The sequence below is a fragment of the Chitinophaga cymbidii genome, from assembly GCF_007992715.1.
Lineage (GTDB): Bacteria > Bacteroidota > Bacteroidia > Chitinophagales > Chitinophagaceae > Chitinophaga > Chitinophaga cymbidii.
The window spans coordinates 403,700-519,042 of the sequence record NZ_BKAU01000001.1; the positions used below are offsets into that span (position 1 = coordinate 403,700).

The 115,343-nt window shown below is 52.6% G+C and carries 95 protein-coding genes and 1 tRNA gene (2 of these 96 running past the window's edge); 39 read left to right on the forward strand and 57 right to left on the reverse strand.

Going from position 1 to position 115,343, the window contains the following annotated elements; genetic code table 11:
• The 4 genes from CCY01nite_RS01600 to CCY01nite_RS01615 form a co-directional block, all read left to right on the forward strand.
• Window positions 1–608, forward strand: partial view of an SGBP N-terminal domain-containing protein gene (locus CCY01nite_RS01600; protein ID WP_146857553.1) — the 3' portion only. The gene continues 349 nt to the left of window position 1, outside the view; only the last 608 of its 957 coding nucleotides appear in the window; its start codon lies off the left edge, out of view; the stop codon is at window positions 606–608.
• A gap of 66 nt (window positions 609–674) precedes the next feature.
• Window positions 675–1,433, forward strand: a complete 759-nt coding sequence (locus CCY01nite_RS01605) for a methyltransferase domain-containing protein (RefSeq protein ID WP_146857554.1) — start codon at window positions 675–677, stop codon at window positions 1,431–1,433.
• A gap of 95 nt (window positions 1,434–1,528) precedes the next feature.
• Window positions 1,529–2,530, forward strand: a complete 1,002-nt coding sequence (locus CCY01nite_RS01610) for an SDR family NAD(P)-dependent oxidoreductase (RefSeq protein ID WP_146857555.1) — start codon at window positions 1,529–1,531, stop codon at window positions 2,528–2,530.
• Between the two features lie 42 nt (window positions 2,531–2,572).
• Window positions 2,573–3,382, forward strand: a complete 810-nt coding sequence (locus tag CCY01nite_RS01615) for a helix-turn-helix domain-containing protein (protein WP_146857556.1) — start codon at window positions 2,573–2,575, stop codon at window positions 3,380–3,382.
• 301 nt (window positions 3,383–3,683) lie between these two features.
• Here the strand turns inward: CCY01nite_RS01615 and CCY01nite_RS01620 are convergent, their stop codons facing one another.
• Complete coding sequence (locus CCY01nite_RS01620; protein ID WP_186830845.1) at window positions 3,684–4,487, reverse strand: hypothetical protein; 804 nt, start codon at window positions 4,485–4,487, stop codon at window positions 3,684–3,686.
• 102 nt (window positions 4,488–4,589) lie between these two features.
• Here CCY01nite_RS01620 and CCY01nite_RS01625 point away from each other — a divergent pair, with 102 nt between their 5' ends.
• On the forward strand, window positions 4,590–7,013 hold the full coding sequence (locus CCY01nite_RS01625) for an ABC transporter permease (protein WP_146857557.1): 2,424 nt from the start codon (window positions 4,590–4,592) through the stop codon (window positions 7,011–7,013).
• 257 nt (window positions 7,014–7,270) lie between these two features.
• On the opposite strand, the gene CCY01nite_RS01630 is transcribed toward CCY01nite_RS01625, so the two are convergent.
• The 3 genes from CCY01nite_RS01630 to CCY01nite_RS01640 form a co-directional block, all read right to left on the reverse strand.
• On the reverse strand, window positions 7,271–7,993 hold the full coding sequence (locus CCY01nite_RS01630; RefSeq protein WP_146857558.1) for a phytanoyl-CoA dioxygenase family protein: 723 nt from the start codon (window positions 7,991–7,993) through the stop codon (window positions 7,271–7,273).
• Between the two features lie 130 nt (window positions 7,994–8,123).
• Window positions 8,124–9,683, reverse strand: a complete 1,560-nt coding sequence (locus CCY01nite_RS01635) for an LA2681 family HEPN domain-containing protein (protein WP_146857559.1) — start codon at window positions 9,681–9,683, stop codon at window positions 8,124–8,126.
• A gap of 212 nt (window positions 9,684–9,895) precedes the next feature.
• A tRNA-Asp gene (locus CCY01nite_RS01640) sits at window positions 9,896–9,969 on the reverse strand.
• A 147-nt stretch (window positions 9,970–10,116) separates the two neighbouring features.
• Here CCY01nite_RS01640 and CCY01nite_RS01645 point away from each other — a divergent pair.
• Both CCY01nite_RS01645 and CCY01nite_RS01650 read left to right on the forward strand, forming a co-directional pair.
• Window positions 10,117–10,620: a hypothetical protein gene (locus CCY01nite_RS01645; protein WP_146857560.1), complete on the forward strand. Its 504-nt coding sequence runs from the start codon at window positions 10,117–10,119 to the stop codon at window positions 10,618–10,620.
• A 261-nt stretch (window positions 10,621–10,881) separates the two neighbouring features.
• Window positions 10,882–12,111, forward strand: a complete 1,230-nt coding sequence (locus tag CCY01nite_RS01650; protein ID WP_146857561.1) for a PepSY-associated TM helix domain-containing protein — start codon at window positions 10,882–10,884, stop codon at window positions 12,109–12,111.
• A 133-nt stretch (window positions 12,112–12,244) separates the two neighbouring features.
• Here the strand turns inward: CCY01nite_RS01650 and CCY01nite_RS01655 are convergent, their stop codons facing one another.
• Window positions 12,245–13,498 carry a DUF2264 domain-containing protein gene (locus tag CCY01nite_RS01655; RefSeq protein WP_146857562.1) on the reverse strand — a complete coding sequence of 418 codons (1,254 nt, stop codon included), beginning with the start codon at window positions 13,496–13,498 and terminating at the stop codon, window positions 12,245–12,247.
• 13 nt (window positions 13,499–13,511) lie between these two features.
• Window positions 13,512–14,711, reverse strand: coding sequence for a glycoside hydrolase family 88 protein (locus CCY01nite_RS01660; RefSeq protein ID WP_246129822.1), 1,200 nt, complete (start codon window positions 14,709–14,711; stop codon window positions 13,512–13,514).
• 100 nt (window positions 14,712–14,811) lie between these two features.
• Here CCY01nite_RS01660 and CCY01nite_RS01665 point away from each other — a divergent pair, with 100 nt between their 5' ends.
• Complete coding sequence (locus tag CCY01nite_RS01665; protein ID WP_186830846.1) at window positions 14,812–15,294, forward strand: thermonuclease family protein; 483 nt, start codon at window positions 14,812–14,814, stop codon at window positions 15,292–15,294.
• Between the two features lies 1 nt (window position 15,295).
• Window positions 15,296–15,769: an acyl-CoA thioesterase gene (locus CCY01nite_RS01670; RefSeq protein WP_146857565.1), complete on the forward strand. Its 474-nt coding sequence runs from the start codon at window positions 15,296–15,298 to the stop codon at window positions 15,767–15,769.
• A gap of 3 nt (window positions 15,770–15,772) precedes the next feature.
• Here CCY01nite_RS01670 and CCY01nite_RS01675 read toward each other — a convergent pair whose 3' ends face one another.
• Together CCY01nite_RS01675 and CCY01nite_RS01680 are read right to left on the reverse strand one after the other, a co-directional pair.
• Window positions 15,773–16,417 (reverse strand): peroxiredoxin family protein, encoded by a 645-nt coding sequence (locus CCY01nite_RS01675; protein ID WP_146857566.1) that lies wholly within the window; start codon window positions 16,415–16,417, stop codon window positions 15,773–15,775.
• 153 nt (window positions 16,418–16,570) lie between these two features.
• On the reverse strand, window positions 16,571–17,140 hold the full coding sequence (locus tag CCY01nite_RS01680; protein ID WP_146857567.1) for a YceI family protein: 570 nt from the start codon (window positions 17,138–17,140) through the stop codon (window positions 16,571–16,573).
• Between the two features lie 131 nt (window positions 17,141–17,271).
• Here CCY01nite_RS01680 and CCY01nite_RS01685 point away from each other — a divergent pair, with 131 nt between their 5' ends.
• Complete coding sequence (locus tag CCY01nite_RS01685) at window positions 17,272–17,679, forward strand: winged helix-turn-helix transcriptional regulator (protein WP_146857568.1); 408 nt, start codon at window positions 17,272–17,274, stop codon at window positions 17,677–17,679.
• 1 nt (window position 17,680) lies between these two features.
• Entirely contained in the window at window positions 17,681–18,421 is a 741-nt protein-coding gene (locus CCY01nite_RS01690) for a sulfite exporter TauE/SafE family protein (protein ID WP_146857569.1), read from the forward strand.
• Window positions 18,422–18,424: 3 nt separating this feature from the next.
• Here CCY01nite_RS01690 and moaA read toward each other — a convergent pair whose 3' ends face one another.
• Together moaA and CCY01nite_RS01700 are read right to left on the reverse strand one after the other, a co-directional pair.
• Complete coding sequence (moaA, locus tag CCY01nite_RS01695) at window positions 18,425–19,393, reverse strand: GTP 3',8-cyclase MoaA (protein WP_146857570.1); 969 nt, start codon at window positions 19,391–19,393, stop codon at window positions 18,425–18,427.
• 2 nt (window positions 19,394–19,395) lie between these two features.
• Window positions 19,396–19,770: a DUF7009 family protein gene (locus CCY01nite_RS01700; protein WP_146857571.1), complete on the reverse strand. Its 375-nt coding sequence runs from the start codon at window positions 19,768–19,770 to the stop codon at window positions 19,396–19,398.
• 72 nt (window positions 19,771–19,842) lie between these two features.
• On the opposite strand from CCY01nite_RS01700, the gene moaD reads away from it, so the two are divergent.
• Together moaD and CCY01nite_RS01710 are read left to right on the forward strand one after the other, a co-directional pair.
• Window positions 19,843–20,076 carry a molybdopterin converting factor subunit 1 gene (gene moaD, locus CCY01nite_RS01705; protein ID WP_146857572.1) on the forward strand — a complete coding sequence of 78 codons (234 nt, stop codon included), beginning with the start codon at window positions 19,843–19,845 and terminating at the stop codon, window positions 20,074–20,076.
• A gap of 9 nt (window positions 20,077–20,085) precedes the next feature.
• A complete protein-coding gene (locus CCY01nite_RS01710) occupies window positions 20,086–20,502 on the forward strand; it encodes a molybdopterin synthase catalytic subunit (protein ID WP_146857573.1) in 417 nt (138 codons plus the stop codon).
• Window positions 20,503–20,643: 141 nt separating this feature from the next.
• Here CCY01nite_RS01710 and CCY01nite_RS01715 read toward each other — a convergent pair whose 3' ends face one another.
• Together CCY01nite_RS01715 and moaC are read right to left on the reverse strand one after the other, a co-directional pair.
• The gene (locus CCY01nite_RS01715; protein ID WP_146857574.1) at window positions 20,644–21,228 is read right to left on the reverse strand and encodes an NTP transferase domain-containing protein; all 585 of its coding nucleotides are present in this window, start codon (window positions 21,226–21,228) and stop codon (window positions 20,644–20,646) included.
• Entirely contained in the window at window positions 21,215–21,700 is a 486-nt protein-coding gene (moaC, locus tag CCY01nite_RS01720) for a cyclic pyranopterin monophosphate synthase MoaC (protein WP_146857575.1), read from the reverse strand. The genes CCY01nite_RS01715 and moaC overlap by 14 nt, the downstream gene beginning before the upstream one ends.
• Window positions 21,701–21,735: 35 nt before the next feature.
• Here moaC and CCY01nite_RS01725 point away from each other — a divergent pair, with 35 nt between their 5' ends.
• Window positions 21,736–22,950 (forward strand): molybdopterin molybdotransferase MoeA, encoded by a 1,215-nt coding sequence (locus CCY01nite_RS01725; protein ID WP_222614293.1) that lies wholly within the window; start codon window positions 21,736–21,738, stop codon window positions 22,948–22,950.
• 31 nt (window positions 22,951–22,981) lie between these two features.
• Here CCY01nite_RS01725 and CCY01nite_RS01730 read toward each other — a convergent pair whose 3' ends face one another.
• From CCY01nite_RS01730 to nirB, 6 genes are all read right to left on the reverse strand, one after another.
• On the reverse strand, window positions 22,982–24,427 hold the full coding sequence (locus CCY01nite_RS01730; protein ID WP_146857576.1) for a rubredoxin: 1,446 nt from the start codon (window positions 24,425–24,427) through the stop codon (window positions 22,982–22,984).
• Window position 24,428: 1 nt separating this feature from the next.
• Window positions 24,429–27,938 carry a nitrate reductase gene (locus tag CCY01nite_RS01735; RefSeq protein ID WP_146857577.1) on the reverse strand — a complete coding sequence of 1,170 codons (3,510 nt, stop codon included), beginning with the start codon at window positions 27,936–27,938 and terminating at the stop codon, window positions 24,429–24,431.
• A gap of 10 nt (window positions 27,939–27,948) precedes the next feature.
• The gene (locus CCY01nite_RS01740) at window positions 27,949–29,250 is read right to left on the reverse strand and encodes an MFS transporter (RefSeq protein WP_146857578.1); all 1,302 of its coding nucleotides are present in this window, start codon (window positions 29,248–29,250) and stop codon (window positions 27,949–27,951) included.
• Window positions 29,251–29,262: 12 nt separating this feature from the next.
• Window positions 29,263–30,555 carry an alginate export family protein gene (locus CCY01nite_RS01745; protein ID WP_146857579.1) on the reverse strand — a complete coding sequence of 431 codons (1,293 nt, stop codon included), beginning with the start codon at window positions 30,553–30,555 and terminating at the stop codon, window positions 29,263–29,265.
• An 80-nt stretch (window positions 30,556–30,635) separates the two neighbouring features.
• Window positions 30,636–30,995, reverse strand: coding sequence for a nitrite reductase small subunit NirD (gene nirD / locus CCY01nite_RS01750; RefSeq protein ID WP_146857580.1), 360 nt, complete (start codon window positions 30,993–30,995; stop codon window positions 30,636–30,638).
• 25 nt (window positions 30,996–31,020) lie between these two features.
• Window positions 31,021–33,519: a nitrite reductase large subunit NirB gene (gene nirB, locus CCY01nite_RS01755; RefSeq protein ID WP_146857581.1), complete on the reverse strand. Its 2,499-nt coding sequence runs from the start codon at window positions 33,517–33,519 to the stop codon at window positions 31,021–31,023.
• A gap of 371 nt (window positions 33,520–33,890) precedes the next feature.
• Here nirB and CCY01nite_RS01760 point away from each other — a divergent pair, with 371 nt between their 5' ends.
• From CCY01nite_RS01760 to CCY01nite_RS01770, 3 genes are all read left to right on the forward strand, one after another.
• On the forward strand, window positions 33,891–34,871 hold the full coding sequence (locus tag CCY01nite_RS01760) for a helix-turn-helix domain-containing protein (RefSeq protein WP_146857582.1): 981 nt from the start codon (window positions 33,891–33,893) through the stop codon (window positions 34,869–34,871).
• Window positions 34,872–35,026: 155 nt separating this feature from the next.
• Window positions 35,027–35,473, forward strand: a complete 447-nt coding sequence (locus CCY01nite_RS01765; RefSeq protein WP_186830847.1) for a MauE/DoxX family redox-associated membrane protein — start codon at window positions 35,027–35,029, stop codon at window positions 35,471–35,473.
• A gap of 95 nt (window positions 35,474–35,568) precedes the next feature.
• Window positions 35,569–35,841 carry a hypothetical protein gene (locus CCY01nite_RS01770; protein ID WP_146857583.1) on the forward strand — a complete coding sequence of 91 codons (273 nt, stop codon included), beginning with the start codon at window positions 35,569–35,571 and terminating at the stop codon, window positions 35,839–35,841.
• A gap of 54 nt (window positions 35,842–35,895) precedes the next feature.
• Here the strand turns inward: CCY01nite_RS01770 and CCY01nite_RS01775 are convergent, their stop codons facing one another.
• From CCY01nite_RS01775 to CCY01nite_RS01795, 5 genes are all read right to left on the reverse strand, one after another.
• Window positions 35,896–37,284 carry a RagB/SusD family nutrient uptake outer membrane protein gene (locus CCY01nite_RS01775; RefSeq protein ID WP_146857584.1) on the reverse strand — a complete coding sequence of 463 codons (1,389 nt, stop codon included), beginning with the start codon at window positions 37,282–37,284 and terminating at the stop codon, window positions 35,896–35,898.
• Between the two features lie 7 nt (window positions 37,285–37,291).
• The gene (locus CCY01nite_RS01780; RefSeq protein ID WP_146857585.1) at window positions 37,292–40,834 is read right to left on the reverse strand and encodes a SusC/RagA family TonB-linked outer membrane protein; all 3,543 of its coding nucleotides are present in this window, start codon (window positions 40,832–40,834) and stop codon (window positions 37,292–37,294) included.
• A gap of 139 nt (window positions 40,835–40,973) precedes the next feature.
• Window positions 40,974–41,507: an RNA polymerase sigma factor gene (locus CCY01nite_RS01785; RefSeq protein ID WP_146857586.1), complete on the reverse strand. Its 534-nt coding sequence runs from the start codon at window positions 41,505–41,507 to the stop codon at window positions 40,974–40,976.
• A gap of 235 nt (window positions 41,508–41,742) precedes the next feature.
• The gene (locus CCY01nite_RS01790) at window positions 41,743–41,946 is read right to left on the reverse strand and encodes a hypothetical protein (protein ID WP_146857587.1); all 204 of its coding nucleotides are present in this window, start codon (window positions 41,944–41,946) and stop codon (window positions 41,743–41,745) included.
• 36 nt (window positions 41,947–41,982) lie between these two features.
• Complete coding sequence (locus tag CCY01nite_RS01795) at window positions 41,983–43,143, reverse strand: FecR family protein (RefSeq protein ID WP_146857588.1); 1,161 nt, start codon at window positions 43,141–43,143, stop codon at window positions 41,983–41,985.
• Between the two features lie 174 nt (window positions 43,144–43,317).
• Here CCY01nite_RS01795 and CCY01nite_RS01800 point away from each other — a divergent pair, with 174 nt between their 5' ends.
• Window positions 43,318–45,600 carry a GH92 family glycosyl hydrolase gene (locus CCY01nite_RS01800; RefSeq protein WP_146857589.1) on the forward strand — a complete coding sequence of 761 codons (2,283 nt, stop codon included), beginning with the start codon at window positions 43,318–43,320 and terminating at the stop codon, window positions 45,598–45,600.
• A gap of 93 nt (window positions 45,601–45,693) precedes the next feature.
• On the opposite strand, the gene CCY01nite_RS01805 is transcribed toward CCY01nite_RS01800, so the two are convergent.
• From CCY01nite_RS01805 to kduI, 10 genes are all read right to left on the reverse strand, one after another.
• Window positions 45,694–48,012, reverse strand: coding sequence for a GH92 family glycosyl hydrolase (locus CCY01nite_RS01805; protein ID WP_246129823.1), 2,319 nt, complete (start codon window positions 48,010–48,012; stop codon window positions 45,694–45,696).
• Between the two features lie 185 nt (window positions 48,013–48,197).
• Complete coding sequence (locus tag CCY01nite_RS26965) at window positions 48,198–48,332, reverse strand: hypothetical protein (protein ID WP_262713298.1); 135 nt, start codon at window positions 48,330–48,332, stop codon at window positions 48,198–48,200.
• A 10-nt stretch (window positions 48,333–48,342) separates the two neighbouring features.
• Window positions 48,343–49,380: a LacI family DNA-binding transcriptional regulator gene (locus tag CCY01nite_RS01810; RefSeq protein WP_246129824.1), complete on the reverse strand. Its 1,038-nt coding sequence runs from the start codon at window positions 49,378–49,380 to the stop codon at window positions 48,343–48,345.
• A gap of 193 nt (window positions 49,381–49,573) precedes the next feature.
• Window positions 49,574–49,783, reverse strand: coding sequence for a heavy-metal-associated domain-containing protein (locus CCY01nite_RS01815; protein WP_146857590.1), 210 nt, complete (start codon window positions 49,781–49,783; stop codon window positions 49,574–49,576).
• Window positions 49,784–49,815: 32 nt separating this feature from the next.
• The gene (locus CCY01nite_RS01820; protein ID WP_146857591.1) at window positions 49,816–52,032 is read right to left on the reverse strand and encodes a heavy metal translocating P-type ATPase; all 2,217 of its coding nucleotides are present in this window, start codon (window positions 52,030–52,032) and stop codon (window positions 49,816–49,818) included.
• 75 nt (window positions 52,033–52,107) lie between these two features.
• Window positions 52,108–54,348: a monovalent cation:proton antiporter family protein gene (locus tag CCY01nite_RS01825; protein WP_246129825.1), complete on the reverse strand. Its 2,241-nt coding sequence runs from the start codon at window positions 54,346–54,348 to the stop codon at window positions 52,108–52,110.
• A gap of 90 nt (window positions 54,349–54,438) precedes the next feature.
• A complete protein-coding gene (locus CCY01nite_RS01830; protein ID WP_146857593.1) occupies window positions 54,439–55,620 on the reverse strand; it encodes a YyaL domain-containing protein in 1,182 nt (393 codons plus the stop codon).
• 16 nt (window positions 55,621–55,636) lie between these two features.
• The gene (locus tag CCY01nite_RS01835) at window positions 55,637–56,680 is read right to left on the reverse strand and encodes a LacI family DNA-binding transcriptional regulator (RefSeq protein WP_146857594.1); all 1,044 of its coding nucleotides are present in this window, start codon (window positions 56,678–56,680) and stop codon (window positions 55,637–55,639) included.
• Window positions 56,681–56,692: 12 nt separating this feature from the next.
• On the reverse strand, window positions 56,693–57,463 hold the full coding sequence (locus CCY01nite_RS01840) for an SDR family oxidoreductase (protein ID WP_186830848.1): 771 nt from the start codon (window positions 57,461–57,463) through the stop codon (window positions 56,693–56,695).
• Between the two features lie 18 nt (window positions 57,464–57,481).
• A complete protein-coding gene (kduI, locus tag CCY01nite_RS01845; protein ID WP_146857596.1) occupies window positions 57,482–58,324 on the reverse strand; it encodes a 5-dehydro-4-deoxy-D-glucuronate isomerase in 843 nt (280 codons plus the stop codon).
• A 232-nt stretch (window positions 58,325–58,556) separates the two neighbouring features.
• Between kduI and CCY01nite_RS01850 the strand changes: the two genes are divergently transcribed.
• Entirely contained in the window at window positions 58,557–60,203 is a 1,647-nt protein-coding gene (locus tag CCY01nite_RS01850; RefSeq protein WP_146857597.1) for a UxaA family hydrolase, read from the forward strand.
• A gap of 66 nt (window positions 60,204–60,269) precedes the next feature.
• Here CCY01nite_RS01850 and CCY01nite_RS01855 read toward each other — a convergent pair whose 3' ends face one another.
• Genes CCY01nite_RS01855 through CCY01nite_RS01875 form a run of 5 tightly spaced genes read right to left on the reverse strand, consistent with a single transcriptional unit; the run spans window position 60,270 to window position 66,178 of the window.
• Complete coding sequence (locus tag CCY01nite_RS01855; RefSeq protein ID WP_146857598.1) at window positions 60,270–61,565, reverse strand: MFS transporter; 1,296 nt, start codon at window positions 61,563–61,565, stop codon at window positions 60,270–60,272.
• 40 nt (window positions 61,566–61,605) lie between these two features.
• Complete coding sequence (locus CCY01nite_RS01860) at window positions 61,606–62,268, reverse strand: beta/alpha barrel domain-containing protein (protein WP_146857599.1); 663 nt, start codon at window positions 62,266–62,268, stop codon at window positions 61,606–61,608.
• A 1-nt stretch (window position 62,269) separates the two neighbouring features.
• Window positions 62,270–63,268 carry a sugar kinase gene (locus CCY01nite_RS01865; RefSeq protein ID WP_146857600.1) on the reverse strand — a complete coding sequence of 333 codons (999 nt, stop codon included), beginning with the start codon at window positions 63,266–63,268 and terminating at the stop codon, window positions 62,270–62,272.
• Window positions 63,268–64,662, reverse strand: coding sequence for a glucuronate isomerase (gene uxaC, locus CCY01nite_RS01870; protein ID WP_146857601.1), 1,395 nt, complete (start codon window positions 64,660–64,662; stop codon window positions 63,268–63,270). The genes CCY01nite_RS01865 and uxaC overlap by 1 nt, the downstream gene beginning before the upstream one ends.
• 7 nt (window positions 64,663–64,669) lie before the next feature.
• Entirely contained in the window at window positions 64,670–66,178 is a 1,509-nt protein-coding gene (locus CCY01nite_RS01875) for a tagaturonate reductase (protein ID WP_146857602.1), read from the reverse strand.
• 211 nt (window positions 66,179–66,389) lie between these two features.
• Here CCY01nite_RS01875 and mnmA point away from each other — a divergent pair, with 211 nt between their 5' ends.
• Complete coding sequence (mnmA, locus tag CCY01nite_RS01880; RefSeq protein ID WP_146857603.1) at window positions 66,390–67,481, forward strand: tRNA 2-thiouridine(34) synthase MnmA; 1,092 nt, start codon at window positions 66,390–66,392, stop codon at window positions 67,479–67,481.
• Window positions 67,482–67,519: 38 nt separating this feature from the next.
• Here the strand turns inward: mnmA and CCY01nite_RS01885 are convergent, their stop codons facing one another.
• Window positions 67,520–68,728, reverse strand: a complete 1,209-nt coding sequence (locus CCY01nite_RS01885) for an RsmB/NOP family class I SAM-dependent RNA methyltransferase (RefSeq protein WP_146857604.1) — start codon at window positions 68,726–68,728, stop codon at window positions 67,520–67,522.
• A gap of 86 nt (window positions 68,729–68,814) precedes the next feature.
• Here CCY01nite_RS01885 and CCY01nite_RS01890 point away from each other — a divergent pair, with 86 nt between their 5' ends.
• On the forward strand, window positions 68,815–70,233 hold the full coding sequence (locus CCY01nite_RS01890) for a serine hydrolase domain-containing protein (RefSeq protein WP_146857605.1): 1,419 nt from the start codon (window positions 68,815–68,817) through the stop codon (window positions 70,231–70,233).
• Between the two features lie 35 nt (window positions 70,234–70,268).
• Here the strand turns inward: CCY01nite_RS01890 and odhB are convergent, their stop codons facing one another.
• Window positions 70,269–71,831: a 2-oxoglutarate dehydrogenase complex dihydrolipoyllysine-residue succinyltransferase gene (odhB, locus tag CCY01nite_RS01895; protein ID WP_146857606.1), complete on the reverse strand. Its 1,563-nt coding sequence runs from the start codon at window positions 71,829–71,831 to the stop codon at window positions 70,269–70,271.
• Between the two features lie 17 nt (window positions 71,832–71,848).
• Window positions 71,849–74,587, reverse strand: a complete 2,739-nt coding sequence (locus CCY01nite_RS01900; protein ID WP_146857607.1) for a 2-oxoglutarate dehydrogenase E1 component — start codon at window positions 74,585–74,587, stop codon at window positions 71,849–71,851.
• Between the two features lie 311 nt (window positions 74,588–74,898).
• Between CCY01nite_RS01900 and rpsT the strand changes: the two genes are divergently transcribed.
• Window positions 74,899–75,159 (forward strand): 30S ribosomal protein S20, encoded by a 261-nt coding sequence (rpsT, locus tag CCY01nite_RS01905; protein WP_146857608.1) that lies wholly within the window; start codon window positions 74,899–74,901, stop codon window positions 75,157–75,159.
• Between the two features lie 223 nt (window positions 75,160–75,382).
• Entirely contained in the window at window positions 75,383–77,113 is a 1,731-nt protein-coding gene (locus CCY01nite_RS01910; RefSeq protein ID WP_146857609.1) for a M14 family metallopeptidase, read from the forward strand.
• A 127-nt stretch (window positions 77,114–77,240) separates the two neighbouring features.
• Here the strand turns inward: CCY01nite_RS01910 and CCY01nite_RS01915 are convergent, their stop codons facing one another.
• From CCY01nite_RS01915 to CCY01nite_RS01960, 10 genes are all read right to left on the reverse strand, one after another.
• Entirely contained in the window at window positions 77,241–78,254 is a 1,014-nt protein-coding gene (locus tag CCY01nite_RS01915; RefSeq protein WP_146857610.1) for a beta-ketoacyl synthase chain length factor, read from the reverse strand.
• Window positions 78,244–79,458: a beta-ketoacyl-[acyl-carrier-protein] synthase family protein gene (locus CCY01nite_RS01920; RefSeq protein ID WP_146857611.1), complete on the reverse strand. Its 1,215-nt coding sequence runs from the start codon at window positions 79,456–79,458 to the stop codon at window positions 78,244–78,246. Before CCY01nite_RS01920 ends, CCY01nite_RS01915 begins: the two co-directional genes overlap by 11 nt.
• Before the next feature lie 10 nt (window positions 79,459–79,468).
• A complete protein-coding gene (locus CCY01nite_RS01925) occupies window positions 79,469–79,726 on the reverse strand; it encodes a phosphopantetheine-binding protein (protein WP_146857612.1) in 258 nt (85 codons plus the stop codon).
• A gap of 98 nt (window positions 79,727–79,824) precedes the next feature.
• On the reverse strand, window positions 79,825–81,117 hold the full coding sequence (locus CCY01nite_RS01930; protein WP_146857613.1) for an ABC transporter permease: 1,293 nt from the start codon (window positions 81,115–81,117) through the stop codon (window positions 79,825–79,827).
• Window positions 81,118–81,122: 5 nt separating this feature from the next.
• Window positions 81,123–81,869: an ABC transporter ATP-binding protein gene (locus tag CCY01nite_RS01935; protein WP_186830849.1), complete on the reverse strand. Its 747-nt coding sequence runs from the start codon at window positions 81,867–81,869 to the stop codon at window positions 81,123–81,125.
• A complete protein-coding gene (gene darH / locus CCY01nite_RS01940) occupies window positions 81,866–82,867 on the reverse strand; it encodes a BtrH-related acyltransferase DarH (RefSeq protein WP_146857614.1) in 1,002 nt (333 codons plus the stop codon). Before darH ends, CCY01nite_RS01935 begins: the two co-directional genes overlap by 4 nt.
• A gap of 9 nt (window positions 82,868–82,876) precedes the next feature.
• Window positions 82,877–83,299, reverse strand: coding sequence for a flexirubin biosynthesis protein DarG (gene DarG / locus CCY01nite_RS01945; RefSeq protein ID WP_146857615.1), 423 nt, complete (start codon window positions 83,297–83,299; stop codon window positions 82,877–82,879).
• Between the two features lie 121 nt (window positions 83,300–83,420).
• Complete coding sequence (gene darB / locus CCY01nite_RS01950; protein WP_146857616.1) at window positions 83,421–84,557, reverse strand: dialkylresorcinol biosynthesis protein DarB; 1,137 nt, start codon at window positions 84,555–84,557, stop codon at window positions 83,421–83,423.
• Window positions 84,558–84,681: 124 nt separating this feature from the next.
• Window positions 84,682–85,617, reverse strand: coding sequence for a dialkylrecorsinol condensing enzyme (locus tag CCY01nite_RS01955; RefSeq protein ID WP_146857617.1), 936 nt, complete (start codon window positions 85,615–85,617; stop codon window positions 84,682–84,684).
• Window positions 85,618–85,674: 57 nt separating this feature from the next.
• Window positions 85,675–86,388, reverse strand: a complete 714-nt coding sequence (locus tag CCY01nite_RS01960) for a head GIN domain-containing protein (protein WP_146857618.1) — start codon at window positions 86,386–86,388, stop codon at window positions 85,675–85,677.
• A gap of 90 nt (window positions 86,389–86,478) precedes the next feature.
• Here CCY01nite_RS01960 and guaA point away from each other — a divergent pair, with 90 nt between their 5' ends.
• The 11 genes from guaA to CCY01nite_RS02015 all read left to right on the forward strand — a co-directional run bounded on the left by guaA (window position 86,479) and on the right by CCY01nite_RS02015 (window position 102,136).
• A complete protein-coding gene (gene guaA, locus CCY01nite_RS01965) occupies window positions 86,479–88,017 on the forward strand; it encodes a glutamine-hydrolyzing GMP synthase (RefSeq protein ID WP_146857619.1) in 1,539 nt (512 codons plus the stop codon).
• A gap of 101 nt (window positions 88,018–88,118) precedes the next feature.
• Window positions 88,119–89,447: an ABC transporter substrate-binding protein gene (locus CCY01nite_RS01970; protein WP_186830850.1), complete on the forward strand. Its 1,329-nt coding sequence runs from the start codon at window positions 88,119–88,121 to the stop codon at window positions 89,445–89,447.
• Window positions 89,448–89,517: 70 nt separating this feature from the next.
• Window positions 89,518–90,531, forward strand: coding sequence for a ligase-associated DNA damage response exonuclease (locus CCY01nite_RS01975; protein ID WP_146857621.1), 1,014 nt, complete (start codon window positions 89,518–89,520; stop codon window positions 90,529–90,531).
• A gap of 1 nt (window position 90,532) precedes the next feature.
• Window positions 90,533–92,125 (forward strand): ATP-dependent DNA ligase, encoded by a 1,593-nt coding sequence (locus CCY01nite_RS01980; protein WP_146857622.1) that lies wholly within the window; start codon window positions 90,533–90,535, stop codon window positions 92,123–92,125.
• 156 nt (window positions 92,126–92,281) lie between these two features.
• Window positions 92,282–92,881 (forward strand): RNA polymerase sigma factor, encoded by a 600-nt coding sequence (locus CCY01nite_RS01985; protein ID WP_146857623.1) that lies wholly within the window; start codon window positions 92,282–92,284, stop codon window positions 92,879–92,881.
• Between the two features lie 66 nt (window positions 92,882–92,947).
• Window positions 92,948–93,967, forward strand: a complete 1,020-nt coding sequence (locus tag CCY01nite_RS01990; protein ID WP_146857624.1) for a FecR family protein — start codon at window positions 92,948–92,950, stop codon at window positions 93,965–93,967.
• 11 nt (window positions 93,968–93,978) lie between these two features.
• A complete protein-coding gene (locus tag CCY01nite_RS01995; RefSeq protein WP_186830851.1) occupies window positions 93,979–96,966 on the forward strand; it encodes a TonB-dependent receptor in 2,988 nt (995 codons plus the stop codon).
• 13 nt (window positions 96,967–96,979) lie between these two features.
• The gene (locus CCY01nite_RS02000; protein WP_146857626.1) at window positions 96,980–98,314 is read left to right on the forward strand and encodes a DUF4876 domain-containing protein; all 1,335 of its coding nucleotides are present in this window, start codon (window positions 96,980–96,982) and stop codon (window positions 98,312–98,314) included.
• 5 nt (window positions 98,315–98,319) lie between these two features.
• Window positions 98,320–99,876, forward strand: a complete 1,557-nt coding sequence (locus tag CCY01nite_RS02005; protein WP_146857627.1) for a DUF6850 family outer membrane beta-barrel protein — start codon at window positions 98,320–98,322, stop codon at window positions 99,874–99,876.
• A gap of 40 nt (window positions 99,877–99,916) precedes the next feature.
• Window positions 99,917–101,026: a cytochrome-c peroxidase gene (locus CCY01nite_RS02010; protein WP_146857628.1), complete on the forward strand. Its 1,110-nt coding sequence runs from the start codon at window positions 99,917–99,919 to the stop codon at window positions 101,024–101,026.
• Window positions 101,027–101,320: 294 nt separating this feature from the next.
• Window positions 101,321–102,136, forward strand: coding sequence for a sulfite exporter TauE/SafE family protein (locus CCY01nite_RS02015; protein WP_146857629.1), 816 nt, complete (start codon window positions 101,321–101,323; stop codon window positions 102,134–102,136).
• Between the two features lie 5 nt (window positions 102,137–102,141).
• On the opposite strand, the gene CCY01nite_RS02020 is transcribed toward CCY01nite_RS02015, so the two are convergent.
• The gene (locus tag CCY01nite_RS02020) at window positions 102,142–103,464 is read right to left on the reverse strand and encodes an NCS2 family permease (protein WP_146857630.1); all 1,323 of its coding nucleotides are present in this window, start codon (window positions 103,462–103,464) and stop codon (window positions 102,142–102,144) included.
• Window positions 103,465–103,517: 53 nt separating this feature from the next.
• On the opposite strand from CCY01nite_RS02020, the gene CCY01nite_RS02025 reads away from it, so the two are divergent.
• Complete coding sequence (locus CCY01nite_RS02025; protein WP_146857631.1) at window positions 103,518–105,959, forward strand: ligase-associated DNA damage response DEXH box helicase; 2,442 nt, start codon at window positions 103,518–103,520, stop codon at window positions 105,957–105,959.
• A gap of 85 nt (window positions 105,960–106,044) precedes the next feature.
• Window positions 106,045–106,695: a ligase-associated DNA damage response endonuclease PdeM gene (gene pdeM, locus CCY01nite_RS02030; protein ID WP_246129826.1), complete on the forward strand. Its 651-nt coding sequence runs from the start codon at window positions 106,045–106,047 to the stop codon at window positions 106,693–106,695.
• A gap of 8 nt (window positions 106,696–106,703) precedes the next feature.
• Here pdeM and CCY01nite_RS27065 read toward each other — a convergent pair whose 3' ends face one another.
• From CCY01nite_RS27065 to CCY01nite_RS02045, 3 genes are all read right to left on the reverse strand, one after another.
• Window positions 106,704–107,003: a HepT-like ribonuclease domain-containing protein gene (locus CCY01nite_RS27065; protein ID WP_222614352.1), complete on the reverse strand. Its 300-nt coding sequence runs from the start codon at window positions 107,001–107,003 to the stop codon at window positions 106,704–106,706.
• 33 nt (window positions 107,004–107,036) lie between these two features.
• Window positions 107,037–107,294 carry a nucleotidyltransferase family protein gene (locus CCY01nite_RS02040; RefSeq protein ID WP_246129827.1) on the reverse strand — a complete coding sequence of 86 codons (258 nt, stop codon included), beginning with the start codon at window positions 107,292–107,294 and terminating at the stop codon, window positions 107,037–107,039.
• A gap of 184 nt (window positions 107,295–107,478) precedes the next feature.
• Window positions 107,479–108,234, reverse strand: coding sequence for an XRE family transcriptional regulator (locus CCY01nite_RS02045; protein WP_146857634.1), 756 nt, complete (start codon window positions 108,232–108,234; stop codon window positions 107,479–107,481).
• Between the two features lie 111 nt (window positions 108,235–108,345).
• Between CCY01nite_RS02045 and CCY01nite_RS02050 the strand changes: the two genes are divergently transcribed.
• Entirely contained in the window at window positions 108,346–108,807 is a 462-nt protein-coding gene (locus CCY01nite_RS02050) for a hypothetical protein (protein ID WP_146857635.1), read from the forward strand.
• Window positions 108,808–108,885: 78 nt separating this feature from the next.
• Here the strand turns inward: CCY01nite_RS02050 and CCY01nite_RS02055 are convergent, their stop codons facing one another.
• A complete protein-coding gene (locus CCY01nite_RS02055) occupies window positions 108,886–109,560 on the reverse strand; it encodes an SdpI family protein (RefSeq protein ID WP_186830852.1) in 675 nt (224 codons plus the stop codon).
• Window positions 109,561–109,691: 131 nt separating this feature from the next.
• Between CCY01nite_RS02055 and dinB the strand changes: the two genes are divergently transcribed.
• Together dinB and CCY01nite_RS02065 are read left to right on the forward strand one after the other, a co-directional pair.
• Window positions 109,692–110,924 carry a DNA polymerase IV gene (dinB, locus tag CCY01nite_RS02060; protein ID WP_186830853.1) on the forward strand — a complete coding sequence of 411 codons (1,233 nt, stop codon included), beginning with the start codon at window positions 109,692–109,694 and terminating at the stop codon, window positions 110,922–110,924.
• Window positions 110,925–110,942: 18 nt separating this feature from the next.
• Window positions 110,943–113,930 carry a DNA polymerase III subunit alpha gene (locus tag CCY01nite_RS02065; RefSeq protein WP_146857637.1) on the forward strand — a complete coding sequence of 996 codons (2,988 nt, stop codon included), beginning with the start codon at window positions 110,943–110,945 and terminating at the stop codon, window positions 113,928–113,930.
• Between the two features lie 128 nt (window positions 113,931–114,058).
• Here the strand turns inward: CCY01nite_RS02065 and CCY01nite_RS02070 are convergent, their stop codons facing one another.
• Window positions 114,059–115,343, reverse strand: the 3' portion of a protein-coding gene (locus CCY01nite_RS02070; RefSeq protein ID WP_146857638.1) for an aspartate kinase. It continues 38 nt past the right edge of the window; only the last 1,285 of its 1,323 coding nucleotides appear in the window; the start codon falls outside the window, past its right edge — the gene reads right to left on this strand; the stop codon is at window positions 114,059–114,061.

Genomic DNA, 115,343 nt, shown 5'->3' on the forward strand with positions numbered 1-115,343 from the left:
CACCACACATCAGGCAGACAAGTCCCAACGAAGTACTCACATACGGCGATCTGCTCACCATTTCCGGTAACTACTTCATCCCCGATTCCGCGCAGACGCGGGTGTATCTTGTGGATGAAAATAACAATGAAACGCCGCTCGTGTTCTGGTCGCCGTACCCCAACGTGGTGACCGTGGGCGAAGGGATCCTCTGGTGCCGCGTGCCCGAGCCGGTGAAGGATACGCTTCCCTCCCTCCCGTATGGCGAGTACCGCGTCAAAGTGGTGTCCGGCATACGCACGGTGTACCATAACACCACACTCAGGATCGGCTTCCTGAACCCGAAGGTTTCCGCTATCCTGCCTTCCGCCAGCGTGCAACGGGGCGATGAGGTAACGTTTAAAGGCGGAAAGTTCATCGGCATCACTTCCGTTAAGGGCCAGAACGCCGAATCCGGCGAGGAATATGAATTTGAGCTGTTAGGTTATTCGATGAACGAGCTGAAGCTGAAAGTGCCTGCTACCGTGGCGCCGGGCACATACTATCAGTTCACTATAGCATCTGACGCCTATGGGAAAGAGGTGACGAATTTCTGGTTGTATGATGAAAGACTTACGGTAGCCGAATAGTAAAGAAGGCCGTCTCTGTAATAACATTGAGGCGGCCTTACTTATATTTGCAGTAAAACGAAGCATATGCCCTGGAATCCCGATGTATACAACCAGTTCAAAGAGAAAAGGTATGAGCCGTTTTACGATCTGATCAGTCATATTCAGGCTAAACCGGGTATGAGCATCATCGATCTGGGTTGCGGAACGGGAGAACTGACAAAGGCTATTGCGGATAAATTTCCCGGAAGCAATGTACTGGGTGTTGATACATCCGCCGAAATGCTGGCAAAAGCTCCGCAACAACATAATATTTCCTTCGCGCAAAGATCGGTGGAAGACCAGTTGCAACTTGCTGATAAATGGGATGCTATCGTAGCCAATGCATCTTTACAATGGGTGAATGATCATGCTGCCCTTTTCCCGAAGATCATTTCAAAGCTTTTACCGGATGGTCAGCTTGCGGTGCAGATGCCCTCGCAGCAGGAGAACCTGCTGAACCAGATCCTGTATGAACTGGTGCATGAGCAGCCCTACTACGATGCCCTGCATGGCGCCATACGGCATTCGCCGGTGCTGACGCTGGATGAGTATACGCACTTGCTGTACAGCAACGGTGCAAAAGAAACGGTGGTATACCAGAAGGTGTACCCGATCATTGCACAATCCATTGAAACCTTATACGATTTCATCTCCGGTTCCGCGCTTGTACCCTATATGGAGAAACTGGAAGAGCCGGTGAAATCCGCATTTACGGCGGATTTCAAAGAGAGGATAGCCCGTCATTTTACCACTTCCCCTATGGTGTATTCTTTTAAGCGGGTCATTTTAGTGGCCGGATTCTGATTGTCTGCGGTCTTTTAAACAAAGCATATTCGGCCTTTTGAACAAAGCTGACCGAAAACCCGTGCGCTACTTTTGTATCAACAAAACAAATCAACATGATACAAAACAACTACCAGGGAGCGCTTCAGCACCCGCTTCGCACAGGCTTCAACGCCCGGTCAACCACCACGGATATTATCAAAGGTATTGATCTCAGCGGCAAGACCGCCATCGTAACCGGCGGCAACACCGGCATTGGCCTGGAAACCGCGAAAACACTGGCTGCTGCGGGAGCAACTGTGATCGTTCCGGCTAGGAACCTGGAAAAAGCAAGGGTAAATCTCGAAGGTATCGCCCATGTGGAGATCGAAGTGATGGACATCATGGACCCCGCGTCAATAGATGCCTTTGCGGAAAAATTCCTCGCCTCGGGCCGGCCCTTACATTTGCTGATCAATAATGCCGGAATCATGTGGGTGCCGCTGCGCAGGGATCAACGGGGCATTGAATCCCAGCTGGCCACCAATTACATCGGGCAGTTTCACCTGACCGCCAGGCTCTGGCCCGCGCTCAAACAGGCGAATGGCGCAAGAGTGGTCAATGTTTCCTCGCTCGGGCATCATATGTCCGCCTTCAACTTTGATGATCCGAATTTTGAGCATCGCGCATACGAGACCCTGCAAGCCTACGGTCAATCGAAAACAGCCAGCAACCTGTTCTCGCTGGAGCTGGACAATCGCGCCCAACATTATAATGTAAGAGCTTACTCCGTGCATCCCGGATCAATTGCCGGTACGGAACTGGGCAGGGAAGCGTCCGTTGAACTGTTCCAGCAAATGGGATTCCTGGATGAGAACGGAAATATGCGGCCGGAGGTGCTGGCCACCTTAAAGACCATACCACAGGGAGCGGCCACTACCGTATGGGCGGCCACCAGTTCACAGCTTAACGGCATCGGCGGCGTTTACTGTGAGGATGGCGACATCGCAGCGTTGTTGTCTTCAGACGCAACCCTTCATCAAAGCGGCGTACAACCCTATTCGCTGGACGAGCACAATGCAAAGCGCCTCTGGACGCTTACGGAAGAGATGACAGGCATCCTGTTCTCCGTCAAATAAAACGCTTCCGTAACAGTTTCCCCGTAAATTTGCAAAGGCAATATGGAATATCAGGCTAAATATATTACCGAAGATATCAAGCTATCCTGCTACCAGGACAAGTTCTTCAAATCGGACATCATGTTCGAGCATCACATGCTGATCTGGTTCATTTCCGGTGAAACCAAAATTGTCCGTGCCGAGGGGACCTACCAGTTCCAGAAAGGAGATATTTTCCTGATACCGAGAAATCAGCTCGCTACCATCATCAACTATCCGAAAGACGGGCTGCCGCATAAAACGGTGGTCATGCACCTGACGACCGAATGGTTGCGGAACTTCTATGCCAGGCTGAATGTCAGGCCGGCAACTGCAGATACCGAAAGGATACGGCACTATGCTAATCACCCGTTACTGGAAAGTTGCCTGTCATCGCTGATCCCTTATTTCGAAATGAAGAATCTGCCGAAAGATATTGCGCATCTAAAGCTCACCGAAGCTGTGACGATCTTGCGTTCGATAGATGCTGACATCGACAATATACTTGCCAATTTCGAGGAGCCCGGCAAGATAGACCTGGCCGACTATATGGAAAGGAATTTCATGTTTAACCTGCCGCTGGAGAAGTTTGGTTACCTTACCGGCAGGAGCTTAACAACGTTTAAAAGGGATTTCAAGAAGGTGTTTGCTACTACGCCACAGCGGTGGCTGACTAAAAAACGGCTTGATCTGGCGCATTATCAGTTTGTGGAAAAAAAGAAGAAACCGATAGATGTTTGTTATGAAGTTGGCTTTGAAAACCTGTCGCATTTTTCCTTCGCGTTTAAGAAGCAATTTGGTTATGCGCCGACGGCGCTGCTGGAAAATGGGTAGCGTACTCCTGCACAATGCCTGCCAGAGAAAGTTATGCGTGACATGCAATATTTTAAGATATAGCCGCTATAGGATCGCTAAGTGATCGCTGAAGGATCACACTGGGTCACGTGGACTTGATGCGGAGATGGTGTGTTTTTCGTGTGAACTTGAAAAATTTGTATCCCGGGAAATTCAGGCAATAGGGAACCCTTCACAAGCATGGGCGCTTGCGGCAAATTGACTGGAAATATAGTGTGGGAGGGTATGGTGTTCAATGGATAGTTTACTCAACAAAATGCATCCGCTGGCGGGGAATGGCTTATTCCCGTTGGATGACAGGTGGGGAGGAGACTGCGGTTATTTTCTGCCGTTGCGCTGCTGCTGCTGCCTGTTGTTGCGGAGTGCCGGTCAGCGATTGCAGCCGCTGCTGCAGCACCGCCTGTTGCTGGTGTTCCGGTTTGTGGAAGACCTGCTTTGTCTGCGGTTCCTGCACGGCGATGACATCAGCGGCGAGGTATTTCCTGTTGAAGGATGCCCTGCCGCTGCACATGCCTCTTACCTGCAAGGTCACGATCAGCGTTCCTTTGCCGGGGACATCTACATTCAGCGCTGCGCCTGCAAATGCCTCGTGGGTATTCAGCACGATCATGGCGGTTTCAGTGCCGGTCACGCGACGTTCCCCGAAGTGGATGCGCGTAGCGATCACTTTTACCTCCAGCGTGGAGATGCCCCTGAACTGTGGCAATACCTGCGGGGGAATATGCAGTATTCCGTCCTCCGAGAGCGTGGGCGCTACGGTAAAGAAGCGGTCTGTCCCCGTATGCTGGTTAAAACGGAAGCCTGCGATGGCTTCGGTGTTGCGGACGCCGCCTTTGATGATGGTTTTGTTGAGGCGGTTGATATGCCCGCCGTCGCAATGAACATCGAGGTCATTGGCGAATGCGCCGCGGATAAGGCGGGCTTTGCTGCTGGCCGCGCCGAAACGCTGTGCTGCGCGGCGGGTGGCCGTAGTCTGCCGGACGGTTTCAGGCATGCTGCGGAAGTAGTGTTTACCATCCCGGTAATAGCCGATCATATTGCCGGCTTTACCCGTGAAGGTGAACAAAGAAGTTTGTTTTGCCATTGGGGTGCGATTTTGTTGATATATGAATATAACATTTATTTCGCAGACCCTATATGGAGCTAAAAATGCCTCCGAATCATTATCTTTAATATAAAATCCCCCATGCTCAGGAACTACCTAAAAACCGCTTTCCGCCACTTATCCAAAAACAAATTGTACTCCACCATCAATGTCTTCGGCCTGGCTGCCGGCATCTGTTGCACGTTACTGGCGGTTTTCTACTGGACTGACGAACATAGTTTCGACAAGTTTCATAAAAACAACCCGCATATATACAGGATCACATCGAGCTTTGTAAACGAAAAAGGCGAGCGGAGGCCCGCGGTAGGCAGCACCGGCCATGTACATGGCCCGGCTTTTAAAGCCGGCACGCCGGAAGTAAAGCACATGACCCGCGTGATGGGTGGAGATATTGAGACTGCAATGGTGGCTGCCGATAAAACAATTGGTGTAAAACCGCTTTGGGTAGACAGTTCATTCTTCGATATATTCAGTTTCGGGATTATACAAGGCAATGCTGCAACGGCATTGAAGGAGATCAATTCAGTGGTATTGACCGAATCTTTGGCGAAAAAATTTTTCAATAGCACAGATGTGGTCGGGAAATTGCTGGCAGAGGAAGCCAGCCCTTCTTTTAAAGCGTTAAAAAAGCCCCTTGTGGTAACGGCCGTGGTAAAAGATCCACCCGGCAATTCTTCACTTCAGTTTGATTGCCTGTTAACCTTCAGCTTCATGGAGCTTTCATTCCAGAGCAATAACTGGTTTGGAACATGGCTCAGCACTTTTGTCTTATTGCATCCTGACGCCAACCTTGAAAAAGTACAGGAAAAGTTCAACGTCATATATGCCCGGCATGCAAAGGCGCAGGTGAACGATCCTGAAATGAACTGGATGAGTTATGATCCCAAGGGAAGGTATGGGCTTCAGCCGATGACCGACCTCCATTTTAACACACATCTTGCCGCCGATGGCTGGAACGAAAGCGGTGTAGTGAATTTAGCAGCCGCCGGGCATTCATATGTATTCATGGGTATTGCGCTCTTTATTTTGGCGATGGCGACCATTAATTTCGTCAATATCAGTATCGCCGGTTCATTAAAAAGAGCAAAGGAAGTAGGTATGCGAAAAATCTCCGGAGGTAAAAGCAGCCAGATCATACTGCAATTCCTGGTGGAATCGGCCATATTATGCTTTATTGCATTCCTTATTGCCATCTTACTTATGGGTGTTTTATTGCCGTTGTTCAATGCTGTCACCGGAAAAGGGTTTCATTTCATTGAAATATTCGATTGGCAACTGCTGACCTGGTTCGGAGCGCTCTTCCTGCTTGTTATTCTGTTAAACGGCCTGTACCCTGCCGTGACATTATCGAAATTTGAAGCCGTAAAGGTTTTATACAACAAGCCAAAGACCGGTGGCCGTAATATCCTGGGCCGCAGTCTTGTTGTGGTTCAATTTGCGCTGGCTATTTTTCTTGTGGCGGGCACAATCGTTTATTACAGCCAAATGAATTTCATCCGTACAAAAGACCTCGGATATAATCCATCATCTATATTCACCACTTCGGTAGAGGGTGACAGGGGCGATTATAATCCAATTATCAGTTACCTGGGAAATGAGCTCAGGAAAGAACCTTCCATTAAAGCCGTATCCTTCGGCAATAATTATGGCTCAGGCGATGTAGAGATCAATAACCGTAAATTTTCGGCGCTGAATAAAGCGGCCGATGATCAGTTCCTTTCATTGATGGAAATCCCCCTGCTGTCAGGAAAGAATGTATCGGACGCAGATAAAAATGGCGTCATCGTTAACGAGGCATTTGTAAAGGCAGCAGGATTGCAACATCCGATAGGTGAAAATATACTTTCTGTGTGGTTTCATGACAGTACCTACCGTAGAATTGTCGGTGTTTTTAAAGATTACCATACCGCTTCCTTGCGCGAACCCATTAAACCCCTGATTATAAAATGGCCCGAAAATGCCGCAGAATCTTACGTTCAATGGATAAAATCCGACAGGGCGAATCAGCAAAAAGCATTGGCTGCCACAGCGAGAATTTTCAAAACAATTTTACCCGGTGCTATATATCAATATGAATTTCTCGATGAAAAGAATGCTGCCGGTTATAAGCAGGAACGTCGCTGGCAAAAAGTGATCAACTTCGCTTCGGTGCTGGCATTCATATTGTGCAGCCTTGGATTGTTTGGCCTTGCTCATTTATCAACTCATCAGCGGGTGAAAGAAATTGGCGTAAGAAAAGTACTGGGAGCTTCTGTCGGCCAGATCGTTTCCCTGTTTACCCAAAGCTTTTTAAAGTTAGTTATATTGGCGATCCTTATATCGCTACCCGTTGCCAGGATAGTAGCCGACAGGTGGCTGGAGAATTTTGCCTATCGGATCGATGTCAGTTGGTGGATGCTGGCGCTGGCGGGTTTTACGGCCATTTTTATTGCTATTGTAACGGTGAGCATGCAGGCTATAAATGCAGCGCTTGTAAATCCTGTAAAGAGTTTGACGACGGAGTAGCAATAACATCGATCGCATCATACGGTGCATCAATAAATATGTCAATATCTATAAACATCCGGTGTCCCAGGTGCAAGCTGAGGGCAGTATTTGCGGATCGGAATAAATGGTTAGAGCAATATCATTTGCTGAAAGCTGTCTTTTCTTCAGCTCTCTTGCGAGGAATATGCCAGGATGAAAGGGCGGTTCAACTAGTAACGCGAGGCTGATACCGAAATCTAGCTGATCGCTAAGCGTTTGCGACCATACCACCTCCGCTAAAACACATCCCCCATCTCCGACCACTTCAATGGCTCCGGCAAGTCTCTATTGCTAAACTCAACATGGATCACCCTCCGTCTTTCCTCATTCGTAGTTCTGCTTGAGGCATGCAACAACAATGGCCTCATAAGCATAATACCACCTTTGGGTACGGCGCAGACGGTCTCGGACTCCTTCGACCAATTGATGGTTTCGGGTCGGTAAATCCCTTTGCGATGAGATTGCGGTATTACGCGCAAGGCGCCGTTCTGCTCATTAGTATTGTCGAGATGAATACGCACGGTAAAGTTGTGTTCCAATATGTCCAACGGCGGTTGAACGGCAAATTGATCCTGCTTTATGGTCCAGGGGCCAAAACCTTCCATATCAACCATCTTGTTTACGGATATGGTAAGGTCCTGGTGATACGATACAAACCAATTCGATGCACCGGGTTTGTCGAAATAAATCGACTTCACCACAGAATAACCGGCGCCAAAAAAACTTTTTATCATCTGCCTTAAACGGTCTGTAAAGATCAGGGGCGCCACGGCCGGCACTTCCTTCAAAAACTGCCTGATGGCAAACAGATCGGCACTTTTTCGAAAGGTGGGCCTCGAGCTGTCTACCTTGTTGAGTTCTTGTAGGATAGCATCTAATTCTACTTCAGAATAGACATTTTCAATGACTGTAAAGCCATCCTGGTTGAATTTTTCTTTATACAAAGTAAGGACTGCCATAAGGTTGCATCTATCTCATAAATATACACACCTTCCTGAAGAAGCCAAATGCTCCAAAGTTTTTGGATATTTATTAAATTTTCTCACTGACTGTTTCCATGATTTTTTTTGGGGTCGAATAAGATAAAGGCTATCCGTAAGTATGTATAGTTTGAGTTCGTATAAAAAATGTAAAACTAAAAATGGCAGCACGAGTAAGTTTTAAAAGGTCAAATGTAAATTCTCGCAGTTCATTTTCGGATACTGACACGACGCTATTTTTTACACCTTGACTTTCATTTACCGCCAAAAATCCATGCTCCATTTCATTTCTAAGCCTTTTAAAGAACCTTAAGCTACCTTGATCTTTGTTTAAGTCCAAAGAAATCGAATAAAGACTAGAAAGATGAATGTTGAAAACGTACTTCAACTCCTCTTTGTACATATCAAAAACATTCTCGAAATAAGAAACTCTTCCATTGCGCTGAATATCTGATAAATCAATTACGCCATTGGCAATTTTATCCAATATTGAGTAAGATAGCCTATAACTTAATCGAAGTTGTTCAATTTTATATCCGCAAATATCAAAGTTTGATAATATCGAATATTCCACATCATCTTCAAATTTAACCAGGTCTTTGATGTAGTTATAATACTGTAAACGTGCAAATGAGAACTCAGATACTAATCTATTAATTAAGCCATCTAGCTTTGGCATAACACCTAATGCTGAAAAGTGACTACTACCGGCTTTCAGTCCAATTCTGAGATCGTCCTTTGAAGAATTTTTACATTTGCAGAAAATCGCATGTTCGTTCAAAGAAAGATGGTTTTTTAAAACGAACTTTCTGAAATCACTATGTTGATCAAATTCATTATTTTCTTCAATTCTGTTTTTGAGGATGTTGTCATAATCAAATGGCAGATCAGTATTCTGAAGATAAAACTTACATATATTCAAATTCTGTTCGATTGTATTTCTTATTCCGTTGTTTAAGTCATGTCGCAAAGAAGAGACATAGCCTTCGGCGACGGCATAATATAAAGAGGGTGTTCTTTGCATTATTGAGGAATCCACTATATTAAGTAGAGCATCAGAAAACGAAGCTCTAGATTCCCATCGTTCCGGAAATTCTGTTACGTTATCATTAAAAAGCGCAATAGCCTCGACAAAGCGCCCCACTCTTGCTAACGCGTTGGAGAGATTGTTTCTAATATTGTAAAGTTCATCACCTTCATTAATTTCTTTCATCGCAAGCCAATAGTTCGAAATTGCTTGACTAACGTCTTCTTTAATTCCAAATATGGTATTATCGTAACTGAACGTCAGTATTGACATGCCCTCGTCGTTTGCCTTTTCTATATGCTTTATATCATATTTTATCAAATGTGCACGTGCAATGTTGCATAGTATGAGAAGCTGCATTTCAGGAACTGAAGCTGCCTTATGATTTAGTATTCCTATTGCTTTGCAGACAAGTTTGAGTGCTAAATTCGAATTTTCTACACGTATATAATCTGCAATTTCAATGTAGTGGGATGCAAAATCCACCACCGCATAATTTTTCAATGTGGATTCAATATAAGTGTCTTGCCTGACGACAGAATCAATTATGAGGATCGCTTCTTCATATTCAGATTTGTTATAATGGTTTTCAATCTTCTCATGAAGCTCTTTTATTATGGGGTTCTGAATGTATTCTTGCATACTATCCGAATTTAAGAAAGAATACTGTATCTAATTGCTATTGGGAAAACAAATAAATCGATAAAGATGTATTTAAAGGTTGGGATGAATTTCCGAAATTCGAAAAGTGTAGTTAACCTCCGTAAAGATCATTGAAAACAAAAGGGAACTCGACTAAATACTCGACTAAAAATAGAAAACCCGCGCTTTGCGCGGGTCTCTAAAGATTCGTGCGGACCGGACGGGACTCGAACCCGCGACCTCCGCCGTGACAGGGCGGCATTCTAACCGACTGAACTACCGATCCTTCCCTTTTTGGGATTGCAAAGATAAGGACAAATAAATCATACATACAAATCTTTTTCAGAGTTTTTTCAGCAAAAAATGGCTCGCAGGCGCGGTATTTGAACAAAACCGGCGTAAGAACGTTGGAATAATATCAAAAACCCTCAGCATGAGAAACCTCCTCATCCTCGCCACACTCCTCACAGCATGCAACACCGCCCCCGATAAAAACCGGGAGGAAGCGAACGTCATAGAATCCGCCAAACAGATCATCCCCGTTGCCCCGCCCCCTGGAAACCCCAACATCGACGATCAGCTCAATGCACAAGACACCCTCTTCGAAGACGGCTCCGTCCCCACCTCCTGGGCCAACGCGGGATTCGACGACCCCGCCGGCTTCAAACGCTTCCTGCTTGACTTCAAAGGATGGGTGAAAGAGGATAAAATCGATAGCATCGCCGCACACGTCCGCTTCCCGCTGAAAAACCATAAAACACCCGAAGCATTCAAACGAGCCTACCCTGAAATATTCGACGTAAACCTGAAAACAGCGGTAGACACGCAGCGGGTGGACAGGATCTTCCGTAACCAACAGGGCGCCATGCTCGGGAACGGACAAATATGGTTCAGCGTGGTCAACGGGAAATACAAAATTATTGCTATTAATAAGTAAATGTGAAAACTTGTTCAGCCACGGCAGCTCCGCTGCCGGCAAAGCCGCCTATCCTAAGCAATAACCCCACCGGGCCAACAAACCCAGCAACCCCCGTGACAAAACACCCTCTCCCACCAGACAATCCCATGACCCAAAACCCCTGATCCTCAAAAAGTTTCCCGATCTCGTAAATCATTTTCCCGATTGCGCATACACCTCTTCCCGATCTGACCGATTTTTGCCCCAAAATCTAACGCAAGGCTGTACAAACCTAAAAGCATGGCAACGAAGAAGCGAGGCAAATCAGTATTCCGCCGTCTCAACGACTGGCTCCACCTCTGGCTCGGGCTTATCTCCGGGATCGTGGTGGTGATCATCAGCCTTACCGGCTGCATCTACGCCTTCCAGCGGGAATTTTCCGACCTCACCCAACCTTACCAGCACGTCAAAACGGAGGCCAAGCCCTACATGCTGCCCTCCGAACTGAAAGCCATCGCCACCGAAGCTGCGTTCGGCCCCAAAGGAGATACCGGCGCCAACCGGATCACGGGGATCAGCTACCGCAAAGCGGACCGCTCCACCATCGCTTCCTTCATGGATAAAGAAAACGGTTATACATCCATCTACCTCAACCCCTACACCGGTGAGGTGCTCAAAGTAAAAGCGCTCAAGCACGATTTCTTCCGGTTCATCCTCGAAGGCCATTTCAACCTCTGGCTCCCCCGCCCCATCGGGCAACCGATCGTAGCAATATCTACCCTCATCTTCGTAATACTGCTGATCACCGGCCTCGTGATGTGGTGGCCTAAAAAATGGAACAAGACCAACCGGCAGAAGAGCTTCGCGATCAAATGGGGCGCCGGCAAAAAACGGATCAATTACGACCTGCATAACGTATTGGGCTTCTATTCGATGGTATTCGCGCTGGTACTGGGGTTAACCGGACTGGTATGGGGTTTCCAGTGGTTCTCCAAATCCCTGTACTGGACGCTGAGCGGCGGCAAGACCCTCGCCAAGTTCGAGCGGCCGGTATCAGACACCACCCTGGCCCGCCCGGCAGTTCTGCTAACGCAGGAAGACCGGCTCTACGCCCGGATGCGCAAGGAATACCCGGTGGTCACGGGCTCCCTGACATTGCAGTTCCCCACCCTCCCGAAAGACGCTTACTCCGTAGTACATAATCCGCATGACGACGCCTACTACCGCCGGCAATTCCGTTTCTTCGACCAGGTTTCTCTGGCCGAGATCAAAGGCGGCGGCCTGTACGGTCAGAAGTATGACGAGATATCCACCGGCGAAAAGATCTACCGCATGAACTACGACATCCACGTAGGCGCCATAGCGGGACTCCCCGGCAAGATACTCGCCTTCTTCATCAGCCTGATCTGCGCCAGCCTGCCGGTGACAGGATTCATCGTATGGTGGGGAAAAAAGAAGAAGAAATCACGCAAAAAGCCCGAAGCGAAGCCGGAACGGAAGATCGCGGCGCGGGTCGCGGCATCTTTATAGAATGATAAACGATCGATCTGCATAAAATCAAAGGGATGGCTGAAAAATGCCATCCCTTTGACGTATAAATAAACCATTAATGGCCGCTTGCTCTCGCCAGCAACTGCTCCCGTACAATCGCTCATCCGCTCCCTCACACCCCGATCGCATGGTCCCGCAGGATCGGCCCCCCGTTCCACGCGCGCTTCATGGACCAGTCCGTGTATGGTGCCGTCCAGAACGGATGTGAGGCCGGCAACCCCAACGGCAGCAAGCCCAGTGAAGCCAGGTACATGCTCCCGCTATTGGAATAGCTATCCGCCGTATCCGGCTGATGGCCTACCACGCCGAGTGTCAGCCAGCCATCTTTCGTAAAAGTCCCTTTAAACTCAAACTGCCTTTTCATTACAGCGGTCAGTGCGCAACGCACCTGTGCGGGCGTGATTTCCTCCGGCAGCTCATTGTTCAGCGCCAGCTGCGCCAGCGGCTGAAAAGCGCCGATACGGTAGGTGGCGGAGCGGCCCACGATGGGATAAGTGCCCTCCGGCGATATCTGCCGTTCCAGGATCACGCCGTAACGTTGCATGCGCTGCACCGCGATATCGTATTGTTTTTTCTTTGCTTCATCCTTTTGCGCAAATACCTTGAGCACATCCACATACATCGGCTGTATCACGAAGGCATTGTAATAATCGTAGTGAAAGGCAGGCCCATCTCCGTACATGCCATCGCCTTTATACCATGAATCGATCTTCGACAATGCATCATCGATCCGGTCTGTCAGCGCGTCTTCCCCGATGGAATAAAGGAAAGTCTCCACCATCGCCACGAAAAGCACCCAGTTGCTGTTAAACGTCTTCATGCGGCGCATCGTTTTCAGCTCTTCCACGAAGCGTTGTTTGGTCTGTTCATCCAGCGGCTCCCAGAGTACCTGCGGCGCGCGCAGAAAGCCATGTGCAAGGAAAGCGGCGTCTACAAGCGGCTGGCCGCCGGTGCGCCAGTTGAGGTAATCCGGGCTCGAAGGATCTACGCTGTGCTGAAGACTTAATAACAATTGTTCCTTCAGCTCTTTCCGCATAGCGCCTTCTTTCGTATGGTCGTCCGGGAGCGCCAGCCAGGGCGCGATGCCCGCGGCCATCCTGCCCAATGCTTCCAGGTATGCCACGCTTTTATCACGCTTGCCCCAGGTGGGCGCGTATTCCATCGTGAAATTCTTTTTCAGCTCGCCTTTGCTCATATTCCGGAAGATGGGCGACGCCATTTTGTACATCAGCGAAACCCAGTAGGCGCGGTCATCTGCCGGCGCGGGCAATGGGGGTTGCACTGCGGCCGCCACAGCGGGAACGCCCGGCAGCGACGCCAGCGCTCCCGCCATGGAAGACCATTTCAGGAAATTTCTTCTTTTCATTTGTGAAGATTTATCACAGATACCATTTTTTGTAACGCGTGAGGCCCTCGAGGAAATAGTAATCCGCATAGGTCAGCGGTACGTCTACTTCAGAGTTCTGCAGGAAGAAGCCTACGCTTTGCTTCAGCAGGAAACCGCCGTTCTCGCCAAGGTTGGCGCGGTAGGTCGGCTGGCCGAGAGCATGCAGCATGCCGGCGGCGGCGCCCACATATTTCTTCCGGTCTTTTTTGCCCACGTATTGCCCCAGTTCCAGCAATGCGGACGCCATGATGGCGCCGGCGGAAACATCGCGCAGGGTGTTGGGTATCTGCGGTGCGTTATAGTCCCAGTACGGTATGTTGTCAGACGGCATGTTGGGATGGTTCAGCAGGAAGTCCGCGATGTTCTTCGCGTGCTGCAGGTACGTTTCATCTTTGGTGAACCGGTACATCATGGTGAAACCATATAATCCCCACGACTGCCCGCGGCTCCAGGCCGAGGTATCATGCGCGCCCTGGCCGTTTACTTTTTTGATGACCTCTCCGGTGGACAGGTCGTAATCCAGGATGTGGAAAGTGCTGTGATCGGGACGGTAATGATTCTTCAGCGTGGTGTTGGCATGCGTTACCGCGATGTCCCGGAATTTGGCGTCGCCGCCGTTGGCAGCCACCCAGAGCAGCTGCTCGAGGTTCATCATGTTATCGATGATCACCGGGCATTTTCTGTCTTTGCTGCTGTTCCAGGACTGGATGGATTTGATCGTTGGCCGGTAACGGGTGATCTGGTAAACGGCGGCGGTATCCACCACGTCCTTGTATTTTTTATCGCCGGTAATGCGGTAGGCATTGCCGAAGCTGCAAAAGATCATAAAGCCGATATCATGGTTGCCGGTGTAGCGCTTTTCCTTTTCCAGGATGGCCAGCCGGCGCTCCGCTTCCGCTTTGATCGCGTCATCTTTCGTGTACTCATAAATATACCAGAGCGAACCCGGATAGAATCCGCTGCACCACCATTCGGTATTGGAGGTAACGGAACGTCCGTTCTGGAAGGTACGCGGCATGCGGTCTGCCGGCGTACTGTCCTGCAGCACCCGGTACTGCGCCGCGGCAAATTTCATATTGTCATCGATGAGCCGCCGCATTTCGCCATTAGAGGGCTTTTGGGCGGATAGCAGGATGGGCGCGCCGGTTAAAAAGAGCATGGCGGCGCATAGTTTTCGTAAGGTGGAAGTCATGTTGAATTGCTTTGATCGTGAACGGGTGCAAACGTTTGCACATCAGGTTAAAAATAAGGAATATTTCAGGGAAAGCAACTTTATTTCCTATACTTGCAGCATGAGAATGCTATTGTTGAATGTCCTGTGCTGCCTTTGCATTACCCTTACCGTCGTGGCACAGACCTATACCGGAAAAGTGACCGCTGTGAAAGACGGAGATACGATCGAAATGCTGGTGAACGGAAAAAAACTGCGCATCCGGCTGTTCGGGATCGACAGCCCCGAACGGGGGCAGCCTTTCGGCACAAAAGCAAAGGAATTTACGGCGGCGCAATGTTTCGGGAAAGTGGTGAAAGCCGTGCGGCAGAGCAGGGACCAATATGGCAGGATCGTGGCGGAAGTGTATCTGCCGGGCGATGTTTCGCTGAATGCCGCTATTGTAAAGGCGGGGTTTGCGTGGCATTACAAAAAGTTCAGCAAAAGCCCGCTGCTGGCGGCGGCCGAAACTACAGCCCGGAAAGAGCGGCTGGGCTTGTGGAAAGACAAACATCCCGTGGCGCCCTGGCAATGGCGCAAACGCAAAACGATCAAAGCCTCCTGATATGAACAGACCTCAGCATTCCGTTACCCTGCGGTTCCTCGCGGAACCTTCCGATGTGAACTTCGGCGGCAAAGTGCACGGCGGCGCCGTGATGAAATGGATCGACCAGGCGGGGTTCACCTGCGCGGCCAACTGGAGCGGGCAATATTGCGTGACGGTGTATGTGGGCGGTATCCGTTTCTACAAACCGATCTCCATTGGCGACCTGGTGGAGATCGATGCGTCGATCATCTACACCGGCAACACCAGCATGCATATCTCCATTCATGTGTACGCCGGCAACCCGCGGCAGGCGGAGAAAGTGAAGACTACCCACTGCATCATGGTATTCGCCGCGATCGACGACAAAGGCCAAACGATACCGGTGCCTAAATGGAACCCCGTTACCGAACAGGAAATCAATATGGAAAAATACGCCCATCGCCTGATGGACCTGCGGAAAGATATTGAAGATGAAATGAAGGCCTATTTGTAAGGCTTATGCGATGGCCCGTTGCAGTTCCGTGAGGGTGGACTGGCCCGCGTTATAAACTTCCGTCAGCAACTCCCGCGCCGGAATGGTGCTGTCCAGGTAATGATCAATGAACACATAACTGATATGCTGCGATTGCCCCGTTACATACAAAGCGGGCGGCGGCGCATTTTCCTCGATGCCGGAAACGCGGTCCCACAGCGGATCTGATTCAGCATACAGTCCCGCGCTGCGCGCGATCTGATGATTACGGTCGATAGCCAGCGGAAAAGTATACCCGCCTTCAGATATAACAGCCTCCAGCTCCTTGCGGTCATCCGCGGACACTACCAGCAGCTGCCCTCCCATCACATGAATGTCCGCATACAAATGCTGCAGCTCATCGAGATAACGTTTTCCGTAACCATTCCAGTGCACGGAATAAAACGCCAGCACCAGCGGCTGGTTCAGCAGTTCGGAACCCACGAGGTAGCTGCTTTCCTTCCCGAGGAACGGGAACGGCACTACGAAATCTTCCTTGTGCAGGTGAAATAAGGGGAAGGTATGGCCCGCGGCGAGCGGCTTGATCTTCGTTCTGTCATGAAGGGGTTTGGTGCTCCGGATGTCCATGTTCAGGGGCAGGAAATCTGCATATCTGTTCTTCGTACGCATATGATCTTTTTAATGTTGGTGTGATGATCTTAAAAACGGATATGGTGCAAAGATAGGGAAAAAATGAATATCCTACCAAACTGGTAGACTTTTATTTCAGAAACGAGAAAACCCGCTCGTGGAGCGGGTTTTCCGAATATATCGTATTAAAGATTACTGCTTTACGAACTCGCCATCGGCAAAAATGGCTACTTCCTCGCCCAGCATGGCAGCGGGGAATTTGGTACCGATACCGAAGTCGCTGCGTTTGATGGAGCCGGTTACGCGGAAACCTGCGGTGGGCTTTTTGCTCATGGGGTTTTCAGCGGTGCCGCGGTACCAGAGGTCCAGCGTTACGGGCTTGGTCACGCCGTGCAGGGTGAGGTCGCCGGTTACCTGGAATTTGTCGCCGCTCACTTTCTTCAGGGATGTGCTTTTGAAAGTGATGGTGGGGTTGGTAGCCACGTCGAAGAAATCCGCGCTTCTCAGATGATCATCCCGCTGTCCGATACCGGTATTGATGGAAGTGGACTGAGCCGTCAGCTCAAACTTTGCATCGCTGAAATCAGCCTGGGAAGCGGTTACTGTAGCATCGAAATCAGTGAATGCGCCGGACACGGTGGAGAGGCCCATGTGTGTGATGTCGAATTTCAGCTGGGAGTGCGCTTTATCTGACTTCCAGGTCTGTGCAAAGCTGCCGATGGATATTGCGAGCAGGAGCACTAAAAAGGTGATCTTTTTCATAATATGCTGTTTGTTTAGTGAATGGAATGCAAACTTATGTAGATTTGCTTACGAATGGTTAGCAGTTACCCAAAGGTAAGCGCTTACTTTCAGGTTAGTTAACAAGCGTTTATTTATATAAAGATACGGGAATGTTACAATTACAGGTAATTTCAGCCGAATGGGAGGCATGCACGGCGCTAAGTGCGGTGCAGGACGCCCTGTACGTGCTGAACGGCAAATGGAAGCTGCCCATCATCGTGGCCCTGAGCAGCGGCAACAAACGGTTCAACGAACTGCAGAAAACGGTTAAAGGCATTGCGGCCAAAGTACTTTCGCATGAGCTGAAAGAGCTGGAACTGAATGGCTTTGTGATCCGCAAGGTACATAACGGCACGCCCGTGATGGTGGAATATGAGCTGACGGACTACAGCAACTCCCTCGGGGACGTGGTAAAGTCGCTCCGCGACTGGGGCATGATGCACCGGGAGAAGATCCGCAGCCAGCTGAAAAAGGAAAAGCCTGTACAGCAGGAGGAAATATTGAGAAAGATCAGTTGATATGGTATTGGAACTTTGCCTGGTCTTTTTCGCCATCGCCCTTATCTATTCCTCCGCCGGCTTCGGTGGCGGCTCCAGCTATCTTGCACTGATGGCTTTATGGGGCGTGGGATTTCAGCTGATGAAATCCACTGCTTTGCTTTGTAATATCGTAGTGGTCACCGGCGGCGTCTATCATTTTTACAAAAACGGCCACCTGCCTTTCAAAAAGGCGGTCCTGCTCAGCCTGGTCAGCGTACCGCTGGCTTTTGCGGGCAGCTATCTTCCGTTGAAACAGTCCACTTTCTTCCTGGTGCTCGGCATTGCGCTGACGGCCGCCGCGGCATTGATGTGCTTCCGGCTGTTCGCGCAGCGGAGCTACAAAATAAAAGACCAACGCACCCGCTCCTACGCGCTCATCGGCGGCGGCATCGGGTTCCTTTCCGGGATGACGGGCATCGGCGGCGGTATTTACCTTGCACCGGTGTTGCGCCTCGGTCAATACGACAGTCCCAAGAACATCGCGGGGCTCAGCAGCTTTTTCATCCTGGTCAATTCCATTTCCGGGTTACTGGGACAGGCGGCGAAGGGTGCGGTCGTTTTTCAGTGGGAGTTTACGTTGCCTTTGCTGATCTCGGTGGTAATAGGCGGGCAACTGGGATCGCGTTTGAGTGCGGGATGGCTGAAACCCCGGTGGGTAGAGGCGGCCACGGCTTTTCTGATCCTGTATGCGGGGGTGAGGATGCTGTATTATTATCATTGACGGCTATCCGCCGATCACCGACATGCTTTCCAGTTGTGAATGGCGGTTGGCCGCTTCAGCCTCGAAGCCGTTGGCAAAACGCTGGTGCAGCACTGCCTGTAACTGCGACAATACCTCTTCATCCGTCGCATGCCGGCGGAACAGGTCCCTTACATTCATCACATCATTTCCGTACAAACATGTTTTCAGATGCCCGGTAGGCGTTACGCGGATGCGGTTGCAGGTGCCGCAGAAAGTTCTGCTGTACGCGGGGATCACGCCAATGCTGCCGGCATGCCCGGGGATGGTGTAGTTCATGGAGGTGCTGTGCGGGGCGTCGGCCAGTTTCTCCAGCGGGTATACCGCGCGGATGGCGTCCAGTATGCGTTTGTAATGCCACTCGATGCCGGAAAACCCTTTACCCTGGCCGTTGAAAGGCATCTCTTCAATAAATCTTACCGATAAAGGATGATCGCGGGTCAGCGCCGCAAAATCCGTCAATTCGTCTGTATTCACACCGTCCATCACCACCATGTTAAGTTTTAGCGGGATGCCGGCGTCTATCAGTCCGTCCAGCGTCTTCCGCACGGCGGTGAACTGATCGCGGCGGGTGATGCGGAAGAATTTCTGCGGCTGCAGGGTATCCAGGCTAAGGTTCACCTGTTGTATGCCGAGCGCTTTGAGTTGCGGGATGTACGGCGCAGTGAGCACGCCGTTCGTGGTAATGGACACTTCGGCTATTTTTACCAGCTTTTCCAGGAGGAACAGGAGGTCTTTCCGCAGGAAGGGCTCTCCGCCGGTAATGCGCACTTTGTTCACGCCCGCGCCGGTCAATAGCTGCATAAAACGCAGTATCTCTTCGTAGGAGAGCAGCGCTTCCCGTTCCAGGAACCGCATGTTCTCCGGCATGCAATAGGTGCAGCGGAGATTGCAGCGGTCGGTCACGGCCAGCCTTACGTAGTTGATGATGCGGTGGTGATTGTCTGTGAGCATGGTCAGCAGGTCTTTCCGGCGTTGGGGTTCTCAAATGCGGCGCTATCGTCTTCATCGCGCACGGTGAGGCATTTGAAATCCTTTTCCACCAGTATTTTCAGCGCGGAGCCGTCGGGGTTCAGGATATCAAAGTCAAAGCCTACTTCCTCCGTGCCGGCCCATTTTTCAATGACCGGCGATGGAACGGAGAGGTGAACGCCGCTGCCTTCCAGCTTGATAGCGGGCTGCACGATGTTGCCGCGCGAGCGGATGCAGAAATGCAGATTGTGCGCGCCGATCCAGGTATGTTCTTCCACTTTTCCGTGTTCGTTCAGAACATCTATATCTTTTTTATCGAGCCGGTAGCGGATGCTATTGCCCCTGATCCTGATTTTCATGCTGTTGATTTTGAGAAAAAAGCCACTTCGCTAATTTACTAAATTATCACCGCTTAATTGTAACTTTAATGCATGAGAGTAATGCTATTCGGGATCATGAAAGACATTGCAGCAGCAAGGACCCTGACGATCGAAGCGGAACTTCCCACGGTGGGCGCGTTGAAGAAATGGCTGATGCAGCAATACCCCGGGATGCAGCAGCTCCGCGCCGTGATGGTGGCCGTGAACAAGGCTTACGCGGCAGACGACACAGCGCTTTCTCCCGGCGACGAGATCGCCATCATTCCCCCTTTAAGCGGCGGTTAATTATTTTACATGGAACAGTTGATCAGGATCGGACCTACGGTGACCGCACAGGAAGCCATCGATTTCGTGCAATCGCCGGAAAGCGGCGGCATCGTGACCTTCATTGGCGCGGTGCGGAACCAGACGCAGCAAAAAAAAGTGCTGAAGCTGTTTTTTGAATGTTATGAACCGATGGCCTTGCTGGAGCTGGAGAAGATCGCGCAAACGGTGCGGGAGCGCTGGCATGTGCAGCGGATCGCCATGCTGCATGTAACGGGCGAAAAGCTGCCGGGCGAAACGGTGGTGGTGATCGCTGTGGCGGCGCCGCATCGTGCGGCTGCGTTTGAGGCTTGCCAGTATGCGATCGATACGTTGAAAGAAGCGGTGCCGATCTGGAAGCAGGAGTTTTTTGAGGACGGGGCGGTGTGGGTGGCCGCGCATCCGTAGGGGGTTGGATTTACGGCGAATGCCGTAAATCGTTCGATGCTAAAGCGCACTGAAAATCTGCTGCGAAAACGATACGAATTGCCGCGAAACACCTTGTATTTGCGAAGGCTGCGGGAGCCGGCCATACGGATACATCTTTTCCTATTCCCTGATCTTTCCTATTGCATCCCTCATCTCCTCCGGCGTATTCGCATTGAACTGCTCCGTGCTGTAAGGGTTTTCCAGCGTAAACACATCCGTTTTCAACAAAGTCTTCCGCGGGCAATTCCTGCCTTCTTTATATTCCCTTTCCAGCGCAGCCAGCCCCGCCGGTTCCCATATCGCGATCAGCGGTTCGGGATGCTGGTTGAAGGGGCTGATGAACGCGGTGGCCGCCCGCTCCGGCTGGCGGGAGCGGATGAGATATGCAATACTCTGACGGCTGATGAGCGGCAGGTCGCAGGCCAGCACCAGCCATGTTGTTTGCGGTTGCGCGTAGTGGGCGCTGAGCAGGCCCGTAGATGGACCGGCGCTTTCGATGCTGTCCGTGATGAGCTGGTCGCAGCCGGGGAATGTTTGTTCTTTACGGCAGGAAAGGTATACCTCGGGGAGGAAGCCTGACAGGAGGCCGTGGAGGTATTGCCACTGGGGTTTGCCGTGATAGTCGATAATGCTCTTATCCTGCTGCATACGGGTGCTGCGGCCACCGCAAAGGATCAATCCTTTCAGATTTTTATCCGATGTCATGTTTCCCTCCGCTTTTACTGATGAGTTTTGTTTGCCGGATCACCATCTCGTGTGAAAACGCCTTGCACATATCGTACACCGTCAATGCCGCCACGCTTGCGCCGGTGAGCGCTTCCATCTCCACGCCTGTTTTTCCCGTGGTGCGCACGGTACAGCGGATCACCACTTCCTCCTCCTGCAACTGAATATCCACCTTACAATTGTCCAGCAGCAAAGTATGGCATAACGGGATCAGTTCCGGCGTTTTTTTTGCGGCCATGATCCCGGCAATGATCGCAGTCTGGAACACGGAGCCTTTCTTTGTGATAAGGTCTTGCCCGGTGAACTGTTGCAGGATCACCGGCGGCAAATGCACGCGGCTCTCCGCTACTGCTGTCCGCAGCGTTTCCGCTTTGGCGCCTACGTCCACCATCTGCGGCTGTCCGCCTGCGTCCAGGTGTGTAAAGCCGGAAGCATTTGAATCATTGCCCATAATTGAATAATTTTAGTACAACAAAAATAGTCAAAATGATGATGCCTGTCAGTGAAGCTTTTGCCGCCATTATGTCTGCCGTACGTGACTTCGGAACGGAAAAGGTTCCGCTGGAAGCCGCTGCCGGCAGGATCTTGCGGGAAACAGTCACGGCAGACAGGCCCTTCCCTCCTTTCGACCGCGTAACAATGGACGGCATCGCCATTTATTTTGACAGCTATGCGAGGGGACAAAGGGTATTCGGACTGGAAGACGTGCAGGCCGCGGGCATGCCGCAAATGCAGCTCGCCAACCTGGCTGATTGCATGGAGGTGATGACCGGCGCCATTCTTCCCGATCTTACAGATACCGTGATCCCCTACGAACACCTGGAAATCACCGAGCATGAAGGCTTCAAACGTTTTACCGTTGTGAAGGATGCCGTAAAGGGACAAAACATCCACCGCATCGGCAGCGATGCGCCCGCCGGAAAAATATTGCTGGAAGCGGGCATCCGCATCGGCGCCGCGGAAATTGGCGTGCTGGCCACGGTCGGGAAAAGTGAAGTGCTGGTGAGCAGGCTTCCGAAGATCGTGCTTATCGCTACCGGCAATGAGCTGGTGGAAGTAAGCGCTATTCCGGCGCAACACCAATTAAGAATGTCCAACATCCACAGCCTGCATGCGTCCCTGCAACAACTCGGCATTCCCGCAGAAAAAATACACCTCCCGGACGATCAGCAGCGCCTGGAACAGCACATCTCCGAACTGCTCCCCGAAACAGACGTGCTCATTTGCAGCGGCGCTGTTTCCGCCGGCAAGTTCGATCATCTGCCCGCCGCGCTGAAGGCTTGCGGCATGCGGGAAATATTTCATAAAGTACAACAGCGACCCGGCAAACCGCTGCTGTTCGGCACTTTTCCGCAAAAGCCGGTTGTGTTTGCATTGCCGGGCAACCCGGTGTCCGGCTTCATGTGCTTTTACCGGTATATCCGGCCCTGGCTGAAAGCCTGTTTGCAGGAAAATGCGGAGCAGCCTTTGTTTGCGGTGCTGGAAGAGGAAGTAGTGTTTAACCCGGCACTGGAATATTACCTGCCGGTGCGGCTTTCCACATTACCGGATGGAAGAACGTCCGCCCAACCTGTTCCCTACAATGGTTCCGGCGATCTTAGCAGCCTGTTGATGGCGGATGCTTTTATGGCGCTGCCCGCGGAGCGGCAGGTATTTGAAAAGAACAGTATTTATCCTGTCTGGCCTTTCAGGACGACCTGACAACCGCGGATACAAATAAAATGACCGGCCGTTACATATTCACCAGTGCCGCCATGTCCACCTCCTTAAAATCGTTCACCGGCGCATCACATATATAACAGGCATAATCCTCCGGCAACGCCGTAAATGGCGTCCCCGCTTCCACATCTTGCGCCGGATCACCCGCCGCTTCATCATACACGGTAAAACAATGCGGGCACTGATGCACCATTTTCACCGGCGCTTCCGTCACCAGCGACCGCTGCTCGCTCACATAATGCTGCAGCACATTCAACGCACTGCCTTTCTCATAAAAATCCTTGCAAAGCGAAATCACATAAGGCCCAAGGTGTTCCTTGGAAACGCCTTCCCGGTAAAGGGCCAGCGCGTTGTTATTCGGATTGAAATCGGCGGAGTACAGGATATCGAAGCGCTGCATGTATTTCAGCTTGCTGCCGTACTTGTTCTCCTGCCGGCGGATGACAATCCCCCCGAAATGACTGTTGGCGGCGTGCATCTTGATGCTGAAGCATAAACCGTATGTCCGCACATCGCCCGTATCAAAATGACGGATGATATGCCTTTTGATGATCAGGCTGTCCTCACAGTTATCCGGCACCTGCCAGTTCAGCTCATTCGCCGCATGCCGCACGTTGATGTTATATTTCCCCAGCACGTAATCCCACAACCGCCGGTGATCGGGACGGATATTCTTGATGATGACCGACTTCCAGGAGGTGGCGTGCAACTGGCCGATCCCCGTTTCGAGGCAGATCGCACAAACATCCTTCAGAAAAGGAACGGAAAATTCCTCATCCCGCCGGTAAATGCCAAGCCAGTAACTGTTATTGTATTTGTTGAATCCTTCGTAGTAAGGCAGATGGAAGACCGGCAGTTCCAGCTCTTTATCTTTCGGCCGGCTGATATACGCGGGATTTTTGGAAACAGGCCCATGCAGGTTATCTTCCTGCATCAGCGATTCCAGTTGCCTGCTCACCGGCGCGATGCTGTTGGTATAGATCAGCTCCGGCCAGCAGATGATGCTGTCCGAACCGGGACGGCGGATGTACAGGTACCAGTAATGCGTGTGGGCCGATGCGATCCAGTTGATATGCCCGGTGAAGAACGGCATGAAGGTCTGCTGGCTGTCGCAGATATTGATCTTCAGCGAAGGCGTATAATCGATCAGGTCGAAAATATCTTTATAAATCCCTTCGCTCAACCAGGAATCATTAATGAAAATATCCGATGCAGCATAGGAGCTGGTGATATTGGGAAACTCGCCATCCAGGCTGAACGTGATGCCTTTGGATGTACAGGCGGCGGAGAACTGTTCAAAATGTTTATAAAGCACTTCCATGTACAGTTGCTGCCGCAGGCCGAAACGTACCTGTGTTACCTGTACGGCAGACGCGATCTCCAATACTTCCCGCAGGTAGCCGGGCGAAATGATGCCGCCGGTAAAATTAATGCTGACGATGTGCGATTGTTTTGCCATACTACACCAGTTGTTCGGCCAGTGCCGGTTTCAGTTTTGGTTTGCTTTTATCCAGCAGGTGCTGCACTTCGGGGCGGCAGCTGCCGCAGCCGAGGCCCGCGCCGGATGCGCGGCAGAGGCCGTCCAGGTCCGTATGCCCTTCCCGGATCTTCTCGCAGATATTGCCTTCCCCCACATTGCCGCAGGAGCATACGAGCCTGCCCAGCACCGGCGCGCCTTTTTTGCCGGAGCGCAGGAGTTCCAGCCGTTTATCTGACAATTCTGTTTTCTGCTGGATGAGATCCTTAAATTCCAGGAACTCCGATTTATCCCCGATGAGGATCGCGCCAACCAGGCGGTCCTGGTGGATGATGCATTTCTTATAGAACCGCCTCGCCTTGTCAATGAACACCACTTCTTCATAAGCAGGATCGGCGGGCGTTTCCACCATTCCGAGCGAGCAGAGTTCCATGCCGTGCATTTTGAGGATGTTCATGAACAGGGAACCTTCATAGTGCCCGGTGATATCGCCGTTCAGGTAGCGCGCCACAATACCGGCCTGCTGCTCCGCGGCGGCGGTGATGCCGTAGAGCACACCGTTGAAGGACGCGATCTCGCCGATCGCATAAATGGAAGGATCGCTGGTCTGCAGGTATTCATTCACCACTACCCCACGGTTGCAATGCAGCTGGCAGGCTTGCGCCAGTTCTATGTTCGGGATGGTGCCGATGGACATCACCACAGCCTGGCAGGTAAGCTGGCGGCCGCTTTTCAGCCGTACGCCTTCCACTTTCCGGACGCCGGTGAACTGCTCTATCTCGTCGTCGTAAATGATCTCGATGTCGCGGTCTTTCAGCTCGTCGGACAGCAATTGCGCTCCCAGTACGTCCAGCTGGCGGTCCATCAGGCGGGAAGTACGCTGTATAACGGTCACGTCTATATTCATTTCACGCAATGAAGCGGCCAGCTCTATGCCCAGCAGTCCCCCGCCCACGATCACGATCCTGCCTTTGGCGGGGTCCACATGCGCTACGAAGGCGTCCGCATCGCGACGGCTCCGCATGGTGAAGATGCCTTTCAGCGGCGGCACGTCCTTTAACGTAGCGGGACGGCTGCCAGTGGCGAGTATCAGCACATCGTAAGGATGCGTATGGCCGCGGCTGTCGGTTACCGTTCTGCTTTGCCGGTCGATATGCTCCACGCTTACACCGCGGTGCAGCGTGATGTTGAGCGCCGCTTCCTCCGCATCCGACATTTTAACCAGCTGCGCCCATTGCTGTGCGCCGCTGATATAATCGGGCAGCATCACGCGGTTGTAGAACGGCTGGTCTTCCTTGCTGAACACTGTGATCTCGTCCCGGTCATTCAGTGCGCGCGCGGCTTTTACAAAACCGTAAGCGCCCGCGCCCGCACCGATGATCACGATCTTTTGCGCCGGCTTTTCAAACCGCACAACCTGTACCGCGGCAAATTTCAGGTCAGGCTGTTTAGAGATGGGATCAACAAGGTTGTTGGTGAGATTGTTCGCGCGGTTCAGGTCGCTGTTCAGTATCTTTCCCCAGTGCATCGGCAGGAATACCACGCCCTGCTTGATGGTGGTGCAAAGCTGTGCTTTCACGCGCACTTTGCCCCGGCCGTTGAATATCTCTACAATATCGTTTTGCCGGATGCCGCGCTCACGCGCATCTTCCGGGTGTATTTCCAGGAACGCGGAGGCGATGTGCTGTTTGAGCTTGCTTACTTTCCCGGTCTTGCTCATGGTATGCCACTGGTCGCGGATGCGGCCCGTGGTGAGGACGAGCGGGAAATTGCCGTCCGTTTGCTCTGAATTGTTCTGATCGTCGAAGGAGTGGATGGCGGCTTTGCCGGAAGCGGTGTAGAAGCGGTGATCTTCAAAAAGGCGCGCCGTGCCTTTGCCGGCCTTGTACGGCCATTGTATGCTGCGTTTTTCCCGCAGGCGGCTGTAATCAAGACCGCTGATATCGATGTTCGTGCCGGCGGTGAGCCGGCAATGTTCATTATAAATTTCAGAAGGGTGCGTGTAGTCGAATCCGTTATAACCCATTTTTTGTGCGAAGCGGCAGATGATCTCGGCATCCGGCAGGGCTTCTCCGGGTGCGTCGTTGATCTTTTTCAGATAGCTGATGCGGCGTTCCGCGTTCGTCATCGTGCCTTCCTTTTCCGTCCATGCCGCGGCGGGGAGGATCACATCGGCGTATTGCAGGGTTTCGGGTTTATTGGATATTTCCTGCACCACCACGAATTTGGCCTTTTTCAGAGCGGCTTCCATGAAACGCGCGTCCGGCAGGCTTACCAGCGGATTGGAGCACATGATCCAGATGGCTTTCAGGCGGCCGTCGTTCATCGCTTCAAACATCTGTGTAGCGGTCAGTCCGGGTTTGGCGGACAACTCGCGGCCTCCCCAGAACGCCTGCACTTCCTTGCGGTGCGCGGGATTGTCCAGCACACGGTGGGCGGGCAGGAGATTGGAAAGCCCGCCTACTTCGCGGCCACCCATGGCGTTCGGCTGCCCGGTCAGCGAAAAAGGCCCGCAGCCCGGTTTGCCGATCCGGCCGGTGATGAGGTGCAGGTTGATCAGGCTGAGATTCTTGTGAACGCCCACTACGCTCTGGTTCAGCCCCATCGTCCACATCGTCATAAAACCTTTTGATTCCCCGATGAGCGCGGCGGCTTCATACAGCTGCGTTTCCGGGATGCCGCAGACGATGGCGGCTTCAGCAATGCTGCGCTGCATCACCATGTCGCGGTATTTGGCGAAACCTTCGGTATGCTGGCGGATGAAAGCGGCGTCGGTCTTTCCCTGTTCTATCAATAAACGGCCAATGGCGTGATGTAAAACGATGTCCGTACCGGGATGCAATTGCAGGTGCAGGTCCGCCATGGCGCAGCTCTGCGTGATGCGCGGATCGCTGACGATGATGCGCAGCTTCGGATTGGCGGCTTTCGCGGCTTCGATCCTCCGCCACAGGACGGGATGACACCAGGCAGGATTGGCACCCGCCACAAAGATGCAATCCGCCTGTTCGATATCATCATACGTACCGGGTACCGCGTCCTCTCCTAACGACATTTTGTAGGCCGCTACGGCGCTGCTCATGCAAAGCCGGGAGTTGGTATCGATATTGTTGCTGCCAATGAACCCCTTGATCAGCTTGTTGACCACATAATATTCTTCCGTAAGGCACTGGCCGGAAGCGTAGAAGGCTACTGCGTCAGGCCCGTGCTTTTCGATGATCCGGCTGAACACGGCGGCGGTGCGTTCGAGCGCCTGATCCCACGAAACGCGCTGCCGCGGCATGTTCCGGCTGTAACGCATTTCGGGGTACAATAGTCTGTCCGACGTGTCCATGACCGTATAATGCAGGTTCATGCCTTTGGAGCATAACATGCCTTTGTTCACGGGATGGTCTTTATCACCTTCCACCGTCAACCTGCCCTGGCGGTCCTTGTGTACCACAATACCGCAGCCCACTCCGCAGTAACAACATGTTGTTTTGAATGATGACGGCATACCTGAATTTTTAGTCCGCTAATACGGGTTGTGGCTGCGCTTTTACCGGTGCCTCCGCCGGTTGTTTCGCAAACCTTGTGAGCAGTACGATGCACCCGGTGGCGATCACCGCATACCCGATGTACGTGAAAGCCTGTTCGTAGGAGATGTTTTCCGACTTAAATAAAAATCCGAACATCATGCCGCCGAGATTGCCGCCCGCGCCTACGATGCCGCTCACCAGCCCTACGTTCTGCTGGTTCACGAATGGCACGATGCCGTAGGTGGCGCCGTTCGCCATTTTCAGGAAGAGCGCGAAGCCGAGCATGGCGAAGATGGCCAGGCCGAGAGAGCTGGCATGCGAGAACAGCAGCAATCCGCCGCCTTCCGCCAGCAGCACCAGCGCCAGCAATGTTCCTTTTCCTTTCAGCCCCTGTTTGGCGCCTACCTTGTCCGATACAAATCCGCCCAATGCGCGCACAAAGAGATTCATCAACCCGAATATACCCGCCCAGAACCCGGCGCTGGCCTGCGAAAGGCCGAAAGAATCCACGAAGTGCAGCGAGGCCACATTATCAAAGGTGATCTCCATGCCGAAGCACATGGCATAGGCCAGCGTCAGCGCCCAGATGCGCCAGTCCGCCAGCACAGACCAGTCCGTTTTCCCTTTCTGCACGTTATGCCCGATCTCGTCGTAATTGCCCGCAGGCGTATCTTTTGTATAGCGGTGATAGAGGAAAGCCACGGCCAGCATCATGAGGCCCGGCACGATCATGGCGTAGCGCCAGGCTTCTGATTTGGTATAGCCGAAACCTACGATGGCGGCGAAGATCAGCGGCATGACCATATTGGTGACGCCTCCCCCGAGGTTGCCCCATCCACCCGTAACAGCATTGGCCGTGCCTTTGATCTTCGGCGCGAACATGATGCCGGTATGGAACTGGGTGATCACGAACGATGCGCCGATGGTGCCGATGGCGAGGCGGAATATGAGAAATGTCGTGTAGTCGTTAGCGAGACCTACGAGGAATACGGGGATGGACCCGATGGTCAGCAGGCGCACAGCGGTTTTGCGCGGCCCCCACGTGTCGCACAGCCTGCCGATCAGCAAACGCGCGATGATGGTGCCGGAAACGGAGGCGATGATGATATTCCCCACCTGTGATTTCGACAGGCCGAGGTCTTCCCGGATCGTAGGCATGAGCGGCGCGAGGCCGAACCATCCGAAGAAGCAGACGAAGAACATGAGCCACGTGATGTGGAACGTGCGCATCTGAACGGAGCCGAGGCTGAAGATGTTTAATTTTTCAAGCGGTTTATTGTTGATCTGCATACGATTCGGGTTTTATTTGAAGAATAGTTCAGGTTTGACGTTGATGGACAGGTAGGCCCAGTTGCTGTTGCTCTTCGCGTTTGTGATGTTCTTCACACCGGGAGAGGCGAGCCAGGCGGTGCTCCAGAAGTGGCTGTAGCCGCCTTCAAAACCGATGGTCTTCGTGAGGTTGTAATTGACGGTGAGGTCCGCCTCGGTGCCGAACTTCCGGCTCATGGCGGCGCTGTAGAACTGGTGTACATCCGCGCTGAGCATCCATTTGGTGTCTTTCCTGAATTTTGCTTTGAGATAATAGTCCTGCAAACCTTTGTTGCCAAAGCTGCTGGCTACGTAGAAATAATCCATCGTGCCCCAGAACTTGTGCGGCGTGCCGTACAGCGGATCAAAATCGTCTGTAGTGTAATCCACGCCGGCTTCAGCGCTGATGGTTTTCGTAAACCGGTGCTGGTAGGCGACCGACAGCAAAGCTGCGCTGATAGACCTTCCGGCGGCATTGCTACCGCCCTGGTAATAAGCGGCGGCTGTGAGCATATTGCGGAAACTGAAATAGAAGCCCGTTGTAAAACGCTGATGGGTAGCGGCTTCCCACTGCTTCACCGCCATGCTGTCGATATAATATTTTGAAAACTGATCCGCCAGGAAGAGGAAGGACAGCCCGCTTTTGCCGAACTGTTTATTGACGTGCAGAAACTCCAGGCCCTTGTAAGCGGTGCCGCCGTTGGTATTGGCGGGATAGTTGCCGGGAGGGGCAGCGTGGTATACGGTGCCGGAGGCGTTTTCTTTATTCTGGTTAAAAGCCCCGCCCAGGTGGAGGTTCCAGGAGCCGGCCCGGTACTTCAGCACCAGCGCGTCGTGGCGGCGGCCCTGTTGCAGCCAGTCCAGGTTACCCAGCAGCCGGCTGTCGTCATACACCAGCTCCTGCCGGCCTACCTTGAACTGAAGGCTTTTATTTTTAACAAGGGTATCGGTCAGCAGCACTTCGGCCCATGCTTCATGGAGCATGAAACCGTTGTTGTCCGGCGTGGTGGTGCGGTTGATGGTGGACACGTCCTGCCCCCAGACCCTGACATCCTGTATGGTCAATCCGATTTTGATCCTGTAGTTGGTAAAACCCGCCGTGAGGCGGCTTCTTTGCGAGGTGAAGAGCGCGGGCTTCGATCCTTCGGGGAGCGGCGCCCCCTGTCCGTCCCGCAGTTCGGTGCGGGTCCTGAGCTGTGCGCTGAGTGAGAGCTGCGCGCTGCAATGCTGGGCCATGAAGGAGCTGAAGAAAATCGAAAGCGCCCCGCCGGGGAACAATATTTTCATGTAAATTTGATAAATTTTAAATGAGCCGATCATATTAAAATTCAGAAGCCCGGTCAACCTGCCAGTTGCCGGGTTTCGTCTTAATATGCATTAACGCCAATGTATACACGATCATCTTCTATCCTTACCGGGTAAACGGTCAGTGCGCATTCATGCTCGTCGGTGAGGCACCGGCCGTCTTTCAGGGAAAATGTTTTTTTATGAAACGGACAGGCTACTTTGGGCTCTCCGGCATGTGTGCCGGTCATGCCGCGGCTCAGGGCCATCTGCCGGCGGTGCGGACAAAGGTTCTGGGTGGCATACCAGGTATCGCTGCGCGTGAAATAGAATAATGCGATCTGCTCATCCTTGTATTTTACGCAAACGCCGCCATTGGTGGGAACGTCTGTTGTTTTGCAGGCAAAGAACCAGGTAACGTCTGTTGTGCTGATGGTTGACATAAAAAAGCGTTTTAAGATTGATAGATTATTTCCATTCCGCCGCTTTCTTCTGGGCGCGCATTGTTTCGAATTTTACGGTCGGATCTTTTTCTTCCGGCGCGTTGACGAAGTGGGAGAAGCGCTTGCGCAGCTCGGGGTTTTCCACCACTTCTTTCCATTCGCATTTATAGGCGTCTACGAGCAGCTGCATTTCCTGTTCCAGCTCCGCGGAGATCCCCAGGCTGTCGTTCACCACCACGTTGCGGAGGTAGTCCATGCCACCTTCGAGCTTGTTGAGCCAGGTGGCGGTGCGGGTCAAAGGGTCGGCCGTTTTGATGTAGAACATCAGGAAGCGGTCGATATACCGGATGCAGGTTTCGCTGTCGATGTCCCCCGCCAGCAGCTGCGCGTGCTGGGGTTTGGAGCCGCCGTTACCGCATACGTAAAGGTTCCAGCCTTTTTCCGTGGCGATGATGCCGAAGTCTTTCGACTGCGCTTCGGCGCACTCGCGGATGCAGCCGGAGACGGCGGACTTGAGCTTGTGCGGCGCGCGCAGCCCGCGGTAGCGCTCTTCGATCTGTATGGCGAAGCTCACGCTGTCGTGCAGCCCGAAGCGGCACCAGGTGGAGCCTACGCAGCTTTTCACGGTGCGTAATGCTTTGCCGTATGCGTGGCCGCTTTCAAAACCGGCAGCGATCAGCTCTTCCCAGATGAGGGGGAGGTCGCTGAGGTGCGCGCCGAATAAATCGATGCGCTGACCGCCGGTGATCTTGGTGTAGAGGTTGTATTTCTGCGCCACCTGACCGATGACGATGAGCTTTTCCGGTGTGATCTCGCCGCCGGGCACGCGGGGCACCACGGAGTAGGTGCCGCCTTTCTGGATGTTGGCGAGGTAACGGTCGTTCGAATCCTGCGCGGTATCATTGCCTTTATGCAGGATCATATCGTTCCACAGACTGGCGAGGATGGAGGCGACCACGGGTTTGCAGACCTCGCAGCCTTCGCCGTGACCATAGTGGTCCAGCACTTCATCGAAAGAACGCAATGCTTTTACTTTCACGAGGTCCAGCAGCTCCTGGCGCGAATAGGCGAAGTGCTCGCATACCACGTTGCGGATGTATTTGCCCTGGGCTTTCATGGTGGCGGTGATGAGGTCTTTCACCATGGGGGCGCAGCCGCCGCAGCATGTTCCCGCTTTGGTGCATTTTTTCACGGCGTCCAGCGTTTCGTTGCCAGCTTCCACGGCCTGGCAGATAGCCAGTTTGCTCACATTCTCACAGCTGCAGATCACCGCATCGTCCGGCAGGCCCGTTACGCCCGCGCCGGGTGCGGCATTGCCGTTGCGTGCGCCCAGCAGGATGTCTTCCGGGTTGGGCGGCAGGATCACTTTGTTCTTGCAGGTTTGCAGCAGCAGGTTGTAGGCTTCCGCGTCGCCGACGAGAATGCCGCCCAGCAGGTGCTGACCGTCCGGGGAGATGTTGATGCGTTTGTAAATGCCTTTCATGGTGTCTTCCAGCACAATGCTGCTGCCCTGTTCCGGCGATACGAAGGGATTGCCGAAACTGGCCACGTCTACCCCGATCAGTTTGAGTTTGGTGCTCATATCGAAGCCGGTGAAGGATTTTTGTTCGCCCAGGATGTGGGAGGCGGCGACTTCGGACATTTCATAGCCCGGCGCCACGAGGCCGTAGATCATGCCATTATATAATGCGCATTCGCCGATGGCGTAAATGGAGGGGTCGGTGGTTTGCAGCTGTTCGTTCACAACGATGCCGCCGCGGTGGCCGGTTTCGAGGCCGGATAGCTTTGCCAGCTCGTCGCGGGGGCTGATGCCGGCGGAGATCACCAGCATATCTGTTTCCAGCACGGTATCATCGGAGAAGCGGAGGCCGGTGACGGCGCCTTCTCCGAGGATGTCGCTGGTGTTTTTGCTGGTATGTATTTTGAGACCTAGTTTTTCGAGTTTGGACTGAAGGATGAGGGAGCCTTGTTCATCTATCTGGCGGGGCATCAGGCGTGGGGCGAACTCTACGACGTGGGTTTCTTTTACGCCGAGGTCGAGCAGGGCTTTGGCGGCTTCCAGTCCGAGGAGGCCGCCGCCGATCACGGTGCCTTTGCGGGCCTGGGGGGCGTAAGCCTGCATCAGCTCCAGGTCTTCTATCGTTCTGTAGAGGAAAACGCCTTTTTTGTCGATCCCGGGAATGGGCGGAACAAAGGCGGCGGAGCCGGTGGCGAGGACGAGGTAATCGTAGTGTTCTGTGATGCCTTTATAGGAGAGGACGGTTTTGTGTAGGCGGTCTATCTGCTGAACGGGATCGCCGAGGTGCAGTTTGATGTTCCGGGAGGCGTACCATTCGAGGGGCGCCATGCCCAGATCGGCGGCGGACTTGCCGGAGAAGAACTCGCTGAGGTGAACGCGGTCGTACGCGGGCAGGGGTTCTTCTCCAAAGACTACCAGTTCCAGTCCTTCATTGTTGGTTTTTTCGACTATTTTTTCACAAAATTTGTAGCCGACCATGCCATTACCAATTACTACGATTTTCATGGTGGATGATTTTTTTAAAAAGCTTCTGATATATTAATATTTTATTTATATCAGTTTAACAACGTGAATGACCATGAAAATTGAATAAGGTGTATGACTATAATCATAAAATTAAGGCATTTTGTTTTAATTTTTACCATCAACCCGCTAATTATATTTATATAATTTTATTTATAATATAATAAAATTGGAAAAAGCACCCCCCGATTTCTTGTCGCGCAAGTCTAATAAATAGACCCGGCTGCCCGATACTTTCCGGGATCTGATGTTACAACATCAAAAAAACCGCCTTATCTTATTCTCCATATTGGCTCCCGTGTACCAACTAGCTTAATACCTGTTTTCTGAAAACCATCTAATAATCAGCATTTATGAGTGTCACACCGGGTATCCTGCAGGGCGATCATTTTGATTATTTGCCGGACGTTCCTGCAGACTTCAGACCGTTTTTGCTACACGATGCACAAACGATGTGTGCGGAAGGTCCTTATGGTAACGTTATACTGCAGTATTTCCGGGATCAGCACTATACAGCGTGGATATGCGACATCCACGTGGAGAGAAGCATCCCGCTGCGGGTGGCCCTGCCGGCATCCTCCATGGCGCTGCTTTTTACGTTAACGGGTAATGCGTCCTTCCCCGGCCCGCTGCAGCTTTACGAGAAAAGCTACACGCTGCTGCCGCCCTGCCAGGAAGCCCCCGTTCTGAAGGTGGAAGCAGGCTACTGCCGCATGTTGTTCCTGTTATTCAATCCGTTGCTGACCTCATTGCTGGGCAATATCAGTTATGCCGCCAGCCCGGTACAGACCGGCCGGTACAGCGAAAGCTGCCAGCGGCTGATCAGCAGCATACATGATAACCGGGATAAGGGGGATATCTGGCGCTTCAAGCGGCAGCTGCTTTTCCTCGACCTCCTGTTCACCTCCATGGAAGAGATCACCAATACGGACCGGGAAGAGAAACGTTCCTCTCAACACCGTGATTATGAAACACTTGAAAAGGTAAAAGCGTACATTCATGATAACATTGGCAAGAAATTGTCCATACAACTGCTGGCAGGGCGTTTCGGGCTGTCGCCCACGCAGTTGCGGCGGGGGTATAAGCAGGTATACAAGCTGCATCTGGCCAGCTACATCCGCAATGAGCGGCTTTCGCAGGCCAGGGCGCTGCTGCATCAGACGGAAATGCCTGTGCACGAGATCGCCTGGGAGGTAGGATACGAGTCCGCGGCGGGGTTTACCAGGATTTTCAATATGCAATTCAAACAGTCACCTTCGGACTATCGCCGGTCATGCCGGCAAAGCTGCTGCCATTTTCGCAAAGAAATTTTTCATATCGGCAGCGCAATTTAACGTTAAGGGTATTATCTTCACATCTGGCTGAGAAAACTAATCAAGTTAGACATGGGCATGCAGAGAATAGCAGAATGAGACTATCGTTCGAGTATTTGTTCGAGTATTGTTAGAGAGCACCGCACCCATATCATTGCAACCATAAATAATAGGATATGTCACGGAAATGGTTAGTGGAAACCATCGTGTTGCTGCTTTTTGTTTTATTTGTCTATGCCGCAACGAGCAAGTTAATGGACTACAAGCATTTCACTTTTCAGATGGATGCGCAGCCTTTTGACGATCGTTTCACGCCCTGGCTGGTATTTGGCGTTCCTCTGGTGGAGTTTGTGATAGCCGCGATGCTTATTTTCAAACGTACGCTGATGGCCGGTTTATGGGCTTCACTGGCGCTCATGTTGATATTTACGGGTTATATAATAATGATCAAATTGAATTTTTTCGGAAAGATACCCTGCTCATGCGGCGGGGTCATCAGCCGTTTGAACTGGACGCAACACCTTTTCTTCAATTTGTTCTTCGTGTTGATCAGTATTGCAGGAATCATCCTGCAGCGGAGGCATGTACAGGCTTCCCGGCAAAACGCGATGAGTTTGTCTTAGGCAAATATCCCTATTAGTAAACAAGCAGGTAAAAGCCAACGCCTGCTGCATTATAGAATGTTTGAGATTTATAAACCAACAAAATGTTTTTTCCAATGAAGAAGATTAAACTTGCTGTGCTGGCGGGTGCGTTAGTTTTGAGCGCTGCTGGTGGGTATGCGAATTATCAGATGAGGAGTCAGTATTATTACATTGTACCGAACACTCCGGTATATAATGAATCATATAAGGTTGCGCTTGAAGAGCCTTCAGGCAATTGCGTAGCAACAGGATACGATAATGTTTGTTTAGTTAATGCAGCAAGTGGCTACGAACAAGGAGATTTCATACCTTCAACAGAATGTATTGTTGTTAGTACTTATCCATGATCTTCATTAAATACACAGGTTGCTCAATAACATCATGGCAACCTGTTCTTTTCTCTATCTTTCATTCTGCTGAATTCCCGTATATTCAATTTCATTTTTGGGAAATGGGTAGACGTATTTCTTATCATTCGGAGACAATTGATACAAGACTCCATTTACTTTCCTAGTAAGCGTTTTTGCAAAACGGATATCCTTATTCAATCTTCTCAAATCCTGCCAACGAATCTGGCCTGTAAAGGGCAGCTCTTTTCTTCGTTCCTTTAATATCCTGACCAGCGCCGTATCTACGTTCGTTGTATAAAACGGAGAATAGGTGTCGGTTCTAAACCTCTTTTCCAATAATACATTTAAATCTGAAATAGCTTCAGGTAAATTATTCAACCTGGCATTACACTCAGCTCTTATAAGATAAACTTCATTTGTAGCGATCCCAGCAAAATTTCGACCGATACCTGCATAAGTTCCCCGAAATTTGGGTTTACCAGAAGAAGTTACATTATAGAAGTAGATTTTCCTTAAATCATTGCTGTCATAAGAATCATAAAGTGTGCTATCTACAAAAGCGTGGTTGAGTCCGTCATTTGGTGTGGCGGCACTATTTCCCACAGCATAAGCATAAAAAATTATCTCATCGTTACCAGATAAAAAATCCGGAAATCGATAGGGTTTTGAAATAGAAATAGTATTGCTATTAAAATCGAGTAGTCCATTCATATATCGCAAGGTAGAGTCTGCATATTGCCTTGCATTCACAAAATCTCCTGTTAATAGATAGCTCCTTGCTAACAAGGCAAAGGCAGCCGGCTTTGAAGGGCGGGTTTTATGGGATTGAAATGCAGGTAATAAAGTGGCGGCCAGCTTTAAATCATTAATAATCTGGTCGTAGGCATGTTGTACTGAAGACCGGGGTGTGATTTCGTTGATATTGGATTTTGTCCTGACACATATTCCCAGATCCGTTGCTGCTGTAGACGCATCAAATGGTTTACAAAAAACACTTGCCAGTTCAAGAAACATATTCGATCTAAAAAATAGAGCTTGTCCTTTTATACTGTTGTGATATTCAAGGTTTGAAGCATCGATTTTTATAGACGCCAGCCCTTCGAGTACAATATTTGCAGGTCCGACAATTTGGTAGCAAGCAGTATACTCCACGGAAGGAGCATCTTCAAAAATATCTTTAGCCCAGATATACGAATTCCTCTCGGTATTACTGATTACACCAAGGTTATCGTCCGGGAAATAATAATTATCTGCCCCCAATTGGCCCATCGCCGGAAAAGTAGTATTCATGGACGAGTTATCCAGAATCGCCTGAAAATCGTCCAAACTCTCCGGCACAATATCAGATTGCTGTCTTTTTGCATCTAACCATTCATTCTGCTTTTGGCAACCCATCATTGCTAGGGTACAAGTCAAAATAATGAGTATGAATTGTTTCATAAGCTGGTTAAAAGTTTGTTTGTATGCCAAATGTGCATGCAAATGGGCGTGGTAAATCAGAAATACCTACGAAACTCCCTACATCCGGATCCAATTTATACCGATTCGCCCGCCAGATGATTCCAAGATTGCTCAAATAGGCATATACATGTATTCCCCGCTGCTTTGAAGGAATTCTATATTCAAGACGAATATCCTGCAAGCGGATATGATCTCCCTTCTCAACAAGTATTTCCGAATATTGATAAAAACTATTCCGGGAATTGTTGGCTGGATAACTTAATGATGGAACATTCGTAATACGCTCATCACCAGGCTTCTGCCATCTCTTCCCATAGTCACGATTCATATCATCACGCAATAAATTGGGGTAGCTCAGGTTTACACCCGGCCGTCTAAAGTAGTATCCCAGTTTATACGTAACATTTATTGATAGTGAAAAGCTCTTAAAAGAAAAATCATTTCTCCAGGAACCGTACATTGTCGGAAAGGCCGATCCATGAAAAACGAGACTGTCAGGGGTAAAATTATTGATGATTCCGCTATAATCTGTGCTTATGTTTCCTTTCAAATATCCTCTAGGATCACCATTGGCCGGGTCTAACCCAGCCCATTTATAGCTTAGTAACCCTTTGATAGGCATGCCTTCAACATACAGTATGCCGCTAGGGCTTTTCAATATAACAGAACCGGATGTCGGCTTCAGATCGTAAGAAATAATTTCATCCTTCAGCCGGCTATATAAAAGAGTGGATTCCCATTTCAATTTTGCGTCGAGTATCTTCCCCTTCAATGTAATATCAAAGCCGGTTGTCCGGGTTGCTGCGGAGTTCTTATTAATAGTAATATATCCTGTTTGCGGCGCCACATTAGCATTCTCGATCAAATCCAGACAATGCTTGTTAAAATACTCAACTGACCCAGTCACTCTTGATCTTTTCGACATAAAATCAACTCCCACATTCAGTATCTTTACCTTTTCCCATCTCAGTTGATCATTCTCTGGCGAAATATTGATAATTGACGGCAGCCCTGTAAGAGGACCTGTAACATACGTACCCGTCATATATGCAGAACCATTGTACACATTCCCATTAAAGCCGTACGAGGTTCTCAAACGCAGTTCCGGGAGCCAATTATTCTCGCGATAGAAAGGTTCCCGCGCAATATCCCACCCCAACCCCACTGACCAAAGAGGAGTCATCTTTTCGTTGGTGCGCGCACCAAACAGATTTGCTCCATCTTTTCTACCACTTATTGTGAAATCATATCGCTGCTTGTAGCTGTATCCAATATTTGTATAGTAGGAAATGAACCTGTTGAGGATGCCGGATACATCACTATTCATCCCAAAAGCACTGTTCAAGGTAGATGCTCCATTGGGATAGGTTGGGTACAAAATATCGTAGTTCAGATTGGCAATTCCTCTACCGGTTGCATCAGAGTAACCAATGCTGTTTCTCTCCGTACCTACAGCAGACAACTCCCTGATCTCCGCACCAAGTATCGCCGCTATACCATGTTCTCCGAATTTCTGATCATAATTCAGGTTCGTGCGAACATTATTGGCACGCCAATCATATTCACCAAGCGAAAGAATACCGCCTTTCGGAAAATTATAAGTGAACATGCCTGTAGACGGATCTTTTACAGAGAATTTGTTGATCAGGTTACGGGTGAAATAGCTTTGCTCGTTCCGGTAATTCCGGGTGGAGATCAGTTGCCGCTCATGCTGATACTGCACTTCGGCGTTAAGGAAGGAAGTAAATTTGTACTTAACGGATGCGCGCAATACCAGGTTCTGCATGGTAGTAAAATTCTCCGCATTGCGTATCTCATCCAGCGGCCGGTAATGCCAATCCAGGTACCCCAATCCTGAAACACTGTCTACAAACGAAGGGTTATAATCCCTGACGGTCGCCAGCGCATTCCCGTTCGCGTCCATCATTTGCGCATAGGGATACAGCATCCCGTATTTCGTGGTATTTACTGTCACAGAGCCATATTCCTGCTCATTATGCTGATTGATTTTCCGGTGACTATAATTGAAATACGTGCCCACTTCCAGTTTCTCCAAAGGCGTCAACGTATTAGCCGCAGTAACCGTCGTCCTCACCGTTCCATTCCGGATAAGATTATCCTGGTTCCGGTCATGCCCGACAGAAAGATAGTAAGTATGCTCATCCGACCCGCCATGCACGTTCACCGCATATTGCTGGCTCACCGCCTCGCGGTATACATGCCGCAGGAAATCCCTCCTTACGTCATTGCCTTTCAGCGCTTCGATCTCCGCATCCACCACGTCCGCGGAAAGCTCGCCGCTTCTTTTCTTCGCCAGTAGTGTTACGACGGGTGACAGGGCGGGAAAGCTGCTGCGGTTATTGATGTCGGAATTAAAATAACCTGCATCGAAAAGCGTCTTTTCCACTTCGATATAATCCGCGGCGCTCATGTAATTCGGATCATAATACAAATCGGGTTTCCGTTCAATGGTCAGGTTGGTATTGAAGCCCATCCTCATTTTCTGGTTTTTCCTGCCTTTCCGGGTGGTCAATACGATGACGCCGTTACCGCTTCGGGAGCCCCAGATGCTGGCGGAGGCGGCGTCTTTCAGGATGGTGATGGATTCGATGTCGTTGGGGTTGAGGTTCTTCACATCTCCTTCGTAAGGGAAATTGTCGAGTACGATCAATGGATTCGGGTTGACCTGGTTGGGCGATAAAGTGCTGATGCCCCGGAGGTACATGCCTAACGACGCGGTAGAAGGCATCTTTGAAATCGTTCCCAGCGTTGAGGTATTAAAATTCAGCAGTCCGCTGGTGATCCCTTCTATCCTGTCCAGCACGCTGCCGGTGGGTCTTCTGTTGATCAGCTTCCGGTCCAGCTGCACAAACGAACCGGTAGAACGCTCTTTCGGAACTTTCTGGAAGCCGGTGGACAAAACGGTGATCCCGTCCATATGCGTAACGGCGGAATCCAGCGTCAGCGCGATCTCCCGTTCTCCGTTCAACCTGAACTGCCGGGATTCGTAACCGATAGAGCTGATCAGCAGCAGGGCCTTGTCCGGCACATTCTCCATGCTGAAGCGGCCATCTGTACCGGTACTGGCGCCCTTTTGCGAGCCGCTGACGGCTATGGAGGCGCCGGCAACGGGCAGTCCGTTCCGGCCGGTGACCACGCCCGTTAGTGGCGGAACCTTTTCTTTACTGACCTGTAAGGTTTTTGATTCGAATAACAGCACCAGGTCGCCATGCAGCCGCCAGCCCACATACAGGCCGTCGGTGACTTTCGCCATCACCTCCCCGAGGGTGGCGTTCCTGAAATCCACCTGCAGCCTCCTTTCCTTGTCGATCACAGAGTTTTCAAAAGAAGCGGTGAGCCCCATCTGCTGGCGTACGGCTTTGAATATTTCAGCGACGGTATAGTTACCGTTCAGGTTGAGCCGGGGTGTGGCGGGTGTATTTTGTGCAAGCAATGCGGAGGAAGCAAAGATCCATATGATGATCCAGAACGAACGTTTACATAGGGTGGATGTAACAGTACCTGTCATTTTATCGCTTCCATTTGTATATATAAGTTGCTGTGCATAGCGTGGATATGCTGCTTTTCGGGACGCAAAATGAAAAAATCCTATGTTACATAGGATCACAAAATTGTCAAAAGCTCCGTAAATAGTAATTGCTTAACAATTAGCGCAGGCCGGACAGCGAAATTCGCAGGTTTTTGAGTGCCACTTTCACGTGGCTTTTCACTGTTTCCATGGTAAGACCCATCTCCTGACCGGCTTCCCGGTACGATTTATCGTCCATATAAGTCTTCACAAAGGCCCACCGGCGCTGTGAGGGGAGGCTCTGGATCGCCTCGTTGAGGCGTTCACGTAACTCCCAGATTTCGGTCTGATCTGCTGCCACTTCTCCTCCGTGCACTTCCATAAAATGGCCTTTCTTCCGCTCGGCGCTTTCCCGGGCGCTCTTGCGGGTCAGGCAGTTATTTTTAACTGCGCTGTACAGGTAAGACCGGATGGCTCCCGGATTTACGTCCTTCAGGTAATTATTCTCCCATAGCTTGATAAAGGTCTCCTGCACAACGTCTTCTGCTTCATGTCCGTCGCGCAGAATCCGGAAAGCCTCTACGATGAGCGCTTCGCGGAACCTGAAATACAATACCTTAAATTCTTCATCCGTAAGCCCGGAACCATTCATAGTTGTGCATTCTTCATTCATAAATCAGAAAAGTAAGATTGTCAACTGATTCAATTGCAGCAATTTCAAAACAAGTTAGTGATTTTACGCTAACCTGTTTTGAAAATTTTTACGGTTGAAATCCTTTAATTGAAAATACTGAAAAAACGGTAGCAGGAATCATCAATAAATGTTAATCTTCGGTTAATAGGTGACTGTTTGGTGAATAATCCAAAAAGAATCCGGGGGGGACTACAAGGTATGAAAGGCAGGAGCTTTATTTGATGCGTTCCGCATCTTTTACTATCTCGATATGGTACCCGATATGGGATAAGATTTCGTTGGTTTCCTCCAGCAGGGCCATTAGTTCACTGCGCAGACGGGTGTTCTTTTCACCTACCCTTTCCGCGAAATCTTCCCAGCTCAGATTATCAGCCAGGAATATGTATTGTAACCTGTTTGTCAGATCTACATTTTTCATTTGTCTCGCTTTAAGAATATTTTTCTGAATACTGTTTTAAAAGAGGTGTAGCATGCCGTCTTCCATCCTGTACTCTATCCGTTTGGTCAGGCGCAGCACTTCGAGAAAATCTTCCAGCGGCGCAGTTTTGTCCAGCTTTCCATCATATTTATATCCCGCGATGGCCGGGTTGTCAAATACCATCTGCACATCATACCAGCGGTCTACTACTTCCGCTACCTTTATCATAGGGCTGCTGTTGAAATAATAAACGCCTTTCATCCAGGAGAGCACTTCCTCTTTATCGAATGCCTGCACGGTCATCCTGCCTGAAGTCTGATTAATGGCCTGCTCGCCGGGGCGCAGTATCCTGGCTTCCGTACGGTAGGAGGTCTTTACGCTTCCTTCCACCAGCGAAGCTTTCAGCTTGCCAGATTCGTATGTGTTGATGTTAAAGGAAGTTCCCAGTACCTGCACATCGCCGGCATGGGTGCGTACAATAAAAGGTTTGCTGGCGTCCGGGGCTACTTTGAAAAAAGCTTCTCCCCGCACTTCCACTTCCCGGGTATTGCTACCTTTGAATGAGAAGGGGAAGCGCAGGCTCGAAGCAGAATTGAGGCTAACTTCAGTACCGTCAGAAAGAACGATTGTATAATCCTCTCTTGCAGGCACTTCTAATGTGTTCCATTGCGTTGCAGGAGCTTCGCCATGCTCGTAACGTAATGTTTTATGATGATTGCTCAGTTGCACCTTCCCCGCCTTTATCCGTTCCTGCGATCCGGCGCCTGTTAAAGGCACCAGCTCACCGGTGGACAATCTGAGGCGGATATCGTAAGACTTTCCGGTGGCCTGGGCCACTGCCGAAAAGTTAACAGATTGTTGTTGTGCCTCCGGCCATAAAAAATACAACCCTAATGTGACCATGATCAGCACACTGGCTACCATCAGCCAGCGGCGTACACCCATATTACGCACTTCCACCGCTTCCTCCCGCGTCATGGCATGCTCCACCAGCTCGTCCCAACGGGCGCTCGTGGGCTTTTCGCGTAACAAACGCTGCATCTCGGGGGAAGCATACAGATCATCCAGCTCCCTGCACATCCGCCTGACCGCCGGGTAACGCATAGCGTTTTCCAGCTCACGTTCCTCCTCCGGAGTCAATGAATCGGTCAACTTCTGCAGGTATAACTGCCTGATATGTTCCTGATCAAATTCCATGAATATGCCCGGATGTAATATTAAGACTGTTGTTAAATACAAACCGGGGGTGCCGGGCCAAAAAAAAATTTTCCGTCCATCCCCAAACCCCTTCCGCAAAACACCCCGAAAACCGCTACATATCTACGCTAAAACGATTTATCTTTGGTAGCATTAAAAACCAATTCACAACGCATGAGAAAATTCTCCCTCAGCCTTTTACTGTTGTCCCCCGCCCTGGCCTTCGGCCAGGACCTGGTGCAATATGTAAAACCCATCATCGGCACGGCAAAAATGGGGCATACCTACCCCGGCGCCACCGTGCCCTTCGGCATGGTGCAGCTTAGCCCGGAAACGGACACCATCCCCTACGAGATGAATGGCAGGTATAACCCGGACGTATACAAGTACTGCGCCGGCTACCAGTACACGGACAAAACCATCGTGGGCTTCAGCCACACCCACTTCAGCGGCACCGGACACTCCGACCTCGGGGATTTCCTGATCATGCCCACCACCGGCCCCCTCCAGCTCAACCCCGGCACGGCGGACCACCCGGAAAACGGCTACCGCTCCCGCTTTTCCCACGAAAATGAAACCGCGGAAGCGGCCTATTACAAAGTGAAGCTGGATGACCACAACATCCTCGCAGAACTGACAGCCACCAACCGCGTGGGCTTCCATCAATATACCTTCCCCGAAGCCGGCAATGCCCACATCATCCTGGACCTCATGGCGGGCATCTATAATTATGGTAACAAGAACGTGTGGACCTTCGTACGGATCGAGAACGACTCCCTCATCACCGGGTACCGCCAGACCGCCGGATGGGCCCGCACCCGCACCGTATATTTCGCCATGACCTTCAGCAAACCCTTTACAAAATACGGCCATCAGAACTACGCCAATGACGTTTACAAAGGCTTCTGGCGCAAATTCGACCAGACGGAGAACTTCCCCGAAATGGCCGGCCGCCAGATCAGGGCCTGGTTCGACTTCAACACCCGACCGGGCGAGAAGATCCAGGTGAAATTCGCCCTCTCCCCCGTGAGCACCGCCGGCGCACTGAACAACCTGCGCACCGAAGCGCCGGATTGGGATTTTGACGCCGTGAAAAAGAAAGGACAGGCGGACTGGAACAAAGAACTCGCGAAGATCCGCGTAAACGCCCTCAGCAACGACGACATGGTGAACTTCTACACCGCCATGTACCACACCTTCCTCGGCCCCACTACCTATATGGACGTAGACGGCGGCTACCGCGGGCTGGACCAGCTGAACCACAGTGCCGAAGGTTTTACCAACTACACGACCTTCTCCCTCTGGGACACCTACCGCGCCCTGCATCCGTTCTTCAACATCATCCAGCCGCAACGCAATGCGGACATGGTGCGCTCCATGCTGGAACATTACAACCAGAGCGTGCACAAAATGCTGCCCGTGTGGAGCCACTACGCCAACGAAAACTGGTGCATGATCGGCTACCACAGCGTTTCCGTGATAGCGGACGCCATCATGAAAGGCAACATCAACGGATATGACGCCAACAAAGCCCTCGATGCCTGCGCCACCACCGCCCGCTACAGGAAATACGACGGACTGGGATATTATATGGACATGGGCTACGTGCCGGAAGACAAGAACAGCTCCTCGGTTTCCAAAACGCTGGAATATGCGTATGACGACTGGTGCATTGCACAGGTGGCGAAAAAGCTCGGCCGCAACGACCTGTATGAAGAGTTCATCAAACGTTCACAAAACTACCGCAACGTGTTCGACCCTTCCACCGGCTTCATGCGCCCGAAGCTCAGCGACGGCACTTTCCGCAAGGAGTTCGACGTGCTCAGCACGCACGGGCAGGGATATATCGAAGGAAATGCCTGGAACTACAGCCTCTACGTGCCCCAATATCCCGCTGAAATGATCGCGATGATGGGCGGCAAAAAACAGTTTACCGGCCACCTGGATTCCCTCTTCACCATGCACCTGCCGGACGCTTTCTTCGCGGAAACGGAAGACATCACGCGCGAAGGCATCATCGGCAACTATGTGCACGGCAACGAACCGGCCCATCACGCCGCCTATTTATATAACTGGACGGACGCTCCCTGGAAAACGCAGGAACGGGTGCGCATGATCCTGGAGAAAATGTACAAACCCGCGGCAGACGGCCTCGGCGGGAATGACGACTGCGGACAGATGAGCGCATGGTACATTTTCACCACGCTGGGATTCTACCCCGTCTGCCCCGGCTCCACCGAATACGCGCTAGGAAGCCCCGCTATCCGCTCCGCCGAACTGCACCTGGAAAACGGTAAAACGTTCAGCGTGGAAGCAGTGAACCAGGGCGCCAAAAATGTGTATGTAAAGAAAGTGGAGCTGAACGGAAAACCCTTGACAGGCCGTTTTCTCACGCATGCGGACATCATGAACGGCGGGAAGATCGTGTTCTACATGGACCGCAAACCTAAAAAGTAGGCATAAAAAAAACATCCCGAAGATTCGGGATGTAATGTCTACAGTGAACAATGAAATAGCAAGTTGCTACTATTCCAGGATCTTGGTGAATAATTATTTCTTCTCGTTAGCATAAGAATACGGGAAAGCCGCCGGCTTCGTACCCCTCGTTTTCTCCGGCTGAGCGCCCATCGCTACTTTCAGCACACCGCCTTTTTGCAGGTCAGCATGACTGATCCAGTTCTTCGTATATGCCTTGCCGTTTAGTGAAACGCTTTGCACGTATACATTCTCCTTGCTGTTGCCCGGCGCTTCGATCACCAGCTTTTTACCGTCTTGCATGGTTACCGTCATTTTCGGGAACAAAGGCGCGCCGAAAACGTACTGGTCTGTACCGGGACAAACGGGATAGAAGCCCATCGCGGAGAACACGTACCACGCGGAGGTCTGTCCATTGTCTTCATCACCGCAATAGCCGTCCGGGCCGGAATGATACAGCCTGTCCATCACCTGGCGCACCCAGTACTGCGCCTTCCAGGGCTGGCCGGCGTAGTTGTAGAGGTAGATCATATGCTGGATGGGCTGGTTGCCGTGCGCATACTGGCCCATGTTGGCGATCTGCATTTCACGGATCTCGTGGATCACGCCGCCATAATAGCTTTCATCATATACCGGCGCCATGCTGAAAACGGAGTCCAGCATTTCCACAAAGCTTTCTCTTCCACCCATCAGATCAGCGAGGCCCTGCACGTCGTGGAACACAGACCAGGTGTAGTGCCAGCTGTTGCCTTCAGTGAAAGCATCCCCCCATTTGAAGGGATTGAAAGGCGACTGGAATTTGCCATCCTTGTTCTTTCCGCGCATCAGTTTTGTTTCGGGATCAAAAAGATTGCGGTAGTTCTGGCTGCGTTTTCTGAAACGTTCGATCTCTTCTTTCGGGCGTTTCAGCGCGATGGCTAATTTATAAAGAGTGAAATCGTCATACGCATATTCCAGCGTGCGGGCGGCATTTTCATTGACCTTTACATCGTAAGGCACATAGCCCAGCTCGTTGTAATACTTCACGCCCTTGCGGCCTACGGAAGTCAGCGGGCCTTCGTTCTCGCTGTTTTTCAGCAGCCCTTCATACAGGGTATTGATATCATAACCACGGATGCCTTTCAGGTAGGAATCCGCGATCAGGGAAGCGGAGTTGGAACCGATCATGCAATCGCGGTGACCGGGACTGGCCCATTCCGGCAACCAGCCGCTTTCCTTGTAAGTGTTGGCCAGGCCCTCCATGATGTGGCTGTTCAGCTCGGGATACATCAGCGTCAGGAAGGGGAACTGGGAACGGAAAGTATCCCAGAAACCGTTATCGGTGAACATGTAGCCGGGCAGTACTTCGCCATTGTACGGGCTGTAGTGCACCACTTTGTTCTGCGCATCGTATTCGTAGAATTTACGCGGGAAAAGCAAAGAGCGGTAGAGGCAGGAATAAAATGTACGCACCTGCTCCACGGTGCCGCCTTCCGGTGAAAGACGGCCCAGTTCCTTGTTCCAGCTGTCCTTTGCTTTCTGTTTTGTTACATCAAAAGCATCGTTGGCAAGTTCACGTTTCAGGTTCAGTTCAGCCTGTTCAAAGCTGATGAAGGAAGACGCTACTTTCAGATGTACTTTTTCGCCTTTGAAAGTTTTGAAGCCAACGATCGCGCCTACGTGGCCGTCTTTCAGCTCCAGCACACCCTTTTCCAGCTTGTCGCCGTTCCATGCGTGCGCAACGGTAAACGGCTTATCGAAATAGATCACGAAGTAGTTCTTGAAGTTCTCCGGAACGCCGCCGCTGTTGCGGGTGGTGTAGCCGATGATCTTCTTTTCGTCAGGCAGTATTTTGATGTACGAGCCTCTGTCGAATGCGTCCACCACTACAAAGGAGCTGTCCGCCGCCGGGTAGGTGAGGCGGAATTGCGCAGCTCTTTCGGTGGGCGTGATCTCGGTGGTCACGTCGGCATCCGCCAGGTATACGCTATAGTAATATGGCTTCGCCACTTCCGCTTTGTGGGAGAACCAGCTGGCGCGTACGTCCTGCTGGAAGCGCAGCTTTCCGGTAACGGGCATGATGGAAAACTGGCCGTAGTCGTTGATCCAGGGAGAAGGCTGATGCGTTTGCTTGAAGCCGCGGATCTTGTCCGCCCCGTACTGGTAAGCCCAGCCGTTGCCCATGGTATTGGTTTGCGGCATCCAGAAGTTCATGCCCCAGGGCGTTGCCACTGCGGGATAGGTGTTACCGTTGGAAAGGCTGACCTTTGAATCGGTACCCATTAGCGGGTTCACCCATTCTACGGGATCTTTCACCGATTGTACCGTCTGTGCGCTGGCGTGGAATCCGGCAAACAGCGCGAAAGCACCCCAGAAAGCTGTTTTTACCGGGATGAAATGTTTGATTTTATTCACTTTTATCATGCTGATTTTCATATTATTAGTTGTCGTATATGCTACAAAATCGATTTAGCACAATGAAAATGGGCCGGCCCAGGAATGGGCCAGCCGTTAGATGCTACTCTTTATTGTTTGTATGATAAGCACTATATGAATCTTGTGAATATTTTCTGCTGACAGGGAGAATAGGGATAAAATGCTTATACCGCCGCCCCCCAATCTGCATCCAAAGATAATTGAAGTATTGAATATTTTCTTTGTTCGCCGGGCAAGATACTCTTATCTTCCGAGAATTTCATATCAGCCGCCCATTTTCTTATGCCGGTTCTCTTCATGTGCCCTCTTTTATGCTGATCCTCTCGGGATGAATTTTCCCGGCAGATGCACCTGGTTGACCTTCGCCGGCGGCCTGTTCTTGTCCAGCTGCTGCATCAGCAGGCTCATCGCTGTTTTCGCGATCTCTTCTATCGGCTGCTGTACCACTGTGATGCCCGGCGGATACAAGCGGAAGATATCATGATCGTCGAAGCAGACCATCGCCAGGTCTTCCGGTATCTTCAGGCCAAGCCCCGCAATGCTTTCCAGCCCGAGGATGCCGAGGTAGTTGGTGGAAAAGAATATCGCGTCCATATCCTTGTTCTCGCGGATGAAATCCTGTATCAGCGCAATTGCTTCTTCACGGGGACTGTTGTAAGACAGCTTCAGCACCTGCTTGTTGCGCACCGCGATATTATGATCGCGCAGCGTTTCCTTGTAACCCTGCAAACGTTGCTGCACCTGTATCAGCTCCATGTCTACCGTAATGAACCCGATCTTGCGGTATCCCTTTTTCAGCAGGTATTCCATCCCTTCCTTCACGCCGTCATAATTATTGATAAGCACATAAGGCACCTGCAGCTCCGGAAAATAGCTGTCCATCAGCACAATGGGGCGCTTGTGGGCCAGCAGCTGCTCGATGTCTTTTTCCATGCCCGCCGCGGGCGTGATCAGGTAGCCGTCCACCTGCTGGCGGGACAGCATGCGGATCAGTTCGCTGCCCTTGCTGGCATTATTCTCCGTACTGCAATACACGATCTTGTAACCAAAGCGGTCTGCCTCCGATTCCACCACCCGCGCAAGCGCCGCGAAGAAGCTCCCCGAAATGCTTTCCACGATAAGGCCCAGGGTCTTCGACTGGCCGGTGCGCAGGTTCACCGCCACGTGATGCGGCTGGTAGCCGGTCTTCTTTACAACGGCCATGACCCTTGCGGCCAGCTCCTCGCTGATGCGCATCTGCCGGGCTTTTCCGTTCAACACGAATGATACGGTGGATGGCGCTACACCAGCCATGCGGGCCACGTCTTTCAGGGAAAGCCGTTTCATTTCGGGGCCTTTATCTTTCATAATCTGTAGTGCAATTTAAGCAGCCGGCAATGGCGGCGTAAGCATAATGAAATTGGTTTATGACGCTCATAATATCTCGAAGTGCCAAAACCGGAAATTACGGTTAAAATCCGGGATTTAAAGGGGCTTGATAAAAATGAAAAAACGGATACAACCCGCAGGCCGCATCCGTTTACGATGGCTGGTTCCGTTCCTATATCTCTTCCGCCTTGTAACCGGCTTTCTTCACCACATCTTCCACCTCGTCCGCCGTCAGTGTGCCGGTGGAAACGGTCAGTATTTTATCTGGGTTTTCGGTATCTACTTCCCAGTGCGCGATCTCTTTTTCTCCGTCCAGGAAAGGGGTCACTGATCTGATACAACCGCTGCAATTAATATTGGTCTTGAATTTCAACGTTTTCATTTTGCTGTTTTTTTATGTCGATGAATGTTTGTTTATATGCGGGTCCATTTCAGCCGCAGGCTGTTGCTTACAACGGATACGGAACTGAGCGCCATGGCCGCTCCGGCGATCATCGGGTTGAGGATGAAACCGGTGGAGGCGTACAGGGCGCCTGCCGCCAGGGGAATACCGATGACATTGTAAATAAAGGCCCAGAAAAGGTTCTGCCGGATGAGCCGGACTGTTTTGCGGGACAGGCGGATGGCCTTTGGTATCTGCTGCAGGTCGGATGAAATGAGCGTCATCATGGCTACGTCCATCGCAATGTCCGTTCCCTTGCCCATGGCAATGCTCACGTCCGCCTGCGCCAGCGCCTGGCTGTCATTGATGCCGTCTCCGGCCATGGCAACGGTCTTTCCCTGCTGCTGCAATTCCTTGATGAAGCTGGCTTTGCCGTCCGGCAGCAATCCCGCTTTGAAATGACGGATGCCTGTTTCTTTCGCTACGGCTGCGGCGGTCTGCCCGTTGTCGCCGGTGAGCATGTAAACTTCCACGCCCATCTGCTGCAAACGCTGTATGGCGGCGGCTGATCCGGGCTTCACCTTGTCGGCTATAGCAATCGCCGCAAGCGCTTCCTTATCATCCGCAAACCAGATCACGGTGAAAGCCTGTTCCTGCCATTTTTCGGCCTGCTGTTGCAGTGTATCCGTTATGGTTATACCCTGCTCGTCCAGCAGCGCGCGGTTGCCCGCGTAGAAGGTCTTGCCGGAAAAAGCTCCCTGCACACCGCGTCCTGTAAGGCTTTCGAAGTGTTCCAGCCTCGCGGGATCGAGCGGAAAATACTGAACGATGGCTTCTGCCAGCGGGTGCTCGGACTGCGCTTCGAGCCCTGCCAGCACCGGGCCGTATTGCAGCCTGTCCCCGCTTTCGCGCCAGGATTCGCCGGCTACTTCGGGGCGGCCTTCCGTGATGGTGCCTGTTTTATCCAGTATCAGCGCTTCCACACGGTATGCTTTCTCCAGGCTTTCCGCGTCCTTGATGAGAATGCCGTTCTCCGCACCTTTGCCCATCCCTACCATCACGGCTGTTGGCGTAGCCAGTCCCAACGCACAGGGGCAGGCGATCACCAGCACGGTCACCAGCGCCAGCAAGCCCTGCGTGACCCCGTTGCTGCCGCCCCAGATCACCCAGGCCAGGAAAGCCAGCACCGCAATGCCGATCACCACCGGCACAAAGATGCCCGCGATCTTGTCCACCAGCTTCTGCACCGGCGCTTTGGAGCCCTGGGCTTCCTGCACTTTGCGGATGATCTGCGCGAGCAGGGTGCCGCTGCCCACCTGTTGGGCGCGGAAACGGAAGCTGCCTTTCTGGTTCAGCGTTCCTGCGAACACCGTGGCGCCTTCTTCCTTGGCAACCGGCACCGGTTCCCCGGTGATCATGCTTTCGTCTACGTAAGAACGGCCGCTGACCAGCGTTCCATCCACCGGCACCTGCTCTCCGGGTTTCACCAGCAGCAGGTCGTTCACTTCCACATCACCCAGCGAAACCACTTCTTCCGCGCCGTTCTTCCCGATGCGTACCACCGTGTTCGGTTGCAGGCTCATCAGCTTTTTGATGGCGGAAGAGGTGGATGCCTTGGCCTTTTCTTCCAGCATCTTACCCAGTAAAATAAATGCAACGACCACGGCGGCGGCCTCGAAATAAACATGCGCGTGCAATCCGCGGCTGTGCCAGAAAGCAGGGTTAACGGTGTTGAATACACTAAAAAGATAAGCGATGCCCGTGCTCAGGGCTACCAGCGTGTCCATGTTCGCTTTGCCGTGCCGGGCCTGCTTCCAGGCATTGATGAAGAACTGGCGCCCGAATACCAGCACCACGGGGGTAGCCAGCGCCCACATGATGTAATTGGCATAAGGCATGTCCATGAAGAACATCCCGATGACCACCAGCGGCGCCGAAAAAGCGATCGCCAGCCGGGTTTTGTTACGGAGCGTTGTATAATGCGCCTGCTGATGTTCAGCGAGGCTTTCCTTTGCGGCGTCATCTGTCAGCAGGTCGTACCCGATGGACTGAATGGCTTTCTTCCAGGCGGCGGGGTCCGCTTCTTCCGGGACGTATTCCACCAGCGCGGTATTATTGGCGAAGTTCACCGCCGCGGAACGGACGCCCGGCTGCGCGCCAAGCATGCTTTCCACGCTGCCCGCACAGGCCGCGCAGCTCATGCCGGTAACCGGGAAACTTTGTTTGAGAGTATGTTCCTTCGTTTGCATCTGTTGTTCCTTTTTTTGACAATACAAAGGTCCGACAGATGCAAACGGGAAGCATTATACAATTAAGGGAAAGATTTATATAGTTTGCGGCTCCTGGGGCTCGCTTTTCACTTCGCTCTTTACCCGGAACAAAGTCGCGATACGGCGGGGATTGCCCACTACCCACACTACATCGTTCTCTTCCAGCACCATGTCTGAAATGGGGTTCAGGATGCGCTGGTCCCCACGTTCGATGCCCACCACGAGGCTGCGGGCCAGCTCGCGGATACCGGACTGGCGGATGGTCTTATTGTAAACAGCCGCGCCGCGGGCCACTTCGTAACGGCGCAGTTCCACTTCTGTTTTTGCGGGTTTGATATCGGGCAGATGCTGGTCGATATAATTACGGAAAAGCGTGATCTGTTCGTCCGTACCGATCACCTGCAGCCGGTCGCCGGGATACAGCCGTTCGGATTTTGCGGGAATGGGGATCAGTTTTTCCCCCCGTTCTATCAACCCGATATTCACACCGTAACGTTCCCGCAGGCCAAGCTCTTCCAGCGTTTTACCAACGCCTTCCCATTCCGGGCGCACGTTGAACGAGGTAAGGTGCGCATCCCAGGGCGCCAGCGCCACTTTCGGCTGCTCCATCGCTGCCGCGGCGGCTTCCCTTTCGTTGAAGTTCTTGAGGAACCTTGCTTCCAGGCGGTTGTAGAAAAGCTGGATCTTTTTTGACAGCAGTATCAGCACCACTACAATCACCATCGTTACGGATGCGGCCATCGTAAAAGAGAAGAAACGGCCAAGCGTGAAGCCGATATAGAATACGGCCAGGCTGATACGCGCGATGCGCAGCAGCCAGAGCGGCCCTTTGTATTTGTTCTGCGTGCGGAGGTTCGCGAACGCGGTGGTCTGCACCTGCCGCACCGCAAGCGCCCAAAGGAACGGCATCATCACGATCAGCGTGATAACGGCCGTTATCACCCGTCCCCATTCCTGGCCGAACCATCCATCTACCTGCGGTAACAAATACAGGGAAGAAAGCAGGCCAATGGCGATGATGATCACGGAAAATACAACAGTATTGATGGCGTAGCCTTTCAGCACCAGCTGCCAGTCACTGGCCTGGGAGATGGTCTGCGCACCGGTGCTGTAACGCGCCAGCGCGGCCTTCCATTTTCCGGGAATACGTTTGTCCAGCCAGTTATAAAACGGCTCCGCCACTTTGATCATATAAGGCGTGGTAAATGTGGACACGGCGGAAACCGCCACGGCAATGGGATACAGGAAATCGCTGGTCACTTTCAGCGTGAGGCCGAGCGTGGCAATAATGAAGGAGAATTCCCCGATCTGCGCAAGGCTCATACCTGCCTGCACGGAAGATTTGAGCGGCTGGCCGGACAATACCGCGCCGATCGTGGTGCTGAGCGTTTTACCGAAAATGGTAATAAGGGTGATCAGGATCACCGGGCCGAGATGGACCTGCAGCATTTTGGGATTGATCAGCATGCCTACCGACACGAAGAAGATCGCGCCGAAAAGGTCTTTCACCGATTTCACCAGGTGCTCGATCTTTTCCGCCTGCGTGGTCTCCGCGAGAATGGAGCCCATGATGAATGCGCCAAGCGCCGCGGAGAAACCTACCTGCGTAGCCAGCACCACCATCAGCAGGCAGAGGCTGACCGAGGTGACCAGCAGGGTTTCCTCGCTCATCAGCGATTTTGTTTTCTTTAATAAAGTAGGAATGAAAAAGATGCCTCCGATGAACCAGATGATGAGAAAGAACACCAGCTTCACCACGGAGATCAGCATCTCCTGCCCTGCGAACTGCTGGCTCACGGCGAGGGTGGACAGTAATACCAGCAGCACGATGGCCACCAGGTCTTCCACCACCAGGATGCCGAAGACCAGTCCCGCGAACTTCTGCCCTTTCACGCCCAGCTCGTCAAATGCCCTGATAATGATAGTAGTGGAGGAAATGGACAATACGCCGCCGAGGAAAATACTGTCCATCTGCGACCAGCCCAACAGCCGGCCGGTGCCGTACCCCAGGCACAGCATCACCAGCACTTCCACCAATGCCGTAATGGAGGCGGACCCGCCCACCTTCATCAATTTTTTAAAACTGAATTCCAATCCAAGGCTGAACAGTAAAAAGATCACACCGATCTCTGCCCAGACTTCAATATTGCCTTTCTCTTTGATTGTCGGAAACAAATCAAAATACGGCCCTACCAGGATGCCCGCGATCAGGTAGCCAAGTACCAGCGGCTGCTTCAGCTTTTTGAAGATCAGCGTGGTCACGGCTGCTGCCCCCAGGATCAAGGCCAGGTCCATAACAAGATTTGGTAAATGAATCATGCGCCCGTCTTTTCGTGTTTCGGCTAAAATAGTGAAAAAAAACGGGAGGGCTGACGGGCTGGCAGGCTACTTCCACTGGCGGTACCGCAGCAGGGCTTCCAGGAAATAATAGTCGGCATAGCTGAGTGGCACGTCCAGCTCGGAGTTTCCCGGTTTGGAGCCGGTGCTGTGCAGGAGAATGAAATTATTATTATCTCCTTCTTTGGCGCGGTAAGCGGGACCGGCCAGACTCGCCAGGGCATCGGCGCCGGCGTTCCAGTAGCGCCGTCCGTCCTTTTTATTCGTGTAGCGGCTCAGTTCCAGCAACGCGGAGCTCATCACGGCCGCGGCGGAAGCGTCGCGGATGGCGTTGGGAATTTCAGGGGCATCATAATCGTAGTACGGCACTTTGTCCGCCGGCATGCGGGGATGGTTGAGCATGTAATCGGCGATGTGACGCGCCTGGTCAAGATATCTTTTATCTTTTGTTTCGCGGTACATCATGGTATACCCGTACAGGCCCCAGGCTTGCCCGCGGCTCCAGGCGGATTCGTCGGAATAGCCCTGGTGGGTCTTTTTGGCGATCACGTTACCGGTCACGGAATCATAGTCTACTACATGATAGGAGCTGTAATCCGCGCGGAAATGATTTTTCATGGTGGTGTTGGCATGCGCTACGGCGATGTTGTAAAAGGAAGAATCGCCGCTGTTCCGGGTAGCCCAGCAAAGCATTTCGAGGTTCATCATGTTATCGATGATAACGGGACATTTCCATTTACCATGATCCCAGGAGCGGATGGCGCCGATGGCGGGTTTGAAGCGGGTGGAAAGGGAGCGGGAGCTGGTCATGAGGATGCCCTTGTAGCTTTCGGTGCCTTCGATCCGCAGGCCGTTGCCGAAGCTGCAGTACATCAGGAACCCGAGATCGTGGGTGTTGGTGCGGTACTGATTCGGCAGCAGCAGATCCATGCGTTTGATGGCTTCCTGTCTGAACGCCGGGTCTTTCGTGTATTCGTACAGGTACCAGCAGGAACCGGGATAAAAGCCCGCCGTCCACCAGTTATATTTTGCGGTCATGAGGCTGCCGTCCGGGCTGGCGGAGCGGGGCAACAGGGAATCGGGCACCGCCTGCATCATGTGTTTGTATTGCTTTGCGGAGAACTGCAGGCTTTCTTCCACGAGGGCAGACATGGCCTTGCGGGATAACTTCGTTTGTGCCTGTGCGGTAGTCAGCCAGCAGGCCAGCAACAGGAAGACGCACTTTTTCATAACGTTGGATTTGGATTTATTTCTTTCGCTTTGCCCCGCCGGCGGAGGAATCCCTTTCCACCAGCTCTATCGGCACGATCTCCTGCGAATGTTTGTAGGAAGACGGGTGCCGGGCCTGTATCAGCTCCATCAGCGCCGCCACGATGCGCTCGCCCATGGTCACCGGATGTTGGTCTACCGAGGTGATGGACGGCGTCACGATCTCCGTGCGCGGATCATTGGAATAGCCGATGATCCGGCATTGCTGCGGCACCTGTATGCCGTTGTTCCGGCAATATTCCAGCAAGGTGATGGCCGTGGTATCGTTGGTGGCGAAAATGCCGTCCGGGTAAGGTTTCTTCTCAAAGATCCGGGCGGCGGTCTGCAAGGCATTGTCCCGCGTCAGCTCATGAAAAAAGACCCTTTGCTTTTTATAAGGCAGCTTGTGTTTCTGCAGCGCATCTTTGTAACCGGCCAGCCGTTCGCTGTACAGGTTGCAGGTAAGCGGTCCCGAAATATGCACGATATCTTTGCAGCCCTTGCTGATCAGGTGTTCCGTGGCAAGGTAACCACCGCGGAAATCATCGCCCTTGATCACTTTCACATTGTAATCTTTCGGCACGCGGTCAAAGAAAACAAGGGGAATGTTCTGCTGTTTGAATATATCGAAATGAGAAAAATCAGTGGTATACAACGTGGCGGATACGGCGAGGCCATCCACCCTGGCAGAATACAGCGTGTTGACCAGCGCGATCTCCTGTTCCAGGGAATCGTTGCTCTGGCAGATGATCAGGTTGTAACCATATTCCTGCAGCTTGTTCTGCATCACGGTGGTGATCGCCGCGGGGAAGAACATGGAGATGCGCGGAACAATGAGGCCGATGGTCCGGCTTTTGTTGTTGCGCAGGCCGGCGGCCATGGCGTTCGGACGGTAGCCCAGCTTGCGTGCCATTTTCCTGACGCGCTCCTTTGTTTTCAGGCTGATGTTCGGATGATCGTTCAGCGCCCGGGATACGGTGGACACGGAAAGCTGCAGCTCCGCTGCAATATCTACGATGGTTTTCTCTGAACGGGCAGACATGCGTTTGTTTTTTTACCGCCCCATCCAACCGCCGTCTACCGTCATAACGGTGCCGTGCATGTAATTGGATGCGTCGGAAGCCAGGAATACAACGGGCCCCATAAAGTCTTCCGGTTCGCCCCAGCGCGCCGCGGGAATGCGGTCCAGTATGCCCTGGCTGCGCTTTTCATCTGCCCGCAATGCCGCCGTGTTATCCGTGGAAATATAACCGGGGGCAATGGCGTTAACATTCACGCCGCGGGAAGCCCATTCGTTGGCAAATGCCTTGGTCAGCTGCCCCACCGCGCCTTTGCTCGCCGCATATCCCGGTACGTTGATACCACCCTGGAAGGTGAGCAGCGAAGCGGTGAAGATCACTTTTCCCTTTCCGTTTTCCAGCATCCGCTTCCCGATCTCGCGGGTAAGGATGAACTGGGCGGTCTGGTTGATGGCGATCACTTCATCCCAGTATTCGTCGGGATGTTCGGCGGCGGGTTTGCGCATGATGGTCCCTGCGTTATTCACAAGGATGTCGATGACCGGAAAATCCTTTTGTACCGTCCGGATAAAAGTATGCAATGCTTCGCGGTTCCCAAAATCGCATTGGTAAGCGCGGAACTTGCGGCCTGTGGCCAGTACGGCTTTCTCTACATCGCTGCCGCTGGCTTCCAGCGAGGCGGACACGCCGATGATATCTGCTCCGGCCTCTGCCAGCGCCACCGCCATCGCTTTGCCGATCCCTCTTTTGCAGCCGGTGACCAGCGCGGTCCTGCCCTGGAGGTTAAAAAGATTGAGTACGCTCATGATTGGAAAGGTTTTTTGTTATCGCAAATCGGGAATGGCGCAATGGTCCATATCGCCATAATCCAGGTTCTCCCCGGCCATGCCCCAGATGAAGGTGTAGTTGCTGGTGCCGGCGCCGGAGTGAATGGACCAGGGCGGAGAGATCACGGCCTGGTTGTTCTGCATCCAGATATGGCGGGTTTCCTGCGGTTGCCCCCAGAAGTGGCAAACGGCCTGCCCCTGCGGCACTTCAAAATAAAAGTATACTTCCATCCGGCGGTCATGCGTGTGCGCCGGCATCGTGTTCCAGGTATTGCCGGGCTTCAGCTCCGTCATTCCCATTTGCAGCTGGCAGGTGGGCAGCACGGAGTTGACCAGCAGTTTATTGATCGTGCGGTGATTGGAGGTTTCTTGCCCGCCCAGCACCACAACATCCGCTTCTTTCCGGGTAACGCGGCGTGTGGGATACGTCATGTGCGCGGGCGTGGAGTTGATGTAGAAAAGCGCCGGTGATGCCGCATTCTTACTGGCAAAGACCACTTCCTTCTTTCCCCGTCCGATGTACAGCGCTTCCTTGAAGTCCAGCTCAAAGACCTCTCCATCCACGGTAACAGTGCCGGCGCCGCCGGTGTTGATGATGCCCAGCTCGCGGCGTTCCAGGAAGTACTCCGCTTTCAGCGGGTCCACCGTTTCCAGCGGCAGCGGCTGTTGCGCGGGCATGGCGCCGCCGGTAATAAAGCGGTCGTAATGGCTGTATACCAGCTTTACCTGTCCCGGTTCAAACAGGGAAGGGATGTGCAGGGCTTCTCTCGCCTGCGCGGTGTCCCAGGATTTTGCTTCCAGCGGGCTGCTGGCATATCTTGTTTCTATGGATGTACTCATTGCTAAGAAGTTTTTCAGAACGTAAAAATACGGATGGAAAGGTAGCATGAAAACCCGAGAAATGCAAACGTTTGCACAATATCAGGGAATGTCCTTAAAATGTCAGCAGCAGCGTGGAATTCCACCGGATTTTTCCGGCAACGTTTGCGTAACTTTGCTTTAGTTAATATCCAATCAAAAATTCAGATTTTAGTATTAACTGCGCGTTCGCAAATGCGCTATTTTAGCTACTATGAACACTTATCTTCAGATTCATCCGAAAGACAATGTGCTGGTGGCCTTACAGGACCTGCCGGCAGGGCAGGAAATTCAGTTCAATGGCGATGCCTTACAGTTGAAGCAAACGATTCCCGCAAAACATAAATTTCCCATCACCGATCTCCAGCCCGGAGATGCTGTCGTAATGTATGGCGTACTGGTGGGCAAAGCGTCTGCCCCTATTCAGAAAGGCGAAGCTATCACCGTTAAAAACCTGCAGCACGACGCTGATTCGTTTCACGAAAAAGATGCTTCCTTTCAATGGCAGCAGCCGGACGTAAGCCGCTGGCAAAACCGCACCTTTGCCGGTTTTCACCGTGGAGACGGACAAGTGGGCACCCGTAATTACTGGCTGGTAGTGCCGATGGTGTTCTGCGAAAACAGGAACGTGGGCGTGATCAAAACAGCTTTTGAAAAAGGACTTGGCTTTGCGCCAACAGAAGTATATAACGAACAGGTGAACGAGCTGGTCAACCTTTATAAAAGCGGCGACCTGGATGCGATCCGTAACTATGAACCGGAAGCAGCAACGCAAACGGACAAACGAAATGTTGTTTTCCCGAATATCGACGGCATCAAATTCCTGATCCATGAAGGCGGCTGCGGCGGCACAAGGCAGGATTCCGATGCGCTCTGCGCATTGCTCGCGGGCTACATCCATCATCCGAACGTTGCGGGCGCTACCGTGCTCAGCCTCGGCTGCCAGCACGCACAGGTATCCATTTTGCAGGATGCTTTGAAAAAGCTTAACCCGAATTTTAACAAGCCCGTACTGGTATACGAGCAGCAGACCAGTGGCTCCGAATTCAAGATGTTGTCTAACGCCATCCGCGATACCTTCCTGGCAATGACGGAAGCAAACAAGCTGGAACGCAAGCCGGCCCCGCTTTCCAAAGTGGTGATCGGACTGGAATGCGGTGGTTCGGACGGCTTCTCCGGCATTTCCGCCAACCCCGCCATCGGTCATACATCCGATCTGCTGGTAGCTTTGGGCGGTACCACCATCCTCTCCGAATTTCCCGAGCTGTGCGGCGTGGAGCAGGAACTGATCAACCGCTGCGTGGATGAAAGAACGGCGGACAAATTCATTTCTATCATGCGCACTTATGCGGACAAAGCGGAATCCGTGGGCTCCGGCTTTTATATGAACCCTTCGCCCGGCAATATCAAGGACGGCCTTATCACCGATGCGATCAAATCCGCCGGCGCCGCTAAAAAAGGCGGCAACTCTCCTGTAACGGACGTGCTGGACTATACGGAATATGCGACCAAACCCGGCCTGAACCTGCTTTGCACCCCGGGCAACGATGTGGAATCCACCTCCGCGGAAGTAGGCTCCGGCGCTAACATCGTATTGTTCACCACGGGGCTGGGCACTCCCACCGGCAACCCCATTGCGCCGGTAGTGAAATTAGCCACCAATACCCGCCTTGCGCAGCGCATGCCGGACATCATCGACATTGACACGGGCAGTATCATCAGCGGCCAGAAAACGATCGCGGAGATGGGTGAGGACATTCTCGAGTTTGTAGTGAAAGTGGCCAGCGGGGAGATCAGAACGAAAGCGGAGCTGTTGCACCAGGATGATTTCATTCCGTGGAAGCGGGGTGTGAGCCTGTAAGATATAAATAAAAATGCCGCCGCTGCAATGTGCAGCGGCGGCATTTTTTATTGCAGACTACAGATTTTAATCATTGCTGATCACCACCTGTTCCATCTTCGGAGCAAAAATGTGCATCATGAACCATGCCAGCAGATACATTACGCCGCAGATAATAAAGAGCACATTGTATCCCGCTTCAATATTTCCCAATGCCTTGTAATGGTCCAGCAAAGCGCCTACTACGATGGGGAACAGCATCCCGCCGATAGAGCCGGCCATCCCGCCGATGCCTACCACGGAGCTTACCGCTTCTTTCGGGAACATATCAGACGCAGTGGTGAAGATATTGGCTGACCATGCCTGGTGTGCCGCCGCGGCGAGACTGATCAACGTAACTACTATCCACATATTGTCTACATACTGCGCGGCCATGATCGGCATTACACAGATCGCGAAGATCAGCATGGCTGTTTTCCTGGCTTTGAATACAGGCCATCCTCTATTGATGAACCAGCCGGAAAGATAACCGCCGCCGATACTGCCGATCGTTGTTGCCGTATAAACGATGATCAGTGGCAGGCCGAGGTTTTTCATATCCAGGTTAAAAGTGGTGGAGAAGTAAGATGGCAGCCAGAACAGGAAGAACCACCAGATGGGGTCCGTGAGCAGCTTGCCGAACAGGAATGCCCACGTCTGGCGGACAACGAACAGTTTGCCCCAGGGTACTTTTACTTTCACGGCAGGATCACCGCCATCCTTGTCGCTGTGGATATGATCGTATTCCGCTTTGGATACTTTTTTATGGCGGGAAGGTATCTCGTACATCACCAGCCAGAAGCCCAGCCAGATAAAGCCGATCACGCCCGTCCAGATAAAAGCCTGCTGCCAGCCATAAGCGCCGGCCAGCCAGGGTACAACGGCCGGAGCCGCTACTGCGCCGATGTTGGCGCCGGAATTAAAGATCCCTGTTGCCAGTGCGCGTTCTTTCTTCGGAAACCATTCCGCTACTGATTTGATGGCTACAGGGAAGTTGCCTGCTTCGCCAAGGCCGAGCCATGCGCGGGACATGGCAAAACCGAAGGTTGATTTTGCCAGCGCATGCGCCATCGCGGCAACGCTCCATACAATAATAGAAACGGTATACCCTACTTTCGTACCCACCTTGTCAACAAAGCGGCCGAATATCAGCAGGCCGCCGGCGTAACAGGCGGAGAAGATCATCACGATCTGACCGTACTCGCTTTCCGTCCAGTTAAATTCTTTCTCCAGTATAGGTTTCAACAACCCTATCACCTGCCGGTCGATATAATTAATGGTTGTTGCAAAAAACAATAATGCTACGATGCGCCAGCGGTACCGGCCAACAATTGTGGAATTCATTTCAGTTTTATTTAGGATAAATACATATTCTTCGTTCAAATTACACTAATGCCCTGATATATGCAATCGTTTGCGCAAATTTAGCGCTAAGGCCCGCCCAGTCTTTGTTTTCGATGACTGATTTTGATAAAATGTTCGATCCCATCCCTACGCATACAACGCCGGCATCGAACCAGGCCTTCAGATTTTCTTTTTCAGGTTCCACCCCGCCGGTTGGCATAAATTTCATAGTGGGGAACAATGGTTTGATGGCTTTTACGAAACCGGGGCCGAGCACGCTTCCCGGGAATAACTTCGCCAGCGGCGCGCCATTTTTTTCCGCGATGGATATTTCGGTGGGCGTCATGCAGCCGGGTATCCACAATACGTTCTGCTCCTTGCAGTAAGCGCCGGTTTCCGCGTCCGCGATTGGGCTTACGATGAAATCCGCGCCGATGTCCGCGAACTGTTTGGCTTCCGCCGCGCTTTTGATGGTGCCGATGCCGAGGTATAGATCCGGCATGGAAGCTAGCTTCAGATCGCGCAGCACGGAAAAGTTATGCCGGGCGTTTTCACCGCGGTTGGTGTATTCGAATACGCGGATGCCGCCTTCGTAACAGGCTTTCAGCACTTCCATGCTGATCTCGGCGCTATCGTGGTAAAAAACAGGTATCACGCCTGTTTGCTCAAATGCTTTTATGACTGCATCAGGATGTGGTTTCATATTACATCATTTGCGAGATGGCCTCTCTGGTTGTCAAATTAAAATCACCGGTCACGAACAGCTTGCTATAAGCGGCGGCAGCAGCGAAGGAAACAGTTTCCTGCTCCGTATATCCGTTCAGGTTAGCGTGTATCAGTCCCGCCATAAAGCAATCGCCGCTTCCTACCCTGTCCACTACTTCGTTCGTTTCATATTGCTTCGACACAAAAAGCTGGCCACCCTTCCAGTAAACAGCGTAATACAGGTTGTGTGAGGGCGCGGCGGAAAACCGGAACGTGAACGCTACGCGGTCGCATTTCGGAAATGCCTTTACAATATCCGCTGCGGAGGCTTTTGCGGCCTCGAGGTATTGTTCCTTGCGGTCAATGGCAATAGCCTCCTGGTTCAACGGTGTACCGAGCATCATGTTGGCGGCCCATATGTTCCCCATAATGAGGTGGCAGTATTTTGTCAGCTCCGGCATTACCTGTAACGGCGACTGGCCGTATTGCCAGAGCTTGCTGCGATAGTTCAGATCGGTGGAGATGGTCATGCCTTTGCGGGTAGCGGCTTCCAGGACTTCGCGGCAGATGATGACGGCGTCCGGATTGAGGGCGGGTGAAATAGCGCTCCAGTGGAACCATTCCGCATCACCGAGCAATGCGTCCCAATCTACCGTACCCGGCTGAATGGCGCTGAACGCGGAATACTTACGGTCATATACTACTTCCGCATGTTTCAGGTCGGCGCCCTGCGCGAGGTAATATGCGCCAATGCGGTCTCCCCCCCACAACATCCTGTCTGTGGAGATGCCTACCTGTTCCAGCTGCTGCAATACCTGCCTGGACAGGCCATTCTCCGGCACTTTGCTGATATAGGCCACCTTGTTGCCCCATGTAGCTAATGCCGCGGCTACGTTGGCTTCCGCGCCACCTACAAAGATCGCGGCCTGCTGCTTCGACCATTCCGGCGACAGGCGCAATAATATTTCTCCGAATGTGATAATTCTTACGGGTTGCATCAAAAAGAAAAATAGGCTTTGGCGTTATTGTAAGCGATATCCTGTACCATTTTACCGAGCCACTTTTCGTCGGCCGGCAGTTCACCGTTTTCTACATCATTACCGATCAAATTACACAATATTCTTCTGAAATACTCATGCCGGGAATAAGAGAGGAAGCTGCGGGAGTCCGTGAGCATGCCCACGAACCTGCTGAGCAGGCCCATATTGCTGAGGGCGTTCATCTGCTTTTCCATACCGTCTTTCTGGTCCAGGAACCACCAGCCGGAGCCGAACTGCATTTTACCGGCCACGCTGCCGTCCTGGAAATTGCCCATCATGGTGGCATATACTTCGTTGTGGGAAGGGTTCAGGTTGTATACGATGGTCTTCGCCAGCTTTCCCTGTTTGTCCAGCCCGTCAAAGAAACGGCTCATCGCTTCGGCCATCGGCCAGTCGCCGATAGAGTCCACGCCGGCATCCGCGCCAATGCGCTGCAGCAGGCGGGAGTTGTTGTTCCGCAGTGCGCCTGCGTGGAATTGCTGCGCCCAGCCTTTTTCATGGTTCCAGGTGCAGATAAAATGCAGGGTACCGGATTTGAACATGGCTGCTGCTTTGGCATCCAGTACCTTACCGGCCATCAGCGCCTGGAAAGCCGTTTCCAGCGCTGCTTCCGTAAAGTCTTCCTGCACAAAGAAAGAAAGGCCATGATCGGAAAGGCGGCCGCCCTGTGCATGAAAATAGTCATGCCGCTTTTTCAATGCTTCGAGTAACGCGGCATAGCTGCTGATCTCCACATCCGCGGCGGCGCCCAGTTTCTGCAGGTATGCTTTGAACGCGGCGGGATCTTCCACGGCCATCGCTTTATCCGGCCGGAAGGTGGGCAGCACTTTTACCGCCAGCCCTTGCTGACGGATATTGATGTGATGTTCCAGTGAATCGCAGGGATCATCGGTAGTGCACAGCGCATCCACTTTGAAATGCTGCAGCAGGGCTTGTGTGCTCAGCTGCGGCAACTGCGCGTTGCATGTTTCGTATATGCTTTTCGCGTTATCGCCATTCAATACCTCCTTCACACCGAAAGGATTGCGCAGCTCCATGTGCGTCCAGTGATAGAGCGGGTTGCGCATGGTGTAGGGCACGGTTTCGGCCCAGGCTTTGAATTTCTCCCAGTCACTGGCGGCGCCGGTGATCAGGTCTTCATTGACCCCGTTGGCCCGCATGGCGCGCCATTTATAGTGGTCGCCTTTGAGCCAGGCGTCCGTGAGGCTGGCGAATCTGTGATTGGCTGCGATCTCGTCCGGCGGAAGATGATTGTGGTAATCGATCACCGGCATGTCTTTCGCGTAGTCAAAATATAGTCGTTTAGCCGTTTCCGTTTGCAACAGGAAATCTTCGGACAGAAATGTTTTCATAACGCTCTTATAATACCCTCGAATGATTAGTGATATATCCTTTCACGCCGTGCTGCATCATGCCGGTAAGATGACCGGTGATGGCATCGGCAAAGCCCGGAAGCTTGTCCAGGTCGGTTTCCCAAAGCTTTTTGTCGGAGCAGATGGCTTTTACCATCGCCGCTACCTCCGCGTACTCCGGCGATTTTACCGTGCTCCAGTACTGCGCGAATACGGCGGCGTTATCATCATTGATATCGTAATATTCGCCGTCGCGTGCTCCTTTATATTTACCGTTCAGTTCCTGCGCCGGCCGGAGGAACAGCAGCGTAGCCGCAAATCCGAGGCAGATGCTTTCCGGCAGCAGTCCTTTTGCGTCATGATAACGAAGGATGGTCTGCACATTGCGGGCATTCATTTTGGAACTGGTCTGGAAAGTGATGCTGAGCAGTTTATGTTCGATGGAAGGATTGGCAAAACGGTCCAGCACGTCCTGCGCAAACTGCGCGGTCTGCGGCCCCAGCGCGGAAAGCGTGGGCAGTATTTCTTCCATGACGGCCTTTTTAAAGAAGCTGTTCATGAAAGCATCCTGCATGCATTCGTACACGGTATTAAGGCCGGAAAGATAGCCGAGGCATACGGCCGCGGTATGGCTGCCGTTGAGGATGCGCAGCTTTTGTTCGCGGTAAGGCGTGATGCTGGCGGCTACCAGCATTCTTTCGTCCGCTTTCCGGAAGGAGAGTTTTTCCGCAACGGCTTCATCTCCTTCGATCGCCCACAGCAGGAAGGGTTCCGCATCGATCCACAATTCATCTTCATACCCCGCTTCTTTCCAGCATTCGGCAAGATCCTTCGGCCTGCCGGGCACGATCCGGTCTACCAGCGAGCTGCAGAACCGGTTAGCGCTGGTGATCCAGTTGATGAACGCATCCGGCAGCTTGTTATAACCGGCGAGCTTCAGCACGATCTCCTGCAGCAGCTTGCCATTGTCTACCACCAGTTCGGTGGGTATGATCACAAATCCTTTATCCGCCGCCCCTTCAAACCTGCGGTAGCGTTCGTACAGCAGGGCGAGCAGTTTGCCGGGATAGGACGCCGGCACCCCCGCGGCGATATGCTCCTCCACATACTGAATACCCACTTCCGTGGTATTGGAAACAATGATCTCCAGCTGCGGCTGGCCGACTGTTTCGAGAATCGCCTCCCATTCTGCATTCGATTGCAATACGCGGCTAATAGAAGCATTTACCAGGTATTGATCAACCGGCCGCCCCTGCGCGATCCCTTTGATATGTGTGGTGTAAAGGCCGTCCTGCGCAGCAAAAGCGCCTGCCTCTCCGTCGGTGGACTTGATCACAACGATCCGGCCTTTGAAGATTCCCTTTTTATTGGCATCGTCCACCAGGTAGTCTACCAGCCCCCGCAGCAATACGCCGGTGCCGAACTGCAGCACTTTTTCAGGATACTGGAAATAATCTTCTGAAATACCCCAGGCGGGATTATTCACAACGTGTTGTCTATTGAGTCTTGAAAGCATGCATGGAAAATTTATTAAATAACATTGCTAATCATCGTAAATATATAATTAGCATTCCGGATTTTTGACAAATTACTAAAGATTTTACAAAATACGGCCAGGGCCGGGAAGCGGCGATCACATCCGCCGCGGCCTCTATGCCCTTATCGCGACTATCTATACCCTTTTGGCAGGATTTCAGTAATTTTGCACTCTTAACAAGCTGAAAAAGATGAGCAAGCATGGAAAAGTGTTGGTAGCCATGAGCGGGGGGATCGACAGTACTGTTACTGCCCTGATGCTGCATGAACAAGGGTATGAAGTGGTGGGCATCACCATGAAGACCTGGGATTACGCCTCTGCCGGTCCTTCTAAAAAGGAAACGGGTTGCTGTAACCTGGATTCTTTCAACGATGCCCGCGCGGCAGCCGTGCATCATGGCTTTCCGCATTTCATACTGGACATCCGGGAGGAATTCGGCGATTTTGTGATCAACAATTTCGTGGACGAATACCTGGCGGGCCGCACTCCCAACCCCTGCGTGCTTTGCAATACACATATCAAATGGCGGGCATTGATGAAGCGCGCGGACGCGATGGACTGCGAATTCATCGCTACAGGGCACTATGCCAAGCTGCGCATAGAAAACGGCCGTGGGGTGATCAGCAAGGGGCTGGACGAAACCAAAGACCAGAGTTATGTGCTCTGGGGGCTGGACCAGGACGTGGTTAAACGTACCCTCCTGCCGCTGGGCGGCTACCGCAAAACGGAGATCCGCCAGATGGCGATGGACTTCGGCTATCCCGAACTGGCGAAAAAAGCGGAAAGCTACGAGATCTGCTTTGTGCCGGACAACGACTACCGCGGGTTCCTGAAACGCAAGGTAGATGGACTGGAAGAAAGGGTGAACGGCGGCAATTTCGTGCTGGCGGACGGCACCATCGTGGGCAAACATAAAGGTTACCCCTTCTATACGATCGGGCAGCGGAAAGGGCTGGACATTGCGCTGGGCAAGCCGATCTTCGTAACGGAGATCATCCCGGAAACCAATACTATCGTGCTTGGCGAAGAACATGAGCTGAACCGCAGCATCATGAATGTGGGCGGGCTGAACCTCGTGAAGTACGATCACCTCCCCGAAGGCATGGAAGCGATGGTGAAGATCCGTTACAAGGACAAAGGCGCGCTGGCGAACGTGTATAACGGTGACGGCAATACGGTGAAAGTGAATTTTTATGAAGAAGTGAAAGGTATTGCGCCGGGGCAGTCCGCCGTGTTTTACGAAGGAGATGATGTGCTGGCGGGGGGGATCATCCGCCGCTAAACGAATAATTCATTGCGAAGCCCCTGCACCGCCAAGGTTCAGGGGCTTTCTTTTTGGCCGGCACGACGCAGCTTATGCACATTGCGGCCATGATGGGCCGCTTCAGGGGCTTTCTTTTTCGCCACCGCCACGAACATCGTATCCGCATTCCGCTGATAACCGCTGATCACGCCGCTTTCCACTATCTTCAACCCGCATTCTTTTTCGATAAAAGCCACAGCTCCTTCGTTCTCTTCCCTGAAAACAGAACAGGTAATATAAACAAGCGTTCCTCCCGGCTCCAGGAAAGGCGCCACATTCCGCGCGATCTGCCGCTGCAGGGACGCATACGTCATGATCTGCTCTTCCCTGAAATAATAAAGGTTCTCCGGTGTACGGCCCCAGGTGCCGGAACCGCTGCAGGGCGCATCGAGTATGATGCCCGAAAAACGGGTGCGGGGCAGCGACGCCTGTAAACCCGCGCCGGTGAGGTCCATCACTTTGGCGCTATAGGAACGAATGTTTGCTTCCGCAAAACGTTTGCGCAGGTTTTCGATGATGCTTGCGCGCACGTCGGTGGCCAGTAAATGAATAGCCGGTTGCAGATCGTGCAGTAAAATGGACTTGCCCCCGCTGGCGGCGCAGCAATCCCACCAGTGCTCACCGGCGTGCGGGTTAAACCGCAGCCCGGTTTCCTGTGAGGAGAGATCCTGTATCTCATACCAGCTTTTATCCGGAATGAGGGTTTCTATTTTGGTGCCGTTGGGAAATGCCAGGGCGTTCTCCCCCACCCTTTCGGCGTCGCCCGCGAGCCGCAGGATGGCGGCTTCCCTGCCGGGGCGCATGCGGATGAACAGCTTCGGCTGCTGCAGGAAAGAACGGGAAAATGCGGAAGCGTCGATGCCGGCGGAAAGATGTGCGGCGAACGGGAAAATGTTGAGCTGCTTTTGCACCAGCGCCAGCTTTTCATCCACCGTTAAAGCAGCAGCCGCATTCCATTCCGGCTTGAAGAAGGCCAGCAGCTCGTCGTGGGACTGCTCACAGAGAAATGTACCCAGCAAAATGCGTTCACGCAGCGGCAGCGCGGGTTCCGTGCGGCCAAGGCGGAAGTAATGATACACCAGCTGCTGTACCCTTTTCCTATCGCGGCTACCCATATGCGGATGCGCTTTGAAAAAAGATTTCAGATAATGATGCAATGGCATGGCGCCATTATAGTCCTGTATGATCTTTTCCGCAGCGATGATGTAATTTTCCCAGCGCGTCATCGGGCAAAGATAGTCGTTCACATTAAATTACCACCCGTTCGTCACTTCCCCTTTGCCAGGTGCCGGTATTTGCTTAATTTTTATGTATGTTAAAACTCCAATACTGCATCGTTTTTCTCCTGTTCAGCTGCCCTCTCCTTGCGCAGTCCTATTCCTCCGAAGTGGAAAACAGGATCAGGCAGGTAGAAAGTAACCTCGCCAGCTGGGTGGAAATCGAAGGCCAGCCGCGCTGGACGCTGGAAGAACGCCTGCGTCATTACAAAGTTCCCGGCATCAGCATCGCCGTTATCCGCGATTACAAAATTGAATGGGCGCGCGGATACGGATGGGCGGATGTGGAAGAAAAACGACGGGTAACGCCGCAAACGCTCTTCCAGGCCGCATCTATCAGCAAATCGCTGAACGGCGTGGCTATCCTCAAGCTGGTGGAGCGGCAGCAGCTGAAGCTGGATGAGGACATCAACACCTATCTCAAAACCTGGCATCCTTCCGCCGATTCGGGGAAGATCACGCTCAATCACCTGTTAAGCCATACCGCGGGGCTGACCATACATGGGTTTCCCGGCTACGAAGTAACGGACACGCTGCCAACGGTGGAGCAGATCCTCCGCGGCGAAAAACCCGCCAATACCAAAGAAGTAAAGCCAGCCTTCACATCCGGCAAACGGATGCAGTATTCCGGCGGCGGCACCACCATTTCACAACTGATCCTCACCGGCGTCACCGGCGAAAAATATGATGTGTTTCTGCAACGGGAAGTGCTCGATCCGTTGGGCATGACGGGCAGCTTCTTCACGCAACCGGCGCCGCAAAGCAAGAAAAACCTGCTGGCTACAGGCCACCACCGCAACGGCGAGCCGGTGAAAGGAAAATATCACGTGTATCCCGAAATGGCCGCCGCGGGGCTGTGGACAACGCCGACAGACCTTGCGAAATACATCATCGAAACACAACTTTCCTACGCCGGCCAATCCTCCAAAGTGCTTTCCCCGGCCATGACCAAAACGCGCCTCACACCTTACATCAACCCGTCATCCGCTCTTGGCGTGTTCATCCGGAAAGAAAAGGAACACACCTACTTTAGCCATAACGGCGGAAATGAAGGCTTTACCAGCACGTACCTAGGCAGTCTGGATGGCGGTAACGGCTACGTGATCATGGTCAATTCGGATAATTTTGATGTAGCCAATGAAGTAGTGCGGAGCATCGGGCTTACCTATGGCTGGAAAGATTTTCATCAAACCCAAAAGATAAAAACGGTGACGGTGCCTGCGGATACGCTGCGACAGTACGCCGGCACTTATAAACTGGGCAACACTACGGTGGTAGCCACTTTTGCGAACAACGAACTACGGATCAGCATCGACGGCGGAGAGCCGCTGCTGGCGCATTTTTCCAGTGTAAACGAATTTTTCTTCGTGGAGTTTCCGCCGCTGGTAAAGTTTGAAAAGGGTGCAAAGGGGTTTGATATTGTGGCGGGAGCAGACAGGTTTGTAAAACAATAAAAAAGGGCGTACCAGTTTGATACGCCCTTCCGGTATTATACTTTCAGCAATGCTTTCACCGGGTCTTTGCCGAAGAGCAGTTGCTCGGGATTCTCCAGCATATCTTTTACCCTTACGAGGAAGCTTACGGATTCGCGGCCGTCGATGATGCGGTGGTCATAACTCAGCGCAACGTACATCATCGGGCGGATCACTACCTGGCCGTTGACAGCCATAGGGCGTTCCTGTATCTTGTGCATGCCGAGGATGGCGGATTGCGGGATGTTTATGATGGGCGTGCTCATGAGGGAACCGAATACGCCGCCGTTGGTGATGGTGAAGGTACCGCCGGTCATCTCGTCCATGGACAACTTGTTGTCACGCGCTTTGGTAGCCAGTTCCACTACTTTTTTCTCGATGTCCGCCATGCCCAGGCTTTCCGCGTTGCGGATCACGGGCACTACCAGTCCTTTCGGCGCTGATACGGCGATGGAGATGTCGCAGAAATCATGATACACCAGCTCTTCTCCGTCGATATAAGCATTCACGGCGGGGAATTCCTGCAGCGCGAAGCAAACGGCTTTGGTGAAGAAGCTCATGAAGCCGAGGTTCACGCCGTGGGCTGTTTTGAAGGTTTCTTTGTATTTGCTGCGGATGGCCATGATGTTGGTCATGTCCACTTCATTGAAAGTGGTGAGCATGGCCGTGGTGTTCTTGGCTTCCACGAGCCTGCGCGATACGGTTTTCCGCAGGTTGCTCATTTTCTCCCTGCGCTCGTTGCGGGTGAACAGCTCCTGCCCGATGGCTACGCCGGGGTTGGACAGCGCGGAGAAAACGTCGTCTTTCATGATCTTGCCGTGGGCGCCGCTGCCTTTGATGGAAGCGGGGTCCACCTTTTTATCCGCGATCACGGCGGCGGCTACAGGTGTTGCCTTCACATCGTTGGGGATGGATGTAACCGGCGCCTGTTGCGTGACGGGTTTTGCGGCGGGCGCGGCCTGCTGCGGCGCGGGTTGCGCTTTGCCGGCGGGGCGCGGGGCGGCGGTATCTATCTGGCAGGCAACGTCCCCGATGTTGAGGGTATCGCCTTCTTTCGCCAGGGTTTTCAGCACACCGGCTTCTTCCGCCGGCAGCTCGAAAGATGCTTTTTCTGATTCCATCTCTGCTACTACTTCATCGCGCTCTACGTAATCGCCGGTTTGCTTCAGCCATTTTACGAGCGTTACTTCACTGATGGATTCGCCTATGGTGGGTACTTTAATGTCTATCGTGCCTTTGTTGACCGCGGGTGCGGCGGGTGGCGCTTCAGCCTGGGGGGCGTTTTCTGCGGCAGGTGCTGCTGCGGGTGCGGCAGATGCGGCGGGCGCTCCGGCCGGGGCTGCGGCATCCGTATCAATGGTGCATGCCACATCTCCGATGTTGAGGGTGGCGCCTTCTTCCGCCAGGATCTTGAGTACGCCCGGCTTTTCAGCATTCAGCTCAAAAGTGGCCTTCTCGGATTCCATTTCACATAAAATTTCATCCTGCTGCACATAATCCCCGTCTTTCTTCAGCCATTTGGCTATTGTGACCTCGCTGATTGATTCTCCTACCGTAGGAACTTTAATTTCAATTATCATATGATTACCCTCCAGGTTTAGATATTAAAAGCTGTGTCTATGATCTCCTGCTGTTCCTGCGCATGCACTTTGGCGTAGCCGGTGGCGGTGGCCGCGCTCGGGTTTCTGCTGATCACGCCGTAGTTGAACTGTTTGAGGTTCATCTGCAGGAAGCTGGCGGCGCCCATGTTCAGCGGTTCTTCCTGTACCCAGAACCAGGTGGCGCCTTTGTATTTCTGCTGGATACCTTCCAGTTGGGCGACAGGCAGCGGATACAGCTGTTCCAGGCGAACGATCGCCACATCTTTGCGGTCTTCCTTGATCTGTTTTTCGCTCAGGTCGAAATACATTTTGCCGCTGCACAACAGTACTTTCTTCACACGCGATGCATCGGTGATGAACGGATCATCCAGCACTTCTTTAAATCCGCCCTGCGTGAAATCCGACACGGGGCTGTAGCTCCGTACGTGACGCAGGTTCGCTTTGGGTGAGAAGTTGATCATCGGCTTGCGGAAAGGCTCCGCCAGCTGCCGGCGCAATGCATGGAAGAAGCTCGCGGCGGTGGTGCAGTTGGTGACGAAGAAATTATACTCCGCGCACTGCTGCAGGAAGCGTTCCAGGCGGGCACTGGAGTGCTCCGGCCCTTGCCCTTCATACCCGTGCGGCAGCAGCATTACGAGGCCGCTTTGCTTTTGCCATTTGGTTTCCGCGGAAGTAATGAACTGATCGATAAGCGTTTGCCCGCCATTCATGAAATCGCCGAACTGCGCTTCCCAGATGGTGAGCGCGTAAGGGTTGGCGATGGAATAGCCGTATTCGAAGCCCAGCACAGCGAATTCGCTGAGCAGGGAGTTATAGATGCGGAATTTGCCCTGGTTCTCGCTGATCTTGCTGAGGCGGTTGTGCTCTTCGTCCGTTTCTTCGCTGCGCAGCACGGCGTGGCGGTGGGAGAATGTTCCCCGCTTCACGTCCTGCCCGCTCAGGCGCACGTCCCGGCCTTCCAGCAGCAGGCTGCCATAGGCCAACAATTCGCCCGAAGCCCAGTCCAGCTGCCCCTGTTCATCGAACAGCTTCTGTTTGTCCTGCAGCAGCTTTTCCACTTTACGCAGCGGTTTAAAGCCCGCGGGGATCTCCATCATGGCTTTGAATATCTGCTGCAGCTGTTCCGGCGTGATGGCGGTATCCGGCGATTTGAGGAAATCTTCCGGGGTGGCCTTGCGGAGTTCCTGCCACCAGCGTTCGGGTTGCTGGTATTTGTAGGGAAGCGGGTGTTGTTTTACTTCATCGAGGCGTTCCTGGAGGTCCGCCCAGAAGGCTTTTTCCATTTCCTGCGCGATGGCCGCATCTACATCGCCGTTGGCGATCAGCTGCTGCGAATATACTTCGCGGGGGTTGGGATGTTTGTCGATCGCCGCATAGAGCTTGGGCTGGGTGAACTTGGGATCATCTCCTTCGTTATGCCCGTGCTTGCGGTAACAAACCATATCGATGTAAATATCGGAGTTGAATTCCTGGCGGTAACGGGTGGCGATCTCCGCGATCTTTACCACGGCTTCCACATCATCACCGTTCACATGGAACACCGGCGCCTGCACGATGGAAGCAACGCTGGTACAGTAGTCGGATGAGCGCGCATCTTCAAAATCAGTAGTGAAGCCGATCTGGTTGTTGATGACGAAGTGCATGGTGCCCCCTGTATAATACCCCCTCAGCTTGCTCATCTGCGCCACTTCATACACCACGCCCTGCCCTGCAATGGCCGCGTCGCCGTGAATGAGGATCGGCAGTATTTTGTCGTAGTCGCTGTTATAGATCACGTCCGCCTTGCTGCGCGCAAAGCCTACTACCACCGGGTCTACCACTTCCAGGTGAGAAGGGTTGGGCGTGAGCTGCAGATTTACTTCCTTGCCGCTGGCGGTTTGAATGCTGGCGCGGAAGCCGAGGTGATATTTCACGTCACCGCTGCCCATGGTGGTATCAGGGGTGGCGGTGCCTTCAAATTCGGAGAATATCTGTTCGTATGTTTTACCGAGGATGTTGGCCAGCACATTGAGACGGCCGCGGTGCGCCATGCCGATGACCGCTTCCTGCACGCCGTATTCCGCGGCAGTGTTGATCATGGCGTCGAGCGCGGGGATGGTGGTTTCGCCGCCTTCCAGCGAGAAACGTTTCTGGCCGATGTATTTGGTATGCAGGAACTTCTCGAACATCACACCCTGGTTCAGCTTGGAGAGGATGCGCTTTTTCTGTTCCACCGCGAGGGGCTTTTTGAAAGTGGTTTCCAGCTCTTTCTGCAGCCACTCGATCTTGTCGAGATCGTTGATATAAGTAAATTCAACGCCTACAGTGGAGGCGTATACGGTCTTTACGTGCTGTAATATTTTTTCAAGACTGGTTCTGCCGAGGCCGATGATCTGGCCGGCGAAGAATTCCGTTTTCAGGTCGGCATCGGCAAGGCCGAAATGTTTCAGGTCGAGATTCGCGCTGCGGTCCTTTCTTTCGCGGATGGGGTTGGTTTTGGCGATGAGGTGGCCTTTCTTGCGGTACGCCTGGATGAGGCGGTACACGCCCAGTTCTTTTGCGAATTGTTCACTGCTCACCGGGCCTGCTGTGCCTTTGGCATCCACTTTCCCGTTAGCGTTGCTCACCGCAAAGTCGAATCCTTCAAAAAACTTGGTCCACTCCGGGTCTACCGTCGCCGGATCTTTGCGGTACTCCTGGTACAATGATTCAATATACGCCGGGTGCGAGTTAGTGACAAACGAAAAGTCCTTCATTTACAACGAAATTTAAGCTTGGTCTTCGGTTCAATTTCATCCTCTTTTGATGCCCGCTCTTACATTAGACCTGTAAAATGAGATACGGGATTGCAAATATCGCTAAAGATTTGGGATTTTCAGGCATTTAACACGGGTGTTTTCTGATTAAAAAACGCCGTATCGCCTGGTTAATATAATTATATTTTCATATCTTTAACGCTGTATCCTGGTCTTCCTGTTCTCCTGCCGAAAACAGAAATACCTGCTTTTATTTTTGTTTATAAAAAGATAAAGCTTACCTTTGCCCTCCGAAACTTGAAATTTAGAAAATGGCAAACCATAAAGCAACGAAAAAAGACGTACGTCAGAGCAGAAAGCGTAATGAGCGTAACCGTTACTACGGTAAAACTACCCGTAATGCCATACGGGACCTGAAGAAGCTGACCGATAAATCAGCTGCTGACAAGGACTTACCGGAAGTAATCTCCATGATCGACAAACTGGCTAAGCGTAATGTGATCCACAAAAACAAGGCTGCGAACCTGAAAAGCAAGCTTGCTAAGAAGGTGAACGCCCTGGCTGTGGCTTAATTACCGCTGCTGCTTCAAGATAGTCCGGCTCTTCCCTGGCAAGGGAAGGGCTTTTTTTATTTGTGGGAAACGGACGGCTGGTGATGCTATATTACCCAAAACCCGTTGGGTATAGGATAATACAAGGAGAAGACAAGGAGAACACAAGGAAAGCAGAAGGAGAACAGGGATAAAATAATATGTATTTTTAACCTTTCAGGCATTACAACTTCCAAACTTGACTATGAGAACATTCCGCAGCCTCCTGCTCCTCTCCTGCTTTGCCCTGTCCGCCCAGGCGCAGGACCTCACCACCAAATACGAGCGCACCAACGCCCGGGAAACCGTCACCTACCCCGAATGCATCACCTATTATAAGCAGCTGGCCGCCCGCTATCCGCAGCTTCAACTGCTCGAAGTGGGACAAACGGACGCCGGATACCCGCTCCACCTGGCGGTACTTTCCATGGACAAGGATTTCAACTTCAAAAGCCTCCACCGGAAGAACAAGCGTATCATCCTCATTAACAACGGCATCCACCCCGGCGAACCCGACGGCATCGATGCCAGCATGCTGCTGCTGCGCGACATCCTGCAAGGAAAAAAGAAACTGCCTGCCAACATCGTACTGGCCGTCATTCCCGTGTACAACATCGGCGGCGCGCTCAACAGGAACGCCTTCTACCGGGTGGACCAGAACGGGCCCGAAGAGTTCGGCTCCCGCGGCAACGGCCAGAACCTGGACCTGAACCGGGATTTCATCAAAGCCGACTCCCGCAATGCCAGGGCCTTCCAGCAGATCTACCAGATGACCGACCCGGACGTGTTCATCGACAACCACGTGAGCAACGGCGCTGACTATCAGCACATTATGACCTTATTATCAACCCAGCACAACAAGCTGGGCGGTGTAATGGGCGCCTTCCTGCACGACACCTTCGAGCCGGCGCTCTACAAAAAAATGAAGGACAAGGGATACGACCTGATCCCCTACGTAAACCACTTCGGCAGCACACCGGACAGCGGCTGGGTGGCTTATGCGGACGGCCCCCGCTATTCCAGCGGCTACACCACGCTTTTCCACACCTTCGGCTTCGTGCCGGAAACTCATATGCTGAAGCCCTACAAACAGCGTGTAGAGGCCACCTACGCCCTCATGGAATGCTTCATCAGCTTCACCAGCGAGCACAGCGACCGCATCCGGCAGCTCCGCGAGCAAACCAAAAATGCCGTTAAAACACAACAACAGTTCCCCCTCGCCTGGGAACCCGATAAATCCCGCCACCAGTTTTTCACCTTCAAAGGCTACACCGCCGGCCGCAAGCCCAGTGAAATTTCCGGCCTGCCACGGCTGTATTACGACCGCAACAAGCCCTACGAGCGGCAGGTGAAAATCTACAACTACTATAAAGAAAGCAATATCGTCCGCAAACCGGAGGCTTACATCGTGCCGCAGGGATGGTGGGCGGTCACGGAGCTGCTGCAGAACAACAATGTGCAGATGCGCCGCCTGCCGCGCGACACGACGATAGAAGTGGAAACATACAAAATAGAGGATTACAAAACGCCGCAGCTGCCGTATGAGAAGCACTACATCCACTCCGGCGTGAAAGTCTCCACCAGCAGGCAAAAGATCAAATTCCTCAAAGGCGATTATTACATCCCCATGAACCAGGTGGCCAACCGTTTTCTCATGGAAACGCTGGAGCCCACCGCGGGGGATTCTTTCTTCGCCTGGAATTTCTTCGATGCCATACTCGGACAGAAAGAGGGGTATTCAACGTATGTGTTTGAAGACACGGCAGCCGAGTTCCTGCGCAATCATCCGGAGGTAAAAAAGGAACTGGAACGCCGGCGCGCGGAAGACAGCGCATTTGCAGCGAGCGCGCAGGCGCAGTTGAATTTTGTATACCGGAGCTCTCCGTGGAATGAGCCGGGGTATATGCGGTATCCGGTGTTCAGGGTGGTGAGGTGACATTCTTCCAAAAATGTCTTTTCAAATCGACAAAGGGCATATTATTTTGTCTTTTTAAATCGACAAAAAATGTGATTCCGTCTTTTATATAGATACTGATGGAGATTCAGGAACAGCAAAAAAGGGGTCACCTCCCCAACAAAATAAACGTATGCTGCTCCCCAAAAAACTGGTTATAGATCAGCACATGCCGCAGCTCCTCCTTCCGCATGCGCTCCACAGCAAGCCACAGCGCAAAGGATGCCGCCGTATCATACTCCCCACACAACTGCTTGAAAGGAACTTCCGGTGTTTGCGGGAAATATTGAGCGGTGAGGGCATGATAGTAATGATCGAAGTTCGTATCCCCGCTGCGGCCGCTGATCAGCAAGCCGATGTCTGAAGGCTGCAATCCATGTTGCCGCAGGAAGGCTTCAAGCGTTTCGTGTACACGTTCCTGTGAAGGCTTGTACAGCATTTTCAAACCGGCGATATGCACATCGGACGGCGTGGAAGAAAGCACAAAAAACGCGGAGCCCTCGCCGGACAAAGCGCCCGGAGTGCCCGCCGTGAACATCTCTTCCGGCTGCGTCAGCTGCTCCTTCCAGGAACCGATGCGGCTCCTGATGTAAAAATATTCATCGCTCATTTCGTCGAAAGCGCCTGCCAGCACATTGCCGGCGCGCCCCTCGCTGAGCAGCATCATGGCGTCCAGCAAAGCATGTTCGAAGGAAAACCCGCGGTGCACAAAGGTATTGTTGTATTCTGTGCACTGCACCTGCAGCGCCACCAAACCGTTCACGGAGTTGTAGGTGGACTGTATAAAGGGCGTGGGATTGAGCGCTGTTTCGCTATACCGGCGGATGTCGTGGAGGAAACGTTCGGTGTCGTGCAAACTGCCTTTTCCCGTGCCGGTGATGATGGCGTCCGGTACCGCCACGCCGCTGTTTTGCAGGCATCTGATCGCCGTTGTCAGTCCCATTTTAAGCACACGGCTCATGCGGCGCAGGCTGTTGGGCGCAATGAATGCGCGGTAATCCGGCTCCTTTACACGCAGCAGGTTCTTGTCCGCCAGCGTGAGCAGCTGCGGCGTGAATTCGCCGGAAAAGCTCTCCTGCGGGGAGATAGCGGCGGTACCCTGTATGTAAAATCTACCCTTCATATTTGCTGATCACCAGTGAAGCATTGTTCCCGCCGAAGCCGAAAGAGTTGGAGATCACGTTCCGCACGGGATACTCTTCCAGCAGTTGCGTTTCGGGAACAATGTTCAGCTCTTCCATTTTTTCAGAGAAATTGAGATTGGGAAATATCATCTGCTGGTCGATGGACAGCACAGCGTAGATCGCTTCTATCGCGCCGGCCGCGGCCAGTGTATGTCCTGTGAAAGGCTTTGTGGAACTGAATTTCGGCACGTTGCCGCCAAAGAGCCGTTCCAGCGCTTTTCCTTCCGAAGCATCGTTGTTGAGCGTGGCGGTGCCATGCACATTTACGTACTGCACATCTTCCGCGCTCCTGCCGCTCATGGCCAGCGCGTTTTTCATGGCGCCGTAAGCGCCGTCGCCTTCCGGTGAGGGCGCCGTGGGATGGAACGCTTCATTCGTATTGCACCAGCCGCTCAGTTCCGCCAGCACGCGCGCGCCGCGCTCCCGCACGAGGGATTCGCTTTCCAGCACCAGGTACGCCGCGCCTTCACCGAGGTTCAGGCCGTTGCGGTGCTGATCAAAGGGGCGGCAGAATTGTTTATCGATATTCTTGAGCGAGTTGAAACCGTTCATCGTAAAGCGCGTCAGCGCTTCCGTGCCACCGCATACCGCTCTTTGCACCAGTCCCTGCCGGATCATCCTTGCGCCGTACATCAATGCATTGGCGGAAGAAGAACAGGCGGTGCTGATGGTGGCGACATACTCGTTGATACCAACGGCGTCGGCTATACGCTGTGTGCAGTCCGCACAATCCAGCGTGTCTATAAATTGCAGGAAAGTACCTTCTTTGGAGGGGTCGAGAATATCGAAGTACACTTGTTCCGTATCGCACATCCCGCCTACGGTGGAGGCGTTGATGAACGCAGCCGGCAAAGCCGTAGCGTCTGCGATACCGGCGGATTGCAGGGATTCCTGCATGGCCACCAGTCCGAGCAAAGCGGTACGGGTATATCCTGCCGTTCCCTCCATACCGGCCATGGCGGCCAGCTCCGGGGTGCTTTGCGGCACTTCCGCCACCGGTAATGTGTTCCTGTGAATGGTATCGATAAACTTCGTGTAGCCGAGGCCGGTTTGCTGCAGGCGCAGGCTGCGGAGGTTCTCCATCACATTGCTGCCGATCGCGGAGATCATACCTATCCCTGTTATAAACACACGTTCCGCCATCAGCAAAAATTTAAGCGGGTTGCTTGCTTTGAATGAATTCAGCCATTGTCTGAACGGACTGCAATATCTTACGGCCTTCGCGGGGGTCTTCTACCTTGATGTGGTAATTCCTTTCCAGCAGCACCATCAGCTCCAGCGAATCAATGCTGTCCAGCCCAAGCCCTTCCCCGAACAGGGGCGCGTTGTCATCAATATCCTCGGGCTTTGTGTCCTGCAGGTTCAGTGCCTCGATGATCTGCTGTTTCAATTTCAGTTTTAACGCTTCCATAATTGTTGTAGGTTAAACGCTTCCGGGTTTGTTGGCCCATGGCGCATTCCAGGGATTAAAATTAACTGTTTTAAGGTTGTTATGAAAATGTTTATTCCTCATCCGGCCCTGCGTTGTTCTATCCATCCCGCCGTGCACAGCAACAGGAGGCCGCAGGCGAGCAGCCTTGTAATGTCCGGCAGGATGTAACGGATGTTGCCGTTGCGGAGATAAATATCATTAATGGCGTTCAGCCCCCAGCTTAAAGGGGACAGCCGCCCGACCGCCTGTATCTTTTCAGGCATCACTTCCAGCGGTATCCAGATGCCGCCGATGGCGCTGAGGATCACAATGGAGATGGCGCCGAAGTTCAATGCCTGGTTGGGCGTTTTAAAAATTGTGCCGATGAAGATGCCGTATGCGGTAGCGGTTATGCCGATGCTGGCCGCTGTCAGCAGGCCGGCCGCATGGTCCACTCCCAGCTGCAGTTGCGGCAGGTCGAGCAGTGGCATAACGTAAATGCCTACCAGCATCATCAGGTAGAACTGTACCACGCAAATGCCGACGAAGAACAGGAGCTTTCCGGCGAGAATGGACAGGTAACTGCCAGGGATGAGCTTCATCCGCACCAGGCTGCCGTCTTCCCGCTCGCGGATCATATTGCCGGCAATGGGTATCACGATGAAGAACATGGCGAAGATGCTCCAGGCGGGCACATTGTGCTGCACGGAATTACTGATCACATCGATCTGCCGGCCATGGCCCAGCGCGGTTTCTTTCAGCGCCACCGCTTTTAGCCGGATGGCGGGGAAAGTATCCGTTGCCGTGCTGTCGCGGCGCCGCAGCTGCAGCTGGATGCGTTCCAGCAGCAGGTCCGTTTGCACCTGCGTGAGAAAATTATCCAATGCCTGGTAGATGGCGCTTTTGAAGGCTTTCTTTGCGGCGGGATCGAAATAGAGCTGCACGGCCAGGGAATCGCTGGCGAGGGTTTTCACCGGCAGCTGCGCGGGCAGGCCCATGCGTTTGGAAATATCGTTCACGATCTTGTTCGCATTGCTCACGATCTCCCCGGTGGAGCCTTTGGGAATGGTGATGCTGATCTTGTATTCGCCTTCGCGGATCAGCTGTGCAGCCCGCGCTTCGCTCAATGGCTTTTCATCCAGCGAATCGATCACGTTGAATTGCCCGCTCTGGCCGAGCCCTTCGCGGATGTAACGGCCGAGGCGGCCATGATCGTTATCCACCGTCAGTATATCGAACTTTACCTCCTGGTAATCTTTGAAAGGCGCGTCCTGGATGACGGCCATTACGGTGATGAGGACCACCGGCATCAGGAACAGCAGCGCCAGCCCCGCCTTGTCACGCAAGAGCAGCAGCCATTCTTTCCGGATTGTTGCGATCGTCCTTAGCATAATATTTAATCCCTTACAGCATGCCCCGTATAATGCAGGAACACGTCTTCCAGGTTGCGGCAATGTTGATGTTGATGGATCAGCGCCTGCGGGTTGCCCTGCACTACCAGCTGGCCATCGTCGATGATGACCACGTCTTCGCAGATCTGCTGCGCTTCTTCCAGCAGGTGCGAGGTGTACAGCACGCTGTTGCCCTGCTCGTTATACCGGCGCAGGAACTGCAGGATCATGCTGCGGGACTGCACGTCCACTCCCGCTGTTGGCTCATCAAGCACCAGCAGCCGCGGTTCATGCAGGATCGCCGCAATGATATTGGTGCGGCGTTTCATCCCCCCGGAAAACTTGCCGACTTCTTTTCCGGCGGCCTTTTCCAGCCCGAACATCCCGAGTAATGACAATATCTTTTCTTTCAGCGGCTTGCCTTTGAAGCCGTAGAGGTTACCGAAATAAGTGAGGTTCTCCAACGCCGTGAGCTGCGGGAACAGCGCGATCTGCTGCGGCACCACGCCGATGATGCGTTTGATGGCCTCGCGGCGCCCTGCTTCCTGCGGTTCACCCAATATCCGCACCATCCCGCTGTCCGCTTTCACCAGTCCGCATAAAATGGAAATGGTCGTGGTCTTCCCCGCACCGTTCGGGCCCAGCAATCCCACTACCTTCCCTTCGGGAAAGGTGAACGACAATCCCCGCAGGCTCGGCTGTAACGCGCCCGCGTAGGTTTTGTGCAGCTCCTTCACTTCTATGCTGTTCATGCCAGCTTCACATTGGATAAACGACGGAATATCTTTTCTTCCTCATCGGCAATATGCAGCAGCATATTACCAAGTTCTTTGTAGGATATGTTATTCGCTGCGCGCGCCTTGCAGACGCGGCCTGCTTCAAACGCGAAATTGCGCCAGAGGTCGCCCACCGCCGTCAGGTCTTTACCGATGCTTTTCAGCGCTTCATTTTGCAACAGCGCACCGGCTTCCATCAGGAAGGCGGCGTACATGAAGCGGAAACCCGCGCCGCCGGTGCCGATCTCTTCCTGCATGCGGATGATGTTGCCGAGATAAAGCCCCGCGCGGCGGTCGCCTTCCTTCTCCGGGTACTTCTGCACCCTTTTGGCAAGGAAACGGATGCCCTTCACGCCGAACATCGGCACGGGGATCTTCAGCATATAATAACAGGCCTGTTTGATACCTGCCTTGATCGGTTCTTTCAGATCTACTTTTCCCGGTACTTCCAGCGGATAGTACATTTTCCCTTTCGGCTCGGGGAATCCCTTTGCGAACCTGGCCTGGATGAGGTTCTCCCGGTCTATTGTCGTCACCGTTTCCATGATGGGATCGCTGACAAGATAGTCGCCGCCGTTCTTTCCATACACCACGAGGTTATGCGCATTGAAATGGAAGCGGTAGGACGGCGGGAAGTAAGGCAGGTAGTAAACGCTGGATTGCATGCCGACGGGAATACCTTTGGCGATCATTTCATCCAGCGCCTGCATGGCTTTATCCGGACTGCTGAACTTGCGGGATTCCATCTTCACGCCCAGGCGCTTGCAAACGCGGGAAAAGATGGCGCCCGGCCAGATGCGGTAAGTAGTGCCCGGCACGCCGTTGACTTTTACAAAAGGCAGATGCCCGAAGAAAATGCCGGCGCCGATGCCGAAGGCCATCGGCTCACTGATGGTGAGGCCGTAGTGGCGGAACATATTCGAGATCACACCGGTTTCGCAGTGTGCGGTCTGTACATGATTGAATGCTGTCATCTTGAATATTTACAGGGGTCGCTGAAATGGTAACAGCTCGCCCTTTTGCAGTACGTCCGCGCTGATGGCAAAGATGCCGGCGTAACGTTCTATCAAATTGCGTTTCATTTTCCGGAAAACGTCCGGTTGCATGTGGCGTTTCACCTGCCACTGGAATTTCCCCACCTTTCTTGCCAGCAAAGGCAGGTCCAGCAACGTTCTTTCCATGTAATAGGCAATGGGGCTAAGCTCGCCGGCGAGCACTTTGTCCCGCGTTTCCTGCACGCGCAGCTCCACTTCTTCCCATGCCTGGCCCAGCGCCACATTCTCCGGTTCCCAACCGACGCTGGTAACGGGGGTGTATTCGCCGGACTGGTCCACTGCGTAAAAGAGCTGTTTGAAAGTGCCGTGGTGCATGTTGTCACCATCCTGTGGTACTTCGTCTTTTTTCATCTGGGCGTGTTTTACTTTACATTCATCCGCTGATGGCTGTTTTGAAAAACAATCAAATGCAGCAAAAAACCGGGTTGACCACCTCGTTTCTGCTGCATTCGATAATATTATGACGGCCGTTTCAGACAACCGTGATATGCGCGTAAGCATATGAGAAGCGCGCGCTTTCCGGCACCATCATCACGATCGTGTCCCCTTTTTTCAGCTTGCCTTCGTTCAACAACTCTTCGAGCATGAAGTACGGAGAGGCGGTACCCACATTTCCCACACGGGTAAGGTTGGTGAACCATTTTTCCTGCGGGATGTGCACGCCGAGCCTTGCGATCTCTTCGTCGATCCGGAAACGGAAATATTCGGAAGAAAGATGCGGCAGGAACCAGGTGAGCTTGCTGATATCGATGTTGTATTTATCCACCAGGTCTTTCCACATCTGCGCGCCGGAGGGAACGATGTTCTTGCCGAGCAGGCGGGTGTCCTGCTTGAAGGAGAACACGCTGTTGGCGGCCCATTCTTCCGGCGTCATATCGGTCCATCCTTTTGTAGAGCCATCGCCGTTCTTAACGGCGCCGGCATACATGCAGGTATCGAGGTTATTGGCGTAAGATGCGATCTCTACCCAGTCCACCCGCAGCGACAAACCTTCTTCATTCGGCTTGTCTTCGAACAGGGCCGCGCTGGCGCCGTCTGACAGCATCCATCTTAAAAAGTCTTTTTCAAAAGCGATGATGGGATTTTCCGCGAGATTTTTGAGGTTTTCTGTTTCCGGTTCGAACTTCTGCGCGAGCATCCAGGCGGAAAATTTCTCCGATCCGGTGCTGACCGCGTTGGCGGTATTACCGCATTTAACGGACATGAAAGCATATTTGAATGCCTGCATACCGGCTGCGCACGCGCCTGTGGCGGCGATCAGCTCAACGGGCTGGCATTTCAGGATGCCGTGCACCATGGCCGCATGGTTGGGCAGCAGCTGGTCAGGCGAAGTGGTGCCGCAGGCGAGCAGTTGTAAACGGTTGATCGGAAATTTATCATCGAACAGGTTACGCACGGCCTCCGCGGTCATTTCGGCATTGGTGTGCGTGCTTTTTCCTTCCTTATCTAAAGCATAGTAGCGCGTCTTGATCTTATTATTCCCAAGGATCATTGTTCTTGCCCTCGAAGGTTTCCCGTCCACCATCCCGAGGATGCTTTCCATATCATCATTCTCAACCGGCTCGTTCGGCAAAAATTTGGAGAGCCTCGTAATATATACTTCTTTCATCAGTGATTGTTTCTCTTTCAATGGTCTGATGGAACTATCGTTTCATCAGATATTATTTCTCTTTCAAAGTCTGATGGAACTACGTTTCATCAGATGCGGCCTAAAGATAATTATGAATTGTTAATTACGAATGAATTGATTCCCGTAGCTGAACTCCTTTATAATACGTCACGTCCTGTTCCAGCTGTTTCCGGGAGAACAGCAGCTGCAGCCAGGAGGCGATGGTGGTAAACGGTGTCAGCAGCGGTATCGCCGCCAGCAGCACGATGCGGTACATCGTCACCCGTCCCTTCCGGCGTTCGTCTCCGGGGCCGCCTTTGGCGCTGATGAACCTGGCCCAGAAACGGAACGGCCCGCGGCCGCGGTTCTCCAGTACAATGAGGCCCGGCTTTAATTCAACGGAATCGAGCGCCAGTAATTGTTCATGCAGCCGGTCAAATTGCTGCTGTTCCAGCGCCTGCAGGATCGGCGCGGCAAAACGGCCGCTTTCCAGGATCTCCTTTTCCTGCACGCCGGCGGGCGGAAATATGAAAAAGGCGTCTTTCTTTCCTTTGCCGGTCCACCGCAGAATAGTGATGAGCGACACCAGGTTGGGGCTTTTGTCCACCAGCACAATATTGCCCACGAGGTGAGCGCCGATGCCGGCGAGGTATTTTTTGGTTTTTTCCTGGGCGTTCAGCCACATGTTCCGGCATCCCAGCAAGGTGATGACCGGCTTGCCTTTCAGCAGGCGCGCGGCCTCGGGGCTTTGCAGGAAAGCGGCTACCGGTTGGGAAGGGGAAAGGAACCAGGGCTGGTAGGCCATGATCACCAGGTCGAAATGCTCTTCGGGGTTTACTTTCAGGGGCTGGATGCCGCGGGGTTTGCCCAAGACCGTCTCCGGCATGGCATCAAAAAACTCCTGTTTGGACCACGGAAAAGGGAAAGGCTGTACAGGAACGATCTCCTCGTATGTGATGACAGCATTGCCCTGAACGGGCGCCAGCACATGGTCAATGATCCTCCGCAACTGCCCGGTTTGGGTGAAATACACCACCAAGATCTTCTTTTGTTGGCTCATAACAGTTATAGAAACTCCAAAAAAACCGTAAACATACAAAAGTTTTTCAATTTGTAGCTAGAGCTTGCGCACGCTGCCGGAACCGACCTTATTCAGCTGGATCGCCGGTTCTCCCTTATAAGCCACACCACCGGAGCCAATAATATTGGCTTTGATGTTCCGGCTGGCATAGATCCTTACATCACCGCTGCCGGCGATGTTTACGCTTGCATTTTCCGCCAGCAGCTCCTCCGCCCGGCAATTCCCGCTGCCGGCCAGGTCAATGTCCACATCGCGGGTCTCTCCCTTTAAAGTAACATTCCCGGAGCCGGACAGATCGATCTCCACTTCCGGCGCGTTCACCGCTCCGGTGATATTGCCGCTGCCGGACAGATCAACATGCATCGCGTTGGGGGAGGTAAAAACCCCCTGCAGCTCAACGTTCCCGGAACCGGACAAATCGATCTCCTCCAGGTCGTTAGTGGAAAGAAACACCTTCACCGGTTGATGACTGCGGATATTGGTATTCCTTTTGAACCGCACCACCAGCTCATCCCCCTGCAGTTCCAGCTCAATATAAGGCAGCAGGTTGTCTTCCGCCTCGATCTTCGCTGCTGACGCCGCCGCTTTGGTAATAATAACATTCATGGAGCCTTCAACAGACACCTGGGAGAAAGCGCCCACGGGCCTTTCCTCCTGAATTACGTTCCCGCTGCCACTAACAGTGTCGCAAGCGGTAAAAGCCGGGGTTACCAGCAGGGATAACAGAAAATACTTCAATTGCGCCTTCATATAGTTGGGTTTTACAGTTGAAAAATACAAAGAATTCCCGACCTGCGGCGGATTTTGGATATACACCCAAAACCCTATCTTTGCACCACCATGACAGAAAAGATATTGATCCTCGATTTCGGTTCCCAGTACACGCAATTAATTGCACGCTGCATCCGGGAACTGAATGTTTATTGTGAAATACAACCTTGCCTGAAACCTGTAGTCTGGGAAGACAGCATCAAAGGAATCATCCTCTCCGGCTCCCCCTTCTCCGTGAACGATCCGCAGGCGCCGGTCGTAGATATCGCCGCGATGGCGGAAAAAGTACCCGTGCTCGGCGTTTGCTACGGCGCACAGCTGATGGCAAAGGTATTTGGCGGCGAAGTGGCCAAAAGCAGCCACCGCGAATACGGCCGGGCTTTCATGGAGCACCAGGACAAAGAAGAACCTTTACTTTACGATATTTCTCCCAAGAGCCAGGTGTGGATGAGCCATGCGGACACGATCGTGCGGCTGCCCGAATCTTTCATCCCCATCGCCACCACCGAAAATATTCCCGTAGCGGCCTTCAAAAGCCATACGCTCGCCAAAAATCCCCTGTTCGCCCTTCAGTTCCATCCTGAAGTGACGCACTCCCTGGAAGGCAAGCAGATCCTGCGGAACTTCCTCGTGCATATCTGCGGCATGCAGCAGGACTGGACGCCCGCGGCCTTTGTGCAGGAAACCGTGGCCCGCATCAAACAGCAGGTAGGCGATAAAAAAGTGGTGATGGCCCTTAGCGGCGGCGTGGATTCCACCGTGGCCGCAGAGCTGATCCACAAGGCGATCGGTCCGAATCTTTACTGCGTGTTCGTGGATAACGGGCTGTTGCGGAAAGACGAGTTTGAAACCGTGCTGGACTCTTACAAACATATGGGCCTGAACGTGAAAGGCGTCAATGCAAAAGACCTTTTCTACGGCCAGCTGAACGGTGTGAAAGATCCCGAAGAAAAACGCAAGATCATCGGCCGCCTCTTCATTGAAGTATTCCAGCAGGAAGCCGTGCAGCTGAAAGATATTGCTTTCCTCGGCCAGGGCACCATTTACCCGGACGTGATCGAATCCGTTTCGGTCAATGGCCCCTCCGCCACCATCAAATCCCACCACAACGTAGGCGGCCTGCCGGAGAAAATGAACATGAGCCTGGTAGAGCCTTTGCGCTTCCTCTTTAAAGACGAGGTGCGCCGCGTGGGCAAAGAGATCGGCATCAGCGACATTTTCCTCGCCCGCCATCCCTTCCCCGGTCCCGGCCTGGCGATCCGCATCCTTGGCGACATCACCGCGGAAAAAGTGGAAATGCTCCAGGAAGCTGACGCCATCTATATAGAAGGACTGAAAGAAGCCGGCCTCTACAACCAGGTATGGCAGGCGGGCACCATCCTGCTACCGGTACAAAGCGTAGGCGTCATGGGCGATGAAAGGACGTACGAGTTCTGCGTAGCCCTCCGCGCCGTTACTTCCACAGACGGCATGACGGCAGACTGGGCGCATCTTCCCTACGAATTCCTTGCAAAGATTTCCAACGACATCATCAATAAAGTAAAAGGCATCAACCGCGTGGTGTACGACATCAGCTCGAAACCGCCTGCTACAATTGAGTGGGAATAAATTAATTACAAATTATCAATAACGAATTACGAATGAATGTGAAGGCATTCGTAATTCGTTATTCGTTTACATGGAATGATTTTTGCAATTACAGGCACCATATGATCCGATCAAAAACATTTGTCCGGTTAACACTTGCCCTCACCGGCATACTGCTTCTGCAGGCCTGCGGAATTTTCCGTCCGGCACCGGCAAAAACAGACGGCCCTCCGCCGGAACTGAGCAAACCGAAACCCGAAGAAAAGAAACCGGAAGAACCGAAGAAACCTGAAGCCAAAGTGCCGTTCAACGTACCCGCTTTCGCGAAAGAAGTAAAACGCAGCACCTATAACGTTGCCGTATTTGCGCCACTGTACCTTGATTCCGTATTTGCCACCTCGCTGGACATTCCCGGCCGCACCATGCCGCGCTACGTATTGCCCGGCCTGGAATTTTACGAAGGCGTACAGCTCGCCCTGGATTCTCTCGAAAAGCAGGGCGTTCAGCTGAATGTGCAGGTATTCGATAATAAAGCGCGGGGGAATGACGTGCCTACCGTGATCCGCAACCGCCAGCTCGATGCAACGGACCTCATCATCGGCGCCGTAAGCACGCCCGAGCTGAAGCCGCTCAGCGACTTTGCAAGAGAAAAGCAGATCAACCTGGTATCCGCTACTTTTCCGAACGACGGCGGCATCTCCGAAAACCCTTTCCTGCTGATCAGCAACAGCACCCTCCGCTCGCACGTGGAAGCCATCCAGGATTATGTGCAGAAAGGATTTGCCAACAAGAACATACTCGTTATCCGCAGAGGCTCTTCATTTGAAGCCAGCATCGCCGGCAATATCAAGGCCGCCTACGAGCGGATGCAGTACGATAAAAAGAGCCGCATCCGTGAAGTGGTATGGAGCGACGCCACTACAGACGCCCAGCTCACGCAATACCTGCTGGCGGACCGCCCGAACATCTGCATCATCACCGCGCTGGACGAAGCAGGCGCCAAGAGCATCCTGCGCAAGCTCGCCATGCACAAGACCACCTATCCGCTGCATGTTTTCGGCATGCCCACCTGGGACGTGATGAAATTCAAGGAGCCCGAATTTGAAGGTCTTACCCTGTATTATTCATCGCCTTACTACAACGACAAAACAGACGTATTCAGCAGGTACATCAGCGAATACTTCAAACGTGTATACAAATCACGCCCCTCGGATATGGCTTTCAAAGGCTTTGAGCAGACCTGGTACTTCATCAAGCTGCTGACGCAGGACGGCGTATATTTCAATAAAGACCTCAACAAGCCCGGTAACCGCGTGTACACTTCCTTCAACTTTCAGCCCGTTTACCTGGATGAAGAAAAAGACGAAGTGCCGGCCTACTTTGAGAATAAAAATATTTACATCATCCAGAAAGGCGACAGCGCAGACTACAGGATGAACACAAACCTGTAGCCGGATGAAATGATCTTGCGAAAGGGCGTACCTGTGCCGGGTACGCCCTTTTGTCTTAACTTCAGTATCCATGGAACCTGTTCTCACCTTTACGGACAAAGGCATTTACTGCGCCGCCGGAGATTTTTACATCGATCCCTGGAAACCCGTTCCCCGCGCAGTGATCACGCATGCACATTCAGATCATGCCCGCCCCGGCAACCAGCACTACCTTTGCACGAAAGACAGTGTGCCGGTGCTGCAACTGCGGCTGGGACAGGATATCAGCGTGCAGGGACTGGCCTATGGAGAGCAGATCTATATCAACGGCGCCACCGTATCTTTTCATCCCGCGGGCCACATGATCGGCTCCGCGCAGGTGAAGGTCACCGTAAACGGGCAGACCTGGGTAGCCAGCGGCGATTATAAAACGGAGAACGACGGCATCTCCGGCGCTTTTGAACCGGTAAAATGCCATGTGTTCATCACCGAATCCACCTTCGGACTGCCGATCTACCACTGGAAACCGCAGAGCGCCATGCTCGGCGATATACGGTCGTGGATACACGAAAACCAGCAGGCCGGCAAGAACAGCGTGCTGGTGGCTTACAGCCTGGGCAAAGCGCAGCGCCTGCTCTACAACCTGCAGCATGCCGTACCGAAATTCCTCGTGCACGGCGCCATTTTCAACGCGCATGAAATGCTGCGAAGCCAGGGCTGGCCCTTGCCGCCGGTAGAGCTGATCACGCCGCAAACACCCAAAGAAGATTTTAAGAACAGCCTGATCATTGCGCCGCCTTCCGCCACCGGCTCCAGCTGGATGCGCCGCTTCCTGCCTTATGCACTGGGCATTTGCAGCGGGTGGATGCAGGTCCGTGGCAACGCGCGGAGGCAGAATGCGGATGCGGGCTTTGCCATATCCGATCACGCGGACTGGCCGGGGCTTTTGCAAACCATCAAAGCCACCGGCGCGGAGAAAGTATTTGCCACACACGGTTTCAGCAGCGTGCTGGCACGGTACCTGCAGGAAAATGGACTGGAAGCCGAAGAAGTGAAGACCGCATTTGGTGCGGAAGAAGATGACACACCCGTTATAGCCGAGTAATATGCAGCATTTCTCACAACTCGTATTCACGCTGGCGCAAAGCACGAAGACCAACGAAAAGCTGGACGCGCTCAGCCGTTACTTCGCCACTGCCGATGAAAAGGACAAACCCTGGGTGCTCGCCCTCTTCTCCGGCCGCAGACCGAAGCGGATCGTCAACTCCACGCTGATGAAACAGTGGTGCATGGAAGTAAGCGGTCTACCCGAATGGCTGTTCTCCGAATGCTATCACACTGTTGGCGATCTCGGTGAAACCATTGCGCTGCTGCTGCCGCCACCTAACACCACTACCGCGCCCAAACCCCTGCATTACTGGCTGGACCGCTTTCTGCAGCTGGAAAAAGCCTCCGAGGCCGAGAAATCCGCCTTCATCCGCAACGCCTGGGACCAGCTGCAGCATACCGAGCGCTTTGTTTTCAACAAGCTCATCACCGGCGGCTTCCGCATCGGCGTATCGCAAAGCATGATCGTGAACGCGCTGGCACGAACGTACAACATCGCCCCCGCCATCATCTCCCATATGATCAGCGGCAACTGGGACCCGCAACAGACCACGCTGTCCGAACTGCTGAACGAAGAAGCCCGCAATACGGACGACTCCCGGCCTTACCCTTTCTTCCTCGCCTACGCACTGGAAAGCCCGCGGGGGGAACTGGGCGAGCCGGACGAATGGCAGGCCGAATGGAAATGGGACGGCATCCGCGGGCAACTGATCCGCCGCAACGGCCAGCTCTTCATCTGGTCACGCGGAGAAGAGCTGATCACGGAGAAATTCCCGGAACTCACTGCCCTCCTGTCTTTCCTCCCGGACGGCGTGGCCATCGACGGGGAAATACTCACCTACGACCAGGAAAACGACCGCCCGTTGCCGTTCCAGGCCCTGCAAACACGCATCGGAAGAAAGAACGTGACGAGGAAACAATTGCAGGAAGCGCCCGTTGCCTTTCTCAGCTACGATCTGCTGGAATATGAAGGCGAAGATATCCGCGCGCTGCCATTGCAGGACCGCCGCGCCTTGCTGGAAAAGCTCGTAGCCGCGGTGCATCAGCCCGCACTGAAAATATCGCCGGTAGTGGCTTACAGCGACTGGCCGCAGCTCGCCGCCCTCCGCGAGCAGTCCCGCAACAACGGCAGCGAGGGCCTGATGCTGAAAAGACGCAGCTCCGCCTATCTCGTCGGCCGAAAGAGAGGCGACTGGTGGAAGTGGAAGATCGATCCGTTCACGGTGGATGCGGTGATGATATACGCCCAGAAAGGCCATGGGCGCCGCTCCAACCTGTACACCGATTATACCTTCGCCGTATGGAACGGCGATCAGCTGGTGCCCTTTGCCAAAGCCTATTCCGGGCTTACGGACAAAGAGATCGCGGAAGTGGACAACTGGGTAAAACGCAATTCGATCGAGAAATTCGGCCCAGTGCGGACGGTGAAGCCGGAGCTGGTGTTCGAGATCGCTTTTGAAGGCATCGCTGCGTCTAACCGCCATAAATCCGGTATTGCCCTGCGTTTTCCGCGTATTCACCGCTGGCGGAAAGACAAGCCGGTGGAGGAGATCAATACGCTGGACGATCTCAGGCAGTTGCTGCGGGTCTGATGCCATTACTCCGATCGGGAAATCCTCCCAAACGCCCAAACCCGCTACTGTCTTAACATTCCTAATTTCCCACCCTGCAAAAAATTCCGCATTTCGTAAATCTCCTGGTACAGCAGATTGTAATTTTGCCTTTCATTAAAGATCAAGTGTAATAATATGACCAACCTTGATGTCAGGCAATTGTGGACAGGTTTGTTACAGGGAGATGAAAGCTTGTTTTACAGGTTGTATGACACACTCTACACAGGAGTCCTAGCCTATGGTCTGAAATTCTCTCCGGACCGCGAACTTGTAAAAGACGCTATTAACCAGACATTCCTGTACCTGTGGCAGAAACGCGCTTCGCTGCCGGATGCACAAAGTCCGCAAGCATACATTCTTACCGCTTTCAAAAGACGGCTCATCAGCATGCTCGAAAGCCGGCAAGGAATCCCCTCTTCATCCGGATGGCCCGAAACCTGGAACGAGCCCGCAGAAACGTCGCATGAGCAAGTGCTTGTGCACCAGGATGATACTTACCGGTTACAGGAAACCGTATCCGCCGCTATTGCGTCGCTCCCGCCGCGGAAACAGCAACTGATCCGCCTGAAATACCTGGAAGGTCTCAGCTACCGGGAAATTGCCGTGCGCACCCGCCTGAGCGAGCGCACGATCTATAATAAACTGCATGAAGCCGTCAAAACGCTGAGAACGCAGCTGGCGGACACTGACACTCCCTATCCTTCCGTATTGACGGCACAATTGGCCCTTCGCTAAAAAAATTTCCCTTTTGAAGGGTAAAAGTTGACCCGCGCCCCCCTCTTCCTATAAAAGCCCTCTTGCATGCAGCAACCTGTTACCATCGAATACCTGGTAAGCGATGAAACTTTTATAGCCTTCTGCCTTGGAACAGATCCGGATGCCATTGCGTACTGGACACAAAAAGAGCAGCAGCATCCGCAACATTATGCAGTATACCGGGAAGCCCGGGAACTCGTAATGGCCCTGCATGCGTACAGTCAGGCCAAAGAAATAGAAGAAGAAGCATCCAAACTGAAAGCATTGCTGCATGGGCCGGACGAAGCCGTTATGGCCGCCGATGCTATACCTGACGACCGGCGCATACAATGGCGGGTACCCGTTGCCGCCGCTATTGTACTGCTGGCGGGCATCTACTGTTTTCTGCTGCTGCGCAGGCCCGCAGTTACCTTAATAATGGTGCAGACCAGCGCCGGAGAAACGAAGCAGATCAGCCTGCCGGACGGTTCTTCCATATGGCTGAATGCGGAAAGCCGCCTGCAATACCCGAAGCCATTCGGGCAAAAGCGCGAGGTCGCACTCCTGGAAGGGGAAGCTTATTTCGATGTGATGCATGATGCGGAAAGACCTTTCCTGGTTACAACCCCTTCAGGCATGCGAGTGCTGGACATCGGAACGGCATTTAACGTAAAAAGCTACACGGCATTGGAGGAAGAAAGCGTGGGTGTCGTAACCGGGGAAGTATTACTAAGCCATCCGGGGCATCCCGGGAAAAGCCGTCTGAAGGCAGGAGAAGGCGGTATCGTTGATAAACGCTCCGGTACACTCAGGCTCGCGCATTATTCGGGCGAAGCCGCAGGATGGATGAACGGCAATATTGTGCTGAACGATGTCAGCTTCCGTGAATTACAGCTGGTGCTCCGGAATACCTTTAAAATACAATTACTGTTCAGCGACACCGCCATGGCGGATTGCAGGATCACCACCTCCTTCCGCCGCAATGAAAAAATAACGGACATATTACGCACTTTAAAAATAGTATACGGCATCTCTTATACCACCCGCGGAGATACGATCCGCCTGAAGGGCACGCCCTGTACATGAAACTCATAGGAATGAATAAAGGGATCATCATATTTTGCTGGTGCCTTGGTTGTTTAATGACAGCCGGAGCGGAAAGTCATGCCCGGCAGTCGCAGGACAGACGGTATGACATCAACATCAAGGCCGGTACGCTGGAAGAAGCGCTCCGCCAGATCAGCAGCATCACCAGGCTGAGCCTGACCTACAATCCGAACGACGCCCGGCAGATACGGATAAAAGCGATGGTTGCCCGGCAGGAAAGCATTCAGCTGATCCTTGGCAGATTATTGAATGGCACCGGTTATACCTTCCTGGTAAACGGCCCGCAGGTGCTGGTATATAAAGAAAGAACACATCACGCCAATCCGCCCGTCGTTAAAAAAACGGCGGAGCCAATCCTGCTGACGGGAAAAGTGGTGGATGAAAAAGAGCAACCACTGGAATTTGCATCCGTAAAGATCAGGGAAACCGGGAGCCTGCTGACAACCGGCAGCGAAGGTGTTTTTCAGCTGGAGATACCCGAACATCTTCCGGTGATACGCATTACCGTGACATACGTAGGCAAACGCACCATAGAAAAAGTGATCGAACGAAAAGAATACAGCCGGCCGCAACTATTCCGGATGCAAGACCTCAGCCTTTCCCTCGAAGGCGTGCAGGTAACCGGTGTACAGAAAGCATTACAATCCAACTCCTCCATCGTATTCGACCGTGAAGCCATCGAACAGTCGCAGGCATTCAGCATGGCCGACATTCTGAACAACCTGCCCGGCAAAGAGATCAAGGCGCCCAATCTGCACCAGGTACAAACCCTTACGCTGCGTACAAGCGCTGACGCCGCCGCGGGAATGAACAACTCCCTCGGCACAGCATTCATCGTAGATGACATTCTGCTCTCCAACAACGCCAACATGCAAACGAAAAGCATTGGAAAATACGGCAGAACCCCAATCTCCCAGGCCGGCATCGGCAGCTTTGACGTTCCGTTTACCGGGCTGGACCTTCGGGATATTCCGGTGAATAATATTGAAAGGATAGAAGTCATATCCGGCATTGCCTCCGCGCAATACGGCGATATCACCAACGGCGCCGTGATCATCGACCGGCAGGCAGGCAAAAACGCTTTGCAATTGGGAATCGGCATCAGCGGATATTCTACCCAGTATTCACTTTCGAAAGGTCTGGCGCTCGGCAAAAAACTGGGCGCATTAAACCTCTCGGCAAACTATCTCAAAAGCAACCAGAATCCGACAACCAACCTGCAAACTTACGGCCGCATGAACCTGGGGTTGATGTGGACAGACCACTTCGGTAAAAACATCAAGAATACGGTATCTGTCGATTACAGCTTTCGCAATGACGATATCAGGGTAGATCCCGAAGACAACAGAGAAAAGAAAACATACATCAAAAGCCGGAACATCCGCATTTCAAACCGTACCGCTTTTACCATTCATCATGATTACCTGAAACGGATCAGCCTCAGCATGGGATACAGCAGCGGCAGCCAGGAATCCTACACGCAATACGCCTTCAACAGCGATCCGAAGCCAGTGGCGGACAAAGACACCACCGGCATCTATGAAGGTTATTATATTCCCGGCATCTACACCTCGATAGATCATATCATGGGCAAACCGGAGAACTTCAACGGAAACCTTGTTATCAATGGCGAGGTCACCACCGGACAGATCCTGCATCAGCTAAGCACAGGCGCCAATCTCTACATCTCCAATAACGGCGGAAAGGGAGTGATCGTAAACCCCGACGCGCCCCGTTTCGCCAACCAGAACTTCCAGAACGAGCGCCCTTACAGCTTCAACCTGATGCCGGCCATTATCAACAGCGGGTTCTTCCTGCAGGATAATTTTGAATCGACGGTGGCGGGACGCACATTGACGACGAACGCCGGATTGCGGTATGATGTGCAGAATGGACAGGGCACCCTGCAACCTCGTCTGAATATGGGCTATCGCCTTAACAAAGCCTGGCAGCTGACATTTGGATATGGCCTTGCCACCAAAGCGCCTACCATGGCCTACCGTTATCCCGGCCCCATTTATTTCGACCTCCCTTTGCTGGAAGTATATAACGCCGATCCCGCCAGGCGCGTTTTCCTGGTATATACCGAAAAACTCCTGCCGGACAACAGCTCGCTCAAGCCAATGAGATCCAGCCAGCTGGAAGGCGGTGTGAAATACAATGGCGGCTGGTTTAACAGCTCCCTGTTCGCGTACTACAAACGCAACCGCAACGGCTTCTCCACCACAGAACAGTTTAAAACATTCCAGCTGCCGGTATACGACTACAAGATCGAAAACGATCAACTCGTTTACTGGCAGACGGATAGCGTGGCTACTAAGTTAAGCGCGGCCCTGCGTTATAACAGGGTCACGAACGGCACGTCCAGTAATGACATCGGTGTGGAATGGTTCATCAATACGCAACAGGTAAAATCGATCCGCACCAGCTTTTCGATGGTGACCAGCTTCAGCTTCAGCGATTTCACCAATAATTTTCAACGGCTCAAATTTGCGGATGCAGACCTTCAGTCACTGCACAACGTGATGTACGGCGTTTACCCGGTTACGCAGTATAAATACTGGTCTCTCTCCAGCAAGTTCAATACCACCACGCATATTCCCAAACTGGGCTTTATTGTAAACATCGCTACGGACGTATTCTTCACACGGCAGCGGAAAAGCAGGAATGGCAGTCAGATGCCGTTGGGATATGCCGATCTGCAAAGCAATTACTATGCGTTCGGCCCGCATTCGGACGCAGATCCCGTATACCTGGCATTAGGCGCGTACGACACGGAAGATGCCGATGGATCGGACCCTTTTTATCTGAATTTCCATTTACAGGTAGCCAAAGAGATCAGGAAGAAGATCCGGTTCTCCGTGCGCGCCTATAACATATTCAACTTACGCAGCCGGGTATATAATCCGGCCACAGATGCTGTAAGATCATTAAGAGAACCGGTTAGCGTTTCCGGAGAAATATCATTCAAATTCTAAAAATCAAAAGTATATGAAAAAAAATATCTGCCTGGTATTGGCAGGGCTGTTGGGACTGCTGGCAGCCTGTAGCAAAAAAGACGACGGCCTGAGGCCGGTATCCATCACCGTTAAGCTCGCTCCGGCGGCTGAAATGGGAGCCATCGACATTCCTTATAAAGGAGCCGTGATCACCATTTCAAACCTCACCACCGGTCAATCATATAAAGACAGCCTGGCTGTGGAAACAGACCAGGTTACTTTCGCCAGCGTAGTGCCCGGCAGCTATGACGTAGCGGTACGTCTGAACGTGTCCGCCGCCGATTACGAAGCCGTCACCGGCATCAAGGCCGATGGGTCCGTATTCTTTTCCGGTGCCGCCAACGCACAGTCTGCCGTTGCGGAACAGAACACCATCAATGTAAGCCTCCGCACCGGTAGCGGAGAAGGCAGCTGGGTCATCAAACAGATTTATTACGCCGGTTCAGACACCAAAGATGGCGCCCTCTTCCGCGACCAGTTCATTGAATTGTACAATAATTCTGCGGACGTATTGTATGCGGACAGCCTGTACATCTGCCAGGTGGAAGGCGTTAATACAGCGATGGAAAAGATCGATATGAGCAAGCCATACTATCTGCCAACAGGTCAGTGGGACTGGACGAAAGCACCCGGCATGGCGGACGCTAATGCCAATACGGACTATATCTATGCAGGCGCCCTCTTCCGCATTCCCGGAACCGGCAATACCTACCCGGTACAGCCCGGTGAAAGCATTATCATTGCCGCTACAGCGATCAACCATAAAGTGCCCTACGTTGGCACCAACGGTACAACATATTCTGTACGCAACCCTGACCTGACCGTAGACCTGAGCGGTGCTGATTTTGACGTGTACATGGGCGACCAGCCCGGCGTAAACCCGCTCGGAACAGACCTGAAAACAGACAAAACACACCTGACCGTTATCCTGAATTCGAGCCGCGACCTGGTGCTGGATAACCCCGGCCGGGAAGGCTTGCTGATCTTCAAGTCCAACGCAGATATTACCACCTGGAAATCGTTCAAATCACCGGACAACCTGGCTTCCGGAAAGCTCAGGGTGCAAATGCCGAAAAGCGCCATGAATATTTTTGATATCGTGGAAATGCAGCCGACGGAGCAGACCAAACGTGTTCCGAAAAGGATCTCCCTGGACCAGGACGCCGGCTTTGCTTATGTAACCGACGGCTCCTATTCATCACAGTCGCTGCTTCGCAAAACACAGAAAAAAGAAGATGGCAGAACCGTTTTGCAGGACACAAATAACTCATCTGTAGATTTTGTGACCATCACGGCAGACCCTTCCGGAAATGCTTTTGTGCAATAATGAAGATGACCAGACATTTTTTCAATATAAAGATCATGCTGGCAGGATCGCTGCTGATACTGTCTGCCACCGCTACGGCGCAGGTGCAGACGGTATCGGACAGCATCTGGCTGTTCCGTCCTGCGCAGGCGGACTATTGGCAAACCGTGGGTTCCGTAACCGGACTGGTGAGCTACCCCGTATCAAACACCGGCATGTTCTCGCTTGCCGGGCACCTGGAAGATGGCGGATTGCGGCAGGCCCAGGTTCCGCAGCAGCACAGGGACGTTACGTTTTCAACCACCGGCATACGTACCCTGCAACGGTTCAGGGTATATGGAAAGTTCACCTACCAGCGCAGCAGCCAGGATAGCCTCTCGTGGTCACTGATGGGCATGCCGGACCATACACGTCCTTTTTATTATGCAGCCGGCAAAGCGGGCAGTTTCGAGCGGCAGTTGTATGATATCAGCGGCCGTGTTGCCTATACGCTGAAAGAGAACCGCCTCTTTGTGGGATCAGGTGTGGAATACCTGTACAATACCGCTCACCGCTCTGAAGATCCGAGGCCCTCTGTAAAGAACTTTTCGCTGGTGCTGAAACCGGAGCTGTCCTGGCAAAAAGGGCGTCACGTTGCCGGCATTATGGCGCAGTGGGGATACGGTTATGAAAGCAACAGCATCAAATACATCAATTCCAGGTATCAGAACAACTATGACAGCTATCCCGAACGCCGGACCTGGCTGATGATGGGGATGGGATACATGCAGCCGCGGGCGAGTAACAGCCAGCAAATGGATGTACGGGTACGCATACTGGGTGGCGCCCTGCATCATGTATACAACGGAGTGGACTGGCAATGGAAAAACAGTCTTGCATGGGAACGCCGTAAAGACAAATATGGCAGTCCATCCTCCACCAGCGTCAGAGATCTTGAATGGGCTGCTTATACGCTGGACAATTACCGTTTGAATATCAGCGCAGCAAAAGGTCTGCAACATACGGTCCGCCTGGAAGCCATGCATAGTACCGGCAATGACTTCAACGTCTTCACCGGTTCGCCCCTGTTGCCGGCGCTCAATGCGCAGAATTACCGGTACCGGTTCAGCAGCGTATTGCTGGACTACGGAAAAACAGGCATAAAAGGCATCGGCTGGGGAACCACGTTGCAATGGCAACAGTCAGACCGGAAAGACTTTGTAACAGCCCATTCCCTGCGCTACACCCATCTCACACCAATGATCTTCGGTGAATTATACGGTGGTAAAAGCTTTTATCTGCAATTGAAAGGCGGCGTACGCTGGCCGATGTCCACATCGGTAAATATACTACCCACCCAACGAACCGCATTCTCAACGGAGGTGGTATACCGGGATTATTACTATTGGTCTTCCACCACAGGAATATTGCAGCTGAACGCGAATTACATCAACCGGAAAATAATTGCTAAAATGCCCGCGGGAGTGGGATTGAAAATAGCATATGACCGCCTGCTTCAGGAAGCGGAGAGAATGGTGACAGACGTGCCTGAAATAGGCCCGTACAGGATACAGGGCGAATTAAGTTTCAGTTTTTATCTTTAAAATGGTCTGATAAACGATAAGGAAGTATTAAATCACTACAATGAAAAGCATCTCGATTGTATTGTCCATGCTGTTGCTGATCGTGTTCATGTGCTCATTGAACCCGAAGCAGGACAGTTTAAGAGCATTGTACGAAAGACCCGTCAGCGAATGGCCGCGCCCCGTGATAGACAGCGGCGTGCAATGGAAAGAGCTGGAACCGCTGGAACCCGATACCAGCCTTGTTACGCAGTTAAAAGATCCCCAGGTCGATCTTGGGAGAATACTCTTCTTTGATCCGCGTCTTTCCGGTTCCAAACAAATATCCTGTAGCAGTTGCCACGATCCGGACCTGTCCTGGGGAGATGGCCGCCGCGTATCACTTGGCCATGATCATCTGCAAGGCTCCCGGAATACGCTGTCCCTCCTGAATGTAGCCATCCACAAGGAGTTTTTCTGGGACGGAAGGGCCGGTTCACTGGAAGCACAGGCACTCAGCCCCATTGGCGCGCATCACGAAATGAATATGCAACCGGAAGTGCTGCCCAAAACACTCCGGGAAATAACCGGTTATGCTCAACTATTCAAAGCAGCCTATGGCAATGACAGCATTAATATGGACCGCATACAGCGCGCGCTGGCAGCATTTGAAAGCACCATCCGCAGCCGCCGCAGCCGTTTCGATCTTTTCATGAACGGCAATTATAAACGGCTTTCCGATGAAGAAATACATGGCCTCCACCTTTTCCGCACAAAAGCGCGCTGCATGAACTGCCATAACGGCCAGTATATGACCGATAACCAGTTTCATAACATCGGTCTTACCTATTACAAAAGAAAATATGAAGACCTTGGCCGCTATCATATAACCGGCAACCCTGCGGATGTGGGCCGCTTCCGTACGCCCTCTCTGCGGGATGTAATGCTGACCCGCCCCTGGATGCATAATGGTCTATTTGATAATATCGATGGCGTCATTAATATTTATAACAGTGGCATGCAAATGATGAAACCCAAGCCGGGACAGGAAAAGGATTCCCTTTTTCCCCGTACGGACCCGCTCATGCAACCGCTTGACCTGACCCCTGAAGAGAAAAAGGCACTGGTGGCGTTCCTGCACGCCATCACCGGCGTGCCGTATAAAATGAGGAGGCCCACCCTTCCGGAGTAGAGGCGGAAAATACCGCCCCTGCTCCCTCCCCAAAAAAAGTGCTTTAGTCTACAATTTTGGTGGCGAAAAAATACCCTACCTTTATCCCGCTGGCAGAAAAACAGCCACCAAAACATCCTTAAATGCAGTAAAAGCAGTTAAGGAAAAGGAACCAATCATCACGCAAAACCAACATTAAAAAAAACGCAATTGTCCGCACCCCCGCGGCTTATTCCTTGCTGTGATAAGTATTTCTTCCTTTTTCCGTGCGCTGCATGAAGGATGCACTATTTCACGAAAATTGTTTGCAAGGACATGGACCTGCTGTCTGTATTATTATTAGTTGGACTCGGATTTTTTATCGGCACCTTCGGTACGCTGATCGGTGCCGGCGGAGGTTTTATTCTGATGCCGCTTTTGCTGCTGATGTATCCCGATATGCCGCCCGATGTCCTTACCAGTATCTCTCTTTCCGTCGTCTTTCTGAATGCAACATCAGGTTCCATTGCCTATGCCCGCAAGAAACGCATCGATTACCGCTCCGCGCTCATCTTTGCCGTTGCCACACTGCCCGGCGCCATCGCCGGCGCCATGATCACTACGGTGATGTCACGCCACGTTTTTAACATCATCCTCGGCGTATTGCTCATTGCCGTATCCGTTTTCCTCATGCTGAAGCCCCAACAGGGTGCTTATGCGGGGAAAGTGAACCGTGGCAAGTGTGTGGACAGGCACCTGGTGGAACGGACGGGCGAAGAGCACCGTTTTTCTTTCAACATCTGGACGGGCATCCTGATCAGTTTTCTTGTGGGATTTGTGAGCAGTCTTTTAGGCATTGGCGGCGGTATCATTCATGTGCCGGCGCTGATCAGCCTGCTGAATTTCCCGATCCACGTAGCTACGGCCACTTCGCACCTGATACTCGCTGTGATGGCGCTCGCCGGCACAGTGGTGCACATGATCCAGGGCAGCTTCTGGGAAGGCTGGCAAACGGCTGTTTCTATCGGCACGGGTGTGGTGATTGGTGCGCAGTTGGGCGCGGGACTGTCTTCCCGGGTAAAACCTAAAGGCATCATACTTGCACTGGCGGGGGCTTTGCTGATAGTAGGCGTACGGCTGATATTCGCCTGAGCAGGTTACTGCAATAAAAAACTCAATACAAATAACACCGCCAGTACGTACATCACCGGGCTGATCTTCCGGTACTGGCCGGTAAAAACCTTCAGTAATACATAGGAAAGCATGCCGAATACGATCCCTTCGGCAATGCTATACGTGTAAGGCATCATAACGATGGCCAGGAAAGCAGGCACCGCTTCGGTCGTATCTTCAAAATTTATCTTCGTGACCGCCCCCATCATCAGCATGCCCACAATGATCAGCGCGGGCGCTGTTGCCGCGGCGGGGATCATGGCGAACAGCGGCGCAAAGAACAAAGCCAGCAGGAACATTCCCGCCACCGTTACGGCCGTCAATCCCGTTCTTCCGCCGGACGCAATGCCGCTGGCGCTTTCCACATAAGCCGTTACCACGCTCGTGCCCAGCAATGCCCCGGCCGTAGTGCCCACCGCATCCGCAAACAAAGCCTGTTTGGCCCGCGGAATACGCCCCCGGCTGTCCAGCAGCCCGGCCTTGTTACAAAGCCCGATCAGCGTGCCTACCGTGTCGAAGAGATTTACCATCAGCAGTGTAAAGAGAATGACCACCATGTCCAGCGAAAATATTTTGCTGAATTCCAGTTGAAAAGCGATAGGTGATAAAGACGGCGGCAGGCTCACGAGCGAGCCGGAAGCCGGCCAGTGCGTAACACCCAGCAGCATGCCGGCCACTGTTGCTACCAGTATCCCGATCAGCAGGGCAGCGTTCACTTTCCGGTACATCAGCACGGCGCTGACGATCAGTCCGGTCAGCGCGATCAGCGGTCCGGCGCTGGTGATGTCCCCGATTTGCAGGATCACGCCGTCCAGCTTCCCTTCCCCCACATGCCGCATGCCCGTTTCAATGATGCCGGCATTCGCCATCCCGATCAATGCGATCAGCAGGCCGATACCCACTGAAATGGCGTGTTTGAGGTTTTCGGGGATGCTGTTGATGATCGCTTCGCGGATATGGAAAAGAGAAAGAAAGATAAAGATGATGCCTTCCAGGAAAACGGCCGTCAGCGCAAACTGCCAGCTGTAGCCCATTTGCAGCACGATGGTATAGGCGAAAAAAGCATTGAGCCCCATCCCCGGCGCGAGGCCGATGGGAAGCCTGGCATACAGCCCCATGACGAGGGTGCCAATGGCCGCGGCGAGCGCCGTTGCCGTGATGAGCGCGTTGAAATCCATGCCGGTGCGGGAAAGGATCATGGGGTTGACCACCAGGATGTAGGCCATGGTGGAAAAAGTGGTCAGGCCGGCCAGCAATTCCTTTTTGACGGTCGTACCGTGCTCGTGTAAACGAAAGAAATCTCGCATGAACAAAGGTTAAATTTTTTTATCGCTTCCCATCTTCCTAATTTCATATCCGCATGAAAAACACACCCGGATGGCAGGCGATAGAACAGTGGCTGGCGGCAAAGGAGCTGAAGCCGTTTGCTTTCCAGGAAGAAGCCTGGGAACATTACCTGTCAGGCCGCTCGGGCCTTGTAAACGCCCCTACGGGTTTTGGCAAGACCTTCTCCATGTTCCTCGGCGTGCTCATCCGCTGGATGAACGAACAGCCGGACTATCGCCACAAGACAAATAGCGGGCTGCAGCTGCTGTGGGTAACGCCCCTGCGCGCGCTCGCCAAAGATATCGGCAGGGCTATGGAAGAAGCCCTGCATGAACTGCACATTCCCTGGAAAGTGGGCATCCGCAGCGGGGACACGGCTACGCATATACGTGAACAGCAGAAAAAGCAAATGCCCGAAGTGCTCATCATCACCCCCGAATCCATTCACATCCTGCTGGCGCAAAAAGAATATCCGAAACGGTTTGCCGGTTTGCATACAGTGGTGGTGGATGAATGGCATGAGCTGCTTGGCAGCAAACGCGGTGTGCTGGTGGAACTCGGACTGAGCCGCCTGAGAGGTCTGCACGGCGAGCGGTTGCAGACCTGGGGGATCTCCGCCACCATCGGTAACCTGGAAGAAGCGCTGGAAGTGCTGATGGGGCAATCCGTCCATGAGAAGGCCATCGTCCGGGCAGAGGTGAAGAAAGAAATAGCCGTTCATTGCATCCTGCCGGATGAAATTGAAAAATATCCCTGGGCGGGACATATGGGCCTCAAGCTGCTGCATAAAGTGCTGCCCGTGATACAGAACAGCCGGACCACCCTGCTGTTCACCAATACCCGCGGCCAGTCGGAGATCTGGTACCAGCAGATACTCAAACAATGCCCCGAGCTGGCCGGCGCCATTGCATTGCATCACGGCTCTATTGACGCCGAGTTGCGGATATGGGTGGAAGAAGCGCTGCACACCGGCACCCTGAAGCTGGTCGTTTGTACCTCCAGCCTCGACCTGGGCGTGGATTTCCGTCCCGTTGACACCGTGATACAGGTAGGCAGTCCAAAAGGCGTAGCGCGGTTCCTGCAGCGGGCAGGCAGAAGCGGCCACCAGCCGGACGCGGTGAGCAACATCTGGTTCCTGCCCACACATTCCCTGGAACTGGTGGAAGCCGCCGCGCTGAAAGACGCCATGAAAATCAACTTCATTGAAAGCCGCATGCCCGTTGTGCTGGCCTTTGACGTGCTGCTGCAATATTTAATGACGCTTGGCGTATCCGACGGCTTCAATGCTGATGAAATATGGAAAGAGGTCACTTCCACTTTCTGTTACCGCGACCTGCTGCCGGAAGAGTGGCAGTGGATACTCGCTTTCCTCACTACGGGCGGAGAAGCGCTGCACAGCTATGACGAGTTCCGCAAGCTGCACCTCGTGGGAGATCAGTATCATTGCGTCAGCAAGCAACAGGCGCTGCGCCACCGCCTGCACATCGGCACCATCGTCAGCGATGCGATGCTCAAAGTGCGGTTCATGACCGGCGGGTTCATCGGGCTGATCGAAGAATATTTCATCTCGCGGCTGTCGCCGGGCGATACATTCAGCCTGAGCGGACAAAACCTCGAATACGTGATGATCAAGGATATGACGGTGATCGTGCGCAAGTCAAAATCCAGGAAAAGTATCGTGCCCAGCTGGAACGGCGGCCGCATGCCGCTCTCCGCCAACCTCGGTATGATGCTGCGCCGCAAGTTCCACGAAGCGATGTCCGGCGCCGCGCGGGAAGAAGAAGTGCTCATCCTGCAGCCGCTGTTCGAGCTGCAGCAGGCGCTTTCCCATATTCCGCTGGAAGACGAGCTGCTGATGGAACAGATCGAAACGAAAGACGGATATCATCTTTTTGTATATCCTTTTGAAGGACGGCTGGTGCACGAAGTGATGGCTACATTGCTGGCCTGGCGCATCAGCCAGCGCCACCCCATCTCCTTCTCCATCGCCATGAACGATTATGGATTCGAGCTGCTGTCCGACCAGCCCATTCCTGTAGATGACACCAATGCACAGGAACTTTTTTCCTCCGAAAAACTGACGGAAGACCTGCAGGCCAGCGTGAACGCCACGGAAATGGCGCGGCGGAAGTTCAGGGACATTGCGGTGATAGCGGGACTGATCTTCCAGGGCTTTCCGGGAAAACACAAGGCCAACCGGCATCTGCAATCTTCCGCTTCGCTGCTGTTCAATGTTTTTCATGACTACGATCCGCAGAACATCCTGCTGCGGCAGGCATTCAACGAAGCATTCTTTTACCAGATGGAAGAAGCGCGCCTCCGCGACACCATGGAACGCATTTACCGCAACAAGATCGTGATCACCTTCCCGCAGCGGCTGACGCCGTTCTGCTTCCCGATCAAGGTAGACAGCCTGCGGGAACAGCTGACCAGCGAAAAGCTGGAAGACCGTATCAAAAAAATGATCGTGTGGTGATCCCGCGGCTGCCTCCAAAAAATGAATTTCCTGCCCGCTTCAATTCCTGTAAATTTGCAAACATCATTGAAAACAGCATTGAATAGTGGAAGACATTTCATTTGAGTGGAGAGAACAGCACTGGCGGCTGTCTGCCGGGCGGGCGGTGTACTGGGAAGAAGAGCAGACATTGATCGTAGCGGACCTGCATGTGGGCAAGTCCGCGCACTTCCGGAAAGCCGGCATTGCGGTTCCGGCGAATATTGTGCAGGAAGATCTGTACCGTTTGCAGCAGCTGATCACAAAATATCATCCCACGCGGATCATTGTGGTGGGCGACATGTTCCATAGTTCCGCGAATAATGATGTAGTATATTTCAAACTGTGGCGGCAACAGTTTCCCCATATTCCTTTTTTGCTCATCACCGGCAATCACGATATTCTCGCCCCCGATCTGTACGACGAGCTGGACATCCGGTTGCAGGATACGTTAAGCCTGCGGAATATCTTTTTTGTGCATGATGCGGCGGATACGCCCTCAACCCTGGATAACCAGTACGTATTTTCAGGACACATTCATCCGGGGGTGCGCCTGGTGGGTTACGGAAAGCAAAGCCTGCGGCTGCCGTGTTTTTATTTTGGTCCGGATACGGCTGTGCTGCCGGCTTTCAGTCATTTTACAGGCACGTATTCCCTGGAACCGGAGCCATCTTCTGCGGTGTTCGTGATAGCGGAGAAGAAGGTGTTCCGGGTGTAGTGTTTCTGTTAATCGATTAAATTTCTCAGTTTCAGGATGAGATCTGGCAGGAAGGCATTCTTTATTTCCCAAACAATGGCATAGTCTATCCCAAAATAATCATGTACGATCCTGTTTCTGAAACCTCTTATCCGGTGCCAGTCTATATCAGGATGTTCCTCTTTAAATTCTTCCGGCAAACGGTTAGCGGCTTCACCAATGATCTCGAAGTTTCTGATGACCGCATCTATAACCATGCTATCCTTCACAAACTGATCGTACGACAGGTTCTTTGTATAAGACAGGATTTTGTTGCCGCTTTCAAGAATGTCCTCCCCTCCACAAGCAGCCGGGGTTGCCGTCTAGACATAGACTATTTCGGGTTCAATTTCCTTATAATATTTCTGCTTGATGCCGTTTTTGGAAACGAGATCAACCGGCCTTTTTATTTTTTTTTCGAGGTAATCCGCCAGGTCGATAAATTCAATACCAATGGGCTGACTAAAGTCTACAATGATATCTACATCACTGGAAGGCGAAAAATCATCCCGCACAACGGAGCCAAATAACCCGATCGAACTGATATGATATTTATCGATCAATTCGGGCTTCAGTTGCATAAGCACTTGCTTTATGGTCCTCAAATCCGTCATATTACAAATATAATCAAACATTTGAACGTGACAGACTCATTCTACAGATAAAAAAAGGTGCCGGGGGAGAAAAGCCCGGCACCAGGTTAATGGTTAACCCAGAGGGGAACGCACAATGGAGCTGTTCATTGCATATAATTGGGGAGGATGATCAATTTTTCATTTGTTTCTTCAGCAGGCTTACCTGTTCCTGCAACTGGTTGACCATACCGGCGAGGTGGTTAACGCTCATGCGGTGTTGCTGGCCCATTTTCTGGATCACCGCATCGGCCTGCCAGATCTCCAGCACTTCGTCCATATTAACAGGATACGGATCGTATTGCGGATTATCCGATACCAGCGTCACCTTGCTTTTGGAGCGGTTGCTTTTCAGTACACGTTTGTAAACGATGCCTTCGCGGTTGGTGACCACGATGTAGGCTTCATTGTTCCGGATGTCTTCCCATCCTTCTACTTTATGGCAAACCACTACGGAGCCGGATGGAGTGGGCAGCATGGAGTCCCCCGCGATCTCGAAGGCCCGGTAGCTGCCTGCGCCCAGCATGGGCAGCGTGAAAGTGTTCAGCTCTTCAATAAATTCATCGTCATTGAAGCCCGCCAGGTAACCGGCGGCGGCCTTTACCGGAACAAACACCACATTCTGCCGGTTATTGTTCCCCAGCTTTTGCTGACGGCGGCGCTCGAGGAAGCTCTCTTTCTGAGAGCTGAGGTCACGGCGCAGCAGATCATCGATCGATACGCGGAACATATCACTGACCTGTTCCAGTACTTCGGTGCGCGGTTCAGCCCGTTCTTCTTCATACGCTCCGAGTAACGAGCGTTTGATATTCAAACGGTCTGCAAATTCCTGCTGCGTCCAGCCCTTTTGCTTGCGCAGATATTTCAGATTACGGCAAACAGTAGACATCCCTAAATTATTTAGTACGACAATGCTAACAAAATTAGCAAATTATTTTCATAATAACCAAATATATCTTCTTCACAACGCTTATTTTTGCTCCGGACAAACTCAATTATTATGCAACATACTCTGGTGATCATCCATTCACTTGTAAGATGGCTGATCCTGCTATTCGGTATCTGGGCCGTTATTCGTGCATTCATCGGCGTTAGCGGCAAGTCCGCCTACGGCGCTTCGGACGCAAAAGCCGGGCTTTTCTTCATGATCTTCCTGGACATCCAGATGCTGCTGGGCATCCTTCTCCTGTTCGTGAGCTCGATGGTTAATTTCAGTGACATGGGAGTGACCATGAAAACACCCCATCTCCGCTTTTTTACGGTAGAGCACACGATCATGGCCATCATCGCCATTGCGCTGGTGCATATCGGCCGTGGTAAGATCAAGAAACTCACTGATGACGCCAAAAAGCACCGTACCGCACTGATATTTTTCGGCCTTGCGCTGATCGTTATCCTTGCCCTCATTCCCTGGCCGTTCCGGGAAGCACTAGGTCACAGAAGCTGGTTCCCACAGTTCTAAGCCATCCGGTATTCATAAAAAAAGTAAGAACAGGAATAGCTCCCGTTCTTACTTTTTTTTATGCTTGCCAAAGAAAAATTAACCCTGCGTTTTGTAGTATTGCCGGTAAGAATAAATATAAGGCAGGGCCGCCAGCGCGCCCGCCGCAAAAATAAACAGGAACACGCCGCTGACCACCGTGAGGAATATTCCCCCCACGATGATGCCGATCCCCACAAATATCCATAGCAGGCTGGCCATCCGGTGCGTTTCCTTCCAGATGCCGTCGTCTTTCAGCGTCCAGGGCGTACGCACGCCCACAAAATTGTTAGGCTCCAGTCGGCGCAGGTAAAAACCGATCAGCACGATCAGTATGCCCACTCCCGCAAACACCCATTTTTCCAGGAACAATTCCCGGCCGATGCTGACCAGGTAAATGATCATCGACGTAAAAACAGCGAGATAAATATGTATCCTGAAACGGATGGCGTAATAGGCGCGAACGTGCGCGATAACGTCCGCTTCCGTGGTATCATCTTCACCGGGGCGGGGAATATAGCGGAAAAGAAAATACAGCAAACCGTTCGTGAAAAAGAGGAAGATCATCAGCAGGAGAAATTCGCTTTTGTCCCCCGCCCTGTCCGGCACACCATTCAGGTTGAAATTGGTGGGAATGATCTCCGGCAGGCTGTTCCAGATCGCCCCGAGATACACCATCGGCAGTATCAAAAGTGCCAGCAACAGCACTTCTTTAAAAAGGTCTGTTTGTTTCATGGCTGCTTTGAAATTAGTTCTATTATAATCTACAGTTATCAGGCCAATATGTTTTAAAAGTGGGAAAATAATTACTAACATTTTTAGTTTATGCTAATATTTTTAGTAATTTAGCTATAAAGACATGAGTTATGTTGCTGGATGATCAGCGCACGATCGCGCATTTTGATATGGACAGCTTCTTTGTTTCGGTGGAGTGCAAGAAAGATAACAGCCTGAAGGGCAAACCACTGCTCGTAGGCGGGCGGAGCGACCGGGCGGTGGTGGCGGCCTGCAGCTATGAAGCGCGGAAATTTGGCATTCATTCCGCTATGCCCATGAAAGTGGCGTTGCGGCTTTGTCCACATGCGATCATCCGCGGCGGGGATATGGAAGAATACAGCAAGCACTCCCGCGAAGTAACGGAGATCATTGCCGGCTCCGCGCCTTTATATGAGAAATCTTCGATCGATGAGTTTTATCTCGATCTGACGGGGATGGATAAATATTTCGGATCGTTGAAATGGACGAGCGAGCTGCGGCAGAAGATCATGAAGCAGACCAGCCTGCCGGTGTCGCTCGGCATGGCGTCCAACAAGATGGTTTCAAAGGTGGCCACTAACGAAGCGAAGCCAAACGGGCAATTATCGATTCCCTTCGGGCAGGAAAAGATCTTTCTTGCGCCGATGGCGATCGAAAAAATACCGATGGTCGGTAAGGAAACAGCCGCGCAGCTGAAACGCAGGGGTGTGGAAACGGTACGGACGCTGAGCGAGATACCGATCGGTCTGCTCGAAGCCTGGATGGGGAGGAACGGCATTGCGCTCTGGAAGAAAGCGAACGGCATCGATGAATCACCGGTGGTCCCCTACCACGAGCAGAAATCGATCTCCACGGAGAATACTTTCGGTTCGGACACGATCGATATGGAATTTCTGCATTGCGAGCTGGTGCGGATGACGGAAAAAATTGGGTTCGAGCTGCGCTCCCAGAACAAGCTGACGGGATGCGTGACCGTGAAGATCCGGTATTCGGATTTTGAAACGGTGACCCGGCAGATGAGCATTCCTTACACCGCCAGCGATCATATCCTGCTGGAAAAAGTAAAGGAGCTGTTCAACCGGCTGTACGACAGAAGGTTGCTGGTACGGTTGATCGGCGTGCGTTTCAGCCACCTGGTGTCCGGCAACTACCAGATCAGCCTGTTCGACGACACACAGGAAATGATCTCGCTGTACCAGGCGATCGACAGCATCAAAAGCCAGTATGGCTGGCAATACCTGATGCGGGGCAGCAGCAAGGCCGCGAAATTTGAGGAGAAGCTGATGCCTTACCAGAAAGATAAAAACGAGCTGATCATGAAAAAGCGTTACCCCGGTGTTTAACCCGTTCAATGAATCGAGATGTACCTGAATTGTAAAACATGGTTCAGCCTGCGGTACGGCACGATCAGCACCAGGCGGCTGGCCGCGCTCGCAAGGGAATACGGCATTACGTCCCTCGCGTTGACCAATATCAACGCTACAACGGACGCATGGATGTTCGTCAGGGAATGCCGTGAGCAGGGGATCAAGCCGGTACTGGGACTGGAATGCCGCAACGGTCATACTTTCCGCTATATCCTGCTGGCGCGGAACATGGAAGGCTGGCTGCAGATCAACCGCTTTTTATCGGCGCACCTGATGAGTGACACGCCATTCCCGGAGCAGGCGCCTTTTCTTCCGCATACGTTCGCCGTGTACGCCTGGGGAGCGCGCCCGGTGGAAACGCTGGCCCCGCACGAGCTGGCCGGCGTGAGGCCGCGGGAAGTGAACAAGCTCTTCCGCACGGATACGAAGCGGTACGCTAACAAGCTGGTGATCCTGCAGCCGCTCAGCTTCCTCGATGCCGGCCAGCATCAGCTGCACCGCGTGCTGCGCGCGGTGGACAATAACCTGCTGATCAGCCAGCTTCCGCCGGAAGAAACAGCAGGCCCCGATGAATGTTTTATTTCGCCCGCCCGCCTGCTGGAACATTTTTCGGAGCATCCCCATATTGTGCGGAACACGCTGCTGGTGATGGAAGCCTGTGAGATCGATTTCCGGTTCGGGCAGAACCTCAATAAAAAATGTTTCACCGGCAGCCGGGCGGAAGACCGCGAACGGCTGCGGGAACTGGCTTTGGAAGGAATGGCCCTGCGCTATGGGACCGATAACCGGGAAGCACGGGAAAGAGTGGAGAAGGAACTGTTTATTATCGATCAGGCGGACTTTTCCGCCTACTTCCTGATCACCTGGGATATTACCCGGTACGCCCGGCACCGGGGGTTTTTCTATGTAGGCCGGGGCAGCGGCGCCAATTCCATTGTCGCCTATTGCCTGCAGATCACCAATGTAGATCCCATTGCGCTGGACCTCTATTTCGAGCGCTTCCTGAACCCGCACCGCACCGCGCCGCCGGATTTCGATATCGACTTCTCCTGGGCCGACCGCGATGATATCATACAATATATTTTTTCCCGGTATACGGAAGAACATACCGCATTAATGGGGACCGTAGCCACTTTCCAGACCAATGCCATCGTGCGGGAACTGGGCAAAGTATACGGCCTTCCCAAACAGGAAATCGACAAAATCCTCGAAAACCCCTACCAGGTGAAGCTTGGGGAAGACAGCGTACACCAGCGCATTATCACATACGGTAAAATGCTGGCGAACAAAAACGAGGCCTTCCCCAATCACCTGAGCATCCACGCCGGCGGCATCCTCATCAGCGAAGCGCCCATCCATCAATACTGCGCCACGCACATGCCGCCCAAAGGATTCAGCACTGCGCAAATGGACATGCACATGGCCGAAGCTACCGGCCTGCACAAATTCGATATCCTCAGCCAGCGCGGCCTCGGGCATATCCGCGATTCGCTGGACATGATCCGGAAGAACAAGGGCGTGGAAATCGACATACACAACGTGGAGCCATTCATGCAGGATGAAAATGTGCAGCATGCATTGCGCACTGTGAACACCATCGGCTGCTTTTATATTGAATCGCCCGCCATGCGGCAGCTGTTGAAGAAGCTGGAATGCGATGACTATATCACCCTGGTAGCCGCCAGTTCCATCATTCGTCCCGGTGTAGCGCAGGCCGGCATGATGCGGCAGTATGTGCAGAACTTCCATGCGCCGGATAAGGTGAATTACCTCCACCCCGTCATGAAAAAGCTGCTGGCGGAAACATACGGCGTGATGGTATACCAGGAAGATGTGATCAAGGTAGCGCATCATTATGCGGACCTCGACCTGGCAGATGCGGACATTCTGCGCAGAGCCATGGCCGGCAAGTACCGCGGGGAAGATCATTTTTCAAAGATCAGGGAGCTGTTTTTCGGGAACTGCGCCAGGCTCGGGCGACCGGAAGCCGTCAGCCAGGAAGTATGGCGGCAGATCGCGAGCTTCGCGAACTTTTCTTTTTCCAAAGCGCACTCCGCCAGTTTCGCCGTGGAAAGCTACCAGAGCCTCTACCTGAAAACCTATTTCCCCGCCGAGTTCATGGTGGCCGTGATCAACAACTTCGGCGGGTTCTACAACCGGGAGCTGTATTTCCGCGAACTGGCAAAAACCGGCGTACAGATCTTTCCGCCCTGCATCAACAACAGCGATTACCTTACCAGCATCAGCGGCAACGATGTATTTACGGGATTCATTCATGTGGACCGGCTGGAAGAAGCCTGGATCAAAAAAGTGCTGAAGAACCGGGAAACCGAAGGCGCTTTCATCAGCCTTGAAAATTTTGTGGAACGTGAGAATCCCGCGCCGGAACAGCTGGAAATACTGATCCGCATCGGCGCATTTAACTTTACCGGCCACACGAAAAAAGAACTGCTGTGGAACAGTTCCGCCCTCCTGAAAAATCTTCCGCCGGACGAATGGAAGCCGCGCCTGTTCCGCGAGCCTTCGCGTGACTGGACGCTGCCGGACCTTGCCTATCACCGGCATGAAGATGCTTTTGACGAGATCGAGCTGCTGGGGTTTCCGCTTTGCTCGCCCTTCGAAGTGCTGGAACATGACCAGCGCCATTATCTGCCGGGCGCGGAGTTTGCGCAGCATCTCGGCCAATCTGTATGCACGCTCGGTTACCTCGTGTGCCTCAAACATGTTTATACCAGCAAGAACGAACCGATGTGCTTCGGAACGTTCCTTGACCGGGACAGCACGTTCATGGACACGGTGCATTTCCCCGACAGCCTGAAAAATTATCCTTTCCAGAAAAGTGGTTTTTATATCCTGGAAGGCAAGGTGATCGAGGAATTCGGCGTGTATTCGCTGGATGTGCACCGGATGCGGAAGATCGGGTACTTCGAGGACAGGCCCATGGAAACGGGGAAGCTGCGCGGCAGTTTGAGCCGGTTATAAAAGGGAAGGCCGCCGGGAATATTATACTGAACGTTTTGCAAGGGCATTCTGCTCAAAACGTTTTGCCGGACAAATGAAAAGGGCGCACCGGTGAAGGTACGCCCATGAAATATTTGTGAAACTGCTGGTCAATCCAGGTTGAACAAACCTTTGTTCAGCAGTTGCAATGTACGTTCCTTGTACTGGCCGTTCACGAGGATGGAAATATTATGACGGCTGCCGCCATAAGAGATCATCCGCAGCGGTATCTCGTTCAGGGAATCGAACAGTTTTTTAATGATGGAAGGCGTGGCCGCCACTTCATTCCCAACGATGGAAACGATCGCCTGGTGGTGATCCAGTTCCACGGTACCGAAGGGCTGCAGTTCTTTCAGTATCTGCTCCAGGTTCTTCTGATCGTCAATTGTAATGGACACGGCCACTTCGGAAGTGGTGATCATATCGATGGGCGTACGGTATTTTTCGAATATCTCGAAGATCTTGCGCAGGAACCCGTAAGCCAGCAGCATACGGCTGGATTTGATCTTGATGGCGATGATGCCGTCTTTCGCGGCGATCGCTTTTGCACCGTCGCCATTCGGCAGTTCGGTGATGATGGTGCCTTTGGCGTCCGGCTGCATGGTATTGAGCAGCTTCACCGGGATGTTGAAGTGCTGTGCGGGCCAGATGGACGCGGGGTGCAGGATCTTTGCGCCGAAGTAGGCCAGCTCGGCCGCTTCGTCGAAAGACAGCTGATCGATCGGGAAAGTTTTCTTCACTACCCGCGGGTCGTTGTTATGCATGCCGTCGATGTCCGTCCATATCTGTACTTCAGAAGCCTGGATGGCCGCGCCGATGAGGGAAGCGGAATAGTCGCTGCCGCCGCGTTTCAGGTTGTCGATCTCGCCTTTTGCATTGCGGCAGATGTATCCCTGGGTGATGAACAGGGTCTGGCCTTTCTGCTGTTCGATCAATGCGGTCAGCCGCACTTTCATGCGCGGGATCTCCGGTTCCTCGAACTCGTCGATGCTCATGAAGTCCAGCGCCGACAGCAGCACAGCGTTGATGCCGGCTTCTTCCAGGTAAGCGCAGAACAGCTTCGTGGAAAGCAGTTCGCCCTGCGCCAGGATGTCTTTGTTCAGCGCTTCGTTGAAAGATATCTTGAGAATGATGTTGAGGAATTCGAAATGTTCGTCTATAATGGCTGTTGCCTTCTCACGGCCTGCCGCTCCGCTCACCAGCTGTTCAGAAAAAGCGCGGTAGTGGCTTTCCAGCTTGTCTATCTGCTGTTTGGCCTGCACCTTTTTACCTTCGGAAAGAGACTGGCTGATCTCAACAAGGGCATTGGTGGTGCCCGATAAAGCGGACAATACCACGATCTTGGCATCAGGGTCCGCTGTTATCAACTTCGCTACGGCATGCATACGCTCCGGT

Coding starts and splice junctions, on each gene's coding strand:
- CCY01nite_RS01735 (WP_146857577.1), bottom strand. CDS start 27,938: ATGCCGTCATCATTCAAAACAACATGTTGTTACTGCGGAGTGGGCTGC.
- CCY01nite_RS01930 (WP_146857613.1), bottom strand. CDS start 81,117: ATGCTAAGGACGATCGCAACAATCCGGAAAGAATGGCTGCTGCTCTTG.
- moaD (WP_146857572.1), top strand. CDS start 19,843: ATGAGAGTAATGCTATTCGGGATCATGAAAGACATTGCAGCAGCAAGG.
- rpsT (WP_146857608.1), top strand. CDS start 74,899: ATGGCAAACCATAAAGCAACGAAAAAAGACGTACGTCAGAGCAGAAAG.
- CCY01nite_RS01690 (WP_146857569.1), top strand. CDS start 17,681: ATGGTATTGGAACTTTGCCTGGTCTTTTTCGCCATCGCCCTTATCTAT.
- CCY01nite_RS01825 (WP_246129825.1), bottom strand. CDS start 54,348: ATGGACCTGGCCTTGATCCTGGGGGCAGCAGCCGTGACCACGCTGATC.
- CCY01nite_RS02055 (WP_186830852.1), bottom strand. CDS start 109,560: ATGAAACAAACAGACCTTTTTAAAGAAGTGCTGTTGCTGGCACTTTTG.
- CCY01nite_RS02050 (WP_146857635.1), top strand. CDS start 108,346: ATGCAACATACTCTGGTGATCATCCATTCACTTGTAAGATGGCTGATC.
- CCY01nite_RS01790 (WP_146857587.1), bottom strand. CDS start 41,946: ATGAAAAATGTAGATCTGACAAACAGGTTACAATACATATTCCTGGCT.
- CCY01nite_RS02015 (WP_146857629.1), top strand. CDS start 101,321: ATGGACCTGCTGTCTGTATTATTATTAGTTGGACTCGGATTTTTTATC.
- CCY01nite_RS01645 (WP_146857560.1), top strand. CDS start 10,117: ATGAGAAACCTCCTCATCCTCGCCACACTCCTCACAGCATGCAACACC.
- CCY01nite_RS01700 (WP_146857571.1), bottom strand. CDS start 19,770: ATGAAAATCAGGATCAGGGGCAATAGCATCCGCTACCGGCTCGATAAA.
- CCY01nite_RS01635 (WP_146857559.1), bottom strand. CDS start 9,683: ATGCAAGAATACATTCAGAACCCCATAATAAAAGAGCTTCATGAGAAG.
- CCY01nite_RS01955 (WP_146857617.1), bottom strand. CDS start 85,617: ATGAGCCAACAAAAGAAGATCTTGGTGGTGTATTTCACCCAAACCGGG.
- guaA (WP_146857619.1), top strand. CDS start 86,479: ATGACAGAAAAGATATTGATCCTCGATTTCGGTTCCCAGTACACGCAA.
- CCY01nite_RS01680 (WP_146857567.1), bottom strand. CDS start 17,140: ATGAAAAAGATCACCTTTTTAGTGCTCCTGCTCGCAATATCCATCGGC.
- CCY01nite_RS01875 (WP_146857602.1), bottom strand. CDS start 66,178: ATGCTTTCAAGACTCAATAGACAACACGTTGTGAATAATCCCGCCTGG.
- CCY01nite_RS01890 (WP_146857605.1), top strand. CDS start 68,815: ATGTTAAAACTCCAATACTGCATCGTTTTTCTCCTGTTCAGCTGCCCT.
- CCY01nite_RS01780 (WP_146857585.1), bottom strand. CDS start 40,834: ATGACAGGTACTGTTACATCCACCCTATGTAAACGTTCGTTCTGGATC.
- CCY01nite_RS01840 (WP_186830848.1), bottom strand. CDS start 57,463: ATGAGCGTACTCAATCTTTTTAACCTCCAGGGCAGGACCGCGCTGGTC.
- CCY01nite_RS02040 (WP_246129827.1), bottom strand. CDS start 107,294: ATGCAACTGAAGCCCGAATTGATCGATAAATATCATATCAGTTCGATC.
- CCY01nite_RS02005 (WP_146857627.1), top strand. CDS start 98,320: ATGACCAGACATTTTTTCAATATAAAGATCATGCTGGCAGGATCGCTG.
- CCY01nite_RS01740 (WP_146857578.1), bottom strand. CDS start 29,250: ATGCAGATCAACAATAAACCGCTTGAAAAATTAAACATCTTCAGCCTC.
- CCY01nite_RS01985 (WP_146857623.1), top strand. CDS start 92,282: ATGACCAACCTTGATGTCAGGCAATTGTGGACAGGTTTGTTACAGGGA.
- odhB (WP_146857606.1), bottom strand. CDS start 71,831: ATGATAATTGAAATTAAAGTTCCTACGGTAGGAGAATCAATCAGCGAG.
- CCY01nite_RS26965 (WP_262713298.1), bottom strand. CDS start 48,332: ATGAAGAGAACCGGCATAAGAAAATGGGCGGCTGATATGAAATTCTCG.
- kduI (WP_146857596.1), bottom strand. CDS start 58,324: ATGAGTACATCCATAGAAACAAGATATGCCAGCAGCCCGCTGGAAGCA.
- uxaC (WP_146857601.1), bottom strand. CDS start 64,662: ATGAAAACATTTCTGTCCGAAGATTTCCTGTTGCAAACGGAAACGGCT.
- CCY01nite_RS01630 (WP_146857558.1), bottom strand. CDS start 7,993: ATGGCAGTCCTTACTTTGTATAAAGAAAAATTCAACCAGGATGGCTTT.
- CCY01nite_RS01960 (WP_146857618.1), bottom strand. CDS start 86,388: ATGAAGGCGCAATTGAAGTATTTTCTGTTATCCCTGCTGGTAACCCCG.
- CCY01nite_RS02000 (WP_146857626.1), top strand. CDS start 96,980: ATGAAAAAAAATATCTGCCTGGTATTGGCAGGGCTGTTGGGACTGCTG.
- CCY01nite_RS02045 (WP_146857634.1), bottom strand. CDS start 108,234: ATGTCTACTGTTTGCCGTAATCTGAAATATCTGCGCAAGCAAAAGGGC.
- moaC (WP_146857575.1), bottom strand. CDS start 21,700: ATGGGCAATGATTCAAATGCTTCCGGCTTTACACACCTGGACGCAGGC.
- CCY01nite_RS01980 (WP_146857622.1), top strand. CDS start 90,533: ATGCAGCATTTCTCACAACTCGTATTCACGCTGGCGCAAAGCACGAAG.
- CCY01nite_RS02065 (WP_146857637.1), top strand. CDS start 110,943: ATGTACCTGAATTGTAAAACATGGTTCAGCCTGCGGTACGGCACGATC.
- CCY01nite_RS01815 (WP_146857590.1), bottom strand. CDS start 49,783: ATGAAAACGTTGAAATTCAAGACCAATATTAATTGCAGCGGTTGTATC.
- CCY01nite_RS01765 (WP_186830847.1), top strand. CDS start 35,027: ATGTCACGGAAATGGTTAGTGGAAACCATCGTGTTGCTGCTTTTTGTT.
- CCY01nite_RS01795 (WP_146857588.1), bottom strand. CDS start 43,143: ATGGAATTTGATCAGGAACATATCAGGCAGTTATACCTGCAGAAGTTG.
- moaA (WP_146857570.1), bottom strand. CDS start 19,393: ATGCTCACAGACAATCACCACCGCATCATCAACTACGTAAGGCTGGCC.
- CCY01nite_RS02025 (WP_146857631.1), top strand. CDS start 103,518: ATGAAAAACACACCCGGATGGCAGGCGATAGAACAGTGGCTGGCGGCA.
- CCY01nite_RS01675 (WP_146857566.1), bottom strand. CDS start 16,417: ATGCGTACGAAGAACAGATATGCAGATTTCCTGCCCCTGAACATGGAC.
- darH (WP_146857614.1), bottom strand. CDS start 82,867: ATGACAGCATTCAATCATGTACAGACCGCACACTGCGAAACCGGTGTG.
- CCY01nite_RS01975 (WP_146857621.1), top strand. CDS start 89,518: ATGGAACCTGTTCTCACCTTTACGGACAAAGGCATTTACTGCGCCGCC.
- CCY01nite_RS01835 (WP_146857594.1), bottom strand. CDS start 56,680: ATGTCTGCCCGTTCAGAGAAAACCATCGTAGATATTGCAGCGGAGCTG.
- CCY01nite_RS01990 (WP_146857624.1), top strand. CDS start 92,948: ATGCAGCAACCTGTTACCATCGAATACCTGGTAAGCGATGAAACTTTT.
- CCY01nite_RS01605 (WP_146857554.1), top strand. CDS start 675: ATGCCCTGGAATCCCGATGTATACAACCAGTTCAAAGAGAAAAGGTAT.
- CCY01nite_RS01800 (WP_146857589.1), top strand. CDS start 43,318: ATGAGAAAATTCTCCCTCAGCCTTTTACTGTTGTCCCCCGCCCTGGCC.
- CCY01nite_RS01710 (WP_146857573.1), top strand. CDS start 20,086: ATGGAACAGTTGATCAGGATCGGACCTACGGTGACCGCACAGGAAGCC.
- CCY01nite_RS01660 (WP_246129822.1), bottom strand. CDS start 14,711: ATGACTTCCACCTTACGAAAACTATGCGCCGCCATGCTCTTTTTAACC.
- CCY01nite_RS01670 (WP_146857565.1), top strand. CDS start 15,296: ATGAACAGACCTCAGCATTCCGTTACCCTGCGGTTCCTCGCGGAACCT.
- CCY01nite_RS01860 (WP_146857599.1), bottom strand. CDS start 62,268: ATGAAACCACATCCTGATGCAGTCATAAAAGCATTTGAGCAAACAGGC.
- CCY01nite_RS01820 (WP_146857591.1), bottom strand. CDS start 52,032: ATGCAAACGAAGGAACATACTCTCAAACAAAGTTTCCCGGTTACCGGC.
- CCY01nite_RS01970 (WP_186830850.1), top strand. CDS start 88,119: ATGATCCGATCAAAAACATTTGTCCGGTTAACACTTGCCCTCACCGGC.
- CCY01nite_RS01855 (WP_146857598.1), bottom strand. CDS start 61,565: ATGAATTCCACAATTGTTGGCCGGTACCGCTGGCGCATCGTAGCATTA.
- DarG (WP_146857615.1), bottom strand. CDS start 83,299: ATGAAAAAAGACGAAGTACCACAGGATGGTGACAACATGCACCACGGC.
- dinB (WP_186830853.1), top strand. CDS start 109,692: ATGTTGCTGGATGATCAGCGCACGATCGCGCATTTTGATATGGACAGC.
- CCY01nite_RS01610 (WP_146857555.1), top strand. CDS start 1,529: ATGATACAAAACAACTACCAGGGAGCGCTTCAGCACCCGCTTCGCACA.
- CCY01nite_RS01615 (WP_146857556.1), top strand. CDS start 2,573: ATGGAATATCAGGCTAAATATATTACCGAAGATATCAAGCTATCCTGC.
- CCY01nite_RS01665 (WP_186830846.1), top strand. CDS start 14,812: ATGAGAATGCTATTGTTGAATGTCCTGTGCTGCCTTTGCATTACCCTT.
- CCY01nite_RS01785 (WP_146857586.1), bottom strand. CDS start 41,507: ATGAATGAAGAATGCACAACTATGAATGGTTCCGGGCTTACGGATGAA.
- CCY01nite_RS01910 (WP_146857609.1), top strand. CDS start 75,383: ATGAGAACATTCCGCAGCCTCCTGCTCCTCTCCTGCTTTGCCCTGTCC.
- CCY01nite_RS01900 (WP_146857607.1), bottom strand. CDS start 74,587: ATGAAGGACTTTTCGTTTGTCACTAACTCGCACCCGGCGTATATTGAA.
- CCY01nite_RS02010 (WP_146857628.1), top strand. CDS start 99,917: ATGAAAAGCATCTCGATTGTATTGTCCATGCTGTTGCTGATCGTGTTC.
- CCY01nite_RS01745 (WP_146857579.1), bottom strand. CDS start 30,555: ATGAAAATATTGTTCCCCGGCGGGGCGCTTTCGATTTTCTTCAGCTCC.
- CCY01nite_RS01650 (WP_146857561.1), top strand. CDS start 10,882: ATGGCAACGAAGAAGCGAGGCAAATCAGTATTCCGCCGTCTCAACGAC.
- CCY01nite_RS01830 (WP_146857593.1), bottom strand. CDS start 55,620: ATGAAAAAGTGCGTCTTCCTGTTGCTGGCCTGCTGGCTGACTACCGCA.
- CCY01nite_RS01760 (WP_146857582.1), top strand. CDS start 33,891: ATGAGTGTCACACCGGGTATCCTGCAGGGCGATCATTTTGATTATTTG.
- CCY01nite_RS01850 (WP_146857597.1), top strand. CDS start 58,557: ATGAACACTTATCTTCAGATTCATCCGAAAGACAATGTGCTGGTGGCC.
- CCY01nite_RS01770 (WP_146857583.1), top strand. CDS start 35,569: ATGAAGAAGATTAAACTTGCTGTGCTGGCGGGTGCGTTAGTTTTGAGC.
- CCY01nite_RS01775 (WP_146857584.1), bottom strand. CDS start 37,284: ATGAAACAATTCATACTCATTATTTTGACTTGTACCCTAGCAATGATG.
- darB (WP_146857616.1), bottom strand. CDS start 84,557: ATGAAAGAAGTATATATTACGAGGCTCTCCAAATTTTTGCCGAACGAG.
- CCY01nite_RS01715 (WP_146857574.1), bottom strand. CDS start 21,228: ATGACATCGGATAAAAATCTGAAAGGATTGATCCTTTGCGGTGGCCGC.
- CCY01nite_RS02020 (WP_146857630.1), bottom strand. CDS start 103,464: ATGCGAGATTTCTTTCGTTTACACGAGCACGGTACGACCGTCAAAAAG.
- CCY01nite_RS01915 (WP_146857610.1), bottom strand. CDS start 78,254: ATGAAGGGTAGATTTTACATACAGGGTACCGCCGCTATCTCCCCGCAG.
- CCY01nite_RS01810 (WP_246129824.1), bottom strand. CDS start 49,380: ATGAAAGATAAAGGCCCCGAAATGAAACGGCTTTCCCTGAAAGACGTG.
- CCY01nite_RS01920 (WP_146857611.1), bottom strand. CDS start 79,458: ATGGCGGAACGTGTGTTTATAACAGGGATAGGTATGATCTCCGCGATC.
- CCY01nite_RS01995 (WP_186830851.1), top strand. CDS start 93,979: ATGAATAAAGGGATCATCATATTTTGCTGGTGCCTTGGTTGTTTAATG.
- CCY01nite_RS01730 (WP_146857576.1), bottom strand. CDS start 24,427: ATGGCAAAACAATCGCACATCGTCAGCATTAATTTTACCGGCGGCATC.
- CCY01nite_RS01935 (WP_186830849.1), bottom strand. CDS start 81,869: ATGAACAGCATAGAAGTGAAGGAGCTGCACAAAACCTACGCGGGCGCG.
- CCY01nite_RS01625 (WP_146857557.1), top strand. CDS start 4,590: ATGCTCAGGAACTACCTAAAAACCGCTTTCCGCCACTTATCCAAAAAC.
- CCY01nite_RS01655 (WP_146857562.1), bottom strand. CDS start 13,498: ATGAAAAGAAGAAATTTCCTGAAATGGTCTTCCATGGCGGGAGCGCTG.
- CCY01nite_RS01725 (WP_222614293.1), top strand. CDS start 21,736: ATGATGATGCCTGTCAGTGAAGCTTTTGCCGCCATTATGTCTGCCGTA.
- CCY01nite_RS01925 (WP_146857612.1), bottom strand. CDS start 79,726: ATGGAAGCGTTAAAACTGAAATTGAAACAGCAGATCATCGAGGCACTG.
- mnmA (WP_146857603.1), top strand. CDS start 66,390: ATGAGCAAGCATGGAAAAGTGTTGGTAGCCATGAGCGGGGGGATCGAC.
- CCY01nite_RS01865 (WP_146857600.1), bottom strand. CDS start 63,268: ATGCAACCCGTAAGAATTATCACATTCGGAGAAATATTATTGCGCCTG.
- CCY01nite_RS01685 (WP_146857568.1), top strand. CDS start 17,272: ATGTTACAATTACAGGTAATTTCAGCCGAATGGGAGGCATGCACGGCG.
- nirB (WP_146857581.1), bottom strand. CDS start 33,519: ATGAAAATCGTAGTAATTGGTAATGGCATGGTCGGCTACAAATTTTGT.
- CCY01nite_RS01885 (WP_146857604.1), bottom strand. CDS start 68,728: ATGACGCGCTGGGAAAATTACATCATCGCTGCGGAAAAGATCATACAG.
- nirD (WP_146857580.1), bottom strand. CDS start 30,995: ATGTCAACCATCAGCACAACAGACGTTACCTGGTTCTTTGCCTGCAAA.
- CCY01nite_RS01620 (WP_186830845.1), bottom strand. CDS start 4,487: ATGGCAAAACAAACTTCTTTGTTCACCTTCACGGGTAAAGCCGGCAAT.